53 protein-coding genes (1 of these 53 running past the window's edge) are annotated in these 115,343 nt (G+C 65.3%); 28 read left to right on the top strand and 25 right to left on the bottom strand.

Features of this window, described 5'->3' with window-relative positions; all coding sequences use genetic code 11:
* On the top strand, positions 1-62 hold the final stretch of the coding sequence (locus GV792_RS12565) for a peptide chain release factor 3 (RefSeq protein WP_163824270.1). Its footprint begins 1,579 nt before the window's first position; only the last 62 of its 1,641 coding nucleotides appear in the window; its start codon lies beyond the left edge, outside the window; the stop codon is at positions 60-62.
* Positions 63-72: 10 nt separating this feature from the next.
* Here GV792_RS12565 and GV792_RS12560 read toward each other — a convergent pair whose 3' ends face one another.
* Both GV792_RS12560 and GV792_RS29565 read right to left on the bottom strand, forming a co-directional pair.
* Positions 73-615, bottom strand: coding sequence for a nuclear transport factor 2 family protein (locus GV792_RS12560; RefSeq protein WP_163824269.1), 543 nt, complete (start codon positions 613-615; stop codon positions 73-75).
* A 183-nt stretch (positions 616-798) separates the two neighbouring features.
* Positions 799-1,674, bottom strand: a complete 876-nt coding sequence (locus GV792_RS29565; protein WP_163824268.1) for an Abi-alpha family protein — start codon at positions 1,672-1,674, stop codon at positions 799-801.
* 275 nt (positions 1,675-1,949) lie between these two features.
* Here GV792_RS29565 and GV792_RS12550 point away from each other — a divergent pair, with 275 nt between their 5' ends.
* Together GV792_RS12550 and GV792_RS12545 are read left to right on the top strand one after the other, a co-directional pair.
* Positions 1,950-3,272: a hypothetical protein gene (locus GV792_RS12550; protein WP_163824267.1), complete on the top strand. Its 1,323-nt coding sequence runs from the start codon at positions 1,950-1,952 to the stop codon at positions 3,270-3,272.
* Positions 3,263-4,183 carry an Abi-alpha family protein gene (locus tag GV792_RS12545; RefSeq protein WP_163824266.1) on the top strand — a complete coding sequence of 307 codons (921 nt, stop codon included), beginning with the start codon at positions 3,263-3,265 and terminating at the stop codon, positions 4,181-4,183. Before GV792_RS12550 ends, GV792_RS12545 begins: the two co-directional genes overlap by 10 nt.
* Here the strand turns inward: GV792_RS12545 and GV792_RS12540 are convergent.
* Positions 4,180-5,970 (bottom strand): ABC-F family ATP-binding cassette domain-containing protein, encoded by a 1,791-nt coding sequence (locus GV792_RS12540; protein ID WP_163824265.1) that lies wholly within the window; start codon positions 5,968-5,970, stop codon positions 4,180-4,182. The two genes, GV792_RS12545 and GV792_RS12540, sit on opposite strands and share 4 nt — an antisense overlap.
* A 218-nt stretch (positions 5,971-6,188) precedes the next feature.
* Positions 6,189-7,151, bottom strand: a complete 963-nt coding sequence (locus tag GV792_RS12535; RefSeq protein ID WP_163824264.1) for a 4-(cytidine 5'-diphospho)-2-C-methyl-D-erythritol kinase — start codon at positions 7,149-7,151, stop codon at positions 6,189-6,191.
* Between the two features lie 145 nt (positions 7,152-7,296).
* Between GV792_RS12535 and GV792_RS12530 the strand changes: the two genes are divergently transcribed.
* Entirely contained in the window at positions 7,297-7,503 is a 207-nt protein-coding gene (locus GV792_RS12530) for a heavy-metal-associated domain-containing protein (RefSeq protein WP_163824263.1), read from the top strand.
* On the top strand, positions 7,503-8,375 hold the full coding sequence (locus GV792_RS12525; protein WP_163824262.1) for a hypothetical protein: 873 nt from the start codon (positions 7,503-7,505) through the stop codon (positions 8,373-8,375). The genes GV792_RS12530 and GV792_RS12525 overlap by 1 nt, the downstream gene beginning before the upstream one ends.
* Positions 8,376-8,561: 186 nt before the next feature.
* Here the strand turns inward: GV792_RS12525 and rsmA are convergent, their stop codons facing one another.
* The 4 genes from rsmA to GV792_RS12505 all read right to left on the bottom strand — a co-directional run bounded on the left by rsmA (position 8,562) and on the right by GV792_RS12505 (position 13,055).
* On the bottom strand, positions 8,562-9,443 hold the full coding sequence (rsmA, locus tag GV792_RS12520; RefSeq protein ID WP_163824261.1) for a 16S rRNA (adenine(1518)-N(6)/adenine(1519)-N(6))-dimethyltransferase RsmA: 882 nt from the start codon (positions 9,441-9,443) through the stop codon (positions 8,562-8,564).
* Positions 9,444-9,610: 167 nt separating this feature from the next.
* The gene (locus GV792_RS12515) at positions 9,611-10,777 is read right to left on the bottom strand and encodes a lipase family protein (protein ID WP_163824260.1); all 1,167 of its coding nucleotides are present in this window, start codon (positions 10,775-10,777) and stop codon (positions 9,611-9,613) included.
* 153 nt (positions 10,778-10,930) lie between these two features.
* On the bottom strand, positions 10,931-12,058 hold the full coding sequence (locus tag GV792_RS12510; protein WP_163824259.1) for a resuscitation-promoting factor: 1,128 nt from the start codon (positions 12,056-12,058) through the stop codon (positions 10,931-10,933).
* 169 nt (positions 12,059-12,227) lie between these two features.
* Complete coding sequence (locus GV792_RS12505; RefSeq protein ID WP_163824258.1) at positions 12,228-13,055, bottom strand: TatD family hydrolase; 828 nt, start codon at positions 13,053-13,055, stop codon at positions 12,228-12,230.
* Between the two features lie 252 nt (positions 13,056-13,307).
* On the opposite strand from GV792_RS12505, the gene metG reads away from it, so the two are divergent.
* Positions 13,308-14,879 (top strand): methionine--tRNA ligase, encoded by a 1,572-nt coding sequence (gene metG, locus GV792_RS12500; RefSeq protein ID WP_163824257.1) that lies wholly within the window; start codon positions 13,308-13,310, stop codon positions 14,877-14,879.
* Between the two features lie 4 nt (positions 14,880-14,883).
* On the opposite strand, the gene GV792_RS12495 is transcribed toward metG, so the two are convergent.
* The 3 genes from GV792_RS12495 to rsmI all read right to left on the bottom strand — a co-directional run bounded on the left by GV792_RS12495 (position 14,884) and on the right by rsmI (position 17,195).
* Positions 14,884-15,636, bottom strand: coding sequence for an isocitrate lyase/PEP mutase family protein (locus tag GV792_RS12495; RefSeq protein ID WP_163824256.1), 753 nt, complete (start codon positions 15,634-15,636; stop codon positions 14,884-14,886).
* A 94-nt stretch (positions 15,637-15,730) separates the two neighbouring features.
* Positions 15,731-16,285 (bottom strand): hypothetical protein, encoded by a 555-nt coding sequence (locus GV792_RS12490; RefSeq protein ID WP_163824255.1) that lies wholly within the window; start codon positions 16,283-16,285, stop codon positions 15,731-15,733.
* Positions 16,286-16,334: 49 nt separating this feature from the next.
* Positions 16,335-17,195, bottom strand: coding sequence for a 16S rRNA (cytidine(1402)-2'-O)-methyltransferase (gene rsmI / locus GV792_RS12485; protein ID WP_163824254.1), 861 nt, complete (start codon positions 17,193-17,195; stop codon positions 16,335-16,337).
* A 196-nt stretch (positions 17,196-17,391) separates the two neighbouring features.
* Between rsmI and GV792_RS12480 the strand changes: the two genes are divergently transcribed.
* Entirely contained in the window at positions 17,392-18,996 is a 1,605-nt protein-coding gene (locus GV792_RS12480; RefSeq protein WP_375154315.1) for a dolichyl-phosphate-mannose--protein mannosyltransferase, read from the top strand.
* A 10-nt stretch (positions 18,997-19,006) separates the two neighbouring features.
* Here the strand turns inward: GV792_RS12480 and GV792_RS12475 are convergent, their stop codons facing one another.
* Both GV792_RS12475 and arcA read right to left on the bottom strand, forming a co-directional pair.
* Positions 19,007-19,366: a GntR family transcriptional regulator gene (locus GV792_RS12475; RefSeq protein ID WP_163824253.1), complete on the bottom strand. Its 360-nt coding sequence runs from the start codon at positions 19,364-19,366 to the stop codon at positions 19,007-19,009.
* A gap of 10 nt (positions 19,367-19,376) precedes the next feature.
* Positions 19,377-20,687 (bottom strand): arginine deiminase, encoded by a 1,311-nt coding sequence (gene arcA / locus GV792_RS12470; protein ID WP_175584310.1) that lies wholly within the window; start codon positions 20,685-20,687, stop codon positions 19,377-19,379.
* Between the two features lie 134 nt (positions 20,688-20,821).
* Between arcA and soxR the strand changes: the two genes are divergently transcribed.
* Positions 20,822-21,364, top strand: a complete 543-nt coding sequence (gene soxR, locus GV792_RS12465; RefSeq protein ID WP_256668191.1) for a redox-sensitive transcriptional activator SoxR — start codon at positions 20,822-20,824, stop codon at positions 21,362-21,364.
* Here soxR and GV792_RS12460 read toward each other — a convergent pair.
* The 7 genes from GV792_RS12460 to GV792_RS12430 form a co-directional block, all read right to left on the bottom strand.
* Complete coding sequence (locus GV792_RS12460; protein ID WP_163824252.1) at positions 21,297-22,205, bottom strand: SDR family oxidoreductase; 909 nt, start codon at positions 22,203-22,205, stop codon at positions 21,297-21,299. The genes soxR and GV792_RS12460 overlap by 68 nt on opposite strands.
* Before the next feature lie 82 nt (positions 22,206-22,287).
* Entirely contained in the window at positions 22,288-23,415 is a 1,128-nt protein-coding gene (locus GV792_RS12455; protein ID WP_163824251.1) for a glycosyltransferase, read from the bottom strand.
* A 101-nt stretch (positions 23,416-23,516) separates the two neighbouring features.
* Complete coding sequence (locus GV792_RS12450; protein ID WP_309138531.1) at positions 23,517-25,352, bottom strand: putative bifunctional diguanylate cyclase/phosphodiesterase; 1,836 nt, start codon at positions 25,350-25,352, stop codon at positions 23,517-23,519.
* Positions 25,353-25,395: 43 nt separating this feature from the next.
* Complete coding sequence (locus GV792_RS12445; RefSeq protein ID WP_163824250.1) at positions 25,396-27,552, bottom strand: Rv1355c family protein; 2,157 nt, start codon at positions 27,550-27,552, stop codon at positions 25,396-25,398.
* A complete protein-coding gene (locus GV792_RS12440) occupies positions 27,542-28,315 on the bottom strand; it encodes a hypothetical protein (RefSeq protein ID WP_163824249.1) in 774 nt (257 codons plus the stop codon). The genes GV792_RS12445 and GV792_RS12440 overlap by 11 nt, the downstream gene beginning before the upstream one ends.
* A 254-nt stretch (positions 28,316-28,569) precedes the next feature.
* Positions 28,570-29,016: an effector binding domain-containing protein gene (locus tag GV792_RS12435; RefSeq protein WP_163824248.1), complete on the bottom strand. Its 447-nt coding sequence runs from the start codon at positions 29,014-29,016 to the stop codon at positions 28,570-28,572.
* On the bottom strand, positions 29,013-29,456 hold the full coding sequence (locus GV792_RS12430; protein WP_163824247.1) for a GyrI-like domain-containing protein: 444 nt from the start codon (positions 29,454-29,456) through the stop codon (positions 29,013-29,015). The genes GV792_RS12435 and GV792_RS12430 overlap by 4 nt, the downstream gene beginning before the upstream one ends.
* Positions 29,457-29,762: 306 nt before the next feature.
* On the opposite strand from GV792_RS12430, the gene GV792_RS12425 reads away from it, so the two are divergent.
* From GV792_RS12425 to GV792_RS12415, 3 genes are all read left to right on the top strand, one after another.
* On the top strand, positions 29,763-30,482 hold the full coding sequence (locus GV792_RS12425) for a uracil-DNA glycosylase (RefSeq protein WP_309139104.1): 720 nt from the start codon (positions 29,763-29,765) through the stop codon (positions 30,480-30,482).
* Positions 30,483-30,527: 45 nt separating this feature from the next.
* Positions 30,528-30,734: a hypothetical protein gene (locus GV792_RS12420; protein ID WP_163824246.1), complete on the top strand. Its 207-nt coding sequence runs from the start codon at positions 30,528-30,530 to the stop codon at positions 30,732-30,734.
* A 294-nt stretch (positions 30,735-31,028) separates the two neighbouring features.
* A complete protein-coding gene (locus GV792_RS12415) occupies positions 31,029-31,532 on the top strand; it encodes a L,D-transpeptidase (RefSeq protein ID WP_163824245.1) in 504 nt (167 codons plus the stop codon).
* A gap of 3 nt (positions 31,533-31,535) precedes the next feature.
* Here the strand turns inward: GV792_RS12415 and GV792_RS12410 are convergent, their stop codons facing one another.
* Positions 31,536-32,159, bottom strand: coding sequence for a TetR/AcrR family transcriptional regulator (locus tag GV792_RS12410; RefSeq protein ID WP_163824244.1), 624 nt, complete (start codon positions 32,157-32,159; stop codon positions 31,536-31,538).
* 36 nt (positions 32,160-32,195) lie between these two features.
* On the opposite strand from GV792_RS12410, the gene GV792_RS12405 reads away from it, so the two are divergent.
* The 7 genes from GV792_RS12405 to GV792_RS12375 all read left to right on the top strand — a co-directional run bounded on the left by GV792_RS12405 (position 32,196) and on the right by GV792_RS12375 (position 101,685).
* Entirely contained in the window at positions 32,196-33,683 is a 1,488-nt protein-coding gene (locus GV792_RS12405; RefSeq protein WP_163824243.1) for a serine hydrolase domain-containing protein, read from the top strand.
* A 121-nt stretch (positions 33,684-33,804) separates the two neighbouring features.
* The gene (locus GV792_RS12400; RefSeq protein ID WP_163824242.1) at positions 33,805-35,559 is read left to right on the top strand and encodes a WXG100 family type VII secretion target; all 1,755 of its coding nucleotides are present in this window, start codon (positions 33,805-33,807) and stop codon (positions 35,557-35,559) included.
* A complete protein-coding gene (locus tag GV792_RS12395) occupies positions 35,559-98,408 on the top strand; it encodes an MFS transporter (RefSeq protein WP_163824241.1) in 62,850 nt (20,949 codons plus the stop codon). The genes GV792_RS12400 and GV792_RS12395 overlap by 1 nt, the downstream gene beginning before the upstream one ends.
* A gap of 41 nt (positions 98,409-98,449) precedes the next feature.
* Positions 98,450-98,602 carry a hypothetical protein gene (locus tag GV792_RS30320; RefSeq protein WP_375154349.1) on the top strand — a complete coding sequence of 51 codons (153 nt, stop codon included), beginning with the start codon at positions 98,450-98,452 and terminating at the stop codon, positions 98,600-98,602.
* A gap of 325 nt (positions 98,603-98,927) precedes the next feature.
* Positions 98,928-100,334 (top strand): hypothetical protein, encoded by a 1,407-nt coding sequence (locus GV792_RS12385; RefSeq protein ID WP_309138630.1) that lies wholly within the window; start codon positions 98,928-98,930, stop codon positions 100,332-100,334.
* 294 nt (positions 100,335-100,628) lie between these two features.
* Positions 100,629-101,054 (top strand): VOC family protein, encoded by a 426-nt coding sequence (locus GV792_RS12380; RefSeq protein WP_163824239.1) that lies wholly within the window; start codon positions 100,629-100,631, stop codon positions 101,052-101,054.
* 10 nt (positions 101,055-101,064) lie between these two features.
* A complete protein-coding gene (locus tag GV792_RS12375; protein WP_163824238.1) occupies positions 101,065-101,685 on the top strand; it encodes a TetR/AcrR family transcriptional regulator in 621 nt (206 codons plus the stop codon).
* 119 nt (positions 101,686-101,804) lie between these two features.
* Here the strand turns inward: GV792_RS12375 and GV792_RS12370 are convergent, their stop codons facing one another.
* Together GV792_RS12370 and GV792_RS12365 are read right to left on the bottom strand one after the other, a co-directional pair.
* Complete coding sequence (locus GV792_RS12370) at positions 101,805-102,233, bottom strand: type II toxin-antitoxin system VapC family toxin (protein WP_163824237.1); 429 nt, start codon at positions 102,231-102,233, stop codon at positions 101,805-101,807.
* The gene (locus GV792_RS12365; RefSeq protein WP_163824236.1) at positions 102,230-102,484 is read right to left on the bottom strand and encodes an antitoxin; all 255 of its coding nucleotides are present in this window, start codon (positions 102,482-102,484) and stop codon (positions 102,230-102,232) included. The genes GV792_RS12370 and GV792_RS12365 overlap by 4 nt, the downstream gene beginning before the upstream one ends.
* 361 nt (positions 102,485-102,845) lie before the next feature.
* Here GV792_RS12365 and GV792_RS12360 point away from each other — a divergent pair, with 361 nt between their 5' ends.
* The 9 genes from GV792_RS12360 to GV792_RS12320 all read left to right on the top strand — a co-directional run bounded on the left by GV792_RS12360 (position 102,846) and on the right by GV792_RS12320 (position 111,794).
* Entirely contained in the window at positions 102,846-103,544 is a 699-nt protein-coding gene (locus GV792_RS12360; RefSeq protein WP_218581195.1) for a Crp/Fnr family transcriptional regulator, read from the top strand.
* A gap of 118 nt (positions 103,545-103,662) precedes the next feature.
* Positions 103,663-104,424 (top strand): hypothetical protein, encoded by a 762-nt coding sequence (locus GV792_RS12355; RefSeq protein ID WP_163824235.1) that lies wholly within the window; start codon positions 103,663-103,665, stop codon positions 104,422-104,424.
* The gene (locus tag GV792_RS12350; RefSeq protein WP_163824234.1) at positions 104,421-106,550 is read left to right on the top strand and encodes a hypothetical protein; all 2,130 of its coding nucleotides are present in this window, start codon (positions 104,421-104,423) and stop codon (positions 106,548-106,550) included. Before GV792_RS12355 ends, GV792_RS12350 begins: the two co-directional genes overlap by 4 nt.
* 135 nt (positions 106,551-106,685) lie before the next feature.
* Positions 106,686-107,645, top strand: a complete 960-nt coding sequence (locus GV792_RS12345; RefSeq protein WP_163824233.1) for a hypothetical protein — start codon at positions 106,686-106,688, stop codon at positions 107,643-107,645.
* Positions 107,635-108,243, top strand: coding sequence for a Pycsar system effector family protein (locus GV792_RS12340; RefSeq protein WP_163824232.1), 609 nt, complete (start codon positions 107,635-107,637; stop codon positions 108,241-108,243). The genes GV792_RS12345 and GV792_RS12340 overlap by 11 nt, the downstream gene beginning before the upstream one ends.
* 571 nt (positions 108,244-108,814) lie before the next feature.
* A complete protein-coding gene (locus GV792_RS12335; RefSeq protein ID WP_163824231.1) occupies positions 108,815-108,955 on the top strand; it encodes a hypothetical protein in 141 nt (46 codons plus the stop codon).
* Positions 108,952-109,383 carry a hypothetical protein gene (locus tag GV792_RS12330; RefSeq protein WP_163824230.1) on the top strand — a complete coding sequence of 144 codons (432 nt, stop codon included), beginning with the start codon at positions 108,952-108,954 and terminating at the stop codon, positions 109,381-109,383. Before GV792_RS12335 ends, GV792_RS12330 begins: the two co-directional genes overlap by 4 nt.
* 281 nt (positions 109,384-109,664) lie before the next feature.
* Entirely contained in the window at positions 109,665-111,185 is a 1,521-nt protein-coding gene (locus GV792_RS12325; RefSeq protein WP_163824229.1) for a class I adenylate-forming enzyme family protein, read from the top strand.
* Between the two features lie 135 nt (positions 111,186-111,320).
* Entirely contained in the window at positions 111,321-111,794 is a 474-nt protein-coding gene (locus tag GV792_RS12320; RefSeq protein ID WP_163824228.1) for an SRPBCC family protein, read from the top strand.
* Between the two features lie 188 nt (positions 111,795-111,982).
* Here GV792_RS12320 and GV792_RS12315 read toward each other — a convergent pair whose 3' ends face one another.
* Together GV792_RS12315 and GV792_RS12310 are read right to left on the bottom strand one after the other, a co-directional pair.
* Complete coding sequence (locus GV792_RS12315) at positions 111,983-112,720, bottom strand: class I SAM-dependent methyltransferase (protein ID WP_163824227.1); 738 nt, start codon at positions 112,718-112,720, stop codon at positions 111,983-111,985.
* Between the two features lie 180 nt (positions 112,721-112,900).
* Positions 112,901-113,260: a hypothetical protein gene (locus GV792_RS12310; RefSeq protein WP_163824226.1), complete on the bottom strand. Its 360-nt coding sequence runs from the start codon at positions 113,258-113,260 to the stop codon at positions 112,901-112,903.
* 443 nt (positions 113,261-113,703) lie between these two features.
* Here GV792_RS12310 and GV792_RS12305 point away from each other — a divergent pair, with 443 nt between their 5' ends.
* Positions 113,704-115,191, top strand: a complete 1,488-nt coding sequence (locus tag GV792_RS12305) for an aminotransferase class V-fold PLP-dependent enzyme (RefSeq protein WP_163824225.1) — start codon at positions 113,704-113,706, stop codon at positions 115,189-115,191.
* Positions 115,192-115,343 lie beyond the last annotated feature (152 nt).

Raw genomic sequence — 115,343 nt, 5'->3', positions numbered from 1 at the left:
AGTACATCGAGAAGGAGCATCCGGCACTGACCCTGGAACCGCTCGTGGCCACCGCCGACTGACTCGGCCGGTTCAGCCCGCCTCCGGCTCGCGTTCCACCGATTCGAGCCCGGAGTCCCTGGCGATCAGACCCCACCGGCTGGAGGTCAGCCGCAGGCTCGGCAGGTCGCTGAGCGAGAGCACCACTTCATAAGTGCGTTCGTAGCCGGTGTGCGAGATTCTCCAGTGCCCGTCGTCGCAGCGGATATAACGGTCGGAGTAGAAGGCTGCACCGCGCAACAGCATGTTGTGCTCCGGAATGAGCACCGTATCGGCCAGATACCAGGTGCCCGTGGCCGTATCGCCGTCGATATCGATCTCGGGGTGATCGCAGCGGTGTTCGGTGATGACATGCGGCCCGAGCGTATTGCGCATGAACGCGATGAATGCCTCGCGGGACTCGAATTGCAGGTACTCGCTGTAGGTGGCCGTCGCCTCCGCGACCATGGTGTCGGCGAACTCGTCCCACAGTTTGGTGTCCAGCGTGCGCAGGTATCGGTACTTCAATCGGCAGATATCGGACACGTCGTCGCGCGCGCCGTCCTCCGGCACCGGCACCTGTGGCGGCTCCGGCATCCGCCCGAACAGAACCCGGCCCACCGGTGCCGGCTCTGCGCCCGACTCGGAGTCCCTACGCTCCTCGTCCTGGTCCATACCTCAACGATCCCACCAGCACACCGGCATACCGCACTATTGGTGAGATCTGTATCAGATCGCTATCACCGAGCGAATCCCGGCGGCGTGCGCGAACACCCGATTTCAGCCGCCGATGGTGAAGCAGGTGCGGCAGAAGTCCTCGCCGAACTCGGTGAGTCGCAGACTCTTGCGCACGATTTTGGGCGCGCGGCCCGCCTTCTTCAGCGCCGCCTCCACCACTGGCTGCACCTCGAGCACCATGTAGCGGCTCAGCACCACCGGATCGTCGGAGGTCAGCGTCAGGCCGAGCCGATTGAGGTTGATCAGATACGAGCGGGCGCGGTCCGGGTAGCGCACACCGGCCTGTTCGGGCACCGAGGTCAGGTCACCCGAGACCAGCTCCGAGCCAATACCGAGCGGTCGGTTCGTCCGCACGTCCACCGAGGGCTGCGGGCCGTTGAGCGCCATGAAGCGCAGGATGCGCGCCTCATCGGGGGCGAGTTCGTCGAGGATGCGGTCGTAGGCCGGGTGCACGTCCTCGGTGAAGTAGACATCGGCCGACCGGGCCAGCAGCGCGTCACCACGCCTGCGCAGCTCGTCGACATTGGCCGAGCGCAGGTAGGAAGCCATCGGAATGGCCTGCTGACCGGTGCTCTGCTGGGTGGGGACATAGCTGACGATCTCGCGCACCGACCCCTCGGTGACGCCGAGCGCGCTGCGCGCGATCGACCGCAGCGCATTGCCGGTACGTTCGGCGATCTCCGCCGAGGACTCGCCATCGAGCGCGGCCTGAGTGATCTCCCTCGTCATCTCATAGGAGGTCTCGACCGCCCACTGACCGCCGCGCACCACCGTGCCCGCCGCCAGCCCGGCGGCACGGAACACGCCGCGAATCAGCCGGGCCTCATTGCTGATCTGTCGCTGTTCGACATCCGAGCTGCGTTCCACAGCACGGGAACCGGCCCGGGCCACGTCCTGTCCGGTCCTGTCGTCTGCCACGTCGCACTCCGATGTATCGCCAGGTGAACGAATCCGCTCACAGATTATTACCCACGAGTCACGATCAGATGTGGTGGTGGTCATTGTCCCCATCCGCGCGTAGAACCACGGCATCGCAGCCGGACACTGTGGTAAACGTCTCAGACACCACCTGTGGTGCGGCGCACTCGAGCTTGGAGTCGGCGCCGCACGTCACATAGGGTCCTGCTGCCGACGGGGTGCTAATTTGAGTTGCCGGTGAGGCGGCGATCACCGGGTATCGGCAGGAGGGTGTCGTGTTAGAGAGTGTGTTCGGGGTTCATCCGACGATCCTCCTGGAACTTCTGACAATTCCTCTTTTCACAGGCGTCATCGGATACATCACCAACTGGACCGGTGTCCTGATGCTGTTTCGGCCGATCGGCTTCCACGGCATCCACGTTCCCGGCTTACGCGCGCTGTATCCATTCCTGCCCAAGCGAATTCAGGTATTGCCGCTGCTGAGCTACGACGGGCGCATGGGCTGGCAGGGCATCGTGCCCTCGCGTGCGGACAAAATGGCGAGCATCGCCGTCGACAAGGGTTTGTCGAAACTGGGCAGCGTCGCCGATTTCTATCGTGAGCTCGAACCCGACGCGCTGGCCGAACATCTGGCCAGCATCGCCGACGATCAGATCCACGACATCGTCGAGGAGATCCTGCGTCGCGAACACCCGCAGCTCTGGTACAACCTGCCCACCCAGGTCCGTGACATGGTGCACGACCGGGTGCGCGCCCAGTTGCCGGATATCCTGCGCGAACTCACTCAGGAACTCGGCGCGAACATCGATCAACTGCTCGACGTCAAGCAAATGGTCATCCGCTATTTCCAGGCTCGTCCCCAATTGCTCAACCAGTTGTTCCAGGTGCTCGGCGCCAAAGAACTGCGGTTCATGCAGAACTTCGGTTTCTACTTCGGCGCCCCGATGGGTGCGGTGCTCGTCGCGATTTTGCATCTGACCGGCTGGCCGACGCTCGCCGTGCTGCCCATCGGCGGTGTGATCATCGGCTGGGTGGTGAACTGGGTCGGTATCAATATGATCTTCGCGCCCGCCGAGCCGAAATGGTGGTGCCCGTGGCGGCAGGGTTTGCTGATCAAGCGGCAGCCCGAAATCACCGCAGGCTACGCCGAATTGGTGTCCGGGCAGGTGGTGACCGTCGCGAATATCGGTGACGAACTGTTGAACGGCCCGCGCTCGGACCGCACCATGCAGATGCTGGAGGACACCCTGCGCCCCGCTGCCGACCGCGCGCTCGGCCCGGCCCGCGGCGCGGTGAAGTTCGTGCTCGGCAGCCGCGAGTACAACGCCCTGCAGTCGACGCTGACCACCGAGGCCATGTCCATCGCCCCGATCGCCTTCGCCGACCCTGACTTCAACATCCGCCAGGGCAAGCAGATCAACGACTACATTGCCAAACAAATGTCGGTCCTGTCCCCGACCGACTTCGTGGAAATGCTGCGATCGGCCATCAAACAGGACGAATGGTTACTTTTCGTCCATGGCGGTGTGCTCGGGCTCTTCGCCGGATACGCTCACATCCTGATCTTCGGAACAGGAGTGGCGACTACATGGCTGTAACCGACTCGACGGAATCGGCGGCGTCCTCGGATTCCGGCGACGACAACGAGCCGGACACCGCAGATGCGGCGGCATCCACCGAGGTCGCGCGCCTGTTCGAGCATGAATCCGCGCCCGCGGTACCCGCTGTGCGCGCCCATCCCCTACAAGGCCCCATCACCACTGTCCGCACCGCCACCGGTGTCGTGCGGGTGGCGTGGTCGACGGTGACGGGTGCGGCAGGCTGGGGCGTCGGCACCGTGCTCGACGTGACCGGGACGGTGGTCCGGCGCAGCGCCGCGGGCGTGCCGCCCGCCGAGATCAGGGCCGAAGCCGAGGCCGAAGTTCGTCGCGCATTGCGCCGCGCGCTCGGACTTTCCGAGACGGACGGCGCCGGGCGCTCCGGCAGCACGCCCACACTGCGGGAGCAGGGCGCCGCGCTGCTCCGGTTGTCGGCGAGCACGCACGCAGGCGACGACGGGCACCCCGCCTTCGCGAACATCCTCGCCGAGATCACCCCCGACGAGGCGCGCATCCTGCGCTACCTGCGTATGGACGGCCCCCAGCCCTCGATCGAGGTACACGGCGGCAGGCTCTCCCGCCTCGGCGCCGACCGGCTCGGCCTGCGGCAGGAATCCGGGCTCACCCTCCTCGGCGAGCACGCCGGGCTGCGTTTCCCCAACCGCATCCAGCACTACCTGACGAACCTGCGCAGACTCGGCCTGGTCGAGCTGGCGAAGGAACCGGTCGGCAACCCGAACCGCTACCAGCTGCTCGAGGCGCAATCACCGGTGCGGGACCTGTTGAAGCGCTCCGGATTCGGCACCAAGGTGTCCTACCGCAGCATCACCCTCACCGGCTTCGGCGAAGAGTTCGTGCAGACCTGCCTGCCCGTCGTATTGCACGAAGGGCCAACGGCCGAGACGAGCTAGGCGTCCTCGGCCAGCTCCATCCAGCGCTCTTCGGCCGTATCCTTCTCCGCCAGCACCTGTTTCAGCTCTGCGCCAAGGGTGAGGAGCTTGTCCGGGTCGGTGGCGGCATCGGCCAGGGCCGCGTGTAGCTTCTGCTCCCGTTCGCTGAGCTTGTCGATGGTGCGTTCCAGCTTGGCCAGTTCCTTGCGCGCGGCGCGGTAGGCGGCCGAATCGGTCACCGGGGCGGCACTCTCGGCGGGTTTGGCGCCTCCGGTCGGGCGGCCCTGTTGGGCTTCACGGCGGGTCAGGTACTCCTCGATACCGCCGGGCAGGTTGGTCAGCTTGCCATCGCCGAACAGCGCCCAGGTGGAATCACAGATGCGTTCGATCAGGTAGCGGTCGTGACTGATGACAACCAGCGTGCCCGCCCAGTTGTCGAGCAGATCTTCCAGTTGCTGCAGGGTGTCGATATCCAGGTCGTTGGTCGGCTCGTCGAGCAGCAGCACGTTCGGTTCCGACATCAGGATCCGGGTGAGCTGCAAACGGCGACGCTCACCACCGGACAGATCGCCGACCGGTGTGCGCTGCCTCGCCGGGGTGAACCCGAGTCGTTCGGCCAGCTGACCGGCCGATATCTCCTTCTCGCCCAACATGATCCGCATCGCGATCTGCTGCACGGCTTCGAGCACTCGCATATCGGTCGGCAGATCGTCGAGTTCCTGACGCAGCCAGCCGATCTGGACGGTCTGGCCCTGGATCCGCTTGCCCGCGGCAGGCTCCGCGTCGCCGGCGAGGGCGCGCAGCAGCGTGGTCTTCCCTGAACCGTTCACTCCGACCAGACCGACCCGCTCACCCGGCGCGAGCCGCCAGGTCAGATCGTGCACCAGTTCGCGGCCGTCCGGAGTGGTGAGGGTGGTGTCTTCGAGTTCGATCACCACGCGGCCGAGACGTTTGCGGGCGAAGGCGCTGAGCGAGACGCTGTCGCGCGGTGGCGGCACGTCGGCGATGAGTGCCTCCGCCGCCTCCACCCGGTAGCGCGGCTTGGAGGTGCGGGCCTGCGGGCCCCGCCGCAACCAGGCCAGTTCCTTGCGCGCCAGATTGCGGCGGCGCGCCTCGGAGGCGTCGGCCTGCCTGGCGCGTTCGGCGCGGGCGAAGATCCAGTCGCCGTAGCCGCCCTCATAGCTCTCCACCTTGCCGCCGACGACCTCCCAGGTCTGCGTGGCGACGGTGTCGAGGAACCAGCGATCGTGGGTGACAACGACCAGAGCGCTGCGCCGGGTCAACAGATGGTCGGCCAGCCAGCGAACCCCCTCGACGTCGAGGTGGTTGGTCGGCTCGTCGAGCACCAGCAGGTCCAGCTCACGCACCAATGCCGCGGCCAGCGCCACCCGGCGGCGTTCACCACCGGAAAGATTGGTGACCACCGTGTCCAGGCCGAGGTCGGCGATGCCGATGCCCTCCATTACCGAGCGGATGCGCGGGTTGGCGGCCCATTCGTGTTCGGCGACCGAGTCGGTCATGGCGTCATCGGCCAACCCGGCCAGCACCACCGACCCGACGGTCGCACCGTCGGGCAGCACACCGCGCTGGGTGACCACGGCCATGCGCAACCCGCCGACCCGGCTGACCCGGCCACTGTCGGGCTCCTCGATGCCGGTCAACACCTCGAGCAGAGTGGTCTTACCGCCACCGTTGAGGCCGACGACACCGATGCGCTCGCCCGCGTGCACACCGAGTGAGACGTCGTCGAGCAGCGGCTTGATGCCGAAACTCTTGCTGACCTGTTCGAGGTTGATCAGGTTGGACATGAAACCTTTCCGTGCCTTACCGGGCATTGCGACCGCACTACCCTTGTCGAGGCCGGTCGACTCGCCTGCCCTGAGCAAGGGTACCGAGTGGACTGTCCTCCGCCGCGCCGGGCAATCGCCGGCTACCCAGCGCGCTGCCACGCCCGTCGTCGAGCCTGCCGCGCCGAAGCCGAGCGAGCGCTCACGTCTCGCGGTATCGGCCGACCACCTCGACCGGGTCAGCCGATCCGGTCCCCGTCGCGCCTGGGTTGTGGATGCGGTCCCTCCCCGCTGACGACGCGGGCGCCCGGAACCGGTCCGGTCGCCGTGCGCACACTGCGGCTGACACCGGCGCCCGCGAGTTCGGCCGCCACCGACACTGCGGACTCCTCCGATTCGCACAGGAACGCGCAGGTCGGTCCGGAGCCGGAGACGAGACCGGCCAGCGCGCCCGCCGTCACGCCCGCGCGCAGGGTGCGGCGCAGTTCGGGCTTCAACGACACCGCGGCGGCCTGCAGATCGTTACCGAGCAGCGGGGCAAGCTGTTTCGGGTCGCCGGAGGCCAGTGCCTGCATGAGGTCCTGTGGCGGTCCGAGCCGGGGCGGCTCGCCGATCTCGCGCAGCCGATCGAGTTCGGCGTAGACGGCAGGCGTGGACAGGCCGCCCTTCGCCAAGGCGATAACCCAGTGGAAGGTATTGCGCGACAACACCGGCAGCAGTCGCTCGCCGCGTCCGGTGCCGAGCGCGGTGCCGCCGTGCAACGAGAAGGGCACGTCGCTACCGAGTTCGGCTGCCACCGCGGTGAGTTCCTCGCGGGACAGGCCGAGGTCCCACAGTTCGTTCAGACCGACAAGGGCGGCGGCGGCATCGGCGCTGCCACCGGCCATTCCGCCCGCCACCGGGATGCCCTTGCTGATCGAGATTTCCACCAGGGGTGCCCGACCGGCCAGATGGGCCAGGCGCACAGCGGCCTTCCACACCAGATTGGTGCGATCGGTCGGTACCTCGGCAGCGCTCTCGCCGCTGACCCGCACCGTCAGCGAGGCCGAAGGCGCGATCTCCAGATCGTCGCTGAGCGATAGGGCCTGGAACACGGTGGTGAGATCGTGATATCCGTCCGGGCGCAGGTCACCGACTCCGAGATGGAGATTCACCTTCGACGGCGCACGCACGGTGACGGGGCTTGGCACAACGGACAGCACGGTGACCAAGCGTAATAGGTCGATCCGACAGGCGCGCGCGTCGAATGCGGCCCGAGCACTTGCACTCGATACCCCTTGGGGGTATGTTCATTTGCGTCGGGGATACCCCCAGACCGTATTATGGATCGCGAGCGAAGGAGTGAACATGGCCACCAACACTTACACCGTCACCGGAATGACCTGCGGGCACTGCGTGGGCTCGGTGAAGGCCGAGATCGGCAAGATCGACGGTGTCACCAGCGTTGACGTCGATCTGGCCTCCGGCCGCGTCTCCGTCGACAGCGCGGCCCCGCTGGCCGATGCCGATGTCGCGGCCGCGGTCGACGAGGCCGGATACGCGATCGCGAGCTGATGTCGGATCGCCGGAAGTTCGCCGCGATCGGCGGTGCTCTGCTACTGCTGTTCGGTGTCGCGCTCGGTATCGGCGCCCTCGTGGGCGACCCGACCGAGCCGACGCCGGACCAGCAGGCAGTCGCGCCCGGCCTGTCGGACCGGGCCGCGGGCTACACACTGTCCGAGATCAGCGCGCCGACGGCGGCGAACCAACCGGGCACGCTGCGGTTCCATATCAGCGGACCCGACGGCGCGCCGGTCACCGAATTCACCACCCAGCACGACAAGAAGCTGCACCTGATCGTGGTGCGCTCCGACACCACCGAATACCGGCACGCACATCCAGAGCTGGCCGCCGACGGCACCTGGTCGATCGACTGGGCCTGGGACGCACCCGGCGAGTACCGGGTGTTCGCCGACTTCGTGCCCGGATCCGGCGACGGACCAGGTGACCTGGTGCTGAGCCGAACCGTGTCGGTCGCGGGAACCGTGGCACTGCAACCGCTTCCGCCGCCTTCGCCCGTCGCAACCGTCGACGGCTACACCGTGACCCGCACCGGCGAGCTGACCACCGCGGGTGGCGAACTGCGATTCGACATCACCCGCGACGGTGTCCCGGTCACCGACCTAGACCCCTATCTCGGCGCCTACGCCCACCTGGTTGCGCTGCGCGCCGAGGATCTCGCGTACCTGCACGTGCATCCGCAGGGCGAGGTGGGCACAACACCGCCGGGACCGCAGGTGAGCTTCCATGCGCAGGCGCCGAGCGCCGGCGCCTACCGGCTGTACCTGGACTTCTCGCACGGAGGGTCGGTGCATACCGCCGAATTCACGCTAGAAGTATCCGATGCAGCGCCGGCAACAGGTGATCACCCCGGAGGCCATCGCTGATTCGGGCCCTGCTCGGTCCATATTGATGAGCGTGCCGCGCAAACCCTCGCCGTCGCGCCGCGCGAACCCGGCGCCGAATATGTTCGAGCCCGGCCGTGGGCGCGCCTTCCTCAGCTCGCCACAGATCCGACGACCCGCAGCCCAGAGACCCGGCGAACGTCGCGCGCACGCACGAGTTCGCGTCGATCAGCCCTGAGCCGCCAACCGGACGAATGCCTCGGTATCCAGGGTCTCCCCGCGCGCCGTCGGATCAACGCCCGCTGCCGTCAGGCGTCTTTCGGCCTCCACCGGCGAGCCCGCCCATCCGGACAGCGCGGCGCGCAACGTCTTCCGGCGCTGCGCGAACGCGGCATCGACCACCGCGAACACTCTCGCCCGATGGTCGGCGTCCATCGACCACGGCGGCTCGGCGAAGCGGTCGATGCGCACCAGACCCGACTCCACCTGCGGCACCGGCCAGAACACCTGCCGCCCCACCGCACCCGCGCGGCGGACCGTGCCGAAAAAGCCGGCCTTCACGCTCGGCACACCGTAGATACGTCCACCGGGCGCCGCCGACAGCCGGTCGGCAACCTCCGCCTGCACCATCACCAGCGAAGTGGTGATGCTCGGCAGTTCGGCCAGCAGATGCAGCAGGACCGGGACGGCCACGTTGTACGGCAGGTTCGCTACCAGCGCGGTCGGCGCTGCGGGCAGATCATCGGCGCGCACCCGCAGGGCGTCGGCCTCGACGACGGTGAGGTTCGCACTCAGCTCCGGCGCCCGATCGGCGACCGTGACCGGCAGATGCTTCGCCAGCACCGGATCGATCTCGACAGCCACCACCGTGTCGACGACATCGAGCAATGCCAGCGTCAGCGAGCCGAGCCCTGGCCCTACTTCGAGCACCACGTCCTCGCGCCCCACTCCGGCCGCGGCGACGATCCGCCGCACGGTATTCGCGTCGTGCACGAAGTTCTGGCCGAGCTGTTTGGTCGGCCGCACGCCGAGCTGTTCGGCCAGCGTCCGCACTTCGGCGGGGCCTAGCAGCGCGGCACTCCCGCGGGCGGAGACTTCGGCATCGGACACCCGATGAACCTACCAACCCCAGCGGTGGGCTCCGGTCACGCGGCTGGGTCCGGGCTCGCGCCGGAGACCAGGCACCCGCCGGTGACCGTGCGCGCTGGTAGCTCGCCACACCCACGACCCTGTCGCACGCGCGGCCCCGCCACACGCCACGGCCCGGACTCCGGTGGTCAGCGAGGCGAAGGCGCGGACCGGACTCCAGCCAGGAACGTATCGATCGCCGCCCACATCTGCGCGTCGACCTGGCCGTGCTCGCCCGTCCCGATGACGGTCCGGAAATCAACGCGGTTCGCGGCGAACTGGGCGATCAGCGCGGCATGCAACGGCGACGGCACCACGGTGTCGGTGGCATTGGCCAGCATCAGGATCGGCGCGTCGTACCCGGAAACCGGCACCGCCATGTAGTCGACCAGGGCGGAACGGATGGGTTCCTCGGACAGTGGACGGGCGAGCAATGCGCCGATGGTCAGGCCATCGACTCGCTCGATGATCCGGTCAAGGCACATGCCGCCCACATCGTCGAGCACGGACTTACCCAACGGCGTGAGGTACAGGTCGACGCCGACATCCGGCCGGGCCTCACGCAGTCCGGCGAGGATGCTCACGATGAAACTCAGCGCGTCATCGACTCCGGGCAGAGACGGGATACCCGGCCCGGCCAGCGGCAACAGCTTCTCCACATCGGACTCCGGATCGACCGCGATGGTGCCGCGGAAGTCCAGTTCCGGCGCATATGTGGACTGAAGGTGTCCGGTGCCGAGCGCAGCCTGCCCGCCCTGCGAGATGCCGAACGCGGCCCAGGTCGCCGATAGTTCGGGGTGCGTCGCGCGGGCGGCGCGCACCATGTCGATGGTCGCGGTGGCCTCGGTTCGCAGTTCGAGGTAGGGGTGCGGGCCGGTATCGAAGGTGCCGAGCCCTAGATAGTCCGGCGCCACCACGGCGAAACCCTGTGACACCAGGCGTTGCAGCAGCAGGTCCTGGCGGCCACGCAGATTCGGAAATGGCGCGGTCTCGGGGTTGGACATGCCGCCGCAGCCCGTGCCGAGTCCGCTGGTGCCGTGGTCGTAGGCGATGATCGGCCAGCCGCCGGGCGGCGGCGTCCCCTCGGGGATCAGCAGCGCGCCGCTGGCCGGGCGCGGGGTACCGTCCGAGCCGCTCATCCAGTATTCGATGACCGAGCCACCGCGCACCCCGTGCCATCCGTGCGGCTGCGCGGTCACCGACATCACCGAGCCGGGAGGGGCCGCTACGGCCGGGGCCTGCGTTGCGGCGAGCACGGCCGTGGCCGACACGGCCACGGCGAGCATCGTCCGCCCCGCCACGCGCAGCAGATTCATCGCTTACTCCTCTGCCCCGACCCACCAGTCACAAAATCTGGATGAGTGTACGTCGGTACAGGCGGATTCGGCGCCGCCTGGTGCGCACCGACCCCGGATATGCCGCGAGCGCCACCCTGTCGTCGAAGTGGCGCTCGCGATATCCGGACCTGTCTAACTCAGGCCCAGACGACCGGTGCAGGACGGCCATGCGCCCCAGCCCTGCCGGGCACGGGTGACCTCGGCGATGGCGATCTGTTCCTCACGGGTGGCGAGGTCGGCGCGCGGGGCGTACTTGAGCCCGCCCTGGCGCGCCCAGGTGCTCTGGTCGAACTGGATGCCGCCGTAGTAGCCGTTGCCGGTGTTGATCCGCCAGTTGCCGCCTGCCTCGCATTTGGCCAGGGCGTCCCAGATATCGCCGTTCTGCACGGGCGGCACCTCGGTGCCCGGCTTGGCACCCTTGCGGACGGTGCGCGGCTGGGCGGGCACCTTGACGTCGGAGGAGACCAGCTCGCGGGCGACTTCCTTGCCGTTGACCATGGTGATCTCGAAGGTGGCGTCGTGCAGGCCCGGCACACCGGGGTTCTCCACCACCGTGCGACTCATGTTCATGGTCGGGTCTTCGATGACGTTCTCCGGCGGCGCGAGCGGCAGCGTCTCGGTCCGGGTTTCGATCTGCTTGCGGGTCACCGTGATCCGCATATCGTCGGTCAGCCTGGTGTCGGCGGACGGTTCGACGACGTCGTGCTCGCGCAGCGGAGCGCCGGCGAGTGCGAGCAGATCACCGACGGTGGGAGCGGCCAGCCGCATCTCCACCGGGGCGGCGGTCCCGTCGAGAACCGCGACCGTCCGCGGCGTTGCCACGGTGAGCGCGGCGCCGTCCAGAGCCAGCCCTTGACTGCGGCCGCGTTCGACGAACGCGTCGTTGGCGATGCCGAGCTGCTCCAGCGCCGCGCCCGCGGTCCGGCCGGTGGTCCAGACCAGCTCGGTCTTGCCGTCGACGGTCAGCTCGATCTCCCTGGCGCGGTTGAGCGTGATGGTCCCGCCGTCGACGACGCTCGAATCGGGCGAGGGTGAGACCATGTCCCGCTCGGTCACCTCGTAGCCCGCCGCCTTCAGCACTCCGCGCACATCACGCGACATGGTCGTCTGCGACGATTTCGCGCCGTCGACGACCACAGTGACGGTCTTGCGGTTCACGATCGCCATGGCGGCGCCGACGATCAGAATCATCAGCAGACCCGCGATCGCCGCGTACAGCAGCGGCGACCGAGACGAGTTGATCCTCGCTAAAGGGGACATGGTCACAGGACGATAACGAACGCATGCGGGACGGACAACAGCACGCCGTGGAGCAGCGGTTTTTCACATTACGTTCAGATATAGACCGCGCAGGTAGATCACAAACCCGACGGCGAAAGTGACCTGCGACACATTTCCGGCAGGAATCGCGGATGGATGTCCGGCGGGGTCAGATCCCGTACACGCGGCGCGCGTTCGCGGTGGAGATCTCGGCGAGTTCGACCGGGTCCTGGCCGCGCACCTGTGCGAGGGCGCGCATCGTGTACGGCAGGCAATACGGCTCGTTCGGCGCACCGCGGAACGGGTGTGGCGTCAGATACGGCGCGTCGGTTTCCACCAGCACCAGCTCGTCGGGCACCACCTTCGCGGCCTCGCGCAGCTCGTGCGCGTTCTTGAAGCTCACCGTCCCGGAGAAGCTGAGCAGATAGCCCTCGGCCACGCAGGCCAGCGCCATCGTCGTATCGGAGGAGAAGCAGTGGAAGATCACCGTCTCCGGCGCGCCCTCGTCCAGCAGGACGGTGAGCAGATCGTGGTCGGCTTCGCGGTTGTGGATCATCAGCGGTTTGCCGGTGCGTTTGGCCAGGTCGATATGCCAGCGGAAGCCCTCGACCTGGGTCTCGATATCGGCGCAGCCGTCGAGCTTGCCCGGCCAGTAGTAGTCGAGGCCGGTCTCACCGATCGCGACCACCCTCGGGTCGGTGGCAAGGCGCTCGAGCTCCGCCTTTGCCGCGTCGTCGAGGGCATTCGCGCGCGTCGGGTGCAGCGCGACCGCGGCGAATACCCGCTCGTCCCAGTGCGCGGCCTGTACAGCCCACTGCGCCGCCGCGAGATCGTCGGCGACTGTCACGACCTGCCCGACTCCGACCGCCGCGGCGCGATCCACCACCACCTCGACCGACTCCGCGTCGGTGGCGCCACAGGCATCCAGATGCGTATGCGCATCGACGAGCGGGACCAGCGGCTCGGGCGCTTCGGGTGCGGGGCGTGCGGCGCTCATCGGAGCCCACCGCCCATCACGGCTTCCCGGCTGCGCACTGAGGGGATATTCACGCGAAGGTCAAGATGCACGCGCATTACAGTAGATGCACCATGAGCGAGCGCAGCGAGCGAACAGACAACACAGCCGAGCTCTCGCTCGTGACGGAGCCGAGCGGCAGCGAGGCGCAGTCATGAGCGAGCGCAGCGAGCGAACAACCAACACAGCCGAGCCCTCGCTCGTGACGGAGCCGAGCGGCAGCGAGGCGCAGTCATGAGCGAGCGCAGCGAGCCTATCGAGGCACCAGCCTTCTACATCACCACGGCCATCGCGTACCCCAACGGTGCGCCGCATATCGGGCACGCCTACGAGTACATCTCGTCGGACGCCATCGCCCGGTTCAAGCGCCTCGACGGCTACGACGTGTTCTTCATGACCGGCACCGACGAGCACGGCCAGAAGATGCAGCAGGCGGCGGCCACCGAGGGCATTCCGGTGGAGGAGCTCGCCGCGCGCAACTCGGATGTGTTCGAGCAGCTGGACAAGGCACTCGACATCTCCTTCGACCGGTTCATCCGCACCACCGACGCCGACCATGAGGTGGCCAGCGTCGCGATCTGGGAGAAGATGCTCGAGGCGGGCGATATCTACCTCGACAACTACTCCGGTTGGTACTCGGTGCGCGACGAGGCGTTCTACACCGAGGAGGAGACCACGCTGCTCGAGGACGGCAGCCGGATCTCCACCGACACCAAGACACCGGTGGAGTGGACCGAGGAGTCCAACTTCTTCTTCCGGCTGTCGAAATATCAGGACAAGCTGCTCGAGCTGTACGAGACGCATCCCGAATTCATTGCGCCGGCAACGCGTCGCAACGAGATCGTCAGCTACGTCAAGGCGGGTCTGAAGGATCTGTCGATCTCGCGCACCACCTTCGACTGGGGTGTGCCGGTGCCGGGCCATCCCGATCACGTCATGTACGTATGGGTCGACGCGCTCACCAACTACCTCACCGGCGTCGGTTTCCCCGACACCGATTCGGCGGCGTTCCAACGGTTCTGGCCTGCCGATGTGCACATCATCGGTAAGGACATCACCCGCTTCCACACCGTGTACTGGCCCGCGTTCCTGATGTCGGCCGGGGTGCAGCTGCCCAAACGCGTATTCGTGCACGGGTTCCTGTACAACAAGGGCGAGAAGATGTCGAAGTCGGTCGGCAATGTGATCGACCCGCTCGCGCTGGTCGACACCTACGGGCTCGACGCGGTCCGCTTCTTCCTGCTGCGGGAGATCTCCTACGGTCAGGACGGCAGCTACAGCCATGAGGCGATCGTCGGCCGGATCAACGCCGACCTGGCCAACGAGTTCGGCAATCTGGTGCAGCGCAGCCTGACCATGGTCGCCAAGAACTGTGATGCCGCGGTGCCTACACCGGGCGAGTTCACCGACGACGACCGTGCGCTGCTCGAGCGCGCCAACGGCCTGCTGGAGCGCTGCCGCACCGAATTCGACTCCCAGCAGCTGCATCTGGCGCTGGAAGCGATCTGGCTGACGCTCGGCGAGACCAACCGGTACTTCTCCGCGCAGGCGCCGTGGGCACTGCGCAAGTCCGGTACCGACGCGGATCTGGCCAGGATGGCGACGGTGCTGTACGTGACCCTCGAGGTCGTGCGCATCGTCGCCATCCTGGTCCAGCCGGTGATGCCCGGTTCGGCGGCCAAGATCCTCGATCTGCTGGCCCAGCAGAACCGGACCTTCGCCGATATCGCGACGCCGCTGGTTCCCGGTGTGGCGCTGCCCGCGCCGGAGCCGGTGTACCCGCGTTACATCGAGCCGAAGGACTGAGCGCTCACGTCCAGCGCGCGAGCAGCTGGTTCGCTTCGGCGGCGAGCGCGAATTGCAGGTAGGGGCCGAAGCTGATCCTGGCCACGCCCTGATCGGCGAACAGGACCTTATCGGCCTCGGCGGGCATGCCGATCGCGTTGACCGGCAGCGGCAGTTCGCGGGTCAATCGACGCATATCCGCATCGTCGTGGCGGCCGACCGGGTACAGCACGTCTGCGCCCGCGTCGGCGGCCAGTCGCAGTCGTTCGATCGCGCGGTCCATCCGGTCGGCTTCCTCGCCGATCTTGCGCAGGAACAGGTCGGTGCGCGCATTGACGACCACGTGCACCCCGGCCGCGTCGGCGAACTGGCGCAGCCCGCCGACGAAGTCCGCGTGTTCTTCGGCGCCGCGCAGCCGCCCACCTTCGCTGTGCACGGTGTCTTCGATATTGAGCCCCACCGCGCCCGCACCGAGCAGCCCTTCGATCAACTGCGCGGGCTCGAGTCCGTACCCCGATTCGATATCCACCGACACCGGCACCTCGACGGCCCCGGTCACCTGCCGCACCCGGGCCAGCAGCTCGTCGAAACTCATCCCTTCGCCGTCGGCGCGCCCCACCGAATCCGCGACCGGATGGCTGCCCATGGTCAGCGCCGAGAACCCGGCGTCGACCGCTAGATTCGCCGACCACGCGTCCCATACCGTCGGCAGCACCACCGGATCACCCGGCCGATGCAATGCGAGTAGTTCCTTGGCCTTGTGCTCGAGAGAGGTCATGGGTCGATCATCGCACCAGGCCGGGCCTCGATCGCGCTTCTACGGCCCGAAGGTGAGTCCGAACGGTGCGCCGAGCCGATTGAGCGCGGCCAGCTCACCGAATACGGCTTCCCCGTTGAGTTCGTAGTCCGGCGGGTCCCACCGAATAGAAGCGTTCGGTAATGCCGGTGTGCAGCCCGGTGACGCATTCGGCGAAGGTGAGCGAGGCCTCCATCTCCTCGACGGCGCCGGGGCGTACCGGCCACGTCTGGGTGACGCCATTGCATTCGAACCGCAGCTCTTGGTCGGAGTCGTCGCCGACCAGCCGGACATCGGTGATGGCCACCATCCCGCGGGCGCACCGGGCGATCGCCTCGAGCTCCAATTCGTACCATCGCTGCCGATCGGCACGGTCGGATTCGCCGATGCCGCGAAAGGTCTTGTAGTCGAGGACGTATTGAATGCCGACTTCACTGAGCAATTCGCGTACCGCGCTCTGGTCGGTATCGCCGAAGTAGGTTAGCGGCTCGTCGAGGCAATCCACGACGAAGGTCCGCGCGGGTGTGTCCGGGTCGATGAGACCGAGATCGACCATCATCGTGACGACCTCACCGACGGTTCGTCCGGACGCCGCCGGGTCCTCCCGCCACTCGGATTCGGGCTGCTGCACCGGACGAAGGTACCCATGCCGCACTGCCGGCTACTCCCACTTCTGGGGATCAGGATTGGTCCGCGCGGCGAGCGGCGAGGACCGCGTCGTACAGCTCCTTGCGGGAAACGCCGGTGGTCGAGGCGATCTCGGCGCAGGCCTCTTTGAGACGGACACCCTCCTCGACCCTTGCCTCGACCTCGGCGACCAGGTCGGCGGGTTCGGTCGTCGTCGGCTGGGCGCCCTCGACGACGACGGTGATTTCGCCACGTGCTCCATCGACTGCCCATGCGGCCAGTTCGGCCAGGGTGCCGCGCACGATTTCCTCGTAGGTCTTGGTCAGCTCGCGGCAGACGGCGGCGCGCCGGTCGGGGCCGAGGACCTCCACGGCGTCGGCCAGGCAGTCGGCGAGGCGGTGTGGTGCCTCGAAGAAGACGCAAGCGCGTGGTTCGGCGACCAGGGCCCGCAACCATTCCCGGCGCTGCCCGGATTTGCGGGGTGGAAAGCCGTCGAAACAGAACCGCTCCACCGGCAGGCCGGACAGGGCCAGTGCTGTGGTGACCGCAGACGGGCCTGGCAGGCAGGTGACCGGTAGCCCGCGCTCGACGCAGGCGGCAACCAACCGATATCCGGGATCACTCACCGAGGGCATGCCCGCGTCGGTGACCAGCAGGACCGTATTGCCCGACTCGATGTCGTCGAGGAGCGTGGGGATGCGCGCGGTCTCCACGTGGTCATAGAAGCTGACCACCCGCCCGGTGATCTCGATGCCGAGCGCCTTTGCCAGCGTTTTGGTGCGCCGAGTGTCCTCGGCGGCGACAACCTCGGCGGTGGCCAACGCGTCACGAAGCCGCTGCGAGGCGTCACCGATATCGCCCATCGGTGTCGCCGCGAGCACCAGCCTGCCCGTCGGACCCGTATCTCCGGTCACCGCACTCCCGCCTCGATCGCCTACCGCATGCCGCGGCTGCCCCTGGCAGCGTATCCATCGGCGCCACCACGTCGGTCGGCGCCCGGAACCGCGATGTACCAACCCCTCGGCCCGCACGCCTCTATCACCGCCTCGGGCGCACCACGCCCGCGGCCACGGATACGGAACCGATGCGCGCACAGCATACGATCGGGGCGTGACCCAGGTGACCGACCAGCGCTCCGTCGCGCCCTCTCGGCCGATCCGTTCCTGGTCGAGCCCCGCGCCGCTGCGCCCCTCCCCCGATTTCGGGCCGCTCGACACCGCCCGCGGCTGGCTGGTGACAGTGTTCCTCACCGCGCTGGCGGCGGTGACCCGGTTCACCATGCTCAACTACCCGACCGACGGGGGCACCCCGGTCTTCGACGAGAAGCATTACGCGCCGCAGGGCTATCAGCTCCTGACCGGCGGCGGAGTGGAGGACAACCCCGCCTACGGGCTGGTGGTACATCCACCGGTCGGCAAACAACTCATCGCCTTCGGTGAGGCGCTGTTCGGCTACAACGGCTGGGGCTGGCGTTTTTCGGCCGCTCTGGCCGGCACCGTTCTGGTGCTGCTGGTGATCCGGATCGTGCGCCGGATGACGCGCTCGACGATGATCGGCGCGCTAGCGGGCCTGCTGCTGATCGCCGACGGCGCCACGTTCGTCTCCTCGCGCATCGGCATGCTGGATATCTTCCTCGCGCTGTTCGCGACCGCGGCATTCGGTTGTTTGATCGTCGACCGCGACCAGGTGCGCGAACGGATGGCGAGAGCCGACGCCGAGGGCCGCATCGGTGACAGTCCACTGGGTCCACGGCTCGGTGTGCGCTGGTGGCGGTTCGGAGCGGGTGTCATGCTCGGTCTTGCCTGCGGGACCAAATGGTCGGGTCTGTATTTCATTGCCGCGTTCGGTCTGCTCAGCGTGTGCTTCGACTTCGCCGCGCGACGCGGCTACCGGGTGCGCAGGCCGTGGATCGGCACCGCGCTACGCGATATCGGGCCCGCGCTGTACGCGCTGGTGCTGGTCCCGATCGGGGTCTATCTCGCGACCTATTGGGCCTGGTTCTCCAGCGAGACCGGCTTCAGCCGCTGGGCCGTCGGCACCGAAGTGGGCACCGGCGGCTTCTTCTCCTTCGTCCCCGACGCCCTGCGCTCGCTCTGGTATTACAGCGCCAAGGTGCTGACCTTCCACGAGGAGTTGACCAACTCGGCGGGCAACCATCATCCGTGGGAGTCCAAGCCGTGGACCTGGCCGATGGGCCTGCGGCCGATGCTCTACTACTACGCCGATTCCGGTGTCACCGGCTGCGGGCAGACTCAGTGTGTCAAGGCCGTGATGCTGGTCGGCACGCCTGCCATCTGGTGGATCGCGTTCCCGGTGCTGGCGTGGGCGCTGTGGCGCACCATCGTGCGCCGCGATTGGCGCTACGCCGCGGTGCTCACCGGCTACGCGGCGGGACTGCTGCCGTGGTTCATCACGCTCGACCGACAGATGTACTACTTCTACGCCGTGGTGCTCGCACCGTTCCTCGTGATGGCGGTATCGCTGGTACTCGCCGATATTCTCGGCCCTGCCCGGCGGATACCGGTTCCGCGCGGGCCAACCGGCACGTTCATGGCAGCACCGCCCACCGAGCGCTATCGGCTCGGACTGCTCATCGTGAGCCTGTATCTGGGCTTGGTGATCGCGAACTTCATCTGGCTGTGGCCGATTCTGACGGCCATGCCGATCACACCCGGCAACTGGCAGGACCACCTGTGGTTGCCGAGCTGGCGCTGACCGCTCGCGTTCAGCCCTCCAGTGCCGCCCGGACATAGCGCAACGCGGCCTCGTCGTCGAGACCGAGCCTGCGCATCGTCGCGACGTACTCGGTGGCGGCCCTTCCCGCCTGATCGCGGGTCGGGTCCCCGGAGGAGGCGATGAACGAGCCGAGCCTGCCACGGGTTTCGAGGACACCGTCGGCTTCGAGCTCCCGATAGGCGCGGGCGACGGTGTTCGGGGCGAGCCCGAGCTGCGCGGCCAGGGCGCGCACGGTGGGGATCTTGGTGCCCGCGGTCAGTGTGCCCGCCCGCACCTGGGCGACGACACCGAGACGGAGCTGTTCGTAGGGTGGCACGGCGGACTCGTGCGACACGGTGATTTCGAGCATGGCCCCCAGCTCACACATCGTCCCGGGACAGCGGGCACGACAGGCAGCGCGGACCGCCACGCCCGGAACCCAATTCGGATCCCGGAATGGGCAGCACCTCGATGCCGGCGTCCAGCAGCCGGGCATTGGTCATTTCATTGCGTTCATAGGCGACGACGACACCCGGTCGCAGGGCCAAGGTGTTGTTGCCATCGTCCCACTGTTCACGTTCGGCGGTGACGCCGTCGAGCCCGGTGTCGATCACCCGCAGTTTCCCGATGCCCATCGCGTCGGCGGCGGCGGGCAGGAACGGGTCGGGCCCACGCATGATGACCTTGCCGCCGTCGCGCTCGTAGTCGTCGGCGCGCTGGATGGTGAAGGCGGACAGAGTTTCCCGCACCGCCGAATACATGACCAACGCATCGGTGTCGACCATGGTGCATACGGTGTCCAGGTGCATGGTGGCGCGGTTCTGCGCGATGGGCACGACCAGCACGGTGTGGGCGAGGCTGTCGTCGAAGAGGCTGCGCGCCAACGCCTCCGCGCCGGCGGGTGAGGTGCGTTCGCCGACACCGACGGCGAGCACACCGCGCGAGAGCAGCAGGACGTCGCCACCTTCGATGGGGGCGGTATGCGATTCATAGGCCCGGCGCACCCCGAGGAAACGTGGGTGGAAGGCGTAGATGAGGTCGGTCAGCGAGGTCTCGCGCATCCTGGCGGGCAGGGCCAGCGCGGTGATCGCCACGCGCGGGCCGACCCAGAACGAGGAGTCGCGGGTGAACAGCAGGTTGGGCAGCGGATCGATGACGAAATCCGCCCCGTGATGCATCCGCCGCACCAGCGAGGTCGTGTCGGCTTCGAAGGGCAGTTCGTCGAAGGTCATGCCCGCCATCAGGATCTCGGCCAGCTCCCGAGCAGGGACGCCACGAAGGTATGCGGCCAGTTCGTCGGCCAGGGTGTGGCCGAGCCTGCGGGCGTCGACGGCGGCGGAGATGCCCTGGATGCGGGCGGCTCCGCTGACGGCGAGGGTCTCGGCGAGCAGGTCGGCCAGCAACAGCACCTCGACACCGCGTTCGCGTAGGACGCCCGCGAACGTGTCGTGTTCCTGCTGGGCGCGCTCGACCCACGGGATGCCGTCGAAGAGCAGTTGGTCGTTGTTGCGCGGGGTCAGCCTGCGCAACTCGTTGCCGGGCCGGTGCAACAGCACCGTGCGCAGCGTGCCGACCTCGGAAGTCACCGCGAGCCGTGGTGTGGCCGCGGGTTCGGTGCCCGGGTCGGTGTCCCATCCGTCACCGGGAATCGGCCCGTCGCCGGGGTTCGCCGGTACCGCATCTGGTCCCATGATCCGACCGTAGTTCGCCAACGCCTGGAGAGCACGGAATTGCCGCGTGTCCTTGCCTCCGGTGGTGATGTGCGACGATTCGCCCCGAAGACCGGATAACCTGAAGTAGGGTTCAGGTAAAGGAGGAGTGCAGAATGACGACGACAGCAGATTGGCGTGCCAAGGAGCTGACTCCCGGTCAGCTGTCCGAGCGTAGCGGAGTAGCGGTCTCCGCGTTGCACTTCTACGAACGCGAGGGGCTCATATCGAGCCGCCGCACCAGCGGCAACCAACGCCGATACACCAGGGAAACGCTGCGTCGGGTCGCTTTCATCCGTATCTCACAGCGGGTCGGGATCCCGCTGAGCGAGATCCGCGATGCCCTCGATCGGTTGCCGGAGGGCCGTAATCCGACCCGGCGAGACTGGGAGACGCTGTCCACCACCTGGCGCACGGACCTCGAAGAACGCATCACCCAACTGGTGCGTTTGCGTGACAACCTCACCGACTGCATCGGCTGCGGCTGCCTGTCACTCGGCAGTTGCAAGATCGTCAACGAGTTCGACCACCTCGGCAACGAAGGCCCCGGCGCGCGCATGCTCGACGTGCACCTCAACTGCCCCGAGGGCGTCAGCCCCGCGGGGACTCTCGATTGCGCGGAGACTCTCGATTGTTCAGAGAAGTTCGAAGCCTGCTGAACTGCACGTTGGCCTGCCGCATCAGCAACTCGTAGGGGAACGCGAACTTGCGCTTCCACCAGTAGCCGAAGCGGATATCGAACGAGGTGTAGACGATGAATCGGTTGCGTTCGATACCCCGAAGGATCGCCGTCGCCACCCGCTCCGGCGAGACCGCGTGACTGGTGAACCGGGAGACCAGTTTGCGGACCCGCGGATCCTCCTTGTCAACGCCGACGAGCTCGAAGCTCTGCACCAGCGGCGTATTCACCGCGCCCGGTGCCACCAGGTGGACCGAGATACCGTGCTGGGCCAGTTCGAACCGCAGCACCTCGGAGAGACCGCGCAGGCCGTACTTGCTGGCGCTGTAGGCCGCATGCCAGGGCAGCGCGAGCAGCCCGGCAGCCGAGGAGACGTTGACCAGCGCACCACCCCGACCTGCGCGAACCATTTCCGGGACGAAGGTTTCGATCACGTGGATCGGCCCCATCAGGTTGATGTCGACCATCCGCTGCCAATGCCGGTGCTCGAGGCTGTCGACGGTGCCCCATACCGAGGTGCCAGCCACGTTCATCACCACATCCACGCTGCCGAAGCGGGAGTGCACATCGTCGGCGAACGCGACGACGGCCTCATGGTCTGTGATGTCGAGCGGCGTCGCGACCAGCACCTTCCCGCCGTCACGTTCGATATCGGCGACCGTGGCGGCCAGGCCGGCCGCGTCGATATCGGTGAGCACCAGTTCGGCTCCTTCAGCGGCGGCAGCCTTGGCGGTGGCTCGGCCGATCCCGCTCGCCGCGCCCGTGATCACGGTCTTGGCGCCCTGAACCGTCGCCCTCCGGCGTGCCCGCACGCGACCCATCGATCCCACTTCCGATCTGTTCGTCCATCAGCGAATGTCAGCCGGACATTACCGATCCGAGCCACGATCTGGAACGATTCGCTCAACCACCGAGCACGGCGAGCATGCCCGCGACCGCGGCGGGCCAGGTGAACTGCTCGGCGCGGCGGCGCGCCGCCTGCCGACGACCGGCCTGCGGCAGTGCAAGCACCTCGGTGACGGCGTCGGCGAAGGCACCGGGATCATCGTCGGCCACCGCGCCACAGTCGGCGGTGACGATATCGGCGAGCGCCGAGGACCGGCTCGCCACCACGGGGGTGCCCGCGGCCAGCGCCTCGAGCGCCGCGAGCCCGAAGGTCTCGTGCGGGCCTGGCGCCAGCGAAACATCCGCCGTGGCGAGAAGTGTCGCCACCATCGACCGGTCGGTGATGAAGCCGGTGAAATGCACCGCGGGCCGACCGCCCGGGAGGGTGGGCAGCGCACGTGCGCGCCGATGCAGAGCGTCGCGTCGCGGCCCATCCCCCGCGACCACCAGCCTCGCCTCGACCCCGGACTGCCGCAGCGCGGCCACCGCCTCGATGCTGCGGTCCACCCGCTTTTCCACCGAGAGCCTGCCGCAGTGCACCAGCAGCGGGCGGCCGGGCACACCGAGGTCGGCGCGCAATCCGTTGTCGGCGCGGCGCGGACTGAACAGGTCGAGGTCGACACCGAGCGGTACCAGTTCGACGTTCGCAGCGCCGATCCGATGAAACTCCGCCCGCGCGAATTCCGTTGTGCACACCACGATGTCGTATTCGGTGGCGGTGCGGCGATTGGCCAGATCGGCGCAGCGACGGGCAAGTGCGCGGGGCATGATCTGGCCGAGCAGCCGGTCCAGCCGTTCATGGGAGATCATCACGCTCGCGACGTCACGGCGCCGGGACCAGCGGCCGAAACCACGCAACGTCAACCGGTCCGATACCTCGAGCACATCCGGCCGCAGCCCGGCCAGCACATCGGCAACCCGTCGCGGATCCGCAGCCCGGTAGCCGCCGGTCCCCGGGATCGCCACGGCAGGCAGCGTGATTCGCAGGGCACCGGTGGGCAGCAGTTCCTCACCGCGCCGCGCGCCTGGCACGATGAGTACCACCTCGTGACCGGCAGCCGCATAGCCTTCGCCGAGGTGATGCAGTGCGGTGCGCAAGCCACCCGACCGCGGGCCGTAGAAGTTCGCCAGCTGCACGATGCGCACGCCGCCGATCGTGACGTCAGCCGGGTTACCGCCGGAACCGTCGCGTCGAACGGCACGTGAACAGGCGTGAAAGAACCAGCCAACCGGTCAAACGGCACCGGTCAGCGAGCGGTCAGGTTCCGATCGACGCGCGGCAGATCCAGATTGAGCGGGATTCGCCCTGCGGCCAGATGCTGCTCGACCTCCTCGGCGGGCATGGGCCGCGCGATCAGGAAGCCCTGAGCCCGGTAGCAGCCGAGCCCGACCAACGTGCGGGCGGCGACCGGCGTCTCCACACCCTCACCGACCACGCCGAGCCCGAACGACCCGGCAAGCCCGATGATCGACTTCACGATGGCCAGATCGTCGGTGCTCGCGCCGAGCCGCTGCACGAATCCGCGATCGATCTTCACCGCGTCCACCGGCAGCGCTTTCAGATGCGAGAGGGAGCTGTAGCCGGTGCCGAAATCGTCGATGGCGATCTGCACGCCCATGCGCTTGAGCCCGCGCAGCGTGACCTGGGTGCGGGCCAGATCCTGCACCACCACATGCTCGGTGATCTCGAGGCAGACCGAACTGCCGTCGATGCCGAACATGCGCAGGATGTCTTCGATTCGCTCCACGAAATCCAGGCTCACCAACTGCACCGGCGAGACATTGATCCGCATCACCACATTCGCGGCCAGCCCCTGCCTGCGCCATTCGGCGAACTGGGCACAGGCCGAACGGATCACCCAGCGGCCGAGTTCACCGGCCAGATTGGTGGCTTCGGCGACGGTGACGAAGGCACCCGGCGGTAGCAGGCCCCTGGTCGGATGCAGCCAGCGCACCAGCGCCTCCATGGCCACGATCCGCCCGGTGCGCAGGTCGACCTCCGGCTGGTAGTGCAGGATCAGCGATCCGTCGGAGACCGCGCCGCGCAGATTCAGCTCCACATCGTCCTGCAACTCGAACTGCGCGCGCATGGCGTCGGTGAAGATCGCGACGCCGTTACCGCCACCGGATTTCGCCGAGAGCAGGGCATGGTCGGCGCGTCGCAGCACATCGGCCACCGTGGTCTCGCCGGGAATGCCGACCGCGACGCCGATGCTCGCGGCTCGGCTGACGGACTCACCACCGACGGTGACGCGCCGTCCGATGAGCTGTTGGATACGGCCCGCCTCGTGTTCGGCGGCGACGGCGTCCATCGGTTTGGCGGGCACGATGACGAATTCGTCGCCGCCGAGGCGGGCGATCATGTCGTTGGTATCGAGGTTCTCCTTCAGCCGGGTTGACAGGCTGCGGATGAAGTTGTCGCCCGCGGTGTGGCCGAGGAAATCGTTGAGCGCCTTGAGCCGGTCCAGATCGAGGAAGAACGCCGCCACCGGGCCGGGGCTGCCTTCACCGAGCCGGTGTTCCATGTGTTCGAGCAGGGCCCGCCGGTTGGCCAGCCCGGTCAGATCGTCGTGCAGTGCGATGTAGCGCAACCGCTCCTCGGCCACCACGCGGGCCTGTAGCTGGGCGAAAAGTGTGGCGATCGCCTTGAGGACGTTGAGCTCGCGAGTGCTCCATTCCCGGTCACCGACCTTGATGAACCCGAGCAGGCCGGTGGATTGACCGCGCGACACCAGCGGCACCGCCGCCGAGGTGACGTTGGGCAATCCAGAAGCACGCTGGATCGTCTCCTGATAGTCGGCGTCGTCAGGAGTGACAAGGAACGGCTCGGTGGCGTGTTCGAGGGCGCGGAACACCGAATCGGCGTGTTCGAAGTAGATCACCCGCAGCGGGTCCGGATCCGGCACATTCGCTCGATGCGGCCATTCCGCGACCAAGATCGTCGCCCGCCGTTCGGTATCGGTATGCCGCACGTAGCTGAAGTCGACGTCGAAGTATTCGACCAGCGTGGCCAGTACCTTTTCGGTCGCCGACACCATCGTCGTTGCGTCGACACCCATGAGCTCCGCGGCGACTTCCGTCACCAACGAGTCGAGCGTCCGCCGAGGCACTTTGTCTCCGATCGCGCTAACTGCGGGTGTCCGCGCCAGGCACCTGTCGCCGCCTGCTGCGCACACCGGCCGCGGCCGCGTAGCTCAGGCGAAGAACCAATGCCATGGTCTCATGTTCCGGCACTCCCAGTAGGTCCAGGAAACAGCCTTGAAGTGACGCTAGTGTATCTGCGTACGCCGGAGAAATCGCGTTCGAGTCACGGTGACGTCGCGAATAGAGGAACACCGGCGACATCGGTTGCACCGCCAAACCGCTGCGGCCCGCCTGGATCCACACCCGCTGCACGGCCCCGCCGGCACGCACATATCCGGCCAATGACCTCTCGTCTGTACCCGGTGGATCGGTGAAGGTCACCGCGACAACCGCCGAACTCGAGCGCACCCGATCGCGGGCGTAATCACCCAGCGCCGCACCTGCCGACCAGTTGTGCAGTTGTGCCATCACATCGGCGCGTCGGCCGATCTGCATGGCCGCCTTCTCATCGGGCGCGAGCTCGAGTGTGCGGGCATCGATGCCGATGGAGAGGTCCTCGCCCGCCCAGCGCAGCTCCGCGAACAGCTGCTCGTGCAGCAATGGGGTGAGGTAGCGAATGCGATCGGATTCGGCCAGCAGATCGGCCGCGCGGTCGATGCCGTCGCGGTCGGTGACCGAACGCAGCGTGGCGCCTTCGGCGGCGGCCGCCGCAGCCAACTCTGCGAGCACATCGGCGGGGATGGGGCTCGAGTCGCCGAGTCGGCGGTTGGTTTCGCGGGTCAGCGTCAGCGGATAGTCGGCGGCGGGCGCGTCGGCGGGTCTGCCCGTGCGCCGCAGGACGGCGCTGATCGGCGCGTCGGCGGGATCGTCGGATTCGACGAGTTCGTGTGCGCCGAGCACACCGTGAGCTGACGCGGCCACGCGCGCGTTGTACAGCGCGGCCCCCAGCGCCACCGCACTGCCGCGGTAGCCGATGTCCATCGCGGTGGTGGCCGAGCGGTCCAGGTCGATCCGGATCTCGTCACCGTCGGCGTGCAGCGTCCACGGCTGGACGTTGCCGCCGGAGGGCGCCCGCTGTGCGCAGGCGAGGATGCGGTGCACCGGGTCCGCGGGGGCAGGGGCTTCCCGTTCGTCGTCGCCCCAGTCCAAGTCGTCGATCGGGGTCGGTTCGGCGAGTGCGTCCACACCGCTTTCGAGATCGACCCTTGTGCGCCCGGAGGGCAGTTTCTGGCCGAGCCCGATGCGACGGATAGCGGTGGTGACGCTGGCGCCACCGAGCATCACATCGCCCGCCAGTTGCGGCCAGCTGCTCAGGGTTTCGCCGACTTCGACCATACTGGCCGCCATGCGCGACGACAGTTCGGTCGGGCCCATCAGCGCGACGACGTAGGGCGCCTTGTCACGGGTGGACAACCCGCGCAGATCGCCCGCCCCGACTCCGCCGAGCAAGCCGTGGAACGGCAGTCGTTCGGGTTCCAGGTCGTAGCGCTCGACGTCGAGCAGGCCGCGATCGCTGGTCTCCATAACGACCGGGATACGGTGTCTGCGGGCGGCTTCGCGGACGACGAGTTTGATATCGAGCGAATCACACTCCTCGACGACCACCGAGAGCCCGGAAAGGAATTCGTCGACCGAGTCGGCGTCAACTCCGGCGCGATAGACCTCGATCGGAAGATAGGGATCGAGTTCGGCAATCCGGCGCGCGGTGACCACGGCTTTGTTCGCGCCGATATCGAATAATCCGGCAGGTACGCGGTTGAGATTCGACAACTCGAGCACGTCGAAATCGGCCAGCCGCAGCGACCCGCATATACCTTCCAACGCAATCGTGTAGGCCACGGCGTGACCAACACTCTGCCCGACCACGCCGATCGACATCTCGCGTAATCGCTGCTGCTCATCCCGTGTGAGCTTATTGCGGTTTCGGTCCAGCCGAATGGCACGGAGCGTTTGCGGGCCCGGCAATCCGAGTACGCGCCGCCGCCACGGGTAGTACACCCAGCGATCCGATTCACGACCCTCGACCCGCTCGGGCGGATCGGTGAGATCGGCGAACTCACGATCCAGCAAATCGCGTAGATCGCTGAATTCGATATCGCCGCGCGCACGCAGTTCGCCGAGCACCCGTGCATCACCGGGGTGCTGCTGATCCAGTATCAGCGGCCGATATTCCACCCCCCGGTCACTCTCACCGGCCATAGCCGAACCGACTCTCCGATCTGCGTCCGGTGCCGCGCCGCACTCGTTCGAGCGCGCCGTCGGCAACTCCCATATCTCGCAGTTCATCGCACATCAGCAGATACTGCAACCGGTCGGCGAACATCCGGTACATCCGGCTGTCCCACCAGATCGGCACGGTCTGATAGCGATCGTCCGGGTAGGGCACCGGGGGAATGAGTTCTGCCGCAACGCCTCCGCTGCCCCGATGTCTGCCCGTCGTGAACGAGGCCACGGTGGCGAACCCGTATCGGACACCGAGGATTCGCGGTGTATGTGCGATACACCGGGAGACCGCGGCGCCGAGTTCCCGTCGGCCCGGCACATCGCGGGCCACCCACGCCCCGCGAGATTCGACGACGCCGCGCGGTATGCGGCGAGCAACCATTGCCCGCAGTTCGCGTTCGCCGGGGCGCCCGGACCAGGGCGCGAGCGATCCGACATCGTCCGTGCGCAGGTACGGACCCTGCGCACGGACGCCGGCGACGACGGCGCCGGTACGGTCGGTCGCGGCAAAGAACAGCGAGGTGGACCGGCCATCGGCCACCGTGTCGTATTCAAGGGCGGTGTGGACCCGGAAGTGCCGGTAAACATCCAGCGCACCATGGAGATATCGATCCCACAGTTCGGGGTCGGCGTCCGGGGTGGTAGCAGTGATGTCGCATCCGGAGACGATGTCGTGAAATCGCAGCGCCGAGGTGCTGCAAGTTTCAACCAGGTCGACGGCGATCGTTTCGACAGCCATGACGTTCCTACTCTGTTGCTGCGTGCGCGCACACAATGATCGAACCCATCCGACGTACCCACCCGCCGCCCCGAACGCCGAGTGAGTACGTCATGGGAAGTATGGGTCATCGGAGCCAGAATTTACTAGATATCTGGTTAATCTTCCGAAAACCATTTTTTGGCCCCGAAAGACCCGCAGGTCAGGCCGCTCACATCCGGATAAAAGCCGAGAAACGAGACCGGTTGGTTCGCGTCTAGCAACCCTGCAGCAACCTATACCAGAATGGAGATGAACAGCTCCACCGAGTGCGGGCCGTGCCAGATCTCGATTTCTTCACGATAGGCCCGGGTGATCTCGGCAGATGCCGTTGCGTCGTCGACCTGAGCCCAGGCATCCTCGACCGGATCGTGATAGTCGCCGTTGGGGACGAACCGCGCGTACACGCCCTTGGGGACGCGCACCAGCACATCGCCGACCTGTGCCGCCTCGGCGGCGGGGTACTCGAAACCGACCAGCGCGTTGTAGGTCTCGGTCGGGTCGGGTACGTACACCGTGAACATCGGGCCCTCGGCGGCGGCGGTTCCCTCGGCGCGGTCGCGCAGCCGATCCTTGAGGAACTCGATCAGCTCGCTGTTGCTCACCTTGAAGCTCGGGCGTACCCGCGGCACCACCAGGCCGCCGTAGATCGCCTCGTTGCGGACGACGATGGTGTAGCTCATCGCGGATCGACCGCCAGGTAGAGATCGATCTTGTACGCGTGCGGATAACACTCGAAATCGCCGGTGAAGGTGCGCTTGATCTGCTTGTGTTCCTCGGCGTACGCGATCTGGGTCCACAGGCCGGTCATGATCTGCGGGAACTCACCCACCGAGGAGAAACGCGCGTAGGTGCCCCGCGGCAGCCTGGCCACCAGATGGCCGCGAGTGACGCGAGCGAACGACGAGCACTGATAGCCGACGATCTGGGTGTTGTAGGTGCCGAGCTCGCCGGAGTAATCGGTGTAGGCGCTGGCCAACGGGCCGCCGAGGTCGTGGTGCAGTACCGCAGCCCACGCGGCTTCCAGATCCTGGTCCCGCAGTTCCTGCAGCGCACGCTTGGGACTGCGCACCGGAAGCCCGGCAACCCATGTCTCGTCCCGTTCGACGATTTCAAACTGCATGGAATGACTCTTTCGAGATGAATCCGGGAGGCAATGTCCGCATCCGGTCGGCCGGAACCGCCATGCTACCAACCGTGCCCGACCGTGCCGCCCGCAAGATCGATTCACGCGCATCCAGCTGAACAGGGCGTACCTCCGCATTCGCTCCGGCCGTGCGCGGTCTGAGGACGGGCTGCGCCCGGCGGCGCCAGCTGTGCGTACCTCCGCATTCGCTCCGGCCGTGCGCGGTCTGAGGACGGGCTACGCCCGACAGCGCCAGCTGGACATTTGCACAGAACCCCCCATCAGTGTGATCGAATTGAACACGTGTGCCGGACCCTCGCCGAACTCGACGAAACCCTGACACACTGCCGGGCCTGCCCGCGCCTGGTGGCGTGGCGAGAGCTGGTGGCCATGGAGAAGCGAGCCGCGTTCCGGGACCAGACCTACTGGGGTCGTCCCGTTCCCGGATTCGGTCCCGATGACGCGCGCATGCTGATCGTCGGCCTGGCACCCGCAGCACACGGCGCCAACCGCACCGGCCGGATGTTCACCGGCGATCGCAGCGGCGAGGTGCTGTATGCGGCCATGTATGCCGTGGGACTGGCCAATCAGCCCATCGCGGTCAGTCGCGACGACGGTCTGCGCCTGTTCGGTGTGCGCGTCGCCTCTCCGGTGCGCTGCGCACCACCGGCCAATAAACCGACGCCAGCGGAACGCGACCGCTGCCGCCACTGGCTCGACACCGAGCTGCGACTGCTCGCGCCGACCCTGCGCTCCATCATGGTGCTCGGCGCGTTCGGCTGGCAGGCACTGCTCCCCGCGCTGGCCGCTGCGGGGTGGCAGATCCCGCGGCCGCGTCCCAAGTTCGGCCACGGCGTGCATATCGAGCTGGTGCACAGCGATCCCGCGCGGGATCCGCTGCACGTGTTCGGCTGCTACCACGTCAGCCAGCAGAACACCTTCACCGGCCGATTGACCCCGACCATGATCGAGGACGTGCTCATCCGCGCCGCGACCGCCGCGGGTCTGCCCGCGGGCCGGTAACGTCGACGGGTACCGGAACCCGAACACCGAAGGACACCGGAAGCCATGCCGCACGACACCGCGAACACCCCCGTCGCGATCCTGCAGCGCTGGCAGGGTTCCGGCGCCATCTGGCGGGTGACAACTCGCCGTGCCGATTCGGTCACGGTGACCTTCTACCCCTGTACCGACGGCGAGGAAATCGACCAGCTGACCTCGTCCGACCCGGAATTGCTCGAATTCCTTGCCCACCGCGACAGCAGCGAGGACTGAACACCGCGACCGGCGGCTCAGCGGCGCCCTCGGCACCGATACCACGACCCAGCGTGTCCGCGGTCAGGTCACCGTTTCGAGGTGGCGGGCCGCGGCGAACGGCAGACCCGACGATGTCCGGCGCGCCCGACCGCAGGTAACGGACTCATCCCAGTCGCGCGCCATCGTTGACCGGCTGCGAATGGTCGGCCATGATCACCTCTACCTCGGTGGTCCCAGGCTTGTGCAGACGAGATGGTCCGGGTGTCCTGGCGTGGATCAGGCAGGCCGGCAGGGTTAGAGAGGTTCGGAGAATTGATTCGCAGTAACCGTTTCCGCAGCTGGTCGGCTCGTTTCGCAATAATCCTCGGCGCCGCGTCCGCCGGATTCCTGCTCGCCGCACCGGCACAGGCCGAACCGCTGTTCCCCGGCGGACCGGATATCCCCGGCGTCCCGGCGATCATCCCGACCTCCGCACCGTGCGCACCCGAGGCCCGCGCCTGCATGCGGTTGAGCACCAACGAGGCCTGGCTGGTGGACAACGGCCGCGTCGTCTTCGGCCCCACCCCGATCTCGCACGGCATGCGCGGCTACGAAACCCCGCCGGGCGTCTTCGACGTCGACTTCAAACGCCCGTTCCACTGGAGCACCATGCACCACGCGCCGATGCGTTGGGCCGTGTTCTTCAACAACGACATCGCCTTTCATGTCGGCCCCGTCGAGCACACCTCCCACGGCTGCGTGCGCATGACCGAGGAAGGCGCGCACCGGTTCTTCGAATACCTCGACCCCGGAGACAGGGTCGACGTCGTTCGCTGATCGTCAGCTGTCGTAGTGCCGGCAGCTGCCGGTGAACACGCTCGCGATCACCGCGCGCAGCACCTCATCGGCGTGGCCGGCCGATGAGACGTCCAGCGCCAGTGTGTCCGCCGAGCCACGGGTCACCGCGAGGATCGTCGACGCGGCGACCGAGGCGTCCACCGAGGTCACCACCTCGCCGCATTTCTTGCCGTTCTCGACAGCGTTGACCAGCCGTCTGCGGGTGCCCGCGCTCGCCTGCCTGGCGATGTCGGTGAGCCCGGCGTCGTTGAGCGCCGAGTTCCACAGGCTCCGTTCCACCCGGAACTCGATCATCCGCTCATCGTCGAGTGGCAGCAGTTCCCGTAGTCCGGCCAGCAGCATCGCCGAGATCGGCTCGCCGTTCTCCTCGCCGTCCCTGGTGTGCATCGCGATGCGGGCATCAATGCGGGTAAGGCAGTCGGCGTAGGCGAGTCCGATCAGCTCTTCCTTGTTCCGGAAGTAGTGCTGGATGAGGCCGACCGAGGTCCCGGCCTCCTCCGCGACCCGGGCGAAGGTCACCCTGGCGAGCCCGTCCGCGGCCAGCAATCGCTGGAATGCGCGGGCTATCTGTTCCCGTCGGAGGTCATGATCGGCGACTCGTGGCACGTGACAACAATATCGCCATACGGTTATGGTTCCAATATGGCCATATTGCTAGGGCGACTGGTGTTGCTGCTCCCCGTCCTGGCAATGCTGAGCACCTGCGCCCCGACGGCCGGCGGCGAGACCATCACCGCCGACGACGGTGTGCGCTACCCGGCGATGGACGCCTACGTCCGGGCACAGATGGACACCGTGAGAATCCCCGGCGTCGCGTATGCGGTGGTGGAGCCGCAGGGCATTGCGCATTCGGGCACGTTCGGCACGGACGGCGACGGACGTCCGGTGACGAAGTCGACGCCGTTCCTGTGGGGTTCGGTCGCCAAACCGGTCACCGCGACGCTGGTGATGACGCTGGTCGAATCCGGCGAGCTCGAGCTCGACATGCCGGTAGTCACCTATCTGCCGTCGTTCCGGATGCGCGACGAAGCACGTTCGGAGCGGATCACGATTCGCCACCTGCTCGATCAGACCAGCGGCATCCCTACCTCCACTCGTTTCACCGACCGCACCGAGCCGGGCCGCCGTCCGATCGACACGGTCGCAGAACTGGCCGATGAGGCGTCCGAGAACGAACCCGGTGCGGCCCACCACTATTCGAGTACGAACTACCTGCTGCTCGCGGCCGTGGTGGAGCAGGTCACCGGTCGACCGTTCACCGCTGTCCTCGCCGACCGGGTTCTCGACCCGATGGGCATGCGGTCGGCCATCACCGATCAGGACCGGGCCGATGCGAATCTCCCGCCCGGCCACCGGTTCGTCTTCGGCCGCCCGATGTCGTTCGACGCACCGTTCGACCCCGCGGGCGTCGCCTACGGCTACCTGGGCGGGTCCCTGCACGATGCCGCCGCGTTCGCCGCGGCGAACCTCGGCGGTCCCGCCGGCGTGCTCGCGGAGAGTCAGCGCGCGGCCATGTTCCGTGGCGAGATCGAGACCGGCGAACGTCGCAGCTACGGCCTTGGCTGGCGGCGCTGGACCGTGGAAGGCACTACCGAGCCGATGGTCTGGCACGGCGGCGCCGGTCCCGGCTACTGGGCCCAGATAATCCTGCTGCCCGACCAGAACCGCGCCGTGGTCCTCCTCGCCGACGCCTATGGGACTTTCCACGAACCCCGTCTGCTGGAAACCGGTTTCGGCCTGGCTCGTTTGCTCCACGGCCTCCCGCCGGCCGGCACGGCCGATCACACCTACTCCGCCGTCCTCGCGACCCTGCTCGGCATCGCCGGACTGCTCATCGCGCTCGTGCTGCGCAGTATCTGGCAACTGACTCACCCCGCCGGTGTCCGTCGACGGTGGATGACCCTCACCGCACTGGCTGTCTGGGGAATTGGTCTCGCTTGCATCCTCTACGGCTTCAGTGTTGTCGTCCCCGGACAAGCGGGCGTCGGGCTCGACCAGATCGTGCTGTGGACGCCCGACGTCGCCTGGCTTCTCTACACGATTCTCGCCGCGGCGGGGCTGCTGGTGGCGCTGCGGATTGCGGTCGCGACCCGCTTGGTCCGGTCCGGCGCGTACCGGCCATCGACGTGACTGTCCCGGTAGTCACCACTCTTCCCAGGAGAGGTAATAATTCATCGCAGTAAGCCCCTCGTGATCGGGCACAATTTTCCTCTCTGATCCGGTGCACTGTCATGAGGAGGGTTCATCACGGATGAGCCAGCCGCTGCACATCGACCCGGACCGGATCAACGCTCTGATCTCACGACTGAGCGCCTTTGCCACGACAGCCCGCGATCAACTCGGCACGCTGACGACTGGGTTGGACGGACAAGGCGAGCCCTGGGGCACGGACGAGCCGGGGAGAGCCTTCGCTGAAGGCTATGAGCCGCGCGCCGAGAAGAGCATCACAGCGCTGAGAAATCTGGCAGATCGACTGGCCGAGGCAAGCCGCCAGGTCCGCGACTCCACCCAGAATCTGTACGACACCGACTACGACAGCGCCCTTGAAATCGGCAACGCTGACCCCTACTACCTCGAATTGAGCGGTCCCCCAGTGGGTCCCGCTCAGACCATCTACTCAACACCCGAGTCCGCTCCGAGCACGAACGTACCGATCGACGTCCCCGGCGGATACCTTCCCGACACGGCTGAATCCGACACGGGACCGATCGTCGGCGACACCGACGCGAATGTACCGGTCGATACTCCAGCGGATCAGCCGTTCGACTACGTGCCCGAGACCTCCGATCCTTCCGCCGAGGAGGGGTTCGATCCGACAGCGAACCCGATCGACTACCCCGGCAGCGCCGATGGATCCTACCCTGATCCTTCTGGTGGCCAAGGGAATTCGCCGTGGACTGCGGCCCCATCGGGCCACAACCCCACCTCTCCACCCTCAGGTGATCGCGGCGCGTCCCAGCAAGGCCAAACCCCCCCGGCACCAGGCACACCCACATCCGCATCGGGGCGCGGCGCCCTGGCCGCACAGGCCCCGACGACCGGCGGTGCCGCGAAGCCAGCGGATTCCGGTGCACGGCCTGTGGGAGGACGCCCGTCGGCGGAGACACCATGGGCGCGGCCCCAGGCCGCGACACCCTGGGGCCCCGGCGCCCCCCGATCGCGCCCACCGGGTACGGGCAGCCCGATTATTCCTCCAGGACAGACCATCCCGCCGCGCCGCCCCGGCCGCGATCAGGGACCGACACCACCCCCGACGCGAGACAAGTCCGGCAAGGCACGCCGGACGAAACGAGAAACCACCGCACGCGTCTCCGCCGGTCAGCCGACGACCAACGCAGCGGCACTTGCCGCCGCGCAGGCCCTCGCCGCCCGGCGCAACCTGCGGATCTCGGGGTTCGACACCTCGGGGATCGCCGAACACACGGTCGACGAGATCGCCGCCGCGGTCGACGACGTCCTCGGCAAGTACCCCTACCTCGTCCTCGGCGGAATCGAGATCGCCGCGCGCACCGACGGTTCGATCGCCGAGGTGATCTGGAACCGAGACGACACCGGCCCATGGATCTCGCTCGACTCCAAGCTCGCCGCGGATCCCGATCTGTTCGATACCACGGTCAAGGCGGCCGCCCAGGCTGGGCTGATGCCACCGGGATCCGAGCAACGGCCCATCTACGCGACCGTGGTCCACGCACTCGGCCGGATACTCGTCGCGGCGGCGGGAACGCGTGCACAGCAGCTGGCACAACGCTCGCTGATCACCGAGTATCGGCGGATCAGCGGCCCATGGGACCGCGGCGACACGCTGGCCGGAGTTGTCGACGGATACCGGACCTGGCGTGCACAGCTGGGCCCGAACAGCTTCCACAGCAGACGTTTTCACGCTCAGACGGCGCTGGAAACCGCGTTCGCCGAGGTCGAGTTGCGCGGTAATGACGCGTCGGGCCCGGCGAAAGCGCTACACCGGCTGGTCGTCGAGATGCCGCGTAGTCGTCCGGGCGGCGGGTGATGTTCGACCTTCCCGACTGGTTTCCCGACTGGCTGGTCGATATGGTTGTCGGCCACATTCCGGAAGGCGACCCGGATGCCATGCGCGCCGCCGCTGAATACTGGCGGAACACGGCGAAGGAACTGACCGAGCTGGGCATCAGCATCGACGAGATCGGTCGGCACGGCTCCGATCTGGGCATATCTGGTGAGTACGCCGATCAGTTACGCGAGTGGTACCGGGAGTGCGGAACCGACACCAAGGAACTGTGTCTTGACCTAGAGGCGCGCGCCAAAGATCTCGACGATGGCGCACTCAAGATCGAACACCACATCTATTTGGTCCAGAGCATCGCCTTTGTACTGATCGGCATGATCCTCATCGATCTGACCAGGCCGCATCCGGCAACCGTGCTGGTGATGATGCAGCGTCGGCTCGCCGCCAGACAAGCGATGACGCTGTCGCTGCGCAATCTGGTGACGATGCTGCGGCTGGCCAACGCGAAATTCGCGGTGGCTTTGCCGAGGTTGGCATTGGTGACCAAGGGCACCGTGATGGGCGGTGCCATCGGCGGCGGCACCCAGGTATACGCGATGGGCCGACAGATGGTCGAGGGCAATCGCGACGCGATGGATTGGGAGCAGGTAAAGATCGGCGCTGGGGCGGGCGCGGTCGGCGGCGCTTTCGGTGCCGCAGCGGGTGGCGCCATCGCCCACAAGGTGATGGGGCTCGGCGCCCACGCGGCCTCGACGACCACAAGGAAGGCCCTCCAGGTCCTCGGCATCGTCGCCGCCGGGGCAGGCGGTGGTGTTGTCGGTGGTTACGCCGGCGCCAAAACGGCGGAATGGTTGTCCGGCCGCGAACTCACCGACAAAGAGATGGCCGCGATGATCTGGACCGGGCTGGGGTCCGGGATCGTCGGATCCGTCGGCGCGGCCATCCGCGCGGGGCGTACCCCGCCACCCGGATCCTCCCCCACCGGAGCGCCGGCCGGCCCATCGCCCTCGAGCTCGAGCTCGACACGGTCCGCCGGGCCACCGCCACGGCTGAGATCCTCGGTGACCGGATCCGACGGTCAGGCTCCCCGTCCGCGCGACATGTCGCCGGAAGGGCAGATCAGAGAGCTCGGTCGTGAACTCGCCGGGCGGATGAGCTCGGAAGATCTTCCCTCAGGACCGCACCGCGACCTCGTCGCCGATTTCGTCGACAGCCAGAACACATCCGGCGGTCCGCGGTCGTTCCGCGAATCGAGCGTCGCCGAATTCCAGCAGCGCGCCGATGCCCACTATCGGCAGCAACTCGCGGAAATGGGGATCGGCGAAGCGCCCGGACCGAGGCCCCTCGGCGGCGACGCCCCGGGAACCGCTCCCGGTCAACGCAATTCACCCGGTGCGCCGGAATCGGGCGGATCGGGCCCTGGGCATTCCACACCGGTCCCGCACGGTGGTTCCGGACCGAGTCAGGGAAGCGCTACCGGTGTCCGGGAATCGGCGCCGCCGCCGACACGAGCCGTCTCTACCGCCTCCGATGGGGCAGGCACACCGAACGCCTCCGCGAACGGGCCCACGGCGCAGACCGGCCCTCGTGGCGGCACCGAATCGTCCCAGCCGACCCGCAATGTCACGACGACTTCCGAAGGCACTGGACGCGTTTCCGCACCGCGAGATGTTGCGCCACCTCCGTCCACACAAGGATCCGAGCCGGGCCATGCCCGCGCTCTTCCCGAGTCCGGTAGCGGGGATGGCACGCCGGTTCGCGGCACGGGAGATGCGCCAGGGACAGCCGCGCCGGAAACGGTCCCGACGCCGGAACCTGCCGGCCTGTCAGGTGATTCACCTACGAACCCCGTACGCGAATCAACAGAGCCAAGTCCCGTATCCCCTTCGACAGCCCACGGGGATTCGACATCCCCGTCCGCGCACGAGGTCCCCGCGGGGCTGCGCAACTGCGCCCCTGAAGTCGCGTCCCATATGAAGGAGACGACGGGATACGACGGCATCAACACGTCGCTGATCGACAGCCAGGAGGCCCGTCTTCGAGGGGTCACGGTCGAGCAGTACGCCGAGGCCCTCGGCGGACATTGGCGCACCTTCGAATCACCACAGGCACTTGTCGACTACGTCGCGAACAACAATGCGAAGGTCGCCGGCGGCCTTCAGTTCAAGGACGGGGCAGGCGCACACGCGGCGGCGTTCAGCCGAAACAGCCTCGGCCGCATCGAGATCCACGAACAGGTCGGCAATATTCGTCGCCGAACCTCCGGTGATCTGGTGATCGAGTGGACCGTCGACGCACAGGGTAAGCAGACCGGCCCCGATCGGGTCCGGATCGAGGACAACGCAGTCGAGAACTGGCTGCGGAAGATCTCACCTCACGTCAAGGAAACCCTCGGCGTCGTCTTCCTGGAAACCGCACCCGACAGTGGACGCTGGCGCCCGCAACTGGAGCTGGCACCGGGCGAGGCAGCGCAGCAGAAGCCAGGCTGGGACCGACTGAGCGGAACGGACCTGCTCGAGCGCGGCGCCCCCGCTCCGGATTCGACGACCGAAACCCCACCGATAAACCGGGAGCAATTCGAGGCGGCGTTCCAGCGCGATCTGGAGCGGCTCGGCGTGATGACAGCCGAGGAGCCGGACGCACCGACGGCAATGGGCCACCTGAGCGGCGATGCGAGCTCGACGATGACCGCAGAACCGGTTCCGCGGTCCGCCGGCGACACCAACAACCTGGGGACTCGCGACACCGGCACGCAGACGCCCCGCGATACCAGCACTCCGACAGCCCGCGACGCCGACAACCCGCTCCCCCGCGACGCCGGCACATCGAGAGCTCCCGATACCAGCGCACACGCGACCCGCGACTCCAGCATGCCGGCTTCTCGCGATACCGGCCTGCAGACGCCCCGCGACACCGGCACACAGGCCTCCCGCGACACCCAGGCGCCAGCAACGCGCCCCACCGGCCCCGCGGAAACCCCGCCGCAGCCGCAGTCCACTCCCGCCCCGCGCGCCTCTGCCACAGCTGCGGAGACGACGTCGACCGTCCCTGCCGCGAAACCGTCAGCCACGCAGTCCCCTTCGCAGACACCCGACACCCCCGCCACTGTCCCGCCCCGTGCTGCGGACGCCACCGCCACCGCACCGCAGGTGCAGCCGAAAGCGCCTCCGGAAACCACCGGCTCGTCCTCGATCGGTAGCGACACCGGAACCACCCGAAGCACCGCCCCCGACACCTCACCCGTCCCCGAGGCCGTCCCGGGAACACCGGCGCCCAACGCAACGGACCCCGCGGTCGCGGCGTCTGCATTGCCCTCGCCGACGGCGGAACCTCAGGCGACCGCGTCGACATCGACCTCAGAGGTTTCCTCGCCCTCATCGCCGGCAGCGGGAGCGCAACCGCCCGCCCACGCCCCGTCGGCATCCTCCTCGTTGACGCCGTCGGCAGCGACAGCCGCGGCAGCGCCACCGTCACAATCGACAGCGGCACAACAGCTCCCGGGTTCGACCGGTCCCAGCACGGCCGATCCCATCCGAGCTGCGAGCCCACGCGCCGCCCACGCGCCTGCGGCACCTTCGACGGATCCGAGCTCGGTCCCTGGATTGATTCCGCCGAGCGCCGCCCTCTCCACCGCGCCTCCGACCGCTGGCCCGCTCCCACAAGCTTCGACCGCATCGCAGCTCCCGGCGACCAACCGAACCCCCGTCGACGACGATCTCCCGGACGAGCCCGAGGAATTCATCCCGCCGAAACCGAGCACCGTCGAATTCCCCACGGGCACAGACGCCACCACTCCACGCATCCCCGGCTTCCCGCTTGGCGATCCTCCCGAGGAGTTCAAGCTCCCACCACCGGCCATCTATACGAACCCGGCGTTCCCCCTCCCGCCGGAGGAGGACACCCGCAACAGAACACCGATTGTCCCCCGGCCCCGAGAGAGCGGCTCCCTGGACTCATGGTCCAACCGCCCGCGCTTCACCCCGGACGGCGGCCAGGAAGAACACGATCCCACCAGCCCGCTCACCCCCGAACCGGCGGTAGGACCGGAGATCACGCCGATCCCCCGCCCGCAGGCAGCACCGTCGACATCCCTCGATGCCAGCCCGACGACCGTCCCCATGGATGCCGGTCTCGGCCGGAAGTACCCGACCGATTTCGACGAATCCGCACCGGGAGCGCCCGGCAAGCCCGGAGGTCGGCCTGGCCTCAATCCGGACAGCCTCGAATACCTCGACAGCCCAGGAGTCGAAACCACCCAGGGCGGGGTGTCCGGCGCGACGCTCGCACCGCCGCCCCCACCGAAGATCAAGACCCGCCGCCCCGTGCTCTCCACGCCCGGCACCCGGCACAACATCCGCGGCACCAACCCGTTCCCGTTCGCCCCGGCGGAGGATCCGTGGTGGGATGAGGTCGATCTCGCGCAGCATATGAAGGATCTGGCGAAGGCGATCGCGGAGCACAACGCCGAGCTCGACGAGATCGCCGAGAACCCCGAAGAACCCGACGTCGACAACACCTTGCATCGCTTCGCCGAGTCCGGAAGCGAATACCGTCGGCTCGCCGAACAGCAGATCCTGAAGCGCGACAAGGAAGATCGCAATTCAGTTGCCGAGCAGGTGGACAACCTGATCACCGGCATGAAAGCCCGCCACGACCGCGAAGTCCTGACGAACAAGAAGCTGTTCGAACGTGTCGAAAAGCTCTATTTCCAGCGTGATGAGCTGGAGCTAGAGCCCGGCACGAAGGACTACCTGCAGCGCCTCTACCAAGACTTCCGGCACGCCGGAGTCAACTTGCCCTTCGATGGCAGATCCGCGCTCGCCGCCGTCGACGCGAAGCTCGCCGATCTCGTGGACGAGTACCAGAACAACCTGGTGCAGGCCATCGCCGATGCGGCTCGTCATGGATTGTCGGGCCTGGATCCCGAGCAGGCCGCCCTCGCTGCCGCTGACGCAGCCGGAATGATCGACTACATCCTGCAACTCCCCAACAGGCCGAGTGGCGGTCAGCAACCCTTTTGGTCGTTCGCCGATGCCGGGCCTACGGTGCAACTGCTGTACCAGGCGGCCAAGCGGCTCGGGAGCGGCGGCAGGTACGACAATTCGGAACTCACCGTCGAGCTCATGCGGTTGCTGGCGGACCGAGCCCGGATCGTCGGCGAAACGCACGACCCGAACCATGTTGCCGGATACACACCCATCAGTCCCGAGCACCGTTTCGCCATCCTGTCGAAGCTGATCCCCGCAGGCGCCGAGGACATCACACCCGACCGGCTCGTTTCGACGATGGAATATGCGGTGGCCGACCTGCTCGCCGCGGTATCGGAATTCGGAAACACGGCCGCGAACACCCCGCATCACCTCGAATCGGCAGCATTCACCTTCGATCGCGCCGACCGTATCGCCCGCTACCTGCTCCAGAGCGACGACTACGCGCACCGCTACCCCGACCTCGCACCCATCGCCCTCACGCTGTCGGCGATGAAGGCCGAGCTTCTCAATGGCATCCGCACGAAACTCGCTGAGCCCGAACTCGATACCGCTGCAAGCGAATACCTGAACCGCCTACTCCAGAAGTGGCAACCAGAACCGGCCCTGCCCGCACCCGAACCACCGGCACCGACCACCTCTCGTCGGCCCACCCGCTCGGGCGCACCGAGCGCCTACCCCGGCACGATGGACGCCGGACTCGACACCGGTCGCCCCACCCAGGACGGCATGGGCGCCCAGCCACATATGCCGTTCTCCAAGGGTGGACCGGCAGAGGGCTACATGGCCTTCCACACGCCGCCAGCCGGCGAACCGGGCGTCGGCAAGGGCGCGGAGAACGTGGCAAAGGGCAACAAGCAATCATCCGGCACATCAGCCGCGCAGCCTGACAAACTGTCGGCCGAACAGCAAACCGAACTCATCGACCACGCGCTACCGAACGGTCTCGCGGACACCCTGGCCCGCGTCGGCTGGCACCAAGCCCTGACCACCGGACTGCGTCGGGCAATCCTCGACGGCAACATTTCCGAGGGCCGAAAATTGGCAGCGGCTGGAGCGCTCGCCGAAAATCTCAGGACGACAACACAAGTACCTATATCCACCCCGACAGTCACCAGGGCCTACCGCGAACTCGCCGATCAGGGATATCTGGTAGCCCGCGGCGGAAAAGCGGGCACCGTGGTGACGAGCACCGACCATTGGCCGGACGAAGCGCCTGCCGAAAGATCGGTGCCGCTGTCGGCCCAAGAGCAGAAAGACCTCCTCGACGCGTCACTTCCGGGAGGCCTCCCGGAAGTCTCGACCCAATACCGCTGGCATACAACACTCACCGCCGGTCTGCGCCGAGCGATTCTCGACGGCGAACTTCGCGAAGGTCAACAGCTCGCGCCTGCCGAAACTTTCGCCGAAGAACTCCGGCTGTCGTCGCCAACGGTCCTTCGGGCCTACCACAAACTCGCTGAAGAGGGCTACCTACAGGTCAGACATCCGATCGGGACCACGGTGGCCAGCAGGGACCAATGGCCCAGTGGGCCAGCCGGTATCGAGGCGCCCCTCTCTGCCGAAGAAACGCTGACCATCCTCACCGGTGAACCATCACCACAATCCCTCACGGACACCGCCGCCGACATCGGCTGGCACGCCACACTGACACCGCTCTTCCGGCAAATGATTCTCGACGGCAACTTCGTTCCCGGCCAGAGAATGACACCGGCCGCGGAACTCGCCCAGCCCTTGCAGGTGTCGAAATACACCGTCCGCAGGGTATTCCGCAGCCTGGCCGACGAGGGCTACCTGGTGATCACCCAGGGCGGGGCCCACGTCACCGACGCGGACCAGTGGCCGACAGTAGATAGCGACGATTCCGGATCACCTGCACCGGTTGAGGTGCGGCGTGTGGTGCGGGAAGACGGCACAGCACCCGGTCAACTCGGCGAAGAAGGCGAACGCGTCGCCCCCGTCCCACTAACACGCAAGTGGGCCGAAGAAACGGTACGCAACAACTTCAGCTGGTTCGACAACTTCGACGACGCACGAGTCGGCATCGACGAATACATCGCCAACTCCCTACGCCACACCAACGGCGCAGTCGTCCTCACACTCGCCGAACGCCACGAAGACGGCCAACGCATACTCCGATTCACCGTCTCCGACGACAGCACCTACGTCCCCGAGCCAGGGGACCTCATGGACTTCGAAGCCACCCGAGGCCGCGGACTCGCCATGACCGTCATCCTGGCCGATGACACCGGCGTCACCGTCCACGACCACGGCAAACACATGTGGTTCGAATTCCACGCTCCACTCGAGGAACAACCCAGCCCGACAACCGATGAGCAGCCCCCCGCGCCAGCCCCCACCGAGAACCGGAGGCCGTCGGCCGGCGGCGGTCAACCCGGGGGTCCAGTGGTGTCCCTCCACGACGTCGTCAATCCCCTCGCGCGCGAACGCCGCCCCCGCACTCGCAACCCGTTCACGTCTGGTGGACTCGACCCATCCGTACTGAACCACACCCACCCCGAAGGCGACGGGCAGGAATGGGGTAGCCCCAGCTTCGATCACCATGCCCCTGCATCCACCCCGAGACCCTCGACGCCCGAACCGGCGGCGAAGGCCGCCGGCCCGACCCCCGCCGACAACCCAGACCCGGACACCACAGCGCAACCGACAGCGGCGGATCCGGCACAGACCGCATTGGACCAGCTGCGGTCGGGGGCAGAGACATTCGAGTCGTCGCCTGTCGATGACCCGGTGGGTCATGCGGCTGAATCCGCGAAGCACGACGCCGCATGGTGGGAGTCGTTGACCCCGCAGCAGCGGATCGCAGTGTCGCGCGCGCGTCCGGATGTGCTCAGCGGAATGCTCGGTCTACCGGAGTCGGTGCTGGACGAGGCGAGCCAGCAGGCGATGACGAAACGCATGAACGACCTGCGCGGGCGGCGTGCCGACCTGAACGAGGCCGAGGTACGCGAGCTGGGCAACCTCACCTATGCGCGGTTCGACGTGGCTGATGCGAAACAAGCCGCCAACCTGATGGTTCCGACGCCACAGGTCGATGTCCTGCTTTTCGACGGCGCCAATGAGCGCGCTGTCGTCCGGATCGGCGCCCGCGATGCGGCAACTCTGTACTGGCAGGTGGCGGATCCCGAGGCAACGTTGGCCGAGCTGGGACCGAATATGGAACTGGCCCGGCAACATTTCGAGACGGTATCCAGGACGGATCCGAACGTCGCGACGATCGTATGGCTCGGATCCGTTGCCGAGCTGGGCGGACGTCAGTTGGCCCAGGACATGGTGGCGCTCAACGCAGGTCGCGAGGTGCGGGAAGAGCTCGGTGGCGCGCCCAAGCCCGAGAACCGCATCATCGGCCTGGGTGATAGCTCCGCCACAATAGAATTCGCGACCGCAGACAGCCGAGTAGTCGTCGCATCCGATGCCGCGGCAGTCCCACCGGTCGAAGGACGCCCCACCGCGCCTCAGGGCTCGTCCGAATCGGTCATCAGAGTTCCGCTCGGCCAGGAACACAAGAACCAGGTATATCTGGCGAAGTTCCGAGGAAAACCCGAGCTGTACATCGACAAACCCGTTGCGGGCGAGAACACCGGCGTCGAATTACCCCCGTCTCGGCTCGCAGTGCGCGAAGTCGTCTACTACCTCCTCGCCGAGATCTTCGGCTTCGGGATTGTTCCGGCGACCGAACTGTATGATGATGGCGCTGGCTCCCGAATGCTCTACATTCGCGGTCTGCGTGATGCGCTGGCCGCCCAGGAGTATTCCTGGACCGACCGGGACATGCTCACCTATCTCGACTTTTTCTCCGGGGGTGTCGACCGGACCACGTTGAATTATCGCACCCTGCTGATTCCCGTCGACGCCCTCGAGCATCCGCTGTACCCGAGCGCAGGCGAAGAAATCCTGATCCACAACGGTGCCATTGTTCGCGCCGTACCGTTCGACCACGGAAACTCGTTCGGAGTCGATGAAAGGACATTCACCACCCACCGGCAGCGGCAACACGCCGACACCGGGCTCATACCGATCGACGCCAAGTCTTTCTTCGTCGCCGACGCATTGGCGTCGAACCGTCCGCCCCATCCTTGGACGTTGCAGAAGCTCCTTGCGGCCGACCCGGCGCACGTCGAAGCGATGATGACGCAGTTCGAACTGGAACCGGCGGCGATCGAACTCACCATGCGCCGGATCGAAGAGGTTCAACACAACGGCCGCAACTACCTGCAAGGTCGTCACAATGGTGTGCTCATCACCGGCGACACGTGGCTGGATCTGAGCCGATCGAATCCCCATCGCAAATGGCTTGTCCTGCAATCTCCCGCGACCGGCCCGGCACCGGAAACACCGACGGCGGGCGACAACTCCGAGCAGGTGCAGCTCCAGCCTGTAATCAGCGCGGACGGAACAACATCCGGGCACCACCCCCCAGCTGAGCCCGCCCCAATTGTGATCAACCAGCGCAACGAATCCCATGCTGCGGAACCCGCGCGTTCATTGCGGGTGGCAACGTGGAATATCGCCGGAGGACGCCGGTTGCGGTCCCCGGATGATCACGGCGAGGACGCGATCCCGTTCGACTACAGCGGCATTGATGCGGCGTATTTCGCCGAGCAGCTCCGCCACATCGACGCCGATGTGATCGTCGTGCAGGAATCCGAGGTCGGCCCGAACGGCTCGACCGCGCAGGAACTGGCAGCGCTGCTCGGCTACCAGTATGTGTACGAGACCGTGATGTCGCCGTCGCACATGGATACCAGCAAGATGCTGAGCCTGGCCGTGATCAGCCGAATCCCGATCGATGAAGCGAACGGGTACAAACTTCCCAGCGTCACCACGGTCGAACTACGGATCAACGGCCAGGTGGTGGCCCCCCACGATCGGTTCGCGCAGGTCGTCGAGATCGGCGGGATCACCGTGGTGAATACGCATCCGACGCCGCTGGGCTTCTTCGGGCACAGCTATGAGGACGGCGGCGGCGCAGTCCACGCTGAAGAGATCGGGCAGCTGCTGCGGGCCTTGGCCACCGGCCCGACGGTGCTCGCCGCCGACCTCAACACCGACCGTCCGCATGTGGTGTATCAGCAGACCTTCGACGCGATGGGGATGTCCCCCGCGCTCACGCCCGATGCCCGGACCGTACCGGGATGGGACGGCGCGCCCGATCAAGTGCTCACCTCACCGGAATTCGACGTCGCCGAGTCCGGCATCAGCCACACCGACACCGACCACTGGTTGGTGTATACCCATCTCGCAGTCTCCGACCAGCAGGTGGTCGCCGCGCTAGCCGACGCACGAGGCAGCGATGAATCAGCACCGCTGACTCGTCTCGAGGTCACGGTGAACGCCGGCGCGGCGCCGCATCCCCAGGCACGAGACGTGGTCCGCGCGATGCTGGCACGGTCTCCTCTCGAGTCGCAGACCGCAGCCGCCGAAGAAATGGTCGAGGCGCTGCTGAGCATTGCCGACGGCCCGGCCACAGTGCGCGCCACCTCGGGCGGGCAGGCAGAGGCACAGTGGGTGATCGTCGAGGTCACCGATCAGAACAGGTCCGTACCGGCCAGAGACACGCCTGACCCCGATACCGGGATCGTCACACACACCGACACCGGACGGGTGCTCGAGCTACTCGACGCGAAAGCTCGGACCTGGGGCATCGAACTGAACAAGGACGGCGACCGCACCCTGCGGTTCACCTTGGCCACCCCCGCGATACCGGTGTGGTCGTTGCAGGATCTGGGTGACCCCGTGGTCGACCTGGTCTTCGACCCCAACGAGATCGCGGCCGGCGGCAGTACTGTCGTTCGCAGCTTCGTTGATCTGCTCGAAGGTCTGGGCTGGCCGGCGGCTCAGGTCGAGATGGTCCAGCGGATGGTTTCGGAGCACTTCGGCAATGCCGCCCGCTACGCCTCCGCGGGCACGGCGTGGGTAGAGGCATGGATGCCTGGTTCGCGTCGTGACGAGCTGGTAGTCCGGATCTCGGATTCGTCCAGGGAAGTTCCGGCCTGGACCCTCATGGCCCTGGACGAGAGCACCGCCGAACAGGTCAGCGGAATCCCTGAGCACGGTGACGCCATCTCCATGAAGGGCGCCACCTCGATCGGCTACGAATTGTCGGCCTATGGGGAACCGGGCAAATCGATCGAGCTGAAGTTCCGGATGAGCCAACCGGAGCAGACACTTCCCGCGTCCGACACGCGCAGGGAGGTGGTCGGGGACCTGCGTTTGGAAGCGGTGGACTGCCTGGTCCGGGCGAGCAACGCGCTGGGCCATCTCGACCTGTTCCGCGGCAACATTCCGGCATCAGACGACCCACGGTGGGCGGCACTGGCCGCTTCCGTCACCGATCAACCGGCCACCACATGGAATCAGGTGGTCGCCGACCTGCTCGCGTCGACAACTGCCGATACCGCGCTGGTCTACGTGGAAGGGCCGGCTCGTCATCACGCCCTCGCGCTGACCCGCTTCGATCTTCCCGCAGGTCCCGAGATCGTCGTCTTCGACGGACGTCTGGCCGGCGCCCACGAATTGAGTGCCTGGGAGGCGCTCGCGCTGGAGGGCGGCGCGCACCGCGGCGCACCCACACGCGCCGTGCTGTTCAGCATGAACGACGAAGACCAGATGGGTCCCGACCTCAGTGGTCTAGCGTCGGAGGCCCCGCAGGGCGGCAAACCGGTCGAAGGCGCGCTCAGCCATCTGCCCGGCGATGAGCCGTCGAAATCCTTCTGGCAATGGCTGCGTGAGCATGGTCCGAAGAAGCCCGCGAACCAGGAACTCGCATCGCAGGCCAGGAACAGCATTACCACCTCTATCGCCGATAGCGCCGTGATGGTCGCCTTGCCGTTGACGCTGCGCGAATCGGGTGTTCCGTTGGATGAAATCGCCCTGGCGATGACCGTGCCCCAGGTGGCCGCGTTGATAACGCAGACGCTGATGGGGCCCGTTACCGACCGGGGCGACAATCGGACGGCGCTGCAAGCGGCTTCGGGGATCACCGCCGTATCGATGCTCGGCGCCGGCGGCTGGGTCCTGTTCGATTTACACGGGGCACCAATCGCACTCATCAGCGCAGCCACCGCGGCGTCGATCGCCAAGGCTGTCATCGATAACGCCGGTCCTGCCTACCGGAAGAAACTGTCCAATACGCCAGAGGATGAGGCTGCCACCAGGCGGTACAACGTAATACAGAATGCGCTCGCCAGCGCGGTCGGTAAAGCGGCAGGGCCTGTTGCCGGCCCGTTCGCGCTCGGCGTGAGTGCCGTGCTCCATCTGAAGAATTTGGCGGTGCTGAAAAAACTTCCCGCTATGCCGCCGGACGAGCAGAATTCCGACGACGAAGATCCGAAGAAGCGTTCTGGCGTACTCGATGGCCCTCGCCACATGTTCAGGGACCGGTTCATCAAGTACTTCCTGGTCCTGACGCCTCCGTCAGTCCTCGGCGCAGAGGTGGGGACCATCCTTTTGGTGGATATCATCACCCAGGGGGATTATTCCGTTGCGGTACAGGGTCTTCTCGCATCTGGGATCGCCACCGGCATGGTCGCAACCAAGTTGCTGGTCCCGGAAAAATTGGTCGAACGCGCGAAAATCGGACTAACCTATCCGATCTCAATGGCAACGTCGGCCGGACTGTTGCTCGCGTATGCGAACACCTCGAACCCGTATGCCCTCTTGGGAGCGATGGCGGCGGTCGGATCGTCCAATTATGTCAATAACATTGCCTACCAGGCACATCAGCACCGGGTGATTCCCGATAACGCTCTCGGTGGCGCCTCCTCGGCCCTGGGCATATTCGGATCCGTCGGAAGAATCGGCGCGGGCTTGACCATTGCTGCGGCGCTGCCGGTGCTGGGCAATTATTCAGTGGCGATGGGTGCGGCTGGACTGTTCGGATTGACCACCCTGGGCGCGGCTGCACTCGGGTACTCGATTCGCAACCAGACATATGAGACACCGGCGATCGGCGACGAATCAGCCGAGGACGCCGAAAACGGCAATCCCACCATCGGATACGGCGCGCTCCAACTCGCCCAGATATTCCACGCGCTCGGCCTCGGCGGTGCCCCCGAACCCGACCCGACCGCCCCCCACTGGGACGCCGACGACAACTGGAAACCCCTCGAGGCCACACTCGGCGCCCAACTTCGGCCCGTCTCGACCGAAGGCGACCCCGTTGCCCGAGTGGTCGAAGCCGTCCGGACCCGAGGAAACGGCATCGATAGTGCCTTCATGTCCATCCGTCAGGGCACCAAGGTATCCGACCTCGCCGTCATCAATGTCGAAGGCAATACTCTGCTCTTCGGGCTACCTGCCGAAGGATCCGACGCTGAGATCGACATCCCCCGCATCCGAACCGTCAGCGAAGGTGAAGGCACCCAGAAGATTTGGCCCGCACTCGGGAATATCGACGAAGCCTTCGTCGCGTTCTACGCCATCGACAGCCAGGGCAACCCCGTCCCGCGTGATCTGGGACTCCGCGCTCGTGCGAACACCCGGCACCCCGCCAAGATGCCGAGCCATTCCGCTGACGACAGGCGCACCGAACAGATCGAGAGGTATCTGGAGGGTCTCGACGGGCGACTCGCCGAGCTGAATGAAGAAGCGCATCTTCCGCAGCCGCTCGAGGAATCGGACGAAGCATGGCAGGCACGCTTCGATGCCGAGATCGAGCGGACGGAATCAGCCGCGCGCGAGGCTGCCCGGGTAGTGCGCGAGGCGTTGGCCGCGCCGCCGGCCATACCGATTGATACGAATGCCGCGCCGCGCCGTGTCATCTACACACCGTCCAGCAGCTCCGAGTCGTTCCAAATGCTGCCGGACGGCGACCGCCAACGTTTCGGCCCCGTGGTGACGTATCACCGCGAGATCAAGCCCATGGCCGCAGCCGGCCCGTCCGACGGCACCGCCCCACACCAACCGCCGGCATGGCCGGTACCCGCGCCAGTCGTCATGGGTGACGCCTCGGTTCCACAGCAGGACCCCTGGAACGTATTCGGCGTTGATCCCCACAGACGCATGCGCAGCGATGACTGGCAGGCGCCAACCGTTGCCGCCCCACCGCACAGGTTCGATCCGTCGGTCTGGTTCGCGGGCGAAACCGGTCGACCGGGTGTCTTCACCGGTAACGGGCCGGAAGAGCCTCGACGGTCCGGAACCGATATCCCGACGCGCCTTTTCGGCAAGGTGGACGAGGCACGCGATCACGGCCATGGGAGGCGAGCAGACGCCAATAGCGAAGCCGAAGAGCTCGCGACACTACAAGGTCTCGAACCTCCCCAGCTCATCGATCCGGCAGTCCTGGACACACTGCGGGCCAGCCACGCGCAGGCGGCGGCAGACCTTGCCCACCGACTGAACATCGATCCATCGGCGGTCGGGCCTTGGATACACGGACTGGTGCCCTACCTGGACCTCGACGGCGCCCCGGACGGCGACCGCCTCTCCGATGCTGCCCAGAAATACGCGGACCTGGATGCCCTGCTCACCGCGATACAACACGTCGACGATGTGGATACACTCCTCGACCAACTCGAGCAGACGCTCGAATCGTGGCGTGCGGTCGATGCGCGCCTGCGAGATATTCGCGATGAGATCGCGGATGCGGCGGAGGCGGCTCTCGAGGCCGCCGGTGTGGTCTCTCCGATACGTACCGATCCCGTGCGCGCGGGCAGGCTGAACCAGTACGCCACGGAGCGCCAGCTGCTGAGCGAGCACCTCGAGGACATCGCCGACCGGCTGCTTCTTCAGCGACCGGAGCCCCGGCCGCTGCTGCCCGAGGATTGGCGCGGCGAGGACGTCGACCTGGCGCTGCTCGCCGATGACGCGTGGACCAAACTGGCCACAATCCGTGGCCAGTCCTGGCAGGTCAGCGGCTTCCTCGGCGAGGTTGTCCAGGGCGCGAAGGCCTTCGACGCGCTCAACCGGGAACAGAAATGGTCGCTGGTCGGTGACCTGAAGCATGATCGGTACGGCATTCCCGCGCGCTGGCGCAACCGCGTGGCCAGGTTGGCTCTGCTGGACGACAAGCAATCCGACGATGCGGAGAAGTCGCGTCGGCAGGCCGAGGCCAACGACGAATTCGATTCCATCGCCCTGGAACTGCAACGCGACGTAAGCCCCGACATCGATCCGCGGCGGGCGAGTCTCGCGACGGCCCTCATCGGTCTCGCGGCCGCCGAGCACCAGGTAGCGGAGCTGCCCGGCCACCCACATGTCCATCTCTTCGACCGGTACACGGAGAATTTCGGTGGCCCTCCGCATATCGCGATGGCGATCGGCGATGTCGACGCCGCCGACGAAGTGCGCGTCCGGATCTTCAGCGATGGCATCACCCCGGCATTGATGCTCGAGGCGGTCGATCGCGCGACGGCAGACCTCGCGGAGGCGGAAAGCACCCCGGGACGACGGGTTGCCTCGGTGATCCTGCTGACCGAGCCCGCTCCGATAGACAACGCGGCCAACCTGGTCAAGGAATACGTCCTCGGCTTCATCGGAACCCGAGAGCATTATTCGAGTCAGCCGGGTGGCCGCCCGCAACTCACGAAAGTCGGCCTGCACGCAGGCGACGCCCCGGCCGAAGCCATTGTGCGCCAAGCAGAACAGGACCCGGAGCTGGCGGGCCGGATATCCGAGCCGGCCGGGCCATCGACCGACCTGACGCCCCACACGGACGGTTCCGCCGGATTCCGCATCCACGATCGTCCCGTCGTTCCCCGTGACGACGGGGCACTCGACCTGCTGCTGGAGGGCGAATACGTCAAGGATTGCGCGACACAGGTCGTCGGCGAACTCGCCCGCGGCGGGCTCCCGCTCGGGCTGCCAGGCAGGCCCGGCGAGCACGGCGAGATGTTCGCGCCGGAGTTCAGCCGTGAAACCGGTGCTCGGTTCGAGCCATCCGGCTTCGTCGGTGACAACGAGCGAACCGCCAGGGACAAGGTTGCCGACCGGCTGACGGAGCTGGGCACCGGGGCGCGGGTGGCGTTGGTGGTGCGGCGACCGGCGCGGGTGGGCGCGCATATGACGTTGTGGAAGATCGATGAGGACGGCGTTGTCTGGGAACGCGAAGTTCGCGGGTATGACCCGACTGAGCAACCACTCACCTACCGCCCACGCGAGGTGCGCTGGACACGATACGAACGCGGTACCCCGGACGAACCAGGCGCTGAATACTTCGGCACCTCCTACCGCCAAGAAGAACACGCCAAGGTCGGCACCATCCTCCGTCCAGTGCTGCCGTACGACCCGAACGACCCCGGCGACCCATCCGCCGACTTCCCGATGGATCCGATCGGCGCCCTGCCAGGAAACGACCAGCCGGTTGCTCCGGTCGGAGTCCCGCCCGCCGCACTCCGGTCGCTGGCCAACGCACAAAGTGACGCCGAGGAGGTTGTGCGTGCAGCGCTACGGCCGGTCAATCGGCTCGGCATCGATACCGCGCATCTGATCGGAAAGAGCACCGAAGAAATCGCCGACGCACTGAACGGCATTGTGACCGATACGCGGCGCGGGCGGATGGACGGGGCGCTGCGCAGGCTCGTCATCGACGGTGTCATCGCTCGGGTCCTCGCCGAGGATGCGGAGTTCCCCACAGCCACCGACCTGTTCGGTGTGCTGCGGGAGCATATCGACGAATGGCATCGGTATGTGGACGAGATCCGCAATGTGTTGCCGATTCTGGCGGCAAGACAGGTTCTCGCGGCGGAGGGGGCAACGATTGTCGACGAGGGTATCGGGCTGCTGCCGGACCCGGAATCCGGTATCGGTGAGCGGGTCGTGGTCGTGTCGCCGATGCTCGGACAGATACGGCTGCTCAACACGCTCGACCCCGAATTCCGGTGGAAAGCGGCCGAAATCGGCATTCCGGTCGAGTACCGACACGTCCGGATCGATGATGACGGGCAGGTGCGGGTCGAGCAGATCTCGGGTAGCAGCCTCGAACCACTCTGGGGAATCGGCTATTACATCAGCGCAGAACACAGACTGTGGTTGAACAGCCTTGTCGATGAGCGACCCTTCGCGGAGAAGCTGGCCGAGGCGGAGAACTCCGGCGTATCCGAGCGCCGGGTTCTCAAAGGTGGCGGAACCAACACGACCATGTCGGAACAGGTCGTTCTGGTTGTCTACGAGAACGGCTTCCACGCGGTCGAAAAAACGGTGCGCGAGGTGGACCATGCCGACGCCGAGGAACTGGCCACACTCCTACTCCACGCCGTCGGCGTGCACGCCCCAGGCTTGGTACGGCGTGGTCTCGTTCTCCTCACCGAGTACGTGCCGGGTGTCGTCAGCAATCCGATCGGAAAAGACAACTGGCAGAGCTACCGGGATCTACCTGACGCACAGCGGTTCGGACTCGGCGAAGTCCTGACCCGGCCGTGGGACCGCTATGAGGGCGGGAATCTGGGAATCGACCACGGCGTCCGGATAATTCCGATAGACCATAGCAACGCATTCACGGATAGGTGGCCGGTCCCAGGCTTCGCGGACACTTTCGTCGAATGGCGCAACGATGGCAGACAACATCGGCAACACAGCTTCCCGCAAGCCGAACTCGCCGAGATCCACAGCCGAATAGCTGCCCTCGAGTCCGACTTCACACGGTTGAACCGGACGACCTGGTTCGAGGGCGTGATGTCCCGGCTGGAAGTGGTACAGAACAGTTTCGAGGACGACACGGGACCGCGGTCCCTCACCCTCCCCGAGGTCATCGAAGAACTCGAACGCCTCCGCAACGAACTGGCCGAGCGGTTCGAGCTGCCCGTCGCTGAAGATGCGGAGGCAACTCCTCGGCAATGGCACGAGGCCGCCAACGATCTGCGTCGAGAACTCGCGTCGCGCAATGACCGGCAAGAGCTTGCCGACGTCGACCGATTCGACGATCTCAACAAGCTGCTCGTCGCCGCATATCTCTTGCAGACACGGGCCATGGAACTGCTCGAAACCGATGACGTCTGGCCGGGGTTGATGGATGCGTACCTGGATACGCTGAGCTTGCGACTCGCCGACCTGGCGGAGGGCGGACGCTACCCGCTACCGAACAACGAGTCCGACGCGGAATGGCAGGCGCGGTTCGATCGCGAAATCCGACCGGCCGAAGCGGAGCGGGCGCGCGCGCAGAACCGGCATGAGCAAACCGCCGAGCACAGCGACCTGAACCAAGAGGCCAACCATCTCGCTCCCGACCGCCACACCCTCGTCGCCAAGCCGACCCGTGCAGTCGGACCCGATGGACACAACCCGTTCGTCTTCAACCGCTTCAACGAAGGCATCCCCGACCCGCAACCTCGAAACGAGCCCGGAAAGCACGGTGACGCCCGCAAACCCGGACCCGAGTCTCGCCCCGCGTCTCCGGCCGCCGGATCCGAGCCCAGCCCTACACCGCCACCTGGGCAGCCGCTAGGGGCGGGCACGCACTCCGGGCAACAGCTCGAGGTGCCGGAGCCCGCGACGCCGCCCACAGCCGCGGACAATTCCAGTGCCGAACCCACCACCGAAGTCGGCGAGCCGATCACCTCGCTGTGGAAGCTGGTTCGCGACGACAGCAAAGTCGGCATGCGGTTCGGCTCCGAGTTCCTCAACGCAACCGGCTCGTCGGTCATGGTCGTAGCACTTGACCAATGGCTCATGGAAAATTCCGGACCCTTGGTGGCGAGTATCGTCGGGGCACTCGCCAATGCGCCGGCCTTTGCCGGCGCGCCGATCGCAGGGTGGTTGACCGACCACTTCCAGCCGCGGAAGCTGATGTGGGGCAGTGCATTCGTGGGGGCAGGCACAGCCGCCATAGCGACGGGCGCGCTCGCGTCGGGAACGTCCTACACCGTCCCCATCCTCATCGTAACCACATTCGTGGAAGCCAGCGCCTCCGTCGTCTACGGAAACGCCTCCGCGAAGGTACTCAACAAGATGGCGGGCGATGCACAAGATGGACTGAGCCGGTACAACAACCTCAAACAAAATGTTTCCCGAGTCTTCTCGAGATTGGCCGCTCCCGTCGCGCTGGAGATCGGCACCTTTGTGGCCCCACTCTTTAATCTCGGAACGAACGTCGTCAATCTTGCAACGATGCCCGGAGTGCCGGAGCTTCAAACCGAACCAAGAAGTAATACCTTTCGAGAACAAATACGTGACGTCATAGTCGTGGGGCCTCGTACAATCTACGGCGATCACATGCTCCGCTATATCAACAATGCCCATGCCTTCACAAATCTCTACCTCGGAATGCAGGGCGGGCAGTTCACCATGCTGCTCGTCAATTCCGGGTTGTCGGGTACAGAGATGGGTTTGGTAGGGACACTGGTTCCCACCGGAGCCGTACTGGGAAACTTCGTCCGCACCAAATGGACGGAAAACATTCGGATCAAAACCCTTTCCACGATGAGATTGGCCGCGCTGGCCGCGACCGCCGCTGTGCCGGCAGTAACCGACGATCTCTGGTTGACCTCGGGCGCACTCGGGGCCGGTTGGGCGGTCATCGGCGCGACGAGTATCCCTATCGGGACCTATTCGCGCAGGAAGACCCCGGTTGAAGTACTGGGGCAGGCGAATGCCACCCGAAGTATGACGATGAGCGGCGGCGTCGCACTTGGCGGACTGGCCAGCGGCGGCGCCCTCGAACTGTGGGGGCAGGGGCCCGCTGGGACAGCGCTCGCTGTGGGAGCGGGCGCAGTCGGGGCCTGGACTGTCCTGCAACGCCTCTTCGGCCGTCACAAAGCCCGCACAGTCCTCGACTGCATCAATCAAACCACCCAAGCAACATGGGCATTCGGACTCGACCACGGCACCAAACTCAAACGAGGAGAGAACAAACCCAAACACCTCGCCAACGCCATCGGCGCTCAACTCGTCGAACTTCCACATGACGGTGACCCCAGAGCCGCCATATCCGCCTACCTCGACACAATCGCTGACAGCGACAGCCCCGTCGATAGCACCGTATTCCTCTACGACTACGGCAAAAAGAAGGGAATGCACTCCGCCGTCGCCACCAACATCGGCAACGGAAATCTCCTCATCGCCGACACCAACATCAAACGCCCCAAGGGCGTCCTCCAAGACGACCCCGACGACCCCGACCGCATCCCCCGCGTCCGCATCCGCACCCCAATCCACACCCGCACCCCCGGCGACACCCACGAAGAATATGAACTGCCCTACGCCGACGACATCGAAAAGATCTACGTCGCCGAACTCACCACCGACGACAACGGCAACCTCACCAACCTCCACCCCGTCGATCCCGACGCACCCGCGCCACGCAAGAAGGGGAAAGTCAAAGGCCGACCCAACGGCGATGAAAACAGCTCTATCGATCCGAGCGTGGCGGGGCTGCTGGATGTCCTGGACGAGTCCCGAGTCCGGTCGGCCCGCAACGGGATTTCTCTCGAGTTCGCGCACAATGCGGTAGCGCCGAACGCATCGCGTCAACTCATCGAGAGTCGTCAGCTGCTCGATGAACTGCTCGACCACATCAGACGTCCTGAGACCGCGGACCCACGCCGGTTCCAGCTCTTGACGCACCTGTACCACGCGGTCGAAGCCTGGCACGCAACTGCCGTGCATGAACGGCATGCGATCGAAGGCCGGATCAGCCACCTTCGCGAAACCCTTCGGCCTTCCACCGATCAGGACCCGATCGGCAGCCCGTACCCCAGTACCGCCGAGGGCGGAACAACCCTGCCGGAACGGGTTCTGTTCGAGTCCAAGAAATCTTCGACGGATTACGCGAGCAGACTGCAATACGGGCGCGAGATCTGGGGCGAGGTCGTCCCGCAGCTGACCGATGCGGAACTCGCGGCGATGCGGCCCTACGCGATCGATCCGTTCGGGCACGAATCCATCGTTCAGCTGAATGAAGCCCTGCGCGGCGAACGCGAGCTCACGCCGGAGCTCACGCAGACCCTGGCAGCCATCAATGCCGTTCTGGCTCGCCGACCGCTGCCGGAGCCGATGGTGGTGAGCACCACCCTCCCTGCATATCTCGTCGACATGGCGAATGGCCCGATCGAGCCCGGTACCGAGTTCCAGCTGCGCGAACTGAGCCTCGCGATGACGGGAGTGTCTCCGCCTCTATTGGGGGTCCGTTTCAAGGTCGTGCTGACCGTACCTCCTGGTACCCCGACCTTCCCATTGTTCGTCCTGCCTTCTGCGCCGGCGATCCTCCCATTCCAGTTTCTTCCGAATGGTCTGACGATCCGCATCGACCGGACCAGAGACATGGGCGACGACCATTGGCTGCTTCATGCGACGGTAGTGGCGGGTCCAACAACCCCAGTCGGCGCCAAGGCCGATGTCGCAACGCCAACCGCGGTTGCCAACGCCGCACCGCGACCACTCGATGCAACGCATCAAGAGTTGCATGACTGGGCCGCATCACTTTCCGACGCTGAGAGACAGCGCCTGATCATCGATTTGACTGCCGAGATCACGTCCCACGTCGATGCTTTCCAGCGCGGCGATCAACCGCCGGCCGCTTCAGCGATCGGCGCAGCACGATTGCTGAATGCGGCGCTGTGGGAGGAAAGCCACAACTTCCATGCGCATACACATTCTGGTTCCATCGCCGACTACTCGACGTTGTTCCAGACTGCTCGTGATCTCGCGAATCGAATACCTGAGGCCGAGGCACTTCATTCTGCGGCGAATGCGCTGTTCAACCTCGCGGGTACCTTCCCGCTCGGCACATCGCTTGCCCCCGAATCATTTGCCACGCCGTATCACGAGTTGAACTTCCTGGATTCGCTTCCGATGCACCTGGGGCGCATGGCCGATCTGATGACGAAGGCCGTGCACGCCACACCGTGGTCCGGCGAATCCTCGTTACCATCGAATGCGTTGCCGGCCCCGGCCCACGTTAAACCGATCATCGATGCTATCGACCAGATCCATGGGCTCGACAGACATTTCGAGATGCAAACCACCGAAGGGACCGACTGGTCGATCTACTTCGACAGATATCTCGCATCCAATTCTGTCAACGGATTCGATGCAGATGTAAGTCAGGCTATCAGATCACTGCATTCGACGTCCGAACAGAACCACCCTGAAATCGATCGTTCGTTCCTGCAGAACATTCTCACGCTGACAAAGTACTATCTAACAAGAACTCTGCAGCATGAGGCCGCATTCGACCTATCACAAAAGATGGACCGAGCATTCGCAACTGCTGCCTATCAATACCCTGATGCGACGTCGTTGAACAATGCGGCGAAAATCGTTCACTTCCTGCACAAATCGATCGTCGGCCGGAAGAATGATCCGGAGAAGTTTACCTATCCGCTTACCATGCGGAACTTCGTGTTCACGCATCTCGTGCAGTACACGAAATTCAACAGCTTACTCGAGCGGGCCGTCGGCGAGCTACACCACGGCCAGCCGACCGGTAGCCCGTGGGCCGCCGTAGACGTGACCCCAGTGAACAGCGCACCCGCACCGATCGACCTACCTGAGGCCGGAGCGCCGGCCTCACCATCCGAAGAAGCCACGTCGGAACCGGTCAGCGCCCAGGCAGTATTCAGCGACACGTCCACCCGGATGCCGGCAGCGCCCGGCGACCATTCCACGAAGGCGCAGGGCCCGATTGCCGCCGTCAGCGACCTCGGCGTGGGCCCGGAACACGGTGGCCGCGACTCGAACGAGGATGCGTTCGGATTCGTGACGGTGACCGTGGACGGCGAACCGGTCCAGCTCGCCGCGGTCGCCGACGGGGTCGGTGGTTCGGCCCGTGGCGGGGAGGCCGCGCAGACGGCCGTGCGGGCAGCAATCACCGGCATGTCCAAGGCGTCGGCCGACCTCGGTGCCACGGGGCAGTTCGATCCCCTTCGGGTGGTACGGCGAGGAATGTCGGCAGCTCGGGCCGCGGTAGGAGGCTTGGCCGAAACCCCAGGACAGGCGAATTCCCCGGATTCCACCGTCGCGCTTGCGGTGATGCAAGCCGGCACACTCGTCATCGATTCGGCCGGAGATACCCGGGTGTACTGGCTTCCGGTGGACGGCGGTACACCGGTGCAGCTCAGCGTCGACGACACCATCGTGCCGATGCTGATCGCCGATGGCATGCCCGAGGGCGAGGCTTTGCAGCATTCGTTCGCCGGTCAGACCACCCGGTCGCTGGGGCGTCCCATCCCCGATGACGCGCAATCGCATGCCACGAAGATCCCGGTGCAGGGCCGCGGCTACGTACTCATCGCCACCGACGGCGTCTGGCACGACACCTACCAGCCCGACGACCTCGCCGCGATCGTCCGGCAGGCACATGAACAGTCCCCTGGTGATCACCGCGCTGTCGCCGCCGCGCTCAATGACCACGCGCACACCACCGGCAACCACGACAACATGACCAACCTGCTGATCTGGCACGAACCGGTCGCACCGACACCCGATCAGCCCAACCCCCACCCCGATCCCCGCCAAGGGTTCATGCGGTCCGCGGACCCAGGCCTACCTGCCCGACCTGGACGCGGCACCTCCGGCGGCACCGCAGCGACCCCCGGCCCAGAAGTCAGCTATCAACCCGCCCCTGACGTCAACCCCCTGGCACCACCAGACCGCACCTCCCGTCCTTCAACACCGAGCCGTCGCCTCGGCCCGGACGGCTACCACCCCGACATTTTCAACCGCTTCAACAAGTTCCCCGACCCCACACCAGAGGGCGACCCGGACAACCGATCCGATCAGCCGGCGAGTCGGACGCAACAGCCGGACACGACCGCCAACCAAGCGGGACCGGCTTCGATAATCCAGGAAAGGGCCGGAACGCCTGAACAATTCGACATCCGCGAGTCGCGCACTCGGGAAACCGAACCTCCGATGCCCGCTGCGGGGTACGGCGTCCGCGTGTTCCGAATCCTGGCCGATCCGGGTGAGTCCGGCGACGGCTGGGTGGCTCCGGGCGTGTGGGGCCGTTACGGCGCGGCAGGCGTATTGATCAGGTATGTCGACGACGAGGGCACCGAGTGGTTCCTTCTGGTACAAGAGGGAACCAGCGGCAAGTGGCAGTTTCCCGGCGGCGCAATGGATTCGGCCGAACTCCCCGGAAACGGCGTGGCCCGGGAGATGAGCGAAGAACTGGGCGTCCGCCAGGACTATCTGGATACTCTGGCATACCGGGGCACCCATGTCTTCGATGGACCGGGGACGTGGCGGTATTACAATCTCGCGGCCGACGCTCAGTCTCGAATCGATCCGGTAGTCGACGGAGGGGAAATCCGGGCGGCGCGGTGGGTAACTCGCGACGAGCTCACCCGCATGGCGAGCGACGGTGAGCTGCATTCGGCGCTCGCTCGAGACCTTCCCGATGTCCTGGCGCAGTTCGAGAAGCCCATCGGCGTGGGCAATCGCATTCCCGGGCGGGACCTGATCGGTTCACTGGACTACCAGACGATCAATGCCGCCATCCACCCCGACGAGCGCCGCGACGATGGTATGGCGTTGATCTGGAGGCACCAAGGTTTTCACGGATTGCCGACAATAGCCGGAGCCGACGACGTCGACGCGGTCATCGAGGCGGGCGGTGTCGAACTCTTTCGGGGGCTGAAGGAACCGAGCTACGTCGAAATGTTCCGGTCAGGCAGTTACTTCCCTGGGAAGGGGGTTCACGGCAACGGAACGTATGCGGCGACCACGAGGAACATCGCCGACGGATACGGCGCCGGGGAGGTTGGCGGCGGGTTGGTCCGGATGGCATTGCGGCCCGACGCGAAAACAATCGACGTCGCGACGCTACGCAAACAACAGACGGCCGCGCTCGCGTCGATCGAGAGAAAACTGCGCTGGACGCCGTGGCCCTGGCGCACTGCGGCCCGCCGCGAGGAATTGCAGCACCGCCGGGAGGTGCTGCGGGACCTGGGCCGCTTCGCGGCGGCGCGGGGGTACGACGCCTACGAGATCGGACAATACGGGTATTGGGTGGTGCTGAATCGCACGGCCGTTGTCGTCGAAGGCTTGACCTCGATCGAGGTCGCCGCGGCCGAGGCCGCCGGTGACCGGCCCGGCGGTGAGGTTTCGCTCCGGGACGTGATCAGCAGCGTGAATCCGCGCGGCGCCCTTGACCGTCGCAGTAGTGCGCTACTGGCCGAAATCAAGATCATCGCCTTCGGGGTTTCCGCCGAGACCCTCGAGCAGACCCGATGGGCCGTTCCCGACGGCCCGGTCGATACCCACTTCGCCACGGAGTTCCTCAACTATCCGCATGTGGATGCCCTCGAACGGATCCTGCTCCAGGGCGAGAACCTCGCTCGCGGAATTCTTCGGTACCAGCCACGCGACGGCGGCGATCAGCATCTGCTGAACGTCTTCCACGATCATGGCCGAGTTCGCTATTTCGACACATATGCGGACGAGGAGGTGACCGAATCGATCCGCCCGTACCTGAACACGCTTGGCCAAATCGAGTTTCTGCGAACGGATGAGCACGCTCTTCGACAGCTTCAGACGCGCACCTCACTGGGGCCGGACGCCGATATCGACCCGATCGGCGAGATGAGTTTCCGTCTCGATGCCGATGAGGTGTTGTTGCCTTCGATACTTCCGGACACCGTTGTCGGCGTTGGGTTCTTCGGCACGGAGAGCCGGTCTCGGCCACTGGGACAGGCCGATCCCGACGGAGATCTGTGCGCCTACATCGGATTGCAGACGCTCGGCGTGGCGCCCGATTTTCCCCCGATGGAACGCCCGGTGGGCTCGCCGCTGTGGGATGACGGTGTCGTCGGTGATATCGCTGTCGTTGTCGATGCGGCACGGGACGCGATCTATCGTGCCGCGGTGGTGGCCCGCCATACCGATGTCGCCGCCATCGGTATGGCGGCGACTGTGGCGCAAGAGCCGTGGCAGGTGGAGCGCGCCGCGGAAAGCGCGGTGTACAGAATGCTGGCAAACCTGCCCGATCTGGTCTCCGATCTCCGATTCATCGATATCACAACATATCTGGAGGGTGACACCTTCCGAGCCGATGTAGTCGATGCCGCCAGGGGTGCGCGGTTGTCGGTGACCGGAACCATCGCCGAGCGGAACGGCATCGTCGTCGCACTGGTCGTAGTGGCCGATCCGGCTGAGTTGACCCCGCCTGAACCCGGGGAGCAGACGCCGCGCGACCCGGGCACGGACGTGCCGCTCGCCGGTGCCGTCGAGGTGGGAGCGGCTGAGCGCGCTGGGGCCAGCGGGTATGTGCCTGATCGGTTCGATCCGGTGAAGTTGGACATGGTTCGCGCGGCGCTGGCCGAGGAACTCGCCGACCGGAACCTCACGCTGGAAGAGCTCGTCGAACAGGGTAAGGACCCGGGCAAGGCGCTGTGGCCGGACGCGGCGCGGCAACTGCGGGAGGTGAAAGAGCGGCTCGATGACCTGCTGGACGTGGTGTTGAGCGACGCCGCGCCGACCACGCCCCCAGGGCTGATCGAATCCCTGATCGCCAACCTCGACACCGCCTCCGAATGGCGGTCGGCGCTGATGGAGATGATGCGAGTCGCAGGCGTGGGGCCGCTGATCGGGTTGCCGACGGTCACCCAGATCGACGCCGTTCTCCGACAGCCCGCGGACGCAGCGCTGAGCGCTGCGGTTGACCGCTACCGCCGCGCCGATATGGCCTTGGACGCGACCATGAGTCGACTTGCCGCACGGCCGGATCCGCTGCTGGACCAGGTGCGCGGGGTGAACCCGGGCGGTGGCGAGACGAACTGCGCGGAGGTCGCCGTCGTCACCGACCTCGCGCTGGCGGGCAGGCAAGACTATGTTGCCGCTCCCGCGCCGCCGACGACGCTGAGTTGGCCCGACGGCGAGGCTCCTGCGCGGCAGTCGTATTTCGAGGGCTACTACTCGGGAGAGTTCCGGGTGGTGCGCAGTATGCGCGACATCGATGGCGAATTGCTCGCCGCCGAGCGGGAAGGCAGTACGTCCGCACGCGGTCTCGTCATCTATGGACAACGTGACGCCGACGGCGCGAACCCGTCGAGTCACGTGCTCAACGTCGTCGTCGACGACGGTGCGGTCCGCTATTTCGACGGGCAAACGGGCCGGGACCGCACGTATTTCATGCGCTTGCTGGAGCAGAAGATCGCGGCCGATTCGGGCCGCACCACCTTCTTCGTCGACTTCCTGCGGACCGACGGCCGGTTCACCGGTGCGGCGCCACACCGGCGGCACGCGGAGGACACCGGTGGATCCGCAGCCGACCGCCAGCAGGTGCCGCTCGGCCAGAACAGGGATGCGCTCGACGACCGGATCCGGTTGGGTACCGGCGAACCCGCCCCGGCGGCCGTCGAGAAGGGCAACTCGGCCAGAATCGCGGTCCTTGGTGGCGCGCGGCGGTTCGGCGACCGGCTGTGGGCGGCGGCTGTCCAGCGGCACGAGAACCTGGTGTCGGCGACGAACCCTTTCGCGGGCGTGGGCTGGGCGGTTATCCGAGCCGCGCTAGGAGACCTGAGCCCGGAACGACGGCGGATCGCCGAACTTCGTTACCTCCATGGTCTGTCGTCGCGGGATGCCGCGGCCCAGCTCGGCAAGCCCATGGACTATGTCGAGCTTGTCGAGCAAGACACCGTACGCGGGCTGGTCCATTCGCTGGCGGCGGCCCTCGGCGTGCCCCAGCCGGCGCTCACCGAGGAATCCGACGCGTTCGACGAGGTCATCTCGGAGGACCGGCCCACCGCGGACGGTGGTCCTGCGTTCCGGCCCGGCGTGGATCAACTGCCGCCGAAGCAAACCCCCGAGTACCTCGCACTGCGAGCGGCGATCGAGGCGCGGCTGCCGGAGAAAGTCCTTCCGTTCCTTGGCGGTGACCTGGCACGGTTGCTCGAGGTCCTCGCGGAGCTACCATCGGACCGGGCCGAGTATCTCGAGCTGCGAGTGTTGCGCGGCTGGAGTCATGCTGATACCCAACGCGCGCTGGGGCTGTCGAATCAGACGCAGATGAAGACCCTGCGCAGGCTTGCGGCCAAGGACGTGGTCACAGCGTTGCGGGTGTCGTGGGTCGCGAGTCTGGTTCCCCCCGACGGCTATGCGCGCACCATCGTCGAATTCCGACTCGGAATCGACGAGCTCCCACCGGTCGGCTCGCCGGAATACCTCGAGCTGCTGTTCACCATCGAGACGCGGCTGCCGGAACCGGTCAGGACGGCGATGGCGGGTGACCTGGGGCGCCTGCTCGACGCCATCGGCACCCTGTCGGGCAAACACCAACGCTGGGCGCAGGCGCGGTACCTGTTGGGCCAGGATATGGCGCAGGCCATGTCCGAGATCGACGTCAGTTCCAAGGCCACCGCCAAGGTGATCCGCGCCGACGTTCAGGACTATCTCGTTGTCGCGCTCAGCGAGCCCGATCCCGCACCCGCCCTGTCGGAATGGGTGAATTCGCTCCCCCCGGCCGGATCCCGCGAGTACGCGCGACTGGCAGCAGAGGTGCACTCACGACTGCCGCAGGACATCGCGGATCTGATCAACGGCGATCTGACGCGTCTTGCTGGGGTGGTCGGAAACCTGTCACCGCAACGGCAGTCGTACAGCGTCCTGGTGCTGCTTTACGGCGAACCGCATGAATCCGCGTGGCGCCGACTGTCCACCACCCGCCGTGTTGTCCACCAGGTGCGCTCCAAGACATTCGCCATGCTCCGCGCGGGCTTGCGCGAGGAACAACCCGCGAGTCGGACGATACCGCCGGCGGGTCGTACGGAACCACAGTCTCCCCGTGGCGGCGGAAGCGGTGGTCAGCGTCGCGGATCCAAGGATTTCGGGTCGGAGCTCACCTTCGTGAACCAGACGCCGTGGCTGGGTTACCACCACAACCCGCACGACGGCGCCGAATGGGCATCCTCGGACAATCCGCCCCCGGACAGCCCCCGGACGTTCGCGGATCTCGAGGACTGGGTCGCGGCAATGGATCCGGAAACTGCCCGGCAGCTCATGACGGATCTGCGTGCAGCGGCCGAGCAGCATGCAGCTGGGTTCCGCCGAGGCGAGCCACCGCAGGTCGACGAGGTCATCGAATCGGCGCGACAGTTGAACGCGTTGCTGCGCAAGCGCACTGCCGATCTGATGGCGAAGGCACCCGAGGCCCTCGGCGAGTTCCCCGGCGCCGCCGTCGCCGAAGAGCTCGCGCGTCAGGTGGTCGACCTCATCCCCGAGGTGGAAGAGCTCGCCGAGACGGCCAACGCCGTGTATCACGTGGTGGGGATGGCGGCGCCAGAAGTGTCGGGTCGTCCGCTGCCGGAATGGGCCGAAAACAATCCCCATGCCGTCCTGAGCGCGCTGCACCACTTTCCCCAGCATCTGCAGTGGATGGCTTTCGAGTTCCGCCGTGGCGGGAACTTGGCCACGATGCCGGCTGGGGTGCTGGCGGCGCTTCCGGCGAGCACATCCGAGAAGTTCTGGGATGCATTGGACTTCGGCCTCCAGAAGGCCGGCGACCTGGAGAAACATCTCCTCGCGGGTGACATCACCACGAATTGGGGCGCGGAGGTCGACAGGTATCTGGTGAGTAGGCTCGGGACCGATTTCGAGCCCGGCTTGGTCGCGGCCCACCGATCGGTGGGCAAGGGTATGGCGGTGTTCGCCAGGGCGCGCGACTACCGAGACCCGGAGTTCGCCGCGGTCGCCGCGCCGTACGTGCGGGATCTGCTCACCCTCGCGCGTTACCATCTGACCCGCACCCGTCATTCGGCGGCGGCGGTCGGCTCGCTGGATGAACTCGACTACGCCTTGGACGTCATCGCCCGGCGCATTCCGGAGTCCGATGCGGCGCGGGATGCTGCCCAGACGGTCAGCCGGCTTCACTCCGCACTGTCCAACGCGCAGGAGTCTCTCGCGGAGTACATCGTTTCGATGCACACCCGCGAGGAAAGCCTTCGTATCCTGTTCCTCGATACGGATTTCGCGGACACGTTCGACGGAACCCTGCGCGACCTCGCCGACCTGGCCGAACTCCATCGAGGGCCCGAGCTGCCCGATCAAGGGCGATCACCTCGATCCGATGATGATGGTTCGTCAGGATCGAGTAGTCCGCCCTCGCGGGTACCCGCCGTCGTCTCGGTGGATCGTGATGGGCTCACGGAGTTGTTCACCGCATACGGCAACGACAACTCCAGCGAGCTCACCTGGACCGGCGCGGACAGCACCTTCTCAGTCGAATTGCCCGACGGCCGCACCCTGTGGATCTTCTCCGATACCTTCCTCGGCACCGTGAATCCCGACGGTTCCCGAGCGAACGTGCGTCAGCATGGTGGCCAGACGCCGTTCGTCCGCAACAGTCTGGTGATCCAGGACGGAGAACGGTTCACGACCAAATTCGGCGGCACCGCGGACACGCCGTTGGCGGTGCTGGAGCCACCCACCGACGATGGCCCTGCCGTCTACTGGGCCGGTGATGCCGTGGTGGCCGGTGAATTCGTCGAGATCGCCTATCGACGCTACCGGCCGAGCGAGCTTCGTGGCGACAAGAGATCCGACGGGCTGGTCATCGCACGGTTCGACGCGGCGGACCCGGCCCTGCCCGTCGATGTCACCGTGCGGGAATCGTCATGGGGCGTGTCATGGGCGTCGGCCCTCTGCCGTGCCGACGGCTACACCTACATTTACGGAGCACACGACCATGGCGGTGGCCATCGGTCGCTGCGTATCGCCCGTGTCACGGGTGACAGTCTGAGGGGCGATTGGGAGTACTACACGGGCGACAACGTGTGGAGCGCCGACGAGCGTGCCGCAGTGGATCTGATGACCGGAATGGCCAACGAGTTCAGCGTTGTCCGCTACGGTGACCGGTACTTGCTCGTCACCAATGACGCGACCCAGATCTACAGTGCCGATATCGTCGCGTACGCCGCGCCGACGCCGTTCGGGCCGTTCGTGGACAAGACGGTGCTCTACACCACGCCCGAGACCGGCCTATACGGAACATATGGCGACGCAGGCGTTTACACCTACAACGCCCTCGCACACCCGCAGCTGGATCGTGGCCCCGGCGGACTTGTCGTTTCCTACAACGTCAACTGGGCGGTACCCGCCGACTGGCCCGCGGGGCGTCGCCCCGAGCTTGTCCTCGACGACGTCAGCCTCTACCGCCCCCGCTTCCTGACCGTCCGCTTCGACACCGGCGCGGACGCCAACGCACCAGCACGCCCCTCGACGAGAACCGGCGCAGCCGCAGGGAACGCCGACTTCATGCGGCAGCTCGAGCGCGAAGCACGGGTGGAAGCCACCACGGCGAGCGATGCGGTCGAACCCGCACCACCGGGCACGGTCCCCTTCGAGCATCACCACCCGGAACAGCCGACGAGTTCGACTGAAGAGCACGCGAGTTCGGTGGTGGTCGACCGGCACCTGGGGTCGTTGGGGATGACGGACCCCGCGCTGGCGGGTTTGGCGGGACTGGTCACCGCCATCGAACCCGCTGCCGGGGCCGGTTCACTCACTTTGCGCGCGGTGGAAGCAACGGAGGCGAATCACAACCGTATCGCGGACGAGATCAGTGCGGGCGCGGACGCCGATTACGCCCGGATCGTGCGGATCGACACGACCGATGGCCCCGTGGAATTGGCCGTGCGATATCGCGTTCACAATGGCACCGTCGCCGTCTACCTCATCTACGATTCATTTCCCCTGATGAGCGCGGAGTTCGTTCGTGTGCGGAACATGATCGACGCCGCGATGATGGCGCGGTTCTCCGGCGAGACCATCACCGTCTACGAGTCCTACGATCAACGCGACCCGGGCCGCTGGCGGAAACGGCAGATCGGTCCGGACAAAACCGAGCTGGAACCCGCGGCTGATCCCGCTACCGACGATCCCACCCCACCCGCGAGTCGGGCCGAGCAGCAGCCCGCGAGTGGTTCGGATTCCGCCGCAGAACCGGCCCCGGCACCTGCCGATACCGAGCTGCCGAAACCCCGCACCGCAGCCCTGATCGGGACCATGGGCGTGCCCGATCCCGATGAGCGGATCGACGGCAGTGGCAGCCCCTGGAACAGAGGGCCCGAGCCCACCCGCGGACAACGCCGCGTAGAACGCTTGGCAGAGTGGAACATGGACGGTGGTGGCACCGCCCGTTTCTCCGGGGCGTCGCACGATCCGCCGACTGGACCTGCGCAGAACGAGAACCCCGGCCGATCCGAACAGACGCCGCAAGCTCCCGACGCACGCGATTCACGGACGCAACACCCGGCGAATGGTGACATCTCGCCATCGAGTAGTCCGCCCTCGCGGGTACCCGCCATCGTCTCGGTGGATCGTGATGAGCTCACGGAGTTGTTCACCGCATACGGCAACGACAACTCCAGTAAGCTCACCTGGACCGGCGCGGACAGCACGTACTCGGTGCAACTGCCCGACGGCCGCACCCTGTGGATCTTCTCCGATACCTTCCTCGGCACCGTGAACCCCGACGGATCCCGAGCGAACGTGCGTCAACATGGTGGCCAAACGCCGTTCGTCCGCAACAGTCTGGTGATCCAGGACGGAGAACGGTTCACCACCGTCCACGGCGGCACCGCGGACACGCCGCTGGCGGTGCTCGAGCCACCCACCGACGACGGCCCCACCGTCTACTGGGCCGGTGATGCCGTCGTAGCCGGTGAATTCGTCGAGATCGCCTATCGACGCTACCGGCCGGGCAAGCTTCGTGGCGACAAGAAATCCGACGGGCTGGTCATCGCACGGTTCGACGCGGCGGACCCGGCCCAGCCCATCGACGTCACCGTGCGCGAAACGGCATGGGGCGTGTCATGGGGGTCGGCCCTCTGCCGTACCGACGGGTACACCTACGTTTACGGCGCGCACGACCATGGCGGTGGCCAGCGGTCCCTGCGCATTGCCCGGGTCGCGGGTGAGAGCCTGAGGGGGAATTGGGAGTACTACACCGGCGACAACGAGTGGAGCGCCGACGAGCGTGCCGCCGTCGATCTGATGACCGGAATGGCCAACGAGTTCAGCGTTGTCCACCACGCTGACCGGTACCTTCTCGTCACCAATGACGCGACCCAAATCTATAGTGCCGATATCGTCGCGTACGCCGCGCCAACGCCGTTCGGGCCGTTCGTAGACAAGACGGTGCTCTACACAACACCCGAGACTGGAATACACGGAACATATAACGACGCAGGCATTTACACCTACAACGCGCTCGCACATCCACATCTGGATCGTGGCCAGGGTGGGCTTGTTGTGTCGTACAACGTCAACTGGGCGGTGCCCGAAACCTGGAACGCGAAGAATCCCCGCACGATTGTTCTCAACGACGTCAGCGTCTACCGCCCCCGCTTCCTGACCGTCCGCTTCGACACAAGCCCCGCCACCGACGCACCACACGACCAGACCCAGGACACCGACGCACGCCAGAAACTGGCCGACATAACTCTCGACGGCAATGAGCCGGAAGCACCGCACCCCTTCCAACCCGACCAACCTGAACCACGCAAGGGCAAGGTCAAAGGCCGACCGCCCGCCGATATACCAGACGACTCGACCGCCACACTGCCCCAACGGGAATCCCATACAATTCCCCAGCTCAGCGATGCCGACGCACAAAGGTTCAACGAACTCAGGCCGTCGAGCGATGAGCTGGAAAAAAAGATGGAAGGACAGTTCGGCCATACAGCGCGAATTGCCAGATACACCACCCCCAATGGCCGTCAAATATGGTACAGCGCACAGCAGCACACCAAGCTACCGACAAATGAACAGTTCCCAGCCATACGCCGCGCAGCCGAAGTATTCATAGCAGAAACTTCCGGACGCAAGCGCATCGTCCTCCACGAGGGCGGCGAAATCTCCAACGACGCGGTACGCGGGATAGATTTCGACGAAGCTATTCGCAGCGGCGACTGGTGGCACACCAGGTTCCTTGGTCAACACCACGGCATACAAAGCAAATCAGCCGACATCCAGTCGGTAAGTTTTGCTATTGCCGCGCAGGATGCCGATCAGGAAGAGCTGCACCACGTTCGTAATCTCCTGGCCGTAGTGCGGCATATTCAAGATAAAAAGACGCAAGTGGACAGGGATCGACCAGAAGATGATGCGCTGGCGGAACTCCGCGACGACGAGGAAACACTCTCGCACATCAGATCCGCGCTGGCGCGGCGGGAAGCAGCGCTGCGCGAAACCAGCATGTGGCCGAAGGCGAACGGCCCACAACAGCTGACGTACGACAACCTGTTGCGCTGGTACCAAAAACATCTCGGTGAACCCTTCGATATAACAAGAAAAGCCGTGCATGTCTACAATCCCAACCTGACCGGTAATCCAATAAGAGAAACTGCGCGTTTCGAAGTCAATACACGCGAACTGGTCATCATGGGCGAGATCGAGCGGTGGAATGCGCAGGGCGTAGACGTATTCATCGGATATGGCCTCAGCCACTACACCGTCCAGAAACCATTCCTGGACCAGAAATACGGCGAACCCGTCATCTACCGCCACGGACAAATGAGCGGCGACCTGCTCATGGGTGAGAAGCTGACCCTCTCCGACATCCGCCGTGGCATCACCACCGTCGAACAACGAATCACCGAAACCGACGACCCACAGGTCGCCGAACTCTGGACCGAGGAACTGCACGCACTCGAAACCGAATTGGCATGGCGGACAGCCGAGCCAACGAACAAGGAACACGACTCGGGTGCCTATCGCCGGCTCCATGAGCGGCTGACCACAGACGGCCGAGCGGAATCGGCACCGCCACCGCCTGCGCCCGAACGCACGGGCAGCGGGCAGCGCAGGCCCGCCGATCCCGGCAACCTGCGACCAGGCGGCGGCCCCCCGCTCAGGTTCGACCCACCCAACGTCGTCGACGACAACCCCCAGCTCGATCAACCTCTCGCCCGGGCACCGCACCCCCGTAAACAGCAGCCAGGCCTCACCTTCGGCTTTGCCGCCGATACCACCCCGGACGCACATGCGTTCGGATACGGCCACCCTGCGGCGGCGGGCCCAGCCGCGCTCCGTGCGGACATCGGGGACCAGCTACCTGATGGCGATGCCCCCACCCCTGTGTGGATCGACTACGGCAATGGGTATGTGCCTACCCGGACTTCGGTCCCAGCATTCGAGATCGACACCTTCTCGATCGGGGCGTCGTCGGTAACCGTGCTGACGATCTTCGCCTACGTCACTCCCGGCGCGCTCGCACACGGTGATCCCTCCGCGCTGGTGGACCGCATCCAGCAGAATATTGATGAATCCATCAACACCTCTCCGGTGCTGCCGTACGGCGACACCCTGCTCGTTGATGTCCTCCTCACCGACGACCCGGAGTCGGCACATGTGCATGTCGTCGAGGGAGTGATGTTTGCCGGACCGGGTACGTGGTCAGCAGCCGGTGATTGGGCGACCAACGTCATCGAACTTCGTATTCAGCTGGGGCTGCCTTCGAGTAATTCGGGCGAGCCCGATCCTTTCGCGTTGAGTTACACCGACCTGGCCACGATCGGCGATGCCATCACCGCCGCGAACACCTCCTCGCAATTCGGCATGCTGGGCCGGAGTCGCCGGATCGGTCCCTACTACCTCGGTCGACTCGAAACCATCGACCATCAGCGGGCGGTGCAGAATGCGTTGCGGGATGGCGATCGGTATCTGGTCGGCGCCGATCCCCGCACCAACCCCTATGGCCGGCTGATCAACGACGGTGGCACCGGTGTGTTCGGCCGGGCCACCAACTGTGTGGACTGCGTCGCGGCCGGGTTGGCTTCCTTCTTCGGCGATCCGCAGGTCGCGTTGCCGCGGTGGCTGCTCTGGGACGATAATGGCATCCTGCAGCTGACGGGCGAGCGCGATGGTGTCCAGCGCCTCGCCGACTGGCTGCGGCTGGATTGGCATGAGTCGACCGGAGCCACGCGCCCAGGGGGCGAGTTCGACGTCATCGACGACGAGGTGTCCGCAATGGGGCCCGGCTCCGCGGCAGTCGTCCGGCTGATGTGGCACGCGACTTATCCGGACACTGATGAAAAACGCTACACCCCAGATCATCAGCCGGTAATCGATGGTGCCCACGTCATGCTGGTCGTGTATCCGCCGGGTGCGGCCGGCCCGGTCTGGTGGGATCCACAAAGCAACGAAACGTGGGACTGGCCTCCCTATTCGCAACTGAATTACACGGCGAGAGTGCGCTATATGAGCGTCCCCGCCGACCACGTAATCACCTCTGAACCAGCGAATCTGTCGCCTCAGCCGGCCTACGAACCGGCTGGTACTCGTGCTACCCAGGCGAGCGGGCCAGCATCTCAGCGGAGCAACGATGTAGCCGGCCAGGCCACCCCCGGCCACCGGCTCATCGCAGGTGGCCCGACGGCCCGGTTCACAGTCGAGAACCCGGAGCCGACCGGGGACGGCGGACAGCCCACGAGCCCAGTTGTGTCCTTCCACGACCGGGCGAGTTCTGAAGACAACCCGTTCGCTCGCGAACGTCACACCCTTGTCGGCAGGCCCGGCCACGTGGTCGGCCCCGATGGAAACAATCCGTTCGTCTTCAACCGCTTCAACGACGACTTCCCTGATCCACAACCACACGGCGATCCCGAGAAGCACGTTGACAGACCCGCTGCCGAACCGATCGGACCCGCATCTCACTCGGCATCAGCGGCTGCCGGGCAGCCCAACGATGGTTCCGAGACAACACCGGGCGCCACCACACCGAATTCACTCACCCCTCACGAGGCAGCCGTACCCCCGGCCGCCCCATCCGAGCCGGCCACCGCAACGACTGGCTCCCCCATCGCGCCGGCCAGCGGCGAGAAGATCACCTCGCTGTCGAAGTTGATTCGCACCGACCGCAACTTCGGTATTCGACTCGGCTCCACGGGCCTCGACTCCATCGGCGCCGAGATCATGAACGGGGCCATGGCCCTGTGGTGGATGCAGGAGGCAGGACCCGCCGTAGCTGGCGCCGTTGGGTTGGTGGTGAACGGGTCCAGCATGATCCTCTCACCGCTCGGCGGATATATGGCCGACCATATCCAGCCCAATAAGGTGATGAAATACACCGGCGTAGTGCAGGCGGGCACAGCGGCCATCGCGCTCACCGCGCTCGCGACGGGAACGCCTTACACCGTCCCCATTCTCATCGCAACCACAATCGTAGGAGCGGGTGCCGCCACCCTGTTCACAAGCAGTGCCGACAAAGTGAACAACTTCATGGCCGGCGATGCGCAAAGCGGGCTCACTCGGTTCAACACGCTCAACCAGAACGTCCCCCGGTTGTTCGGGCGAGGGGCGGCCGCAGGGATCGTTGCTGCCGGGATGTGGATGGCGCCGGCCATCGAGCTCGGGGCCAAACTCGTCAACGTGGCAACGTCGTCGAAAATACCGGACCTCCCGACCGAGCCGAAGAAGGGCAAGTTCGGGGAACGGATGCGCGGTTCGGTCGTCGAGGGCGGGCGTGCGATCTACGGCAACGACCTGCTGCGACACATCAACAACGCCCACGCGATCACCAACGTCTACACGGGCATGCAGTTCACGGTGATCACGTCGCTACTCGCCAATTCGGGCATGTCGGTGGCAGAAATCACCGGAGCGTTGTTGGTCATCCCCGCAGGTGGGATCTTGGGGATCTTCGTCCCCACCAAATGGCTGAACAACGTCCGCATAAAGTCAACGATCGCCATCAGGGCGGCTGGTATAGCCGCGACCGGTATCGCGGAGGCGTTTGCCACCGATCCCGTGCTCGCGACGACGATCTATGCCGGCGGCTGGATCGCCATCAGTTCGACCGGAATTCCCATCGCCACCTATGCCCGCACGAGGACCCCTGACGATGTGCTGGGACAAGTACAGTCCCTGCGCCGCATGACGGGGCAGGCCGGGGTGGCTCTCGGTGTCGGAGCCGGTGGGGGTGCGCTCGCGCTTTTGGGGCAGGCGCCAACGGGCACAGCTCTCGCCGCAGGCTTCGGCGCCGTCGGGGCTTGGACAGTCCTGCAACGCCTCTTCGGCCGCCACAAAGCCCGCACCGTCCTCGACTGCATCAACCAAACCACCCAAGCAACATGGGCATTCGGCCTCGAGAACGGCACCAAACTCAAACGAGGACACAACAAACCGAAACACCTCGCAAGATTCATCGCCACCCAACTCGTCGAACTCCCCCACAACGGCGACCCCAAAGCCGCCATCACCGCCTACCTCGACACCATCGCTGACAAGAACAGCCCCGTCGACACCACCGTATTCCTCTTCGACTACGGCAAAAAGAAGAAAATGCACACCGCCGTCGCCACCAACATCGGCAACGGAAACCTCCTCATCGCCGACACCAACATCAAACGCCCCCAAGGCGTCCTCGAAGAAGACCACGACGACCCCGACCGCATCCCCCGCGTCCGCATCCGCACCCCCGAACACACCCACACCCGCACCCGCACCCGCTCCCGCGCCGGCACACCCATCCGCACCCACACCAGCACCCGCATCCGTAGGCACGAAGAATACGAACTGCCCTACCCCGACGACATCGAAAAGATCTACATCGCCGAACTCACAACCAACGAACACGACAACCTCACCAACCTCCACCCCTACGACCCCAACCAACCCCCACCACGCAACGTCACAGTCAAAGGCCCACCCGACAACAACAATGAGGGTGAACCGTCGCGCGGTGATCACCCGCAGGAGCGGGATGCCCCTGCCAAAGGTGACCATCCCGACGTCCGCGACAACCCGTCACAGTCGGCCCCACATCCAGGTACCCCCACAGCACCGACCGCGCCTCATCTCCCGCTCGCCGAGCTCCGCAGACGCTATCTGGATCCTGTTCGACGCATTGTGGGAACCATGGTGCGGGGCGAGGACAGGACAATCGTCGATTCGATCACCGAGGACGTTTTCGCATACTCGAGCCGAAATGCGCACAAGATTCCGGTGCAGAATCCCGGGCCTTGGTTCGATACGGTCGCAGCCGCCCACACCAAGCGCCATCTCCGTTTTCTCCAGGTTCGAGGGCGGATCGCCGCCGACTACGAGCAGCTCGACGATGTTCGCCCATCCGACCCTCGTCCCCGGGGCATCGAACAAGCGACAATCGAGGAGCTGTGGACTGCCCTGGGCCAACTGAATTCTGCCCAAGGTCGGGCTATGGAGTTGCACTACTTCGAAAACATTTCGCCCGAGCAGATCTCCACTCGGCTGCGTATCTCGGTCGACGAAGTCGAATCGGATCTAGCAGCGGGATTGCACGTAGTCGCCCGGCACCTGACGCCTGAACCGATGGTGGACAGTGCGTCACTCGAAGAGCCGACAGACAACACAGCGGTCCTTCCGGCCCCGCCCGCTCCTGCCGAAGTACGGACCGCTGCTGCCGAAGCCGACCGGGAAGCCGCCATCGATGCGCTGGCTGCCGAGGTCGGTGCCGACCGTGTCCTCGTCGAGATGGTCTTGAACGGTCGTCCCGCGGTTTCCGACCAAGCCGCGGCGGCGACGCGCGAGGCAGCGACTCGGCTCGGATACTGGGTCACCAAGGCGGACGTCGGTCGCGCGGCGAATGTCAGCGAATCGACGGTGGAGATCGTGCTCGGCAACGCGCGCGGCCGGGTGGATCCACAAGTCAAGAATCGGATTCGCACGGTGGCGGCCGAGATCGGATACAACGGGCGAATCACCCGATCGGCCGTCGCGCGAGCAGCGGGGGTGACCGTGTCGGTGGTCGAGAAGGTATTGCGGGACGGGCCTGTCCTGACCTCGGGGACGGCGAGCGCCATTCGCGAAGCGGCATACCGGCGCGGGTTGCTCCAGCCGCCCTCGGAACGAATCCTGCCGCGCGCAGGCAAGATCGCCGACGCCACGGCGGCCACGGTCGCTGAGCGGGCAGGTGTGTCCATTCAGAAGGTCTATCGCGTGCTCCGCGGCGAAGGCAGTCGCGATCCGGAAATCGCGGCGCACGTGCTGGAAAAGGCTGATGAGGTCGGTTTCCGGCCACAGCGGCCCGGCACCGGATTGTTGCGGGTGGTGACCAGGTCAGGGTTGCTGGGCGTCCTGGATGATCTCCCCCCGGACCTCGCCGCGTACGCCCGGCTGCGGTACCTCGAGACCGACGATCGAGAAGATGGAACGACGGCTCTCGATCCCCACACGGATACCGAGCTCCTCGATAGATCCGTTCTCGCACACCTGGGCGCCTACTATTCAGCCGCATTCGCAGCCGACACCGTGGTGCAGAGATTCGCCACGGCGGTCGGCACCGAGGTCCCTGTGACGGGGACGGTCCGGGCGGCGACTATCGCCGACGTTGCCTGGGTGGCCGGAGTGACGATCGAGCTGGCATCACACGTGCTGGCGGGCGGCGACGCATCCGACGGAGTCGCTGCCCGGGTCCGGGAAGCGGCTGTGCGGCTCGGTCTACAGTCTGACGAATCCGCCCCGGGTTCACCCGAGAACCCCGCCACCGGGCTGGTGTTCGAACAGGCACCCGATCCTGCGGTGCACTCCCCTGGGATCGACCTGATGCAGAACGCTGCTGCGCGCCCGAAGGCCGCGGCCGACTGGTCCCGGGGCATGCTGGCCGACATAGCCGAAGCCGTCGGACTCGACATCGCCACAGTTCACTGGGTTCTGCTCGGGGGGTCCGTACCTGACCCGCACCTCGCGAGCAAGGTTGTCGATGCCACCATTCGGGCCGGATACCCGAATCCAGCAGAGACGGTCGATCCGCAGAACGACCAGGCGCGGCACACGGTAACGGTGCAGGACGTGGCACACCACTCCGGCGTCTCCGAGCGTCAGGTCTGGCGGGTGCTGGGCGGCGAAGCCGAACAACCTTCGATCGCTCGCCAAGTGTGGGATGCGATACGAGTACAACTTCCTTCGGAACCAACTGGCGAATCCGGCACCAGGGACGCAGTACCGGTGCGACGAGCAGAGCTCGAACGGGCTATCCGACGACTACCAGAACTACTCGCGAACCTTGCCGAACTGCGATATCTGCGCGGATATTCACCCGCTCAGGCGATTGCCGAACTAGGCCTCCGGCCGGAGGTCTCGGCACACTTGGGTGTGCTTGTTCGCCGTCAGCTCGCCGAACAGCTCCGCAACACGGCCGGTGACGGCGGAGCAGGCCGCGGTCGACTCCGACGGGTACGTGTCGGGGACGTGGCACGAACCGTGGGTGTCGCCAATGTCGTCGTACGGCGAGTGCTGGCCGGCACGACGAAAGTGGACCCGGTAATCGCCCGGCAGGTATGGGATACGGTGGCGCACATCGGATTCCGCCATCTGCGCCGCGCGTCGCAGCCCGTAGGGGACGGGCCCGATGCCCTCACCGGTCTCGTGTGGGTCGAGTCGCGCCATCGACGCGAAATCGACACACCAGGACAGTCGAGGCCCACCGGTGTGCCTCGCGAACCCGCTCCGCGACGGCAGCGGGGGATGTCGTTCGGCCAGACCGGCGGCGGCAATCAGCCGGCCCCGGGGCCCATCGTTTCCTTCCAGCCGGATGTCAATCCCGTCGCACCTGGACGTCCCACCAGGAGACGCCGCCTCCAGATCACCGGCGGGCTCGGACTGGACCCGTCCGTGCTGAATCACAACCATCCATGCGGGCAAGAATGGGGCAGCCCTGACTTGGACCACCCCACTCCCCGGTCAACGCCAGGATCCCAGACATCCGGTCAGTCTCCACTGGTCGAGCAACCAGCCAATTCTGATCCGGCGCCGAGCGACCCGAATCCAGGATCAGCTCGAACCCCAGGTGATCCTGCCGATCAGAACGTGCACTCCGGGGCCCCGCACCCCGCACCCGCACCAGGCCCGCTCGACACCCAGGACGCGGCGGGCAAGGCCATGGTGCACGTTCTGGAAGTCGGACTGCACGACAGCGCCGAGCACGTCGGGCAGAAGGTAGCCGATCTCCTCGATCTGTTGTTCGGGGAGGGCTCCTGGGTGGACAACCGCAGCGAGACGTTGCAGCTGCTGATCGATGAACTGGTCAGCAATATCGTGAATCACCGGGAGGCCGAGGGCGCCCTGGTGGTGACCTGGCTGTGGAAGCCGGGCAACGTCGAGGCAGTCGGTATCGAGGGCAGGGTGAGCGGCGCCGGCGGCGCACAGCTGAACCTTGCCCCGATGTACGCCGACAACTACGGAGTCGACTACGAAGCAGACGGATACACCGCGTGGGTGGTGTTGGGCAATGGGTCCCGAGGGTCGGCGGATCTGGTGGCTGTCCTTTCGGACCGTGACGCTCACGCTTCTGGTCGAAGCTCGGAACTGATGGTCGAGCCGATTCCCGAATGGACACATACCGAGTACGCGAACGCGGCGGATGCCGCCGTCGAGCGGATGGTGACGGCACTCGGCCTGCGTTCTGACGACTTCGCTGTGATCGTGGAGGATGCCGGCCCGAATCAGATCGTCTTCCGAGCCATTTCGGCACACGGGGACCCGCTGCCCTTCCCCGTCACCACCGACGATGCGTCGGACCCATGGCTCGAGGATCCTGAAGAGGCGCAGCCGCCCAGCGCGACTGTGCGGTTGCCCTCCGATCATCCACGAATGGCCGAGAGTGTCCGGTCGGCGATCGACGATGCGGCGCCGAACTGGCCGGAATCGACCCGCTCCATGGTGATGCGGACAGTCCACGATGTGCTGGACCATGCTGGGCCGGACACCAGGGTTTGGGTTAAGGCCGAGTCGCGGGGGGCGGTGGGTCTGCGGGTGACAATCGCCCATCAAAGCCGTCGCGACATACCACCTGAACTCATCCAGGCATTGGAACTCGGTGCCACCGGATGGGCGACCGACGTCACACCCGGCTTCCGGCGTATGGTCCTCGATTTCCGTCGAATCGACGATGAGGTGATCGTTGCTGCCCGCGATGCCGCGGAGAGCAACGATGACCCGATCGTCGATTCCCGAGTCATGGCCATCGTCCCGCAGGGACGGCCGCCCACCAAAGCACGCAATCTGGTGCGTGATTTGCTGTCCGGCCACGCCGGCCACCGCGATATCGGCGAGGCGATGACTCACGCCCAGCAGATGGTCCAGAACGTGATGGACAGCTGGCAGGAAAACACCAGATTCACGGCGCGAACCACGCAGTCCGGACTACTGATCATGGAGATCGTCCGGGATCACACCGGCATGGGAACGATTTCGTATCACGAGGTGGTATTGCGGCCATCCGGAACGGCCGAACCCGAACTCAGCATCTCGGACCGCACAGTCGGCGACGCGATGATCGCTGCCATTCTGGGACAGGCGCGGGCCGAGATGAGGCTGCACCAGTGGACCGACGCCGATCACCTCGCTGCAGCCGAGACGGTTCTGCACCGACGGATCTCCGACTTCGCGACCAGTGCCGGCGATGCCGGACCGTGGCGAGTGAGTGTGGGGGTCGCTGGTGAGCCAGGCAGCAAGGTACTAGCCCTCACGGTCAAGGGTCCACGAGACCGAGAGGCGATACCCCTGGTCGAGCTGTTCCAGCGCACGGCGAATTCGGCGCCGAATTCTCCTGCTGCACTGGCCTTCTACGGCAACAGTTGGTTGGTAGATCTGCATTGGGCATCCGGCGCCGATCCGATCTCGGCCATAAGCGATTTGTTCGGCGGAGACGACGCATTCGCGCGTGGCGAGCATCTCTTCCCAGCGAATTCCGACCCAGTGCAGGTACTGGCACAGCCGGCCGAGCTCGTCGAGCGTGTATTCGACTTGATACCAGCAGAACTGGTCCGCACTGACGCCCGGCAGGTCGCGACGTCGTTGACGATCGGCCTGGTGGACAACCTTGTGGCGGGTCCCCGCGGGGAAGCCTTGCTCACCGGAATGGTGACGATGGGAACCGACGGGCTGGAGTTCCGTGTAGCCGTGGCCGACCGTGTCCCGGTCGACGGTGGCAGCAGGCAGCCACACCAACTGCCGACGGCGCATCTGACCGCGCGAACAGGTACAGACCAATGGGGTGGTGGATCGATTACCTGGGCCGCAGTGGATTTGCGACCGGGCGCCGAGGAACCCGACACCATTGGTACCAATCCCGTCGAGGGCGAACAGAGCCCAGGCGAGCCGGGAGCGGGACGACCGGGCTCGGCGAATGTTCTCGACGTAATCGCCGACGCCCTGGGCGAATCTCGCCCGACCGTGGTCGCCGACGAGCCAACCGGCGCTCGAGTACGCAATACCGACGAGATGCTCGCCGATATCGATGAGGTGGCGCCTCCGCTGACTCAAGCCCCGCCGGCCATTGACCCGACCGGACTCGGGAAGCTGTTCCCGGTCCGTCGATCACCGGGCGGCGCCGCCGGGCCGACGCCTCGGGGAGACGTGTCGTCATTCGACCGCAACTTCGATCAGCGCACAGCACTCGACGTCCCTTCCCGTCAAGGGCGCAAGCGACTTCGCACCGGCCTCAGCCCGGACGGGCGCGACCCGTACACCTTCTTCCACACCACGCCCGACATCGACCCGCCAGGCGATTCCGGCCCAGCCACGAACGGCCCCGATTCAGTACCCGCCCCGGATCCGATCGAGGTCGGCGAGGTCTCGGTGCGCGTCTTCGACATCGCGCAGCACGATGACGCCGAGCGCCTCGGCCAGGAAGTGATCCAGCTCATCGACGACCTCGCCGAAGGCGGTTCCGGTTGGGCAGGTTTCCGCGCCGAGACGTTGGAGCTGCTCATCGATGAGCTGGTGAGCAAAATCGCGCACGACCCGGTGGCCGAGGGCGCTGTCATCGTGACCTGGTTGTGGACGGTAGACGGCGCCGAGGCCGTCGCTGTCGAGGGTCGGGTGCATGGCGTCGGGGGCCTGATGATCGGCGCCGACGGCGCGGAATTGAACCTTGCCCCGCTCTACGCCGACCGTCATGGGGTCGAGAACGGACCGGACGGCTACACCACGTGGATGGTGCTGGGTGATGGGTCCGAGGCGTCGGCGAGCCTCGTGGCCGCACTGTCCGATCGCGAATCCGGCGTGACCGATCGAAGCGCGGAACTGACGGTCGAGCCGAATCCTGAGTGGGCACACACGGATTACGCGAATGCCGGGCAAGCAGGCGTAGATCGGTTGGTGGCGGCGCTCAGCTTGTCTTCCGGCGGCCTGGCTGTGACCGTGGTGGATGCCACACCGAACCAGGTCTTGCTCCGAGCCACCGTGCCACACGAAGATTCCGCACTGGTGAGGCAAGCTTCCGACGAAGTGGTATTCGCTGAACCAGATGTACTGGACCAGACTCAGCCGCGTAGTACGGCAGTGGGGTTGTCCTCTGACGATCCGCACATGGCCGAGAAGGTGCGGGCGTTGATCGACCGCGCGGCACCCGAGTGGCCGGAAGAACCACGCTCCGCGGTATCGCGCGCCGTCCAGGACGTCGTGGCCGATGCCGAATCGAGCACAACAGTCACTGTGCGTACCGAGACGCAGGGAGAGCTGGACCTACGGGTGACCGTCGATCATGCCGGCCGTCACGACCTTCCCCCACAGCTCACCCGGATCTTGGAGCTCGCGACCACCGGGTGGATGACCGACGTGAGGCCCGATTCCCGGCGTGTAGTGCTCGATTTCCGTCGAATCGACGATGCGGTGATCGTCCCGACTCGCGATGCGATAGGGCCCGCACACGATGAGGCGGTCGTGTATTCCCGCGCCATGGACATCGTGCCGCTGGGGCTACCGCCGAGCGAGGCACGCGATCTAGTGGATGATGTGCTGCGCGGCCACGCAGGCAACCGTGATGTCGGCGAGGCGATGGTGCTCGCTCAGCAGATGGTCCAGAACGTGGTGAACAACGGGCAAGAAGACACCAGGTTCACGGCTCGCGTCACCCGATCCGGATTGCTGATCATGGAGATCGTCCGGGATCATGTCGGCCTCGGAACGATGCAGTACCACCAGGTGACCTTCCGTCCGTCTGACGAGCCCGAACCGGACCTCGGAATCAACGATCGTGTCCCTACCGAAACCGTCGTCGCCCGAACATGGCACCAAGCACATGCCGAGATGGCGCGTCATCGCTGGGATGATCCCGACCAGCTCGCCGCAGCCGAAATCCTGGTGTCGCGGCGACTTTCAGACTTCACGACCAGACTTCGCCACCGTGGGCCATGGCAGTTGACTGTGACGGTGTCCGGCGAGCCTGGCAGCAAGATCCTGACCGTCACAGCAAAGAATCGCCTCTACAGCGAGCCTTCGACGGTGGTCGAGCTTTTCCAGCGCACAGCGAACTGGGCGCCGGATTCGCCTGCGGCGCTGGCGTTCTACCGCAACGGCTGGTTGGCCGGCGCACATTGGTCGGTCGGCAGCGAGCCGGTGGTGAACGCGAGCGATCTCTTCGACGGCGACGACGCGTTCGCCCGGGCCGAGCATCTGTTCCGGGCAGGCGACGACCCGGTGGAGGTGTTGGCGCAGCCGGCCGAACTCGTCAATCGCGTGTTCGACAACATCCCAGCCGAACTCGTCCGTGCCGACGCACGGCGGGTGGCAACCTCACTGTCCATCGGCCTTGTGGACGAGCTGGTGGCAAGAGTGAGCGGTGCGGCACTGCTGACCGGCATGGTGACAATGGGCAGGGATGGTTTGGAATTCCGGGTGGCCGTCGCCGCCCGCACCCCGGGTACCGGCGACGCCCCACAGGTGCACGATCTGCCCGTCGCGCATCTGACCGCGCGATCCGGGACCGAGCGATGGGGTGACGCCACGATCACCTGGGCCGCAGTGGATCTGCGGCCGGGCGCCGAGGAAGCCGACACCGCCGGTCTCGGCGACATCGAGGGTGGGCAAGGCCCGAGCGGGCCGGCCAGGGGACGGCCCGATGCGGCAACGGTCCTCGACACGATCGCCGAAACCCTGGGTGAAACTCGACCCGCCCCGGTCGCCGATGATGAGGCAGCGGACGCGCCGACACAGCGTCGCGGACTCGACACCGTTCTCAGCGACGCCGACGACCTCCTCGCCCAGTTCCCGGATCGTCGAACACCACCGCCCACAACAGAATCGGATGCAGCACCCATCGACTCGAACCGACGCGAGTCGACGTCGGCACCGACTCCGTGGAGCACACAGAACCCAACCACCAATCCGGCGACCGCCGAGCCAACCACCACCCAAGGTTCCACCCCCTGGCGACCAAGGACAGGCGGGATGCCTTTGGACGACAAGGGAATTGCCGCCACGCTCGACATCAATGAGGGGCGCGCAAGAGAACTCGGAGACCCCGCAGTTCACGCGTACCGCAGTGGTCCAGATGTATGGAACCGCTTCGGCTCCGAGGACCCAACACCCCACAGCCGGTCGAGCACCGGAGCCCAGCTCGACCAGCCGGAATCCGATGGCTCGAACCCACTGATGACCGCGGATCAGAATGGCGGTATCTACGGGATGGTGGACTGGGATCGACTCGGGTCCGAGCACGTGATCCCGGCGATGGAGGCTGGGATCGAGGAGTTCAGGCGTGACATCCTCGCTATTACCAGCGTTCCCTTAGAAGAAGCGACCATAGCCAACATCCTCGAACGCTTCGCCGCGTCAGGGAAAGCCATCAGTCGCGTGGAACGTGTGGTTGCCGTCATCGCCGACAACCACAAGGACCCCGAACGGTTCCCCGGCATCGACGAGATCGATCCGCAGATCAAGAAGATGCGCGCAGAAGTTCAGCGGGAGACCTTCACGAACGAGGCGTTCTTCGAACGAGTAAAAGCACTCTACGAACGGCGTGATGAGCTGCACCTCGACCAGCGGACCAGAGAACATCTCCACCGTCTCTATCAAGATTTTCACCGCACCGGCATCGATTTGCCTGCCGATAAACAGCAGCTGCTCAAGGAAATCGATGACAAGATCGCCGACCTGATCGGCACGTACAACAGCAATATGATGGAGGCCTACCGGGACTCGGCCATCCATGTCACCGATGCCGAAGAGCTCGCCGGCATGTCCCCGGCGCAGATCGACTCCGCGAGACTCGCGGCCGAATCTCGGGGAATGACGGGGTACGTCATCGAGCTGACCCCGACGTCCTCCGGTAATAATCAGCCCCTGCTCGATGTGCTGGACAACCGGGATCTTCGCGAGCGCCTCTACCACGCTTCAACTGAAATCGGCCGCGGCGAAACACATAACAACACCGCCGTCGGTGTCGAGATCGTGCGACTGCGCGCTGTTCGAGCTGAAGTCCTTGGCTACTCCGACCACGCGGAGTTCGTTGCCGAGGAAGAGCCTGTCAGCCCGCACCAGTGGCTTGCTCTCTTCGACAAGCTGGTCGGGCCGACGGTTGCCGCGGCGCGAGACGAACTGACGCAAGGCGCCGAGCTACTCGGCCTGGCGCAACTGAAGCCCTGGGATGTCCCCTACGCCATCAAGAAGCTCCGAGCCGCGGCTGCTACCGCCGATGATGCACCCGCGCGGCCCAAGGATGACGTCCAGAACTACTTGGAACTCGAACGGGTAACCGGAAGCCACCCGCATGATGATCCGGAGGACGATTCAGGGTTCCGCTTCGCGGTGGAGCAAGTGTTCAAGCTGACCTATACCGAACGCTTCGATGTCCCGGTATTCCATCCGGATATTCGCGCCTTCGAGGTCACCGGCGAGGACGGGGAGAAGCTCGGTCTGGTCTTGTTCGACCCGTACGCCAGGCCTACCAAACGTGGCGGTGCATGGACCCATGTACTGGTCGACAAGTTCCTCCCGACCGGACAACTCCCGGTATCCATCGTCAGCCTGAACATTCCCAAACCGCCGCCCGGAAAGCCAACTCTGCTGACATGGGACTGGAGCCAAACTCTGCCCCACGAGTTCGGGCACTCTGTCAACGTTGTCCGCGGATCCGGCGTCCTCGAGCTGTTCGGCGCACGCATGCCGCGCAACTGGGCCGAATTCCCAGCCCAAGTGATGGAAATGTTCCGGTCTCAGGCAGAGGTGTTCCGCCGGTATGCGAAACATCACATAACCGGCGAGCCGATGCCGGAAGCCATGGCCGCGGAGCTCCTGGCTTCCAAGGCCTCGTACACGGGAATCGGTACCGCCCGCAATCTCGCCTACACCATTCTCGATCTGCTGTGGTATCAGCGCACATCGGACGAGATACCCTCGGGTCCGGATCTGCAACGGCGCATTCGTGACCTCGAGGTCGCCGCGCTCGCCGAGCGCGGACTCGATCTGCCGTACGTCACCGACAGCCATACCATTCAGCATTACGGCCACATCATGGGCTCGAGCTACGGCGGGGTGATGTTCGCCTACCTCGTTGCCGACCTGCTCGCCAAGATGACCATCAGCACCACCGAGCAGCTCATCGAGCAGCACGGACTGACCAGGGAGGTCGGCGAGTGGTTGCGCAACAATGTCTTCGGCCACAATGAGTTCGGTCTCCGCGAGATCGTTGAGGGCCTCCTGGGCGATGACCCAGACGTCAGTCCCTTCCTAGAAGACCGCGGCCTCCCGGTCGAACGAACCACCGCCCCTACCGAGCCCGCTTCCTCGTCGAGAGCCGGCGTCGATCAACACGACTCCGACCGGCGGCGCGTTCTCGTACCGGCGATCGATGACTCGACACCTCGAAACGGGGGCAATCCCGGCCCACACCTCGGATTCCAGCCCGACACCGACTTCAACCCCCTCGCGCCCCAACGCCACAACCTCGTACGCAAATTCATCCGCCCGACCGGCCCTGATGGCGGCGACCCTTACACCTTCTTCTACGACACACCCGACGTCGAGCCGCCGGCTAATGCCGGCCAACCGGCAGACGGCGCCGACCCGGACAGCCGACCCTCCACCACGGCCGACCCGTCGACAACGCCCCCAGCCACGTCCGCGGCCGCCGACGAAACGGAAGGAAAACCGAACCGCGAGGCCCTGGATGCCCGAAAGGCATTGGCGGACGCGATCGGCGTGAGCCCCGATGCGGTGACCCACGGGCGGGTCAGGGATGCGCTGCGCACGCTGGTCATGGAGCTGGGGCTGTTCGATGACTCCGACTGGATTCGGGCGGTCGCGGCGGGCAGGCTGCTCGAGGTCCGGGGGTGGTTCGGGGACACGATCACACTGCAACACAAGATCGCGAAGTCCACGGCGGAACGAATCAGCAGTGGCGGCGTACCAGGCACGGTTACTGAACGGGCGCGACCGGTGGAGGCGCTCAACGGGCGGCTCGCTGCGATGCTCGGACTGAGCGAACTGCGGCGCGAGCAAGTCGCCGAAGCGGGCACAACCCCGCTGACGCATCTGCGTGTCCTCCATGAAAGGAGCAGGCAGACAGAGGAATTCGCGCAGTTCCTGGCGGCCCTCGAACGGTTCCTCGACGTCGACCCAGCACAATTCACCGCAACCAAAGACCTCGCCCTGCCCGTGGACCTTTCTGGTGTCGATCGCAGCCGCCCGGTCACCCAGACAACCATTGCCAGACTGACCGGGAAGCCACAGAGCACTGTGTCACTGGCTCTGCGCGGGCTGCCCGGGCCCAGCGTCCAGGACGCGACTTTGATCCGGCAAGTGGCACGAGAACTCGGCTACCCGATGGCCGAACCCCAGGGTGCGCAGGCCATCGGCAACACCGCCACCAACACGAACGAGGGTGCGTCCGGTACGCCTGCGCCAACCGACCATGACCAGACTGTCCGGCCGGCGGAGCAGAGCCTTGCCGACAGCTCGAACCCGCTGATCGCCGCGGACAAGAATGACTACGGGATGGTCCGCTGGGATCTGCTCGAGTCCGAACACCTGCTTCCGGCAATGCGCGCTGCGATCAAGGAGTTCAAGGACGAGATCGACGCAATCACCAACGATCCCGAAGCACCGAACATCACCAATACCCTGGACCGCTTCGCCAAGAACGGAAAGCTCTTCAATCGGGTGGTTCTGGCGGTCGATGTCATCGCCAGCAATCTCCGGGATCCGGAACGGTTCCCCGGAATCGACGAAATCATTCCGGAGATCTCGGCGATGGCGTCAGAGCTACGCAACGAAATCTTCACCAACGAAGACTTTTTCCAGCGGGTGAAAGCGCTCTATGACCAGCGCGCCGACTTGGGTCTCGACTCTGCCACCGAGGAGCATCTGGAACGCCTCTTTGGGGATTTCCACCGTACCGGCATCGACCTTCCGCCCGGCAAACGGGAGCTGCTCAGAGAAATCGACAAACGGCTGGCCGAACTGATCAATGCCTACAATGGCAACATATCGGCGGCGACGGAGGCTGCGGCCGTGCACGTCACCGATGTCGACAGTCTGTCCGGCATGACACCGGAACAGATCAAAGATGCGAAATCAGCCGCCGTCACGCGGGGACTCGATGGATACGTCATTGAACTCACCGCCGCCCCTTCCGGCGACTATCAGCCGCTGGTTCGGACGCTGGACGATCGGACGCTTCGCGAACGGCTACATCGCGCAGCGTCCGAAATCGGCCGGGGTACAGCGCATGACAACACCCACATTGCTGTCGAGGTGATCCGGCTGCGCGCCGAACGCGCCGTTCTACTTGGTTATGACAACCACGCCGCGTTCGCTACCGAGGACGAGCCTGTCAGTCCGCAACAATGGCTTGCGCTGTTGGACAGGCTACTCCCGCCGGCAGTGGCGGCGGCGAAGGAGGAATTGGCACAAGGTGCCGAGCTGCTCGGAGTGGAGCAGCTGCAAGCGTGGGATGCGCCCTACGCTCGCCAATTGGCCCTCGCCGGCTCCGAGACCGGCACAGACGGCGCGGCCACAAACCTTGTCGCCCGAGCACAGGACTTCCTGGTGCTGAATCAGGTACTCGAGGACGGCTTCTTCGCACATGCGAAGGACTTCTTCGGCCTGACCTTCGCCGAACGCCTTGATATCCCGACGTACCATCCGGATGTCCGCACGTTCGAGCTGATCGATCGAGGAGGGGACAAGCTCGGCCTGGTCTTGTACGACCCGTTCGCCAGACCTGGGAAGACCGGGGGGGCATGGACCCATGGCATCGTCAGCAAGTTCGCACCGACCGGGCAACTCCCGGTATGCGTCGTCAGCACGAACTTCGTCAAGCCGCGACCGGGTGCTCCGGATCGACTGATCCCGGACAATCTCGTCACTGTGTTCCACGAGTTCGGGCACGCCGTAGACATCAACGTCGGCGACGGTGTGCGCGAACTGCTCGGCAGCCGCAAGCCACGCGGTTGGGCCGAGTTCGGGGCCCAGGTGATGGAAATGTTCTGGTCGCGTCCGGAAGTTATCAGCAAGTACGCGCGGCATTACGACACAGGCGAGCCGATGCCACCCGACATGGTCGCGGCGCTGCTGGCCTCCAAGCAATCCCGCCTGGGGGTCGGGACTTCCCGCAACTTCAGCTACACCGTCACCGATCTGCTGCATCATCAGGGCACGCTGGTGCAGCAACTCAACACACTGCTCGACAGCCCGTCCCAGACGACCCTCCGAGCGCTGGTCCGTAGTCCCGACGACATCCCGTCAGGGACTGACCCCGCAGCGTTGGTCGGTCAACTCATGGACATCCCGCCGGGGACGGACCTCGCGGCCCAGGTCCGCAACCTCGAGGACGCCGAACTGGCCCGGTACGGACTCGATCTGCCGTACGTCCTCGACAGCCACCCGCTACAACATTTCGGCCACATCATCGGCTGGTCGTACGGCGGTGTCATGTACGCCTACCCTGTCGCCGACATTCTGGCCAAGATGGTCGTCAAGATGGCCGAGAAGCGCATCGAGCAGCACGGATTCACCCGCGCTGTCGGCGACTGGATGCGCGAAACGATCTTCCAATTCGACGAGGTCGGCCTGCGTGCGATCGTCGAGGGATACCTGGGCGACGATCCGGATGTCGGCCCGTACCTAGAATCGCGCGGAATCCCCGTCGACCGAACGCCCGCCGCAACCGAGCCCACTCGGGCACAGGAGGATCCGGTATCAACGGAAGCACCCGACTCCACCCCATGGAACCGGCTCGCCGACGGACGCCCACAATCCCCGCTTGGTACACCACCACCGACTGTCTTCGATGGGCGCCTTACGCCGGGCGCGATAGGCCCCGGCCGGCTGGGCAACCTCGAGGATCAAGCACATCAGACCGCGGTCGAGGAGGCGCTGCGCGACGGTGACGGGTACCTGATCGGCGCCGACCCGAGGACGAATCCGTACGGACAATTGATCAACGACGGTGGCGTCGGGATCCCAGGCCGCGCCACCAATTGCATCGATGCTGCCCGAGCAGGTCTGGCCTCGTTCTTCGGCGACCCGCGAGTCGCACATCCGCGCTGGGTGGGCGAGGGGGCGTCGGTTCCGTTCGGCGAACCCGGTGGCGAGGAGCGCCTGGCTGCCTGGCTGGGTCTCGAGTGGCAGCCACAATCCGATCTTCCGATTCCGACGCAGTACCGGCTACTGCATCATCGAATCGCCTCGCACGGACCGGGCTCGGCGGCGGTCGTGGCCACGGATTGGCGTGCTGACAATCCTGCTAGCCAACCACTGCGCAGCAGCGAGGACGGCTCTCGCTTCATCGACGGCGGTCACGTGACCGTGGTCGTGTACCCGATCGGCGCGGACGGGCCTGTGTGGTGGGATCCGCAAAGCGGCAAGACATCCGACCAACCGCCGGACGAGCTGACCGAGCACGCGGCCGCGATGGAGTTCATCGCTATCCCGGCCGGGCATACGATCCCAGCTCGCGCGGCGACGGACCACACCTCCGAGGACTCGACAGCAGCCCTCGACACGCATGGACGCCCCTCCAGCACACCGCCTTCCGATACGTCCGACCGTTCACCCTGGCGGAAGGGGCGAGGCGCCATACCTCGAGACGGGGAGGGATCGTCCGATAATCCAGCAGATGGAACTCACAACGGGATGCAAGCCGAACCGAATCCTGTACCGAGTACATCTGACTCACCGACCTCCGCGCGGGCGACCGACGGCGCCGACATTCCCACCGTCGCTCAGGGTGTCGAACCGCTCGATAGCGCACGTCGCGCTTCGGCTCCGTCGAATCCGTGGAATCGCGGAGCATCCGAGGAGCCGGCCCTCGCGCCCAACGGAACGGACGCCGATCGGACAGCAGAAGCTGCTAGCCGCAAGGCCGACGTCGAGCCGGACGTCGCACACAGCGGCCGATGGACGACCGATCCCGACACGCTTGCCGCGGACTATCTAAACCTCTATGGAACAAAACATCTCGGCGTACACGCCGAGATCGAAGATGGTGTCCTATACTCAACCATTCGGAAGGGCGCCGGTACACCCACCGGCCGGGAAATGTTCCACGAGCTCATGGACAGCGCTCCTATTCCGATACGGGAGATAGATGGCTACTGGGAGCTTGTCGAACCCGTTTCCGGTACACCATTGGTCGACAACATTACGAGTTTCAACGCCGCACTGGCGCAGGATCCGTCGCTGACCCTCGAAGACGCGGCCCTTAGTCATACCTTCACCGGAAAGATGGCGTCGGAGTACGGATACACCAGAGTGCGGTTCCTGGCACTCGAGGGACATGATCGCGACATATCGGTCGAAGATCTCCGATCACGCGGTGAGTTCACTCTGGTCAACGTCCGATTCGGCAAACCCGAGCAGGCAGGCGCCGACAACCAGCAGCCGGTGTGGAACCGATCCGAACCAAGCGAATCCGGCGGTCGCGGTCAACCCGGCGAGGATCGTTTCCCGACATCTCCGAGCGGAACCGAGCAACCGCTTGCGGCCGTCCCAGATGTCGGAGACGATGACGAATTCGAGGTCGCGCCGACAGTCCACGATGAGGACGACGAATTCGAGGTCGCACCGGCGGTGGGCGCGGTGCAGGCGTCGCCGGTGCTGCGCAACCTGTTGGCCTCCGACGAATACCTGCCACTCGGCATGCCGCCCGACTCGGGCGTGAGCATGAACTCCGAGGAGGCTACGGCCTTGCGCGACTATCTGATGGAGCATGGTGATCGGTGGTCGGGCAGTTCCCGCGATGTCTACACGGGGTTCGGCTTCGCCCTCTTGGTACTGACGCGTCCGGACAATGTGATGGACATGGTGGTCTGGGACGAGGCGGCGGTCATCAAGGCGGCAACTCCGAAGATGGACGGATTGCCGCGCATTTTGTTCGAGGGTGACGGGTTCCGGATCGATCGCGACGCGGGTGTGCCATTGAAGAATTTCCGAAACCCTGTTCACTTTCGGAAGCTCAACACGATTCTGACAAGCTTTCACAGGCTACCTCTGAGCATATTTCCTCCCACTCCGCCGGGGTACCCGAACCCTGAACCCGGCCGAGAAGGCGATTTCATCATCATGCAAGCCACGCATTACAACTCGATCTACCAGACAGAAAGGCGAAGCAGTCCTGAATTCGACGCCGTATGCATTGAATTCGGATTGCCCTCCACGTTGACCGCCGGCTTGGACCGGGCAGTGACGAAATTGACACCCCAACCATGGGTTCCACTACACATGGATGTCAAACCGGAGAACGTTCTAGAAGACGACGACGGCAACCTCACGTTGATCGACCCTCAGTTTTCCTGCCCCGGCCCGCTCGCGATCGAGCGGATCATAATCGGGCACCGGAATGGCTCGAAAACACTGTACGACTATGACGACACTCCGCCCGGGGAGGACGCCGTCTGGGACTTTCTCGATATCGCCCGGTCGTTCGTCGACCTTCTCCGCATGGTAAATCTCCACAAGGGACGCAACCTAGTTGATCCGCAGGCCCGAATACTTGCCACGAATGTGCAGGCCGCACTCATCCGAACATCTTTGATCACCGGGCAGCCGTATCGCCTGATGACAATCGATGAGATAGTTGCGAAAGTCCGTTCCACGGTGGACCGAATACAAGGTTCCGATGCCGAATCCGAAAATTTCGGGCTCGAACAGGAACTCGGTATCACCACCGATGCGGAGCGAGCACGCGAAGCCGCGTTGTACGTCGAAGACGTCTATCGGGTCACCGCGCTCGCCGCAGGCCAGGATCCGCGCGATCCGTTCGGGCCGGACCGGTGGCTCGGCCACCTGGAGGCGCGCAAGATCGCGATAGCGCACGGAAACCAGGATCTGACCGTACCTTTCATGCTGGAACTGCATCGAGCGCTTGTCCGGCGAACATTCCCCGATGCCGCCGGAACGTTGGAGGTGCGGAAGAATTTCAAGCGCGCCATCCTGACTCATTCGTTGACGGAGGCCCAGATCGCGGCAGTCGACGATAACCCGCTGCTGACCTATGTAGCTCCAGTAGACCTCAGGCCTGGGATAAGAATCGTTCCAGCAACCGACGGCGAGCCGGGCGCGCGCAAGTTGACAGTGCTCGATTCGCCACTGACCGAACAACAGATTGCAGAGATATCGACAAGCCGCCTCGGCGGATATGCGACATCCGAGACGATCGCGTCTCTCGAACACGAAAAGATCATGCAGTATGGGACGATTCTATATCCGGCATTCGGGAGCGAATCCGACATAATCGCAGAGCTCGAACGATTGTGCCTCTGGTACAACAATGCAAGAGATGATCCCGAGCAGGACAGGGTCGAACTCGCGGCGACTCTACAATGGAATCTCTGTTCGATCCACCCATTCAAGGCCGACGGTAACGGAGGAACCTCGCGAGAGCTGTTGGCATGGTCCCTACTGAACTCCGGCCTGTCACCCAGCGCAATGGAGGAGTTCGATGACGATTTCTTCACACCTCTCTCGGTCTGGGTGGAGAAGGTGCGAGACGGCATCGCACGGTATGAAGAATGGTCGGCAAGGCTCGACACTTTGGGACGAGACATCACGCCGGTGACCTTGATGGGCCTCGAGGGCCATCAGTCGCGCTTCCGCCAACGCTTCGGCGACCGGGTGCCGTTCGTTCCGGGCGAGGAACAAGACAAAGGACAAGCGAAACGCCTGTTCGAACTCGTCGCGGGGGAACAAACCGCACGAACACCAGAACAGCAGCAACGGGGGCGCTCCCCCAAGGGCTACTCCAGCGTCTATGACACCGGTCTGGACTCGGGCCGGCGTCGGACCCCGTACAACGACACCGACCATGCCCGCTCGCATACCCCGTGGACGAAACCTGGTCTCGGGCCGCTCATCACCTACCACACACCCCCCGGTGAGGTGCCCGGGGTCGGCAAGGGTACGGGTGACTCGAGCTCGGCTGTGGCCGAACCGAGCCCGCAGAACGAGGACGCCACCTCATCCCTCCTCCCGGCCACCGGCCTCGCGACGCGGCCACCTACCGACGTCGACCTGGCCTACGCGGAGGATGCGATCCGGACGTTGGGGCGCGATGCGACCGCAGCGGATCTACTCCTCGACATCACCGGCGGCGGCGATGTCGTCGCGATGACCCGCGACCGATCGGCGGCGAACGCCACTTGGTGGCATGCGCTGGACGCGGACCGTCAAGAATCGATGGTGCTGGTGCACCCCGCCGAGATCGGCAATGCCCTCGGCATACCCGCAGCAGTGCGGGATATGGCGAACCGACTATCACTCGATCGCGACCTCGCGGCATTCCTGGCACGCCGTCCCGAACGACTCGGCAGCGGCCAGCTGGTCAACCCGGAGTTCGGACCCAACGAACCGCAGCTCCTGCGCAATCTTCTCGACGCGCGCAAAGCCGTGAGCCGGGCCGACATGCTGGTGGAATCGCTGCCACCGGAGGTGGCGAGGCCGGCGGTCCAAGTGTTGGCGTACACCGACGGCGAGTTCGAGATCGGTGTCGGCGATGCCGATCGCGCGGCCTCGCTATCGCGGCATGTGATGAGCCGCAGTCGCGACCTGTCGTCGCTGGTCGACGAGGTCGAGTATGTGCACGGCCATTACGCGGCCACCACGCGGCTCGCCCCGGAAGTACCTTTCGCGGCGATCATCTCGCAGCGGCATGACGTTCCGGGCGAAGCGAGCGCTACCGTCGAGGCGTACGCGGAGCTGGTCGCGGCATCAGTCGCCGGATTTCACGTGGGCCGGGAGTTCGCGGCGCGGCTACCCGATGGTGCCCCGGTGCCGGTGCAGCATCTCTTCGGCTACGGGCCCGGCGTCGCGGTGGTCGACGCCGCGACGCTCGACCGTCTCAGCGACGTGGTGCAGACCCTGACTCTCTCGGACCCACAGGGCGAACTCCGCGCCGAACACGCCACGGAATATGGCGTCACGCAGGTCAATATCATCCGCACCGTCCCACGACGGCTCATCACACTCGGTGACGGTGTCACCCATGTCTTCGGCCGCGGCGTGTCCGCAGACTTCGGCGGGCAGCAGATCAAGGTGCCATCCTCTCCCACATCGAGGCGCTCGGTGCTCGAGCGATACCTGTCGGTCGATCCGGAGACCGGACGACCGACCAAGGCTCTCGAGGTTTTCGCCGGGATATCGGCGAACAAGGACACACTTCCGGCCATCGATGACGCCGATCTCAGGACGAGCATTCGATTCTCGGGGATGCGGAAACCGACACTGTGGCAGCGATTCTCGACTCCCCGCTCGTCTTCACAGTTGACACAGGCGACACCGGACAAGCGCTCGTACTGGGTCGTGGAGGTGGTGTCCTGGCGCGAAGTGACTGCCAGCTTCGCCGCCATTGATGACGGTACCGATGCTCACGGTGTATTCAGCCCTGGCGGCGCGGCCGCCAACATCAAGCCGCTGCCTTCGGGTGTGTTGCCCAACCCGTCGGGCCCCACCGTGGCCGAGCAGGCTTCGGCGAAGAGCGCATTCGATCAAGCCGGCCCGGTTCGGAGTGCGTCGGACCTGGCGCACGGCCGATACCCCGACAGCGAGGGGCGTGAACGAACGGAGCAGCGCACCGAGATCAACTTCCGGTGGTGGCATGCGCTGACGACCGACCAGCAGACATCTGTGGTGCGGGTGCATCCGGCCGAGCTGGGTAACGCCGACGGCATCCCCTTCACGGTGCGGGACGAGGCGAACCGACTGGCCATTGCCCGTGACCTGGCCGCCTTCCGCGCTCGGCTGACCGCCGATACTGATCTCGACGACTGGATGCACAAGCAGCTCGGCGACACCGAGCGACTGCGTTTGCGCAACCTGGTCTATACCCACGTCGGGTTGGCGAAGGCCGAGCTGAAGGCTCGGATGCTGGAACCGACGGTGCCCGCACCCCAGGTGCAGGTGATCGCCTACGACGCACTCGCGTTCGGCGGCGCTGGAAGGGCGAGCATCGGCTACGGGAACGCCGATACCGCCGCAGCCGCGCTGTGGCAGATTCCGGGGATCACGACGACGCTGCAACGCGCGAACAGCCGATTGGCGAACTCGTTGAACCTGTACGAGGTGGCGGCTCGGCTGGATTCCGGACTCGACATCTTCTCTCTCGCCTGGCTGGGTTACGACGCCCCGAGCGGCGGCAAGATGATGACCGAGACCATCTCGCCGCAGCCCGCCATAGAAGGCGGACGGTTGCTGGTCCAGGACATCACGGGCTTCCACACGACTCGCCGACTTCAGGCCGATCTGCCAGGCGGGGCTTCGGTGGCGCTGAACCGCATCTTCGCCCACAGTTACGGCTCGACCACCACTGGCTATGCCACCGAGGGCGGCACGCTCGATGACCTCGTCCAGTCAGTTGTCTATCTGGGATCTCCCGGTGTTCAGCAGGACGCGCCCGATGGCATCCCGGAGAAGTACGTCGCCGCGAGTAGCCAGGATCCGGTCACCTGGCTGGGCTCGAGCATTCCCGATCAGCTCGGCCGCTTCGCCGGCCGCGGCCAGGGGCGAGATCAATCGACAGTGCCGGGAATCCACCGGATACCGGCAGAGTTCCCGAAAACACCCCGCTTCTCCGATGGGCTGCGCACCCACCGCCAGTACTGGCAGTTCATCGACCCCCTTTTCCGGATTCCGACCGAATCGCTCGGCTATTTCGGCCTGATCGCCGTCGGTCGCGGTGCCGAGGTGCCGCACGCTCCGCTGCGGCCGGGGCCGGAGAAACCGACGTGGCTGCAACGTCGAATCGGTTCCCGGCTCGACGACCCCGAAGCCGATCGCACGGCCTCCGCGGGCGATTGGTTCAGCTACCAGCCCGGACCGTCGGCCGCAGCGACGGGCGCCGCACCGGTTTCCGGTCCGGTGCGGAAGGGGCGGGGCGCCGCGCCGTCGGGTGTGGCCGAAATCGCCGGTAGCGCGGAGAAGCCGGAAACGATTGCCGGTGAGGACAAGGTCGATGGCGAGACCGAACTGACGCGGTCGACCGGTTTCGACTACATCAAGAATCGGCCCCGCAACAGGCCGGGCGAGCCGACCGGCGTTGCCTTCTTCAACACCGAGCACCAATTCGCTTGGGAGCGCGAGTGGCTCACCGTCAATGGCCCTCGCCTCGGAGCTCTCGGCGCGTTCACCATGGCAGCGTTGGAAGCCGAAGCCCTGCTCGGCATGCCCAACACCAGGCCCCGTCCGCTGTTGATCATGCAGGATCGTCCGCGACTACCTGACGAAATATTGCCCACGTGGAAGGCGACGACACTCCTGGATGACGAGCCGAGCATTATCGGAAAAGCCTCCCGCGACCTTTCTCTCGACGAACTTCCGCAGTACGCGTACATCGCGATCATCGGTGCCAGACCACTACTGACCCGCGATCGAGAACTGACGATGGCTGTGCTCACCCCTGCCGAGGGAGAACGGTTCCTCGTGATACCTCGCGACGGCGTCTACACCTTGCAATACCCTGGATGCCGGTGGCATACGAACCCATCGCCTACTTACCTGCGCACTCGGTATTGTGCCGACGTCCTCCTCCCCGAGATCATCTCCCGAACATTCTGCTGGTACTTGATGGACGACGTCATCACCCCGTTCCAACGCGCCACAGCCCGTAATCTTCTCGACAGCTACACCGGCCGCGAACTGTCCCCAGATGACCGAATCGGACAATGGTTCGCGACCACCGTGGCCACGATGCTGGACGCACCACCTCGAACCGCACCCGGGCTGCTCCGGCAGGCTCTGCGAGAACAGGCGCAACGCACCACTCACGGAATGTCCACCGGCGAACGCGCCGTCCAGCGATTCGCGAACACGGTCGGCGAATTACTCGACGGCCACACCGATTTCGGTAGCTATCTGCATCATCGGGACCGGCCGGAGTACCGGGCGTACATCCAGGACGTGCGCGAAGCAGTCGCGCGGCGCCACCCGGCTGACGCCGCGGCACGGGTGCCATTCATCGGCACCCTGCTCGAACCATCTCGCCCGAAGTCGCCTCGGCCCCCGGCACTGATCGGGACCATGGGTGTTCCCGACCCGGACGAGCCCATCGAAGGCAGCGGTAGACCCTGGGATCGCGATCGCGGGCCCGCGCGTGGACGTCGCGCCGTCGAACGGCTCGCTGAGCTGGACAACCACGGCGGCGGAGCATCTCGCGAAATCTACCGACGCTCGGATCACATCGGCGCTGCTGCCGGAGACCTCGTCGCGAGTCTGGCGCGGCTCCGGGAAGATCCAGAAGACAGAGTATTTGGATGGGTACTAGATCAGATCGGCGAGCCGAGGGCAGCGCGGATGATCACCGACGATGCTTTCGGGGGCGCCTTCGACCGACTTCCTCAGATCGGTAGCAGGAGTATCGAAGAGTGGGTCACCCTGAATGCCCGCAACCGCATAGCAGAGCATGTGGAATTCGCGAAGTTCCGGCAGCGCATGGTGAACATCTTCGTCTCCGATGGGAACGTCGAGGGCGCCGGACTGACGGCCCAGTGGCTGGCCGCGGCCACCAGGCAAGATGTTGTGATCGGCCTGCGGGCACTCAACCCCGCTCAGCAAAACGAGATCAAACGATTCTTGCCCCAGCGGCAGGGTGCTATGAACACCGAACCGATTCCGTCTGACAACGATGCCCAGAACCCCCTCCTACTGCGCGCACTCGAAAAGCTGGCCGCCGCCATCGGCGAGATCCCCGGTGTTGCGAAACCCACCGTCCCCATCGGGCCGATTACTCCTCGGGGGAGCAAGCTCACAAATGATGAGCACGAGATCCTCGACCTGCTCGCCAACGGCTGGCAGCGCAAAGAGATCGCGCTGATCACCCACAAGCGTCCGGACCAGGTGACGTACAAACTCGAACGAATTCGGGTAAAACTTCGAGTTGGGCTCGGTAGTGCGAACGAGCCCGCAGAGATCATCGCGGCGGCTGCGCGGGCGGGACTGCTCGGAAGCAACGGTCGGCCAACCGACAGCACGGCCGACGGCGGCAGCGCGGACCACGAACCACCCACACTGTCCGCACAGGAGCAGGACATGGTGCGACTCGCGGTGTCCGGCCGGACGAATCGCGACATCTACACGATGCGAAACCTGGATCCCACGACTGTCAACGAACTGATCAACAGCATCAAAGCAAGCTACGGCGCTCGCACTCGAACCGAAATGGTGGAGTTCGCCCTGCGATTCGGCCACGCGGCCGACATCCCCGACGCCGCATCTGCCGGCGAGCCTGCAGTCCGAATGTCGGCAGCACAGGTCGCGACACCGGCTGACCCCCCTCACCCGCTTCCCACCACACCGATTACTCCGAGGGGTAGCAATCTCACCGACGACGAGCGCGAAGTCCTCGACCTGCTCGCGAACGGCTGGCAGCGCAAAGAGATCGCGATCATTGCCGGCAAGCGCCCGGCCCGGGTGGGATACAACCTCGAGCGAATTCAAGTCAAACTCAGAACCACCATCGAGCCCGACGAGATCATCGCGGCAGCTGCTCGGGAGGGGCTACTCCGCCGGAAGGACCCCCGAAGCGACGCGTCGGCTGACGAACGCGACACCACGCACAACGAACCTCCCACGTTGTCCCCGCCAGAGCACAGAATCGTGTGGCTGGCCGGGGCGGGTTGGACGAACCGGCAGATCTGTGAGGATTTCGACCTGTCGCCCCAGACTGTCAACGAGCTCATCAACAGGATCAAGGCCGAATACGGTGCGCGCGACAGGTCCGAAATGATAGAGGTCGCACTGCGACTGGGGCACGCGGTGAAGGCATCCTCGACTCCCCCGCCAACCCAGGCCACGTCCTGACGCCCGGTGATATCGTCGTGCTTCGCCGGATCGCCCGAGGTATGACGAATATGGAAATCGCGGCCGACCTAGGAGTACCGAAGCCGACGTTGAGGTCCCGGCTGGCCTCGATCGCGCGCAAACTCGGAACCAGCGATCGACATCAGATGGTCGCCGTGTGGGAACACAGCGCTGATGAAGGAACCCACACCTGAGTGCCCGGCGCGGGCCGCGTCAACGCTGGCGTGCGAGCTGGGACTGCAACTCGGTCGGACCGAACATCACCCAGAAGCCTCATCCCAGCCGTGGGGAGTTCGATTCGAGTGGATAGTGACCGGATGTCGCTGGGATACCGGATCGGAGATCGCCGCGACGTGAGCGGCACGAGGCTGCCGTACCCGGACGGGCGTCGTCACCTATCCCCAACAGCGAGAATCGCAAGACGGAGTCGCTACTGTCGCCGGGTCGCCACGGCCACCGGCCGAGGCTGGTGCCACTTCCCAGCCAGCCCAGAGCGAGGCAGCCGCAGAGGAGGACGGGGTGGCCGACGATGCCGATACCGCTGGCAAACCGGACGGACTGACCGACCCGCTGGCTCGCGAATTACACAAGCACGCACCCCGAGGCTGGCATCGGGTCGATGCGGCCTTCGCCATGACCGTCGCGGCCGAAACGGCGCATATCGCCTACTCCGTCGGCGCGCAGCAGGTCCTCGTACCTGCACGGAAAACGTTGCTCACGCTCATCCGAAAGCTTCGCACCGCAGCTGCTGCCTCGGACGCGGGTCCGTGGTGGCGCCTGTTGGCAACGATGACCGAGTCCGGTGAGATCGTCGTCGACTACGACTACGGCGCTGACCCTTTCCCCCCGGATCAGATCTTCGAACCGGAGGCCTATCGCGCCGACCTGGTGACCTACCCCCGCAAGCACGTGCCGGTGTGGCTGGCAGCCTATATCCTGCACGGCGACCGTCAGCAGCGTACGCCGCAGCACGCGGCCGAACAGGCGCGGACGGACCGGGCCGAGCAGGTATGGGCGGTACTCGCGGAGAACGAGTTTCCGCCGTTTCCGGTGATGTGGGCGCGGTGGGCGACGTTGAGTGCCGCGTTCGTGGCGGCGCGCTCACAGTGGGGCCCACGGTTGTTGCCGTGGACCGGGGTCTTCGAGGGAGCGGCGCGGGGCGGGTCGACGCTGCACGCGCTTCCTGGTGGGCGGGCCGTGCTGTCCGGCGGGGTGTGGAACGCGCCAACGCTGGACGCCGCCTATAACGGCGACACACCCCTGCCGAGGCTCTATGCGGGCGCGCCTGATTGGGTGGCGAATCCGGTACTGAATCCGCGAGCGTCATCCGGTCTGCTGTCGTTCTGCTATTGGTGGGAAGGTGGGCGCTGGTATCGCGGCGAATCACCGACTGCCGAGCATTGCGCCACCGCGGTGCCCGGGGTGTGGACCGCCGAGATCGTCGCGGGGATCGTCGCGGGCCTTGTCGACGACGCACCGGGGGACGACCTTTCCGAACGCGCCGCGACCCTGGTGGCCGCCGCGGAAGCCGGAGTGGTGACTCGGGAGACGCTGACCACGGTGTTCGATGGCGACCGATTCGATATCGACGGTGCGCTCTACCAGCTCGGTCTCGCCGGTGTGGTGTCGACGCTGCCCGAGGAACTGCCCGCGGATGTGGCGATCGGCCGAGTTCGCGACTACATCGTCACCCGCGGTCTCGACACGACCGGATACCCGCTGTCGGAGTTGACCGCGCACCGGATCAACATCGGCTGGATGGTGTACGTGCCGGTGCCGGACGGCGAGATCTCCATCGGCCGGGCCATTTTCTATGTCGCCGATGACGGTGTGCTGGAACAGTCGTCGTCTTCGATCGCGCCGGGCGAATACATTGTGGGCTTCGAACAGCGGTTCAACGATCGTCACCGGCGGCTGGTGCGGTAGCGACAAGCCGCTCACCTCCCCGGCGCAACTAGCCGCCCCTCCGGGTGGATGATCAGCACTCCCGGTGTCGCACAATCTGCTCGGCCCGCGAGATCGCGGCCTGTCCGACGCACCGTCACGACACACATCCGGAATGTGCCCGAACCGCCACGCGCCAACCACCCACTACCGGCGCGACCGCAACTCCGCCATGGCGATCGCAATAGCCCGCCGTGGCAACCATAGGGACCTTCAGCGACTCGACCCTCCGCCGGCTCCGCACATTATATCGGTACATCATGTACCGTTATACTCATGGCTACACCACCTACTCAATGGCCCACCGGCCCCGAAGTCGCCCAAGTCCGCGTCGCCCGCCCGACCGACCAACTCGCGGAAGTCGAGGAGTTCTACGTCCGGCATCTCGGCCTGCCCGTCCTCTACCGGTTCGAGAACCACGCCGGGTACGACGGCGTGATGCTCGGCTTGCCCGGTACCGACCACCACCTGGAATTCACCACCCACGTGGACGGCAGCCCGTGCCCGGCGCCGACCGCCGACAATCTGCTCGTCCTGTACTTCCACGGCGATGCCCGGATGTACGAGGCGGTCGAGCGGCTGGCCGCGGCCGGCCATGAACCAGTGGCGGCCGAGAATCCATACTGGGATGGCGTCGGTGCGCTCACTTTCGAAGATCCGGACGGTTGGCGGGTCGTGCTGGTGCCGAAACCGGTCTTCTAGGGTTGGGCGCATGGTGCGCACCCGGGATGTTCGGATCGATGACGCGATCCTGACCGCAACGGTGGACCTGCTGGGCACAGTCGGCTACCAGCAGCTCACCATGGGGGCCGTGGCCGCCGAGGCAGGCGTCCACCGGCCTGCGGTGTATCGGCGCTGGCCATCGAAGCAGCACCTGGTAGTCGAGGCCGTCGCCCGGCATCTCGGCGTCACCCCCACGCCCGACACCGGCGATCTGCGGCACGACCTCGTGACGGGAATGACGACACTGGTGCACGCCCTGTCAGGCACAGCCCTCGGCCGAGCCCTACCGGCTCTGGTCGCCGATTTGGCCGCCGACCCCGACCTTGCGGGCGAGTTCCGCCGCCGCGTCTTCGATCCCCGCCGCGAAACCACCGCCGCCACCTTGCGTTCGGCGATGGAGCGTGGCGAGATTGATCCCGCCGTCGACGTAGATTTCGTTCTCGATGCCCTCGCAGCCCCGTTGTACTACCGCGCGCTGTTTGGACACTTGCCGCTCACCGAATCTCTCGCCGAACATGCAGTTGATACGGTCCTGGCGGCCGTCGCCCGACAGTATGCCGGGCGACAGCAATCACCCTCAGCCGATAGCGCAGCACCCGGGTCGAGGTAGGCCACGGAGCCCGCGGAGCCGTTCAGGCAGGCTCCGCATCAGTTGCCATCAGCTCGCACGGCGTCATGACGACTCCATCCAATACCATGGCGGATCGGTTCTCCTGCAGCACTCAACACTCAGGCGGACGGTTTCGACCAGCGGACCCCATCGAATCGCTCGAAGTCGCTATCGAAGGTCACCACCCCAGCCCCGTGTTCGATCGCCAGTGCGGCGATATGGGTGTCTGTCACCAAGTTGCCGGCGGTCCCCGCTTTTTCCAGCAGCCCTTCCATGAGGTCGAGGTGTCGCGGTCCCGGCTCCACCACCACTGCCGCATCGCTACTCAGCCACGACCTGACATCAGACACCACATCCTCGGCGGCGGGCGGGTTCGGAAAGATTCGCGGATTGGTGCTGATCCGGATGTACCCCAGGATCACTGCCCAGCAGAACCCGATCGGCTCGACGCCGTTCAGCGCTTCCTCCAGCCACGCGTGCGCACTGCGATGATGCGGAGAATCCTCGTTGATCGCGTACAGCAGGACGTTCAGGTCGACGATCTTCACTTGCGCAGTTCCAGCTTGCGAACGATCTCCTCGTCCTCGACGGCCGACGCAAGCTGCAACGCCTTGTCGAGACTTACCGACGGCCTGCCCATCGATCGCGTGCGCACGCCGATGCGCTCTCCGGTAGATTTCGGCGCGAGCGCGGACCGCAGCGCATCGTTCAACGCCTTTTTGAAGGAAACACCCGTCTCCTTCATGTACTTAGTGAGCAGCGCGGCGATATCAGGGTCCAAAGTTACCGTAGTCCGCATGATTGCATCATAGCATCAACCATTTTGATGACGTAGCATCAATCCCGCTACCTCTGCATCAGCGAGCGGTCTCAATGTGTGCACTCGCCGCCGTTGGTGGACCCGATGTCTTGCGGGGGAACCGTAACGCGCTGGTCAACGACTCGGTGAACATTCAACCGGATGGTAGCTACGTGAGCAGGCCTAGCTCGGCACTCGCGATCGCGGCCTACCGTCGTCGCATTCCCTGCCTGAAACAAGCCGTGGACGACGACAGGGTCTGGAACAGTCGTCGCCATCGGTTGCATCGGCCTCATATCGCCGATACCGGCTCCCAGACTGGGCGACGCCGAATCTAGAGCAGGGAACGGGGAGGGTCGATATGCCACAACATTGGCCGACGGGGACCTTGATGGCCCAGCTGAACGAGGGCTCCCGCCGCGCGCTACTTGACTTGGCAATCCCTCACACTCGCCCACCTGGGACCGTCCTGATCGGGCAGGGGCAGACGAGCAAGAACGTCTTGCTGCTTCGATCTCACGATCGGCAGCTACCGGCCTGTGTGAAGATCACCGCAGTCACCCGCAGTGGCCACGAAACACTTCTCGGAATCCGCGTCACCGGCGACATCGTTGGCGAGCTGGCAGTACTGCGTGGCACGGGCAGGTCCGCGACCGTTACCACGTGCACGGATACTCTCGTGCACTCGATTGACCCCGATTCGTTCCTCGACTTCCTCAACACCTATGCGGATGGGTGGGAGGCGCTGTGCCGCATGCTCGCCGACAGGCTCGACTGGGCGAACCGCCGACGCCTGGACTTCGCCAGCTATGACATCCCAGAGCGGCTGGCACGAGTGCTTCTCGAATTGGCCGAGCGCCACGGCCACGCGACGCCCGACGGCTACGAGCTCGGAGTCCGGCTGTCCCGTGCAGAGCTCGGCCGACTGATCGGGGCAGGAGAGGACGCGATCGGCCTTGCCATGAGGCAGCTGCGCGCACAGAGCCTGGTGCGATCGTCATATCGAAGAGTCACGATCACCGACATGGAGCGGCTGCGGGTGGTAGCTGACGCGAACTGATTCCAGGACTCCTGAATTTTCCGGGGTCTCGACGAGAGTTCTGTGACACTCTGCCCTAGATACACGTGGGCGATCTGAAACATGCTTCGCCCCAGGGTTATTCAGAAAGGTGGTCACGATGACGAAGGAAGCGAAGTTCAAAAGGCGGCTTCTACTCGCCGTCGACGCGGTTGGGTACGGGGCTCGTGACGACCAGCGACAGCACGCGCTGCAGGCGAACCTCCTCCACCTGCTCGACCTGGCGGCCGCACGGGCCGGCCTTCACAGGGACGCGTGGGCAAAACAACCCCAAGGCGACGGCGAACTGGCGGTGCTTCCCGCTGACGAGTCAGAACGCGAGCAGATGATTATCGACGGCTTCGTCCGTGAGCTGAACAACGCCCTCATTGCGCACAATCGGGACCTCCGGGACGAAGCTCGATTGCGGCTACGTCTGGCGATTCATTTCGGCTCGGTAGCCGAAGCCGAGAATGGGTACTCAGGCCAGGGCGTCGTGATGGTCTCCCGGCTGGCCGATTCAACGTCAGTCAAGAAGGCGCTCGAGCTGACCCATGCGTCGAACCTCGCTGTGATCCTCTCCGAGCGCGTGTTCAATGAGTCGGTACTACAGCGACACACATCCCTTGACCCGAACCTGTTCCGAACCGTGGAGGTACGGAACAAAGAACTGTGTGAAACCGCATACCTCTACCTCCCTGGACATGATGTGCACGCCGTACCGCTACCGCCGGAGAACTCCGCGGCGCCAGACGCAGGTCGGGGATCAGATCCTCGAGTGAAGGAAATGAAGGAAGCTCCGCGACCTACGACCGTCGAAACCACCATCCATGGAAATGTCAATATTCCGAATGGTGTCATCGGGATGGTGTGGAACCGATGACCGCAGAAGATCATTCAGCCTCAGTATACGAAACCATCGCTCCTCCATCAGGAGCACGCGATAGCGGTGTCAGCAGCCCGATGACGGATAGCTCTGCGGCGTCCGGTAGCGGTGTTGTCGATGCCGGAGCGACAAGTGTCGATCAGATCAAGCAGTTTACTCAGCAATTCACCCAACATTTCCATGCGCCTATCCTCGCCAACAACGGCCATTTCGGATCGACGACTGCCGAGTCGGCGGCCTCCACGCTCGTGCGATCCACCGGCGCTCTGTCCGATTCCGAGATAGCGGAGGCGCGCGGTTGCTACCTACAACCCGCCCCTTTCGGCGAGGCATTCGATGCATTGAATTCTAGCCACCTCATTGTGTTGCAGGGCCCGCAAGGCGTGGGTAAGCGGACTGGCGCGATCGTGCTTCTACGAGAGGTCACCGAAGGCCCGATCCGCACGCTTTCACCCGCGGTATCGCTGGACGAACTATCTCGCTTTACCTATCAGGCCGACCATGGCTACTTGGTGCTCGACGGTGAGTGGGACGACCGGAAGGTCGACACCGAGTTCATGTGGCGCGCCATTGTCGATCGGGTCCGGACCTCCGGGGCCTGGTTGGTTCTTACGCGACGGGCGTCACCCTCGCGAATTCCCCGAGCCGTTGCCACCTTCGACTGGATACAACCTGACGTCGATCGCGTACTGCGGGCTTGGATCTTTCAGTCCCGCGGAACCGTCTACTTCGACAAGATCGCAGATATCGAAGACGCGCTGCCGACCGAGTTCGTACTCGCCGACCTTCGTGCGGTGGCGGAACGGGTATCCCGGGGCGAACCGCCGGAATCGGCGCTCAGCGTGTTCAACGCTTCAGCCGAGCTGAGAGTTCGCGAGTGGTTCGATTCGCCACACACACGCCGAGAGATTTTGGAGGTCACAACACTGTGCTTCCTCGGCGAATGTGGTCAACGCGAGTTCGAATCGGGACTAGAGCTACTCCTCGCGGTACTGGGAGAAATACTGGCGGGGTCAGAGGACGCCCCTTCTCCACAGCCAGGATGCGATGTCCTCCCTCAGCATCGGCGCACACTGGCAGACGAAACCAGCCTCATCCACCTGACGGTCGAATTCTCCACGGTCGTGCCGCGGCGAATCCTGCGATTCAAGGATGACGCCTACCGACACCTCGCCATCGCCGATCTCTGGGCTCGAATGGATGTCCGCTTCTGGAACGCGGTTCAGGTGTGGCTAACGATGGCGGTGAAGAACGATGACGGCGCCTTCGACAGTCACGCGATCGCGGACGCGCTCAGCACGTTGGCGGTCATGTGCTGTGACGAAGTAGTAGAGGAATACCTCGAGCCATGGTCGAGTGGCCGAGATGGGTGGGAGTGTCAGATGGCAGCGGCGCTCGTCCTTTCGCGGCTGTCCGCCTCGGAGAACCTCGCCCCGACCGCGCTACGTGCAGCGGTAGCTTGGGCGACGGACGGGAACCACCAGCAACGAACGACCGCGGGCCTCGCCTGCACAACTCTGCTGGGCGCGGTTTTCCCCGAGGAGGCCGCGAAGCTGCTCTGGCACAACATCACCAACGGTGACGGCAGTCCAGTCCAGTACCTGTTGCTGGCGAATCTTTTTGTCACGCTGTCGAAATCGCCAGAGGGCGCGGACGTTGTGCTGACCATGCTCGAGAAGCGGTTCATTGACCCCCAGAGTCGGAAATACCGTACCCTCGCTGCCTTGGCCATAGTCGACATTCTCGCGGCCGAGGACATGTGGACCGAACGATCGGCGGTGTTCGAATACCTGATCAACCACCCCGGCCAAATCGTGGTTGTCGCCCGGCTATGGACGTATGCCTTGCGTCATCGACCGACACGTAGTGCGGCGGTGAATGCACTGCTGGATGGACTGGCCACATTATCGAACTTCGCGCGCGATCCCAACAATGCCGCCTTCGATCTGGGAACGGCACTCGCAGAGGCTGTTCCCGCGCGAGAACGTCGTTCACTCCGACACGACATCGAGTTCCGCCACACATTGCGGGCACGACAAACGTCGTCAGGTTCCAGCCAGAGGCATCCCTCCAGCACTACAGTCCGCGCGCTCGCGGCTGCTCTAGACGCCGCCGACGACTGATAAGGACCACACATGCGATATCCCATTCTCGAACAACGAAACCTCTCAATTGTTCCGCGACGCGGCTTGCGGAAACGTACCCGCCCGCGGGGTGAGACACCGGAACCGAATGCCCACGAGATCCTGGTCTTCCGAGTGAACGGTCGCCTACTTGTTGATAACGGACAGTGGGGGTCCTCGCATAGCAACGTCATCAAAGCCACCCACGTCAGTTTGGTCGATATGAGCCTGGATGCGCCGGTGGTCGTCGAGTTGGCACTTCCGGCCGCCGATGCTGCGGAGTTTACCGTTCAGGTCACCTTCGAATGCGAGGTCACCGAACCGATCGTGGTCGTGCGGAACGGCAGGGTGGACGCCAGGTCGTTTCTCGAGGGGCATCTGCGGAGCATTCGGGGATTTGTCGAGATCGGCCACAAGTTCCGGTTGGACCAGGTCGCCGACATGCGCGCCGAACTCAACCAATGGCTGGGCGTCTTTGCAACGGAGGCGCCGATCTCGGAGCCTGGCATGCGCATAAAGCCCGTCAGTGTCGAAGTCATGATGCCGGCCGAGCTGGCCGACTTTGAGCGGCGACGCCGCGAACTTCGACGCTCGACAACACTGAACGCCGAGGGTTCCGGCCTGGTCTACGCCCTCGCTCGAATCCTGCAGGACCACGACCATACGTTGCGCGACTTGAAACAAAAGCACGATCACACCTTGGAATCCAACCTCGGCAACCATCGGTTGATCCAGCTACACAAACAGCTCGACGCGGTAGGGCACGACGAGGTTCGCGCGGCGCATCTGGCGCTCGTCAGTGGGGATATCAGTTCCGCCGATCTGGCAGCGCAGCTGCGCACGGCTGCCGAGCGCGACAGCGATCGAACTCATCACGCCTCCGAACAAGCCTTGCGGGAGCATCTACTCGCACTGAGAGCCTGGATACGTCGAGGAGGCGCGGACAACGTCAACATCGATCCCGACAAGCTGGACGGCCTTTTCGATCGACTGATCGACGACACCGTCGCGGCATTGGACGCCTCCCCTGCTGAATCACCACTAGGCACCCCGACGACCGGCAAGCTGGACGAGGACGAAACCGATGTCGACTGAAATGACGTTCCGAATGCGGTTTTTGACGATTGTGAGATCGGTGGCCGATGACACGCGGAATTTCGCCCATCGGGCAACCGGTCATCGCGAGGCCATCGAAAGCGCCTGGCGAACTTTGGAACTGGTACATGCTCAGATCAGACACGCCGAGACCAAGGCCATCACCACCTTGGCAGCGGCGGGAGTGCTCGGTCAGGTGTTGTTCAGTGTTGTCCGCGCCGGTCGCGAACCGCATCATGTCGTCTTAGCCACCAGTGCCGCTATCTGCACTTTCCTCGTCATCACTGCCGCCCTGTTCGCGATCTGCGTTCTCTGGCCCCGGCTCAGCCCTCCCGCGGCCTCCATCGGTCCGCTACACGACGGTCAAACTACAGGGGCGGTTAGCCTGGGCCGCGACGGCTATACCGAAGCACTTGTCGCATTGAGTCGTGATCCAGAACGTATTGTCGACAACCTAGCGGCTCAGGTTTGGGAAAACGCGAGAGTAGCCCGTCGCAAGTACCGGTACGCCAACCTCGCTGTCGGCAACCTACTGGCCGCCGTTTTCACCCTGGGTGCGACTGTCGCGCTGGCTGCTCACCCCGGTCTCGAACCATAACCAGATCGGAGCTGGGAGACTTGCGCGAGCGCGGTACTAGATGCCAAGGATACGGCGCGGATTCGAGACGGCAGATACTGACGAGCGACCGCAGCCCGCTCGAGGAGTGCGGAACCTGCCACGCAAAGGTGTCCGGAGCACAACAGCTGTCTGGCGAAACCCAGTAGCGACCGAACGGCCATGACCGCGGGCACGCGACCAGGAGTCCGGGCGCGAAGCCCGCTGGGTGGGGCATGGGGCTGCGCCCACAAACATGGGGAACCCAACAAATAGGGGCGAGTGCCCTAGGCGAGCACCCGCCTGGATTGCCGAGCCAAGACGAAGAGGATCGTCGACCTGATCAGAAGTTCAATTATTCCAAGCGCAACGACAAACACGTTATTAGTGGGCAACCCACATGTTCCGCTCGCTGACAATCCCGCCTGGGCCAGACCACAATGTAGCCAACAGTGGGAATAGTCGTCCAGAAATGGCTCATAGAATTCATCTGGCAAATAGCCAGTACCGGTTGAACCGGTCGCCTCGACGATGTTCGGCACACCGTGGCCGACATCGGATGGAGCCGGAAATCATGCACATTCATTTCGAACGACACCACCGATTCACTCTCGCCCGCCTGCTCGACAGCCTCGGTTTCGCGCTGCTGCTGGTCGTGGCCGTCATGGCGTTCGTCGTCGTGCTCGGCGCCATCGCCACCGGAGCGACCTCATGAGCATCGACCAGGGCACTCAGATCGCGATGCACGCCACCACCACCCTCTGGCAGTGGGCAGTCATTCCGAGCGCCAATCCGCAGATATACATCCCGGCCCCGAGTTTCGACCAGGCGACAGCCATCGCGAAGGATCTCACCAGCGGTCTGCGGCCCGAGTTCTACTGCTATTTCCCCGTTCCGGATGCGCTGCGCCAGAAGGTGGATATTCCTCCACTCCCGACACCCCCGGACGTTCCGCGCGGCTTCGGCCCGTGGCAGCCGGTATCGGCCGCCACCGCCGACTGCCTCGTGTCGTCACCGGCCGCGATGGCTGCGGTGGAGCAGGACCGCCGAATCGTCTATTTCGCCGCGGCCCCACTGGGCATGGATGTCCGCCGATTGTCCTGCCGCTGCCACCGCGAGCCCGCCCGCCCGCTCGCCGCCTGATCGGCGCTCCGAAGCGCTCCACCGAGGCCGCGGAGGTGGAATTGAGTCCTTTCGAATCGCGTGACAACTCGATTGCGCCCCGGATACTATGTCCTGCAACATCTTCGGGATCGGCATTCGAGACCGAGTTGGAGTTCGCCCGAGAGGTCGCCTGGGTACGGCAGTTCATCATCGACGAGATCGAACCCCGCTCGCCACGTGATCCGGCACCCATGGGACATCAACCATCCGGTACGCCGGGCAGGTGACCGCAGGCGCGGTTAGCATCCAGGGAGACGCCGATGACCGTTCCTCACCCGCAGACTCTGGCCGGCATTGTGGTCGGGCATGCTCGGGACCGCGCCGGATGCCGCGCGGTCAGCGCGCCCGCGGGGGCGCAGACCTATGCGGAGTTCGCCCGGGACGTGGCGCGAATCGCGGACCGGCTGCACGCTGCCGGTCTACGCCGCGGAGACCGGATGGCGGTGCTCGCGCACAACGACCTGGCCTACGTCCAGCTCGTCTACGCCGCCTCCTGGGCCGGCATCGTGCTGGTCGGCCTGAACTGGCGACTGACGGCGGGCGAGCTCCGAGCCGTTCTGGAGGACTGCGACCCGTCCCTGCTCTTCACCGATCGGGAATTGGCATCGGAGTCGGACCCACAATGCCCGGTGGTCCGGCTGGACGGACCCGACGGTTCCGGCTTCGAGCACTGGTATGCCGCAGGGGATTCCGGATACGCGCCGGATGCCGACCAATCCGACGATTCCCTCGTGCTGCTGGCCTACACGACCGGCACCACCGGCGAGCCCAAGGGCATTCAGCTGGTCGAGCGAAATCTGAGGGAGATGGCCCAGCAGGCCGCGGCAGCCTGGGCGCTGCACCCGGAGATGAGGTACATGGTCTCCCTGCCCATGTTCCGTATGAGCGGGATGAGCTCGGTGACGTGTTGTGTGCACCTGGGCGGCGAGGTGGTCATTCCGTCGGGGTCCTCGGTCGCCGCGATCGCCGACGCCGTCGAGGACCGAGGTGTCACCCACACCAGCATGGTGCCGACCCTGCTGGCCGGTCTGGTTGCCGAGAATGCCGCCGCGACCTTCGACCTGTCCAGCCTCGAGGTGATCATCTACGGCTCCGCGCCCTCGAGCAGTTCGCTGATCGAGGCGGCGATGGAGATGCTGCCGCAGACCGGCTTTTCGCAGGGTTACGGCTTGACCGAAACCTGTGCCGGCGTGGCGGTCGCGCCCGTCCTGCGCAGCGGGGAGGTCGACCGGCATCCGGGTAGCGTTGGCCGCCTCCACCCCAGCTGCGAGTGCAGGATCGTCGACGTTTCCACCGGTCGTGACGTGGGGACAGGTGAGGACGGCGAGATCTGGCTGCGGACGCCGCAACTGACCACGGGATATTGGAACAAACCCGCGGAGACCGCCGCCGCGATATCCGCGGACGGCTGGTTCCGCACCGGCGATATCGGGATGGTCGACAACGACGGATTCCTCTACGTTCACGACCGGCTCAAGAACATGATCATCGTCGGCGGAGAGAACATCTACTCGGTCGAGGTCGAGAATGCGATCGGTGCGCACCCTGCGGTGCTCGAGGCCGCCGTCGTCGGCGTTCCCCACCCGCACTGGGGTGAGACGGTGAAAGCGGTCGTGGTGCTGCGACACGATCAGCAGATCGACGAGACCGAACTTCTCGGCTGGCTCGAAGGTCGGCTTGCCGGCTACAAGCGCCCGCGGATCGTCGAGTTCGTCGATGATCTCCCCAAGGCGGGCAGCGGCGAGATCCTGAAACGTGCACTCGGACACGGCATGGGCTGACATGACCGGAGTAGTTCGAACGACCGGCTAGTGCGACGTTGCTTCATCGAAATACGTTGTACCTAACTATATTTCGAGCCTTTCGGCACCCTATTCGATCAGCGGCAGGTCGGCGATTGTGCGAAGATGGATCCCATGACTGAAGAACGGTTCGAGGTCCGACGGGAGATCGCGGCACAGCCGACCGAGATCTTCGCCCTGCTGTGCTCGCCCGAAGGGCATGTGTCGATCGACAGCACGGGCATGCTGCAATCCGCAGCAGGCGAAACCATCACCGCCGTCGGAGACGAATTCGTCGTGCAGATGGATCGTGAATCGCTCAACGACTTTCCCGAGATGGGAAAGTACGACGTCACGGTGACCATCACCGACTTCGAAAAGGACACCCATATCGCGTGGACAGTCTCCCGAGAGGGCCAGGTGCCGCCTATCGAACACCGCTACGGCTACCGTGTGGAACCCAGTGAGATCGGCACCTCGGTGACGTCGTACTACGACTGGAGTCAGATCCCAGCGAAGTACCGCGACATGGGAGTCTTCCCGATTCTTCCTGAATCAGCACTTCGAGCCTCGCTCGGCCTGCTCGCCAGGACAGTGGAGAAGAAGTAGCCGATCAGCTGGGCTGGTGGGCATCGTCAGTCGGTGCTCACCGCAGCCTCTGAAGGGCCATCCGATCAGCAGCGCGAGCTATCCATCAGCATAGGATCGCTTTCCAAGATGCTGAAACGCTTTGAACCGCTGCATATTTCATTCACAGCCACCCTCAACCGGCCGGTCGGCGTTGCGAAACCGCCGCGCTACTTGGTTGCCACAATGACGGTTCTGCTGTCCAGGTCCACCGGACGGCCGTGAAGGTCTCCCGCGAATGCCACGTGGCCGAATCCGGCTTCGTAGATTGCTGTCTCGAGTTGTGGGCGGGAGTACATGTGGAGCCGACCCCGCCGGGACCATCCGGGGCGTTTCCAGTGAGTCTCGAGCTCCTGAGTGGTCCAGTCGTATCGAGCGTGACCAACGAGATCGAACCGTTGAACCAGCTGCGTACTGATCAATTCGTTGCCGTTGCGCGCACGCCGCTCAAAGTATTCGAGAGTATCGATTTCCATGACGAGCTTGCCCCCGGGCACGAGAACCTCGGCCCAGGCAGCGAGAGCGGCGAGGTCTTCCTCGCGGGTGTCAAAGAAGCCGAAGCTGGTCCACAGGTTCAGAATTGCGTCGTATGGACCTGTGGGTGGCGTTCGCATATCGGTCAGGACGAAGGTGCAGTCAGGATATCGACGGCGGGCGTCGTCGAGCTGTTTCAGCGAGCTATCGATACCGATGACTCGATAGCCGCGCCGACTGAGTGGCCCGGCGTGACGGCCGAAACCGCAAGGGACATCGAGTATCCGCGCCCCGAGGGGCAATTGGAGCAATGCGACAATCGCTTCGATCTCACGATCGGTGTCGTCGTATCTTCCCAGGATGTCGAAAGTTTCGCGGAAACCTTCGTCGAAGAACTCGTCTGCCCAGTTCTCTCGCTCAATCGGAATCTTCATCGCTGGATCCTCGAACACTTCATGGCCGTACTTCAATTCATGGATGTGGAACGATGCGATCGCCCCGCGCGAGCAGTGAGCCGTCCAGCCATCACCGGACGCACGTACGGTCAGATAATCGCACCGTTCGGCGCAGCCCCCAGCAGGGAGCTACGCCGAACGGCTACCACGAAGCGAGAATCACTTCTGGTCGAGATCGACCAACTTGCAGACACACAGCGTTACTGTGTGGGCGAGAATGCCTCCGAAGTACCGGGTACAGAACTCCGCGTAACCGACCGGATCACACTGGTGCGCATGCCATGCCGAGTCGACTTCCAGGTCGTCGGGAAGGTAATTGCCCTGCATCCCGCTGGCCCGGAAGCGCTCGAGCGACTTCTGGTAGCGAACTACTCGATCGTCGATCTGCTCCTCGGTCAACGCTGTGGAGCCGGGCCAGAACAAGTGGCCCCAGCGCAGGTTCTCCTTGAGGTGTTTCGTGTCGAAATCCGCAGCAGGTACTTCGGTTTCAGCCGACACGGCCGAGATACTCGTAGTCATAATCCGAATCCTCGATTCGCTTAGAACTCACCATGTCGGCCGACAAGCCTCCAGAAGTGCTGGAGTAACTAGAGTTTGATGTGTTGCAGATCACCCGTCAAGGTTGGAGGGCTCCCACTCCTGGGAGCATCTATGCGTGAACAGCGTTGCGGTTCAATCGATTTGACGTGTCATTTGAAGCAGGTCGTCGGTCGCATGTCGCAGAAGCTCAGGGTGCATCCAGCATCTGCCGACAAGCAGAACGATGCTGCGAAGTAGGAAGATGCTTGACTCTCAACGGAATCGGAGGTCTCGTTATCTGGCTGGTTGGCAGCGACGAAAGATCTTGTGCCCCAAGAAGGGAGACTACGTGTCGCAGAACCGCCAACGATGACTAGGACTCGACGGATGCGGATGGGCCGACCGAGCCACCGCTGATTCACACGACAAGACAAGGACTTGCTATGAGCGGAGACGTCGCGCGTACCGTCAGCGCACAGGACTTTCTGGCCGACTATCCGGAGTACGCCACGACAACAGCGCTCGATGACCTCCGGGCCACCGAGTACGCGTATCTGGATCGCAATCGGGACGTCTATCTCGACTACACCGGCGCGGGGCTGGCCGCAACCACTCAACATCAGGCACACCACGAGTGGATCTCTGCCGGCTGCCGTGGAAATCCGCATTCGGACAACCCGACCTCACGGGCGGCGACGGCCGGGGTCGAGACGGCTCGAGCGTCCGTGCTCGCCCATTTCAACGCTCCCGCGCAGGACTACACCGTGATCTTCACGGCGAACGCCACGGCGGCCTGTCGATTGGTCGGCGAAGCGTATCCCTTCGGCCGAGCGACACGTTTCGTCCTGACTGCCGACAACCATAATTCGGTCAATGGAATTCGAGAATTCGCCCGCTCCCGGCGTGCTCGAACGGAATACATCCCGATCGCGGGCTCCGAACTACGGGTGGCCGGGTCTGCCGTCCGCGCGGCACTGGAGCGCCGCACGGTGCGGGAAACACTGTCGATGGCTGTGGCGAGCGGCCGAGAAGGAAGCCGTGGGTTGTTCGCCTATCCCGCGCAGAGCAATTTCACCGGTGTTCAGCATCCGCTCGACTGGGTCGATATCGCACACGAGCATGGCTTCGATGTCCTACTGGACGCGGCAGCCTATCTGCCGACGCATGAGCTCGACCTCGCCGCCGTCCGGGCCGATTTCGTTCCCGTGAGCTGGTACAAGCTTTTCGGCTATCCGACCGGAGTCGGCTGTCTGATCGCCCGCCGCGACGCATTGTCCAGGCTGCGGCGGCCCTGGTTCTCCGGCGGGACCATCCAGACCGCCAGCGTTCAGGGAGGTTGGCACGCACCGGCCGCAGGACCTGCCGAGTTCGAGGACGGCACCGTGAATTTCCTCGCCATACCGGATATCGAGCATGGCCTCAGCTGGCTGCGCGGCGTCGGCGTCGATGTGATCAATCGGCGTACCCGCTGCCTCACCGGATGGCTTCTGGACCGGCTCCTGTCGCTCCAGCACGACAACGGGGCTTCCATGGTCCGAATCTATGGGCCGCCCAATATGGTCAACCGCGGCGCGACGGTGGCGCTGAATATCCTCGACCCCTTCGGGGCCATCGTTGATGAGCGTCTGGTCGCACGAGAATCCTCGGCGGCAGGGTATTCGTTGCGCACGGGCTGCTTCTGCAATCCCGGCGCTGGGGAGGCCGCCTTCGACATCGGTCGGCCATCCTTGCTCCGCCAGTTCGGAAAGTCGGCTCTCTCGATCAATGCGTATATCACCGAACTCGGCCTGCCCACCGGCGGCGCTCTCCGAGTCTCCTTCGGAATCGCCTCGACTTTTCAGGATGTCCAGCGATTCGTCGAATTCGTCGAGACCACATACCGCAACCGTTCGTGTGAGACACAGGGCCTCCCACCACGCGAGAATTGCTGAGCTCACAAGCAGACCATGGAAAGGGTCGCGGCAGCGAGTAGGCGAACACAAGATAAGGCCCCTGGGAGGCGAAGCCCGCAGGATGGCCCGCAACCCGAGACGTCGAATTCGAGTGGGGTCGGGGGGCGAAGCCCGCCGGGTGGGGTTGGGGG

Origin of the sequence: Nocardia cyriacigeorgica (assembly GCF_010868145.1) — a bacterium.
Taxonomy (GTDB): domain Bacteria; phylum Actinomycetota; class Actinomycetes; order Mycobacteriales; family Mycobacteriaceae; genus Nocardia; species Nocardia cyriacigeorgica_D.
The sequence above is the reverse complement of the archived record's forward strand: the minus strand, read 5'-3'. Positions and strand labels throughout refer to the sequence as shown.

Bases quoted from the DNA above. Each gene is read 5' to 3' on its own strand.
- GV792_RS12475 (WP_163824253.1), bottom strand. From the start codon at position 19,366: ATGCTCGAAATCACCGTGTCGCACGAGTCCGCCGTGCCACCCTACGAA.
- GV792_RS12495 (WP_163824256.1), bottom strand. From the start codon at position 15,636: ATGACCTCTCTCGAGCACAAGGCCAAGGAACTACTCGCATTGCATCGG.
- GV792_RS12435 (WP_163824248.1), bottom strand. From the start codon at position 29,016: ATGAGCTACACCATCGTCGTCCGCAACGAGGCGATCTACGGCGGCCTG.
- GV792_RS12515 (WP_163824260.1), bottom strand. From the start codon at position 10,777: ATGAATCTGCTGCGCGTGGCGGGGCGGACGATGCTCGCCGTGGCCGTG.
- GV792_RS12525 (WP_163824262.1), top strand. From the start codon at position 7,503: ATGTCGGATCGCCGGAAGTTCGCCGCGATCGGCGGTGCTCTGCTACTG.
- GV792_RS12430 (WP_163824247.1), bottom strand. From the start codon at position 29,456: ATGCAGTTTGAAATCGTCGAACGGGACGAGACATGGGTTGCCGGGCTT.
- GV792_RS12320 (WP_163824228.1), top strand. From the start codon at position 111,321: ATGACTGAAGAACGGTTCGAGGTCCGACGGGAGATCGCGGCACAGCCG.
- GV792_RS12375 (WP_163824238.1), top strand. From the start codon at position 101,065: ATGGTGCGCACCCGGGATGTTCGGATCGATGACGCGATCCTGACCGCA.
- GV792_RS12540 (WP_163824265.1), bottom strand. From the start codon at position 5,970: ATGTCCAACCTGATCAACCTCGAACAGGTCAGCAAGAGTTTCGGCATC.
- GV792_RS12380 (WP_163824239.1), top strand. From the start codon at position 100,629: ATGGCTACACCACCTACTCAATGGCCCACCGGCCCCGAAGTCGCCCAA.
- GV792_RS12560 (WP_163824269.1), bottom strand. From the start codon at position 615: ATGCCGGAGCCGCCACAGGTGCCGGTGCCGGAGGACGGCGCGCGCGAC.
- GV792_RS12530 (WP_163824263.1), top strand. From the start codon at position 7,297: ATGGCCACCAACACTTACACCGTCACCGGAATGACCTGCGGGCACTGC.
- GV792_RS12335 (WP_163824231.1), top strand. From the start codon at position 108,815: ATGCACATTCATTTCGAACGACACCACCGATTCACTCTCGCCCGCCTG.
- GV792_RS12360 (WP_218581195.1), top strand. From the start codon at position 102,846: ATGCCACAACATTGGCCGACGGGGACCTTGATGGCCCAGCTGAACGAG.
- GV792_RS12350 (WP_163824234.1), top strand. From the start codon at position 104,421: ATGACCGCAGAAGATCATTCAGCCTCAGTATACGAAACCATCGCTCCT.
- GV792_RS12355 (WP_163824235.1), top strand. From the start codon at position 103,663: ATGACGAAGGAAGCGAAGTTCAAAAGGCGGCTTCTACTCGCCGTCGAC.
- GV792_RS12325 (WP_163824229.1), top strand. From the start codon at position 109,665: ATGACCGTTCCTCACCCGCAGACTCTGGCCGGCATTGTGGTCGGGCAT.
- GV792_RS12365 (WP_163824236.1), bottom strand. From the start codon at position 102,484: ATGCGGACTACGGTAACTTTGGACCCTGATATCGCCGCGCTGCTCACT.
- GV792_RS12305 (WP_163824225.1), top strand. From the start codon at position 113,704: ATGAGCGGAGACGTCGCGCGTACCGTCAGCGCACAGGACTTTCTGGCC.
- GV792_RS12505 (WP_163824258.1), bottom strand. From the start codon at position 13,055: ATGAGCGCCGCACGCCCCGCACCCGAAGCGCCCGAGCCGCTGGTCCCG.
- GV792_RS12395 (WP_163824241.1), top strand. From the start codon at position 35,559: ATGTTCGACCTTCCCGACTGGTTTCCCGACTGGCTGGTCGATATGGTT.
- GV792_RS12315 (WP_163824227.1), bottom strand. From the start codon at position 112,720: ATGAAGATTCCGATTGAGCGAGAGAACTGGGCAGACGAGTTCTTCGAC.
- GV792_RS30320 (WP_375154349.1), top strand. From the start codon at position 98,450: ATGACGAATATGGAAATCGCGGCCGACCTAGGAGTACCGAAGCCGACG.
- GV792_RS12405 (WP_163824243.1), top strand. From the start codon at position 32,196: ATGGCCATATTGCTAGGGCGACTGGTGTTGCTGCTCCCCGTCCTGGCA.
- GV792_RS12440 (WP_163824249.1), bottom strand. From the start codon at position 28,315: ATGGCTGTCGAAACGATCGCCGTCGACCTGGTTGAAACTTGCAGCACC.
- metG (WP_163824257.1), top strand. From the start codon at position 13,308: ATGAGCGAGCGCAGCGAGCCTATCGAGGCACCAGCCTTCTACATCACC.
- GV792_RS12310 (WP_163824226.1), bottom strand. From the start codon at position 113,260: ATGACTACGAGTATCTCGGCCGTGTCGGCTGAAACCGAAGTACCTGCT.
- GV792_RS12545 (WP_163824266.1), top strand. From the start codon at position 3,263: ATGGCTGTAACCGACTCGACGGAATCGGCGGCGTCCTCGGATTCCGGC.
- GV792_RS12460 (WP_163824252.1), bottom strand. From the start codon at position 22,205: ATGGGTCGCGTGCGGGCACGCCGGAGGGCGACGGTTCAGGGCGCCAAG.
- GV792_RS12400 (WP_163824242.1), top strand. From the start codon at position 33,805: ATGAGCCAGCCGCTGCACATCGACCCGGACCGGATCAACGCTCTGATC.
- GV792_RS12330 (WP_163824230.1), top strand. From the start codon at position 108,952: ATGAGCATCGACCAGGGCACTCAGATCGCGATGCACGCCACCACCACC.
- GV792_RS12340 (WP_163824232.1), top strand. From the start codon at position 107,635: ATGTCGACTGAAATGACGTTCCGAATGCGGTTTTTGACGATTGTGAGA.
- GV792_RS12510 (WP_163824259.1), bottom strand. From the start codon at position 12,058: ATGTCCCCTTTAGCGAGGATCAACTCGTCTCGGTCGCCGCTGCTGTAC.
- soxR (WP_256668191.1), top strand. From the start codon at position 20,822: ATGACGACGACAGCAGATTGGCGTGCCAAGGAGCTGACTCCCGGTCAG.
- arcA (WP_175584310.1), bottom strand. From the start codon at position 20,687: ATGGGACCAGATGCGGTACCGGCGAACCCCGGCGACGGGCCGATTCCC.
- GV792_RS12420 (WP_163824246.1), top strand. From the start codon at position 30,528: ATGCCGCACGACACCGCGAACACCCCCGTCGCGATCCTGCAGCGCTGG.
- GV792_RS12445 (WP_163824250.1), bottom strand. From the start codon at position 27,552: ATGGCCGGTGAGAGTGACCGGGGGGTGGAATATCGGCCGCTGATACTG.